The organism is Winogradskyella haliclonae (assembly GCF_014635865.1).
GTDB lineage: Bacteria > Bacteroidota > Bacteroidia > Flavobacteriales > Flavobacteriaceae > Winogradskyella > Winogradskyella haliclonae.
This window is the reverse complement of record NZ_BMDQ01000001.1, coordinates 1,441,056-1,556,398: the sequence shown is the minus strand read 5'-3', so window position 1 is coordinate 1,556,398 and position 115,343 is coordinate 1,441,056. Positions and strand designations below refer to the sequence as shown.

Sequence of the window (115,343 nt, the reverse complement as noted above, 5' to 3'; positions counted from 1 at the left end):
GGCACACCTGTTAGTTTTATGATAGAAGTATTTGATACTCCAATAATCTCAAGATTAGATGATATTTTACTTTGTGACACAGAAGGTGATACAACAGATGGTGTAGTGACGACTATTTTATCTAACCTTGACGGAGATATTCTTGGTGCTAATCAGTTGGCTTCAGACTATACAATTACCTATCATAGTTCACAAGATGAAGCGGATAATGCAGGTGTTGAGCTTCCTAACAATTACCAAAACACCCCTTTTAATGATGAGGTCTTTGTACGTATGACAAATAACAACAATACTGCTTGTGTTACCTTTGGGAGCTTCACTTTAACTATAAATTTAACACCTGCAGTTAATGATATTGGCTTATTTCAATGTGATGAAGATGGTACACCTGATGGAAGAACTGTTTTTAATATTTTAGAAAAAGAAGAAGATATCACAGGTGGAAACCCTGACTTTATAACCGAATACTATTTAAACATGGGTGATGCCATAGCTGAAACAAATCCAATAGAGGCATCAAATTATACTAATATATCAACACCACAAATTATAATCGCAAGAGTAACTGACACAAACACCAATTGTTTTAGCTTTAGTGAAGTTACCTTAGAAGTAAGCGCAACCTCAGCAAATAATGCTTATATAGGTGTCTGTGATACAGATGGTGATGAAGATGGTTTTATAGATTTTGATTTATCAATGGCTGACGCTCAAGTTTTAGATGGCTTACCAGCAGGGTTAGATTTAACCTATTACGAAACCTTAGACGATGCGCTTTTAGAAGTTAACCCATTAGCAAATGATTATAGAAATATAACAGCTTTTAATCAAACCATATTTGTTAGAGTAGAAAACAATAATGATTGTTATGGTATTAATGAAGTTGAATTAGAAGCACTGACGTTACCTAATGTAATTACAGAAGAATTTGTTTTATACTGCCTAAACACCTTTCCTGAAAAAATAAAGATTAATGGTGGAGTCATTAACGATATCCCTAATAATTATTATTACGACTGGCAACCTACTAATGAAACAACAATAGAAATTGAAATCAATGAACCAGGAACTTACACTGTGAAAGTATCAAATGTTGCTGGTTGTTCAAAAGATCGCACAGTCGTTGTAGAAGCATCCAATACAGCTACAATAGAAAACATAGAAGTTACAGATACTTCAGAAAACAATACAATTACAATTTTGCTTGCTCCTGCAGATGGCATTGCTGAATATGAGTTTGCGCTTAATGACCCTAACGGAATCTATCAAGATAGTAATGTGTTTGAAAATGTTCTTCCAGGTATTTACACGGTGTTTGTTAGAGATAAAAATGGTTGTGGTATTACAGAAGATATGGTTTCTGTTGTAGGTTTTCCTAAATTCTTTACACCTAACGGTGATAATCAGAACGATTTCTGGCAAGTCAAGGGTATTTCTTCTCAATTTCAACCAGACACAGTTATTTACATTTTTGATAAATACGGTAAGCTTGTTAGTGAAGTAAATCCTCTAGGCTCAGGTTGGGATGGGAATTATAATGGTAATCCCTTACCTAGTAGCGATTATTGGTTTTCAGTGACATTACAAGATGGTAGACGCTTCTCTAGTCACTTTGCTTTGAAAAGATAGATTGTTATAAAAAGATGACCTTTTGAAACTAAGAACTATCGTTTTTATTAGTTTGCTTTTTTGTGCGCTTACTAGTTTTGCACAAGACATAAGCTTGTTTCAACAGTTTAATGGACGCTACGATTACACAGCAATCGGAAACACGTTCAATACTTCAGAAAACGGAAATTTTTCAGTGTGTGAGATACTCACAAGCTCCTCAGCAGATTTGGAGCTTCTTGACGGTCAAACCATAATTGCAGCTTATCTCTATTGGGCAGGTTCTGGCGATGGTGATTTTGATATTAATGTCAATAATATTCCTGTTACTTCAGAGCGTACTTTTAGTGATGCATTGGACGACACAAGAGTTTTTTTTGCTGCATATGCAGATATTACAGATATTGTTACAGATGGCCAAAATGGTATCTATACGATTTCAGAATTTGATATTACATCTGTGATTGATTCCTATTGTCCAACTGGCACAAACTTTGCAGGCTGGGCAATAACTGTTATCTATGAAGATAGTTCTTTACCATTAAATCAATTAAATATTTATGATGGTTTACAAAGTGTACCAGAGTCGTTAACTATTACTTTAGACAATCTTAATGTTCTTGATAATGATAACGCAAAAATAGGGTTTATTGCTTGGGAAGGTGACCGTGCTTTAGCTGTTAATGAGCAGCTTACAATTAATGGTAATATCATTGGTAATCCTCCTCTTAACCCTACCAATAATGCGTTTAATGGTACAAACAGTTTTACAGGAGCTACAGATCTATTTAATATGGATATTGATGTCTATAATATCCAAGATAATATAGCTATCGGTGATACAACAGCCACTATAAGTTTAACTTCTGGACAGGATTTTGTGATGATTAATAACATAATAACTGTCCTTAACAGTCAATTACCAGATGCCACAGTGTCAATAAATGCTGCCGAATTAGAATGTGATAGTAGAGACATTATTGTTAACTATACAATTAGTAATACTAATAGTACCAGTATATTAGCTCAAAATACACCTGTTGCTTTTTATGCCAATGATATACTAGTTGGTCAATCGCAAACTAGCACAGACATACCAATTGGAGGCAATGAAAGTGGAAGTATAACATTGACTATACCTGAAACAATACCTGACGAATTTACCTTAAAAATAGTTGTTGATGATGATGGCACTGGTAACGGAATAATCATTGAAGCCAATGAAATAAATAATGAGACGGCAGAACAAGTCGAGTTATTAATTATACCAGAAATTATTATTCTTCCAGAATTACTAGAGTGCAACATTGGCTTTGAAAAAGCTGAATTTAATTTACTTCAAGCTATTGAGAATAAAGAAGATTTTGTTAATGCAGATTTCCAATTTTATGAAACTTTAGAAGATTTAAAAGATGAGGTTAATGTAATTTCGTCTCCAGAGGCATATACCAATACTACTAATCCTCAAATCGTATATATTAGATTAGAGAAAACTATTTGCTATGAGATTTTCCGGTTTAATATTAAAACTGAAAACTGTCCACCAGAAATTCCGCAAGGGTTTTCGCCAAATAATGACACTATAAACGATTGGTTTAATATCCAAGGGCTATATGACATCTTTATTTCTCATGAGTTAAAGATATACAACAGATTAGGAACTTTAATCTTTGAGGGTAATAACCAAAAGCCCTGGTTAGGCTATCCAAACAGAGGTATTAATCAAGGAAATCGTGTTCCAGTAGGCACCTATTATTATGTGTTAAATCTACAAGATTCTAACTATGAAACTATAGTAGGTTGGGTATATGTGAATTACTGATATTGCATTTCATCGATTTTTTTTGCATTTCATCTTATTTTTATTACTTTTGATTCTGATTAACAAGGTTATACCTGTTATGATAATAGCAACCCCAAATAAAACTAGATGAGATTAAATAAGAATTGTTTCATTTTTACCTGTTTTTATCTACTTGGCCTTAATCTCATTGCCCAACAAATTTCTGTAGACAATACATTATCTGTTCAACAGTTAGTAGAGAACACCTTAGCACAAGAATGTGTAGAAATATCAAATATTAGCTCAACGGTTAACGGAAATGTTGTTGGTATAGGCAGTTTTGGTTTTTTTGAACGCGGATCTTCAAATTTTCCATTCCAAAATGGAATGATTCTATCTACCGGAAATGCAAATTCTGCTGGAAATGGGGTTAATAATGATGTTTTAAATGAAGGAGAAACTGCTTGGGGTACCGATGCCGATTTAGAAAATACTCTTGGAATTTCTAACACAACCAACGCTACTACTATTGAATTCGATTTTATTTCAATTTCTAATACATTACAAATAAATTATATTCTGGCTTCGGAAGAATACTTTGCAAATTTTCCTTGTCAATATTCTGATGGTTTTGCCTTCTTAATAAGAGAGGCAGGCACAGGTAACCCTTATACAAACATTGCCCTTATTCCTGGTACTAATACGCCTGTAAACACAACAACTATCCATGATGAAATTGAAGGGTTTTGTCCAGAAGAGAATAGTCAGTTTTTTGATGGTTATAATGTTGGTGACACTAATTTTAATGGCCGTACAACAGCCCTTACTGCTACTGCCAACATTACACCAAACGTGACATACCAAATAAAATTGGTAATTGCTGATCAAACAGACCGCAATTACGATTCAGCTGTATTTATTGAAGCTAATAGTTTTACACCTACAGTTGATTTAGGAGATGATTTAAGCACTTGCGCTGATAGTATTATGATCAATGGAGATATTAATAACCCTAATGCCCAATATGATTGGTTTTTAGATGGTAACCCTATTGGTGGTGCCAATCAATCCAATTATGAAGTTGTACAGAGTGGTACCTATCGATTAGTAATAACAATACCTCTTGGCGACAGTTTCTGTACCATTGAAGATGAAATAACTATAGACCTAAGTAATACTCAGAGTGCTACGCCAATGACTAATATGGAAGTCTGCGATGACCCAGGCAATAATGGTGTTGCGTTTTTTAATCTTAACTCTAAAGATCAACAAGCAATAAATTCTGTCGCACCTGGCAATTATGCAATCACATATCATACGTCGCTACCAGATGCACAAAACAATTTAAGCCCAATCTCAGGAAATTATCAAAATGTCATAAGCCCACAACTTATTTATGTTCGCATTATTGATATAGACACTGGTTGTTTGGCTATAAATCAATTTCAACTTATAGTCAATCCAATACCTGACCCTATATTACCTCAATCGTTAGATGTGTGCGATGATCAAGTTATTGATGGGTTTACAACTATAGACTTAAACGATTTAAATGATGGTATTACAAATGGGCAAAGTAATCTTGTTGTAACCTATCATTATACTCAAGCAGATGCAGATGCAGGTTCCAATCCTATACCAATGCCATATGTCAACGATACTGTTAACGATCAAGTTTTTATTAGTGTCGCTGATGTGCAGTCGGGATGTAATACTACTACAACATTAGATATTACAGTTTTAGCACCGCCACAAATTGCAAATGATCAAAACTATTACATAGATGCTTGTGATAGTGATTATGATGGCTTTGCAAATTTTGATTTAACTGAAGTAGAAGCTGAAATTTTAAATGGGCTTACAAACGTTACAGTCACCTATCATCTGACTCAAAATGAGGCATTATCAGGTAATAACCCAATACCAGACCCAACCAACTTTTTTAATACAGTACAATTTACTCAAATTGTGTTTATAAGAGTTGTCGATAATGTTACTGGCTGTCCATCTATAGCCCCAATTGAGGTACATCCAAATTTGTTATTAACTGGACCTGACTTTTCGGATAATGTATTATGCGATACTGATAATGATGGTACAGAACCTTTTAATCTTGTTAATGTTGCAGGAATGATTTTAGGAGACATACCAGATGTAACAATCACTTTTTATGAAACTGAAGATGATAGAGACAACAATAATAACCCTATAGATACAAGTGTTGATTACTCTCCGCCAAGTGTGCCACAAACATTATACTTAACACTTACAAGTCCAACATGTACAGAAGTTGAAGAGGTAATTTTAGATTTAATTCCAGTAACTATGTTTCCAGATTTAACACAACAAACAGTCTGTGATACAGATCAAGATTTACGAACAACTATAAACTTATCTGATTATGATACTTTAATAACACAAGGTCAACCAGGATATAATGTTGTTTATTTTGAAACATTACAAGATGCTGAAGACAACGTTAATCCGCTTCCTACTATATATCAAAACACGCAAGATTCTTTTACAGTTTTCGCGACTATTACCTCATCAGCTACATCGTGTCGTGATATTTCAAGTTTCGAAATTTTAATAAATCCAGCACCATTAACAACTCCTCCTAACCAAATAATAATTTGTGATGATGACCAAGATGGTTTCTTCATTGTTAACTTAGAAGATGCTATACCAGAAATTACAGCTTCGACTAACGATCTTATCATTACATTTCATAACTCAATTGTTGATGCTATTACTGGAAATAACCCAATAATAGACCCTGAGACATACAATACGCAAACAGATGTAATCACTGTAAGAATAGAAAGCACGCTGACGGGTTGTATTTCTACAGAAAACATAGACATTACTATCAACACATTACCTGAATTTCCTGTCATCTCAGAGTTTAGATTTTGTGAAAACAATACAGATAATGTCGGAGAGTTTTTATTAAGCTCAAAAGACAATGAAATATTAAATGGTCAAACAGGCAAAGAAGTACTATACTTTTTAAGTGCTGATGATGCCAATTCTGGTAATAACCCAATAGATAAAAGCAGTAATTTTGAGAATACAAGTAACCCTCAAATTATTCACGTACGTGTTCAAAACATTACTGATACCTCTTGTTATGGCGTGGATTCTTTTTCTTTAAATGTTGGTACCAACCCAGAATTTAACGAACCTTCAGATATTTTTGCATGTGATGATAGCTCTAATGATACCTTTGCCCCTATTGACTTGATTGCTAAAGCTGCGCAAATTAGTGATGGCATTACAGAAAATTTAGAGATTACATTTTATCCTTCAGAAGAAGACTTTATTGCTGGTACAAATGCAATTGTTGAAGACACTTATACAACAGTAAGTAACCCTCAAGAGATTTATGCCTCAATTGCTAATGGAAGTATCTGTACATCTACAACATCATTTACAGTTAATGTTATTCCTGTACCTTCTGTAACTCAAATAGACCCTTTTGAAGATTGTGATATTGATTATGATGAAAGCATTATCTGGGACTTAACCGAAGCGGAAATAAATATCTTAGATATAAGACAAAACAATATTGTGGTATCCTATTTTACGTCTATTGAAGATGCCGAAAATGACTTGAATGTTATTCCTGATTCTGAAAATTTTGAAAACACATCAAATCCTCAAACAGTATTTGTAAAAGTCACTAATACTGACTTTAACTGCCCTGTAATTCTTCCAATAGAGCTTAATGTAAATATTCCTCCAGCTTTTAATGATTTTGGTGCCACTGAAATCTGTGACAATGATGCTAATAGTTATAACCTAAGTCTTATCGATAATATTATTCTTGATGACACTAGTAATGCACTCATTTCTTATTTTGCAGATGAGCAAGATGCTATTGATAATAATAACCCGCTAGTAGATGATTATACATATCAATCAAATAGTGATATTGTATATGCAAGAATAGAAGATCCGTCAACAAATTGCTTCTATATTTATCCTTTTATGCTAGTAGTTAATGACAGACCAATTGCTAACACACCAGATAATCTTGAAGATTGTGATGACGACGCTGACCAACAACTCATATTTGACTTAGAAACGCAAACCTCATCAATTATTGGTACTCAAGATGATACATTTTTACTTGTTACATATCATAACTCAGAGTCTGATGCTATTGACAATATAAATTCTATTACAGGAAACTATAATGCAACAAATGGGGAAATAATTTTTGCTAGGGTAACTAATACTGAAACGCAATGTTATAGTATTACACAGTTTAATGTTGTTATAAATCCCTTACCAATAGTAGATATTGGAGGTCAAACTATTTGTCCTGAAAATTTCCCATTAAGAGTCGATGCAGATACTGGCTTTGAAGATGATGAATATCTATGGTCTAATGGTGAGATAACATCAGAAATAGAAATTACTGAAACCGGAACATACAGTGTTACAGTAACGACACCTAGTGGTTGTACTACTACAAGTGAGTTTGATGTAATTATTTCCGAACCTGCAAATATTGAAGTTGTAGAAACGGTAGATTTCTCTGACCCAAATAATATTACCATTACTGTTACGGGTATTGGCGATTATCTTTTTCAATTAGATGACATGGAACCACAAACCTCAGGCTTTTTTGAAAATGTAGGCTTAGGTTACCATACATTAACAATTATAGACAGAAATGGTTGCTCGTCTGTAACCAAAGAAGTATTAGTCATAGATGCGCCAAAGCACATGACACCAAATAATGATGGGGATTTTGACACATGGCATATTGTAGGCGTAGAAACCTTGCCAGGAACCGTAGTACATATCTTTGATAGATATGGCAAACTTTTAAAACAACTAAATCATAATTCTTCTGGTTGGGATGGTACATATAATGGAAACCCAATGCCTTCAAGTGATTATTGGTGGACTGCCGATGTCAAAAGAGGAGATATAGAATTTACAGCTACTGGACATTTTTCATTAAGGCGATAATAAAACAAATTTTAACAACTTATAAAAAATCTTAATTTAAGCTATGCGTATATTTGCATGGCTTTTTCATAAAAGATTTATGAGGTTTATATTCTTAGTATTATCATTATTTTTTTGCTTGTGTTTTCATGCACAAAACATTACTGTAGACAGTCAGTCTCTTACACCGCAACAACTTATTGAAGATATTTTAATAGATAATAGCGACTGTATTGAAAACGTTACAGTTACAAATGCTCAAAGTGGAAATTTTGGTGGTACAGAATTCAGTTATGGTTCTTTTGATGCCACAGGTACAACGTTTCCATTTCAAAGCGGCATTGTATTAAGTACAGGAAGATTAAGCAATGTACCTGGACCAAATGACTCCCTTAGTGATGATGATGCTCCTGATTGGAATGGCGATTTTGATTTAGAATTTGCTCTTCAAGAAACTGGTACTGAAAATGCTACGATTGTAGAATTTAATTTTACATCGATTACCAATCAAATAAGTTTTAGATACCTATTTGCTTCAGAGGAATATAGAGAAAACAATCCTCTTACCTGTCAGTTTTCTGACGTTTTTGGATTTTTAATTAGAAGAACAAATAGTGATGATTTTTACGAAAATATTGCATTAGTTCCTAGCACGACTACACCTGTGAAAGTAACTACTGTTACTCCAGGTGTCCCTGGTAGTTGTCCACCACAAAATGAAGCGTTTTTTGGACAATTCAATGAAATCAATCCAGTTATATCTCCAATAAATTTTAATGGACAAACTACTGTTTTAACTGCAACTGCAGAAATTATTCCGGGAGAGGAATACACCATAAAACTAGTCATTGCCGACGAACAAAATCATAGATTTGACTCTGCTGTCTTCCTAGAAGCTGGTAGTTTTCAAGCTTCACGAGATTTAGGGCCAAATCGATTAATTGCTACAAATAACCCTTTGTGTGATGGAGACACACTGACACTAGATGGTACAATAGCAGGAAATAATGGCTATGATTGGTTTAGAGATGGTATTTTGGTACAATCCGATCCTGTTGGCTGTACAAATTGTGGTACTTATGAGGTGAATCAGCCTGGCACTTATACTCTAGAAGTCACACTAGACAACACATCTTGCGTCGCTTTTGGAGAAGTTGTTTTAGAATATGCAACTAATCCCGTAGGAACTGATGTGATACAGATAGAGTGTGATGCAGACCAAGATGGACTAACCCTCTACAATCTATTTGATCTTGCTGCAGATATCGGTAATAATGACCCCGATTTAACGGTGAGTGGTTTCTTTTTATCAGAAATGGATGCCATTGATTTTAATAATCCAATCCAATCACCATCAAGTTTTCAAAATTCGTCACCTAATCAAATTGTATATGCACGAGTCGAAAATCCTTTTGGATGCTTTGATATCGCTGAGTTAGAGTTACAGATTTCTAACAACACACTAAATATTCCCACTATAGAAGCTTGCGATTTTGATGAGCTTGATGGCTTTACCACCTTTGATTTAGATGAAGTGAACATGGCCATTTCTAATCAAATACCAATGGGTTCAGTTGTTAGCTTTTTTGAGAACGAAGATGATGCTTTTACAGATAGTAATCCGCTATCATTAAACTACGAAAATAGTACAGCAGATGCGCAAACTATTTATGTAAAGGTAGAGAATAACAACACCTGTTATGCTATTTCAGATGTTAACTTACAAGTCAAATTTACTCCAGAAGTATCTGCTGATGAAACACTTATATACTGCATAAATACGTTTCCAGAAACCATCCGCTTATTTGGAGGTGTACTCAATGATTTACCTAACAACTACTATTATGAATGGGAATTTAATGGTGCAACTCTGCCTGCAACTACTTCTTCTATAGATATAAATGAAACTGGAGTTTATACCGTAATCATTACCGACCCAAATGGTTGTAGTGGTACTCGAGATATTACTGTGAATCCATCGGAAATCGTCCAGGATATAACTATAGATGTTATTGGTACAGATACTATAAATACCATAACAATTAATACAACTGGAAACGGAGATTATGAGTACGCTCTAGATAATGAAAATGGACCTTATCAAGATGATAACGTCTTCAATAATATTATACCTGGATTCCATACGGTATTCGTTCGCGACAAGAATGGTTGCGGAACAAATTCGGAAATCTTTTCTGTACTTGGTTTTCCAAAATTCTTTACACCAAACGGAGATAGTCAAAACGATTTTTGGCAATTAGACGGTATTAATTTTGATATATACCCAAGCCTCCAAGTCATCATTTATGACCGCTACGGTAAATTAATCACTACTCAAAATGCTAATAGTTCTGGTTGGGATGGCACTTATAATGGTAACCTAATGCCAAATACAGATTATTGGTTTACAGCCAATTTTGGGGACGGCAGAACCTTTACCGGTCATTTTGCTTTGAAACGCTAATAATACGCTTTCATTAAGCTATTCTTTATCGTAACTTTGCTTTATGCGTTTTAAAATTGAATCTGAATTCAAACCTACTGGTGACCAGCCACAAGCTATACAACAACTTGCTGATGGTATTAATGGTGACGAAAAGTATCAAACTTTACTTGGTGTTACTGGCTCAGGTAAAACGTTTACAGTCGCAAATGTTATTGAAAACGTGCAGCGACCTACACTTGTGTTAGCACACAACAAAACACTTGCAGCACAATTATACTCTGAGTTTAAACAGTTTTTTCCTGATAATGCAGTTGAATATTTTGTCTCCTATTATGATTACTATCAGCCAGAAGCATACATACCAGTTTCTGGTGTCTATATAGAAAAAGATTTATCTATTAATGAAGAAATTGAGAAGATGCGTCTCAGTACCACTTCATCACTATTATCTGGCCGAAGAGATGTTTTGGTAGTCGCATCAGTATCCTGCTTATACGGTATTGGAAACCCCGTCGAGTTCCAGAAAAATGTCATTACACTGGAGCGTGACCAGATAATTTCTAGGACAAAACTGCTCCATATGTTAGTACAAAGTTTGTACTCTCGTACAGAAGCCGATTTTAAAAACGGAAATTTCCGAATCAAGGGCGATACTGTAGATGTCTTTCCTGGATATTCAGATAATGCATTCCGAATTCATTTTTTTGGTGATGAAATTGAAGAAATTGAAGCATTCAATCCGCATTCTCAAGAAATCATAGAAAAATACGACCGATTAAATATCTATCCTGCAAATATGTTTGTGACATCACCAGATGTGCTTCAGAATGCAATTCATAATATTCAAGATGATTTGGTAAAACAGCATGATTACTTTAAGGATATTGGCAAACATCTCGAAGCAAAACGCTTAAAAGAACGCACAGAATTTGACCTTGAAATGATTCGCGAACTCGGTTATTGTTCTGGTATTGAGAATTATTCACGTTACTTAGATGGTAGAGCTCCGGGTACACGACCGTTCTGTTTATTAGATTATTTCCCTGAAGATTTCTTAATGGTTGTAGATGAAAGTCATGTCACAATATCTCAAGTACACGCTATGTACGGAGGTGATAGAAGTCGTAAAGAAAATTTGGTAGAGTATGGTTTTAGATTACCAGCAGCTATGGATAATAGACCTTTGAAATTTGAGGAGTTTGAATCTTTACAGAACCAGGTTATATACGTTTCAGCCACACCAGCTGATTATGAAATGCAAAAAACAGATGGCGTTTATATAGAGCAAGTTATTCGTCCTACTGGCCTACTCGACCCTATCATAGAAGTGCGTCCAAGTTTAAATCAGATAGATGATTTAATTGAAGAGATTCAAACCCGAGTTGAAAAAGATGAGCGCACATTAGTCACTACTCTAACTAAACGTATGGCTGAAGAATTGGTGAAATATCTAACCAGAATTGCTATTCGCTGTCGTTATATTCATAGTGATGTTGACACTTTAGAACGCGTAGAGATTATGCAAGATTTACGTAAAGGCATATTTGACGTCCTAGTTGGAGTCAACCTACTGCGTGAAGGTCTAGATTTGCCAGAGGTTTCTCTTGTAGCAATATTAGACGCAGATAAAGAAGGTTTTTTGAGAAGTAATCGTTCGTTAACACAAACTGTTGGTAGAGCAGCAAGAAACCTTAATGGTAAAGCCATTATGTATGCTGATAAAATCACGAATAGTATGCAAAAAACAATTTATGAAACCAATTACCGACGCGAAAAACAAATAGCATACAATACTGAACATAACATTGTTCCTAAGGCATTAAATAAAAGTTTAGATAGTGCTCTTGCAAAAAATTCTGTAAGTACTTACAAAACAGAATTGGATGCAAAACTTGCTGCTGAACCAGAAAGTAAATACCTCACTAAAAGCGATTTAGAAAAGAAAATAAGAGAGACTAGAAAAGCAATGGAACAATCTGCAAAAGCATTAGATTTTATGGAAGCAGCAAGGTTTAGAGATGAAATTACTGCTTATCAAGAGCGCCTAGAAAAACTAAAAATAAAATAGTAATTTTTGCTAATTGTACTGCACCTTAAAGATATCTATTAAAAAATCTGGTGGAACTATCTTATTTGGAAAACTATCCATTAAATCTAGTACGCGATTTATAGACTCGTGACTTAATCCCATTCGCAACCCAAAATTATGAATTCTTACGAGTTGTTTATTAGACACCTTATGATCCAAATTCATTAATAAGACTAATCTGTGAAATTGAACAATACGTTCACTATGCGATTTTAGATTTACATAAGTAATTGGATGCTCAATAAGATAATTAAAATCTGCCTCAGATATTTCTAACTGTTTAGCTATTCCTAGTAAAAAATTATACTCAATAGATTTTATACTATCATCTCTCTGCGCAAATGCAATCAACTCTGAAAGCAAACTTAATTTTTCAACGCGATTAATCATGGGTGGGTTTTCCGAGGGTTTTTGTATACTACAAATTTAAAGAGTCGTAGAATTTTATTGTCGTTGATATAATGTATCTTGTCGAAAAATTTAATGTACTTAATCGGTATTTTTAAGCTTTTATCAACGTATACTAGGTAAAGATTAGGAATTCAAGAAAGAAAAAATATCATTTTTCATGACAAACAACGATATATTTAAGAAACTAAGAGTTGCACATAAACTTCGTGATGATGACATTGTAAATATTATGAAGTTGGTAGACTTTAGAATGTCTAAAAGTGAGCTTAATGCTTTCTTTAGACGTGAAGACCATCCTAAGTATATGGAATGTGGTGACCAAATTTTAAGAAACTTCTTAAACGGCTTAATTATTCATTTAAGAGGTCCAATGCCAAAGAAAGGCGAACAACAAAATAAGGCAAAAAAAAAGAGCAACAATTAAGTTGCTCTTTTTTAATATCTATATCTGTCTTAAGACAATACAGCTTGTACTTTGTCTGCAGCTTCTTGGAATTCAGTAGCACTCAATACATCCAAACCAGAATTATCAATTAATTCTTTCGCGATATCAGCATTAGTTCCTTGTAAACGCACTATAATTGGCACATTGATGTTTCCCATGTTCTTATAAGCATCAATAACACCTTGTGCAACACGATCACAACGTACGATACCTCCAAATATATTAATCAGAATTGCCTTTACGGCTGGGTCTCTTAAGATAAGCTCAAAGGCAATTTCTACACGTGCAGCATCTGCCGTACCACCAACATCTAAGAAGTTAGCTGGCTCACCACCTGCTTGCTTAATTAAATCCATTGTAGCCATAGCTAAACCTGCACCATTAACCATACAACCAACATTTCCATCAAGGTCAACATAATTTAATCCATGTTCTCCTGCTTCAACTTCTACTGGATTTTCTTCTCGCTTATCTCTTAATTCAGCCAAATCTTTATGTCTAAACAGCGCATTACCATCTAAAGTTACTTTAGAGTCAACAGCCATTATTTTATCATCACTTGTTTTTAAAACTGGATTTATTTCAAATAAAGACGCATCAGACTTTACATAAGCCGTATATAACGCAGACACAAACTTTGTCATTTCTTTAAAAGCTGTTCCGGATAGTCCTAAGTTAAAGGCTACACGACGTGCTTGAAAACCTAAAAGGCCTAAAGCAGGATCAATCTCTTCTGTAAAAATTAAATGCGGAGTTTCTTCAGCAACAGTTTCAATATCCATGCCGCCTTCAGTAGAATACATAATCATATTCTTACCTGTAGCTCTATTTAAAAGCACTGACATATAATATTCTTCTGGCTCATTATCTCCTGGATAATACACATCTTCAGCAATTAAAACTTGATGTACACGTTTACCTTCTGCAGAAGTTTGTGGTGTAATCAAATCCATACCTATAATTTGTCCAGCAATTTCTTCTACTTCTTGAAGATTTTTTGCAAGCTTTACACCACCTCCTTTTCCGCGTCCACCGGCATGAACTTGAGCTTTTATAACGTGCCATCCTGTTCCGGTTTCTTCAGTTAACTTTTTAGCCGCATCAACAGCTTCAGAAGCAGTTTGCGCAACAATTCCACGTTGGATACGTACTCCAAAACTGCTTAATAATTCTTTTCCTTGATATTCGTGTAGATTCATTTGTAATCAGAAATTTATTCGTTGCGCAAAAATAATTAATCACAATTACTTACACTAATATTTGATTATCAAAACAAGGTAAATTTATATGTTATATAATTAACAAATTGTTTTAAATGTGATTTTTTACATCGAAAATGATGGAATAATTGTCTAAAAAAATACTTTTGAATGAAATAAGAATAAATTATAAATGAAAGAGCAACTTTTGCAAATAGCCAATGAATTTGGAAGCCCAGTATATGTATATGATTCAGAAAGAATAATAAAACAATATAATAGACTAAAAGATGCATTTAGTGATGTAAAACAACTGAGGTTAAACTATGCTGCAAAAGCACTTTCTAATATTTCTATACTTAAATTATTTAATTCTCTTGGCTCGGGATTGGATACCGTATCTATTCAAGAGGTAAAATTAGGTTTAAAAGCTGGCTTTAAACCAGAAGACATTATTTTTACTCCAAATGGTGTTTCTCTTAAAGAGATAGAAGATGTTAGCAATCTGGGAGTACAGATTAATATTGATAACCTATCAATACTCGAACAATTTGGTACTAAATATCCAAATATTCCTGTTTGCATTCGTATTAATCCTCATGTTATGGCTGGCGGCAACACAAATATTTCTGTTGGACATATTGATAGTAAGTTTGGAATTTCAATTCACCAGATTCCGTTATTACTGCGCATCGTTGAAAATACCAACATGACTATTAATGGTATACACATGCATACCGGAAGTGATATATTGGACATTGACGTATTCCTTTATGCAAGCGAAATATTATTTGAAACTGCAAAACACTTCAAGAATCTTGATTTTATAGATTTTGGTTCTGGTTTTAAAGTACCATACAAAACAGGAGATATAGAAACTAATATAGAAGAATTAGGAGAAAAATTATCGAAACGATTTAATGAGTTTTGCACTAGCTATGGAAAAGAACTGACTCTTGCATTTGAGCCAGGTAAATTTTTAGTGAGTGAAGCCGGGGTCTTTTTGGCAAAAGTAAATGTGGTAAAACAAACCACCTCAACAGTTTTTGCACAAATAGACTCTGGTTTTAACCATCTAATAAGACCAATGCTCTATGGTTCACAACATGAAATAGTAAACATCTCCAATACAAAAGGTCGAGAACGTTTTTATTCTGTTGTAGGTTACATCTGCGAGACAGATACCTTTGCAAATAATAGACGTATAACCGAAATAAATGAAGGTGATATTCTATGTTTTAAAAATGCTGGTGCCTATTGTTTTACTATGGCAAGTAATTATAATTCTCGCTATAGACCTGCTGAAGTTTTAATACATAATGGCGAAGCTCACCTTATTAGAAAAAGAGAAACTTTTGAAGATATTATAAACAAGCAAGTTGAGATTGAAATTTAGTTTCTAACCTTTCCTGTAAAATGATTCACCTTTGGATTAATAGGATTTCCTGATGCACGCCTATATGTAGCAATTTGTCCACAATGCCATATAGCATCAGCAATAGGTCCATTAACTTGATTCCAAAATGGTATTTTTTGCTCTCCAAAAATGATTTTAAATTCAGAGATATCATCACTTTGACGAAGAATATCTGCAGCGGTTTTTAAATTTTTAAGCGTTGCTGCTCTTTTTTGAGCATAAGTCACTTCTTCTTTATCTTCTCTTGAATTAGGCTTCTTTAAAGTGGAATTGATAATAATTTTAGATAAATCGTATATGTGATCTATAGTCTCAGCAGTAGAACGCCCGTCTTCATTTAATTTATAAGCTAAGTCTTTATCCGTAAGCTCATAAGATGCCCAATAAAATCTAAACCCCAAAGCATCCACCATACGAGCTGCCATGGTACCTGCAGTAAATTCTTTAGAGTATTCTGGGACTTCATAATATGGCAATTCATCTTTTGACTCTACTTGACCAAAAACCGAAGTACATAAAATTAAAACAAAAATCTTAAGTGCATTTTTCATAACTAATCCTTTATTTGTGGGATATTCTTTATTTGATTCACACCATATTTATCAAATAGATAAACCAGAGATGTCATTGTAGCTGCTCCTAGTTCTAACTCGCGTTTATTTACAGCATCAAAGGTATCGTTAGAGGCATGATGGTAATCGAAATAACGTTGTGAATCTGGTCGTAACCCTGCTAAAACAATAGTATCGTTCTTTAATGGACCTATATCAGCACCGCTATATCCTTTTTCAAAAAAGTGAATGAGATAAGGTTTAAACAAACTTCGCCATTGTTCTATTTGTGCTAAATTAGCATCACTACAATCAAAACTAAAACCTCTTGGCGTAAATCCACCTGAATCACTTTCTAAAGCAAATACATGGTTTTCGTTTTTCTCTTTAGCCTCTTCAGCATATTTACGACCACCTCTAAGCCCGTTCTCTTCATTCATAAATAATACAACTCTAATGCTCCTCTTTGGCTTAACGCCGCTTTCTTTAAGCAATCTCAAAACCTCCATTGACTGAACAACGCCTGCACCATCATCATGTGCGCCATCACCTAAATCCCAAGAATCTAGATGCCCACCAACTAACATATACTCGTCAGGAAACTCACTACCTGTTATTTCACCAATTACATTATATGACAAGACATCGTCATATTTCTGACAACTCTGTTTGAAGTAAAATTCAAGATTACCATCCTTTGCTAAAGCTTTAGATAATGTGTCTGCATCATTAGTACTAATTGCAGCTGAAGGAATACGTTTATCATTAGGTAAATCTAAATAACCCATGCTCCCCGTATGAGGAAAATCGTCTTGTCGTAAATTAAGAGACCTAACAATAACACCTACTGCACCAAGCTTTGATGCTTCATAAGCACCTGCATAGCGCTGTTTTGAGCAACCTCCATAGGCCTCAAACGTATTGATTAAATCTGCCTGCATTGCGCCGTTGAAGAATACAATTTTTCCTTTAATCTTATCTTCTCCAAGAGCTTCTAATTCTTCAAAACTTTTCACCTCAACAACTTTGGCTTGAAGACCTTTATCAGAAGTTGCTGTAGAGCCTCCAAGCGCGCAAATATTGACATCCATTTTTATGGTTGAATTCTCATTATTCAAAATTATTTTACCAATTTCTTTTTCGCCTCTTACCCATTTAGGCACCATAACTTCTTGCAACCAAACTTTATCTAATCCTAATTTTTCTAATTCAGCTTTAGTATATTCTATGGCTTTTTGAGCATTCTCCGATCCAGATAATCGCCCTCCAATCTCATTAGATAGATAATCTAACCAAGCATAACTTTGCCCATTAGTTAAAGATTGTTTGTAAATATTTTTTAAAGTGGCTTCGTCATTTTGCGCATAGACAGAAACACTTAAAAAGGCAAACAGTATTATGAGTATTTTATTCATTTTCTAATTGGGATTTATATACATCTATATTTTCTTTTTCTTTTGCTGGTAACTCTGGCTCTACAATATCGTTGTATTGCTTAAGTGTATCGTACAATATTTTAGCAACTATGTATCTAGCTGTAGGCTTATTATCTGCAGGAATGTTATACCAAGGAGCATGCGTTTTAGATGTATTATTTATTGCTTCTTCATAGCATTCCTGATACTTATCCCAAAGCTTACGTTCTTTTAAATCATCTGAAGAGAATTTCCATTGCTTGTCTGGTCGATTTAATCGACGTAGTAATCGATTTTTTTGTTCGCCTTTAGACAAGTTTAAAAAGAACTTAAAAATTATAGTACCATTATCTGCTATATGCTGCTCAAAATTATTAATTTCTTTAAATCTGCGATTCCAAAAATCTTGAGTAACATCAGCTTCAGAATTAATGTCTGGCATGTTCTCGTACTTTAAATAATTAGGATGCACTCGTGTAACCAAAACATTCTCATAATGCGTTCTATTGAAAATACCAAATTTACCTCGAGCAGGTAAAGCCAAATAATGACGCCACAAATAGTCGTGCTTTAGCTCAATATCCGTAGGTTTCTTAAAACTATGTGCTTCGATTCCTCTGACATTAAACTCTTTAAACACCTCACGAATTAAGCTATCTTTTCCCGCAGTATCCATGCCTTGAATACACATTAAAACCGAATACTTTCCGTGAGCGTACATGGTATTTTGGATATCAGCAAGTTTCTTGCTGAGCTTGTTCATTTTCTTCTCAATGTCTTCCTCATTTTCCTCTAAATTATATGTAGTGGTAAGTTCATTAATCTTTATTTGAGATGAAATTCTGAATTCTTCAATGTTAACGTCTTTCATGATTCTAAAATTTATTTGCTTGCAAAAGATTTTACATCTGCTTCACTTACTTCATTTCCGCCTAGAATGATAAGCCGCTCTATGACATTTCTGAGCTCTCGAATATTACCTGTCCAATCGTAATTTTGAAGTAATTTTACGGCTTTATCAGTAAAAGTCTTTGTCGCTGTACCTTGTTCTTCAGATATCTTTTTTGAGAAATGAGAAACTAGTAAAGGAATATCTTCTCGCCTATCATTTAATGCTGGGACTTCTATTAAAATAACAGCTAATCTATGGTACAAATCCTCACGAAATTTACCATCAGCAATTTCCTTTTTTAAGTTTTTATTGGTAGCCGCAACGACACGAACATTAACCTTAATGTCTTTATCACTACCAACTCGCTGAATACGACTCTCTTGTAGCGCACGTAACACTTTTGCCTGAGCAGAAAGACTCATATCTCCAATCTCATCTAAGAAAATGGTACCGCCATTAGCAGCTTCAAACTTACCAGCACGATCTTTTGCTGCAGAGGTAAAAGCACCTTTTACATGACCAAATAATTCGCTCTCAATCAGCTCACTAGGAATTGCGGCACAATTAACCTCAATCATTGGACCCTTATTACGTTCACTTTTTTGATGTAACCAATGTGCAACAAGCTCTTTTCCTGTTCCGTTTGGACCTGTCACTAATACTCTAGCATCTGTTGGCGCTACCTTATCTATCATATCTTTAATACGACCAATTGCAGGACTATCACCAATCATTTCGTACTTCTTAGAAACTTTCTTCTTTAAACGTTTGTTTTCAACAACCAATTCTTTTCTATCTAAAGCAATACGTACCGTATTTAAAAGCCTATTTAAATCTGGTGGCTTTGAGATATAATCAAAAGCACCTAAACGCATTGTATTTACAGCTGTATCCAAATCCCCATGACCAGAAATCATAACTACAGGTGTTTCAGGTTTTATTTTCTTTACAGCTTCAAGTACCTCAACACCATCCATTTTTGGCATTTTAATATCACAAAGCACTAAATCGTAATCTTTCTTTTTAATTTTTTCTATTCCAGAAAGCCCATCTTCTGCTTCTTCTACCGAATAGGTATCGCTCTCTTCAGAAAGTATTTTAACTAATACACGGCGAATGGCCGCTTCATCTTCTATGATTAATATATGTTGCATATTATATTTTAAATTTTATTCCTGTCCTAAGATAAAAAGCATTTCTCTGATTTAACCGAAAAACTTCATCTCTATCATCATTTCTAAGAATATTATTAAGTCTAAAGGTGTAACCTGAATAAAGATAAGCTACTAGATGCTTAGTAAAGCAATATTCGTACCCTAATCCTCCAACAATAACAGATAGCGAAATATTATTTGCACTTTGTCCATTTACTGATAGTGGTTCTTGCAAATTAGCAAAGTAGCCATCTACAGCTCCAAATGCTTGCAAAATGCTGGACTCACTAAAATAATATTTGAGATTAGACTTAGGCACACCAGCACTAAAAGACCAATTTTTATTAATCCTTCTAAAATAATTTACAAACGGTAATGGAAAAGGAATTCCTGTTGTAGTATTATACGTTACTCCTAAAACTAATCGATATGGACGTTTTATATCTTCTGCGTCTGTTCTATCTTTTATAAAAAATATACCTCCATTAATAAAGAGGTCATCTTTTGTGATTTTACCATTTAGTGTAGATGCAATTCTGGGGTTTACTTTTAATCCTACACGCCAGTTCTCACTCGTTTTAAATGTATAACCGATATTTAAATCAATAATATTTAAGGCATCAATTACAGAAGTATCAAAAGGGTATTCTTCTTCTAAATTTAATAAGACTCTATTATATTCTGCCCCTATAATTAGGTAGTTATCATTTTTAATTTTTATAGGATAATTTAATAAAGCTCTTAATCTTGTGTATTGGTCTTCAGATTTGCTACTCGGAATAAAAGAGTACTCTAACCTTACTAAATCTGTTAATTGCGCATTTAAATTAGTTAGACATATTAAGCCAAATAGTACAAAAGTGTTTTTAACTGTTTTCAAATCTTTCCTAGTATCATCTATTATTTATTCTTTTCAATGATATGAATATCTCGCTGAGGAAAAGGAATACTAATTCCATTTTCTCTAAATGCTTTATCAATTTCAAATCTTAAATCGCTTTTTGGTATTGTGGCAATAAAACTGTCATTAAGTGTAAAAACGAGTTTAAAATTTAAAGAACTCTCTCCAAAATCTGTAAATAGCACTAGTGGTTCTGGTTCTTTTAGTATTGATTCATGCTTATTTGCAATATCAATTAAAATCTGTTTTACAAGCTCAACATCAGTGCCATATGCCACACCTAAATCTATACTTTCTCTTGTTAACGAACCATTCTGAGTCCAATTATATAGAATTTTTGTCAAGTATAAATGGTTAGGAATTATTAATACTTTGTTATCTATTGTTACCGCTCTAGTCGTTCTGAGTTTTATTTCTTCGACACGACCTACCTTTCCATCTAACTCAATAATATCTCCTACATGCAAAGATTGATCGATGAGTATGAATACTCCAGAAATGATATCTTGAAACAACGTCTGGAGCGCTAGTCCAATACCAATGAGTAAAGCTGCGGACGCAGCAAATATAGCCGTAACATTAACTCCTACAGAATCAAGTGTTATCAAAAAAATAGCAACATATATAAGCCATCTAAAATATCCATAAACGACTTTAAACTTGCCTTTATCTTGCTCAGGTATTTTTCGGGTAATTACTCTATAAATAATTTTAAGTACCCAACTAGTAATACATATTGCAGTAATTAGAATTAATAAATCTAATATTGATATACTAATATCTTTTGTTAGATCTATATGAAGATGAAGAAAATCAAGGAACTTCTTCCAAAAGCTACTTTCGGAAATGGCTTCTTCGAGTTCTTTAAAATCTTGAAATAGATCTATACTTAGTATTTTAACCATTTCATCAAGGATTTATAGGAAGGTTTTTTACCATACATTAATATACCTACTCTATATATTTTAGCAGCAAACCAAACTGTAAGTGTAAATGTTCCTACTAATAACAATAGACTAACAACTTGCTGCCACATAGGTACACCAAATGGAATACGCATTAGCATTACAACTGGAGATGTAAATGGTATAAAAGAAAATATTGTTGACACTGTTCCGTGAGGGTCTTCTATAACAGTAAATACACCAACGTAAACTGCTAATATTAAAGGCATAAGAATTGGCAGCATAAACTGTTGTGTATCTGTCTCATTATCAACAGCAGCACCAATGGCGGCATAAAGCGAACTGTATAACAGATAACCACCAATAAAAAAGAATAGAAAAGCAATAATTAGATTAGCAATTGGTAAATTCTGAAATGACTGAATAGCCAAACTTATTTCGTTTTGCATTGTTGAACTGTCCATAGCTTGTTGTATTAATTCTTGTTGTTGACCTTGGGCAGCTGTCAAATCAATACCAAAAACAATACTAACAACTGTTGATAGGATAGCTAACAAAACAATCCAGATAGCAAATTGAGTAACTCCAGCCAACGATGTTCCTATAATTTTACCCATCATAAGCTGAATTGGTTTTACTGAAGAAATAATTATTTCAATAATGCGGCTTGTCTTTTCTTCAATCACGCTTCGCATTATCATGTTGCCGTAAATAATGATAAACATAAAAAGAAGATAGCCAGCAATACCTCCAAAAGCCAACTTTAAAATATTATCTATTTTAGAGCTCTTTTGTCCATCAAAGCTCTCTTGTAAAATACTCACATTTGCTTTAGCAGCTTTAATTTCCTCAGCATTTAAACCATTAGCAACGAGCTTTAAATCACGAAGTTTTCTCTCTATTTTATTCTCTAAACTTGAGATTACGGTCAATGATGGCGAATCTTCTGAATAGAACCTTACGGTTTCTCCAACTGTATCCAGGTTACCTTTACCTATATACAGAAGACCATATTGTTCATCTTCTTTGACAATAGCTTTTGCTTCTTCAACAGTAGCATCATTGGTATAATTATATGTAGTATTGTCTGTGTTTTCAAAAACTTCGGTAAAAAGACCTGATTGATCCAGTATAGAAATAGTACGCTTTTTATTGGTGTTAAGCTGAGCTAAATAAGCCACTACACTAATAAGAGCAATCATTATGAGCGGACTCAAAAACGTCATAATAACAAAAGATTTGTTCTTGACCTTAGTGAAATATTCGCGCTTTATAATAAGAGATAAATGATTCATTCCTAATTGTTTTTTACAGTTTGAATAAAAATATCATTAGAAGAAGGAATAACTTCTACAAAATGGTGTACCTCAGCTTTTGAGGTCAAGAATGATAGTAAATCATTAGGTGAAGTCTCAGGTGTGATTTTTACATTAAGCTTAACATCGTCATAAACATTTTTAAATGTTGCCGGTAAAACATCAAACTTATTTTTAATCTCTTCAATTACAACCTTGCTATTATTAGATTGCAATCCAACTTCAAAAGTGCTGGATTTAAACTGTCGCTTAATATCAATTAGGTTTCCATCTAAAACTTTATTGGATTTATGAATTAATGCAATATGATCACAAAGCTCTTCTACAGATTCCATACGATGGGTCGAAAAAATGACTGTTGCTCCTTCTTCCCGAAGCTTTAGTATTTCATCTTTAATGAGGTTTGCATTTATAGGGTCAAAACCTGAAAAAGGTTCATCAAAAATGAGCAATTTTGGGCGATGCAAAACGGTAACTATAAATTGTATTTTTTGAGCTTGACCTTTACTGAGTTCTTGTATTTTCTTGTTCCACCAGTCGCTAATTTCAAACTTATCAAACCAATATTTTAATTGATTTTTAGCCTCAGACTTAGACATGCCTTTAAGTTGAGCAAGATATAATGCTTGTTCTCCAACTCTCATGGATTTATACAAACCACGTTCCTCCGGCAAATAACCAATATCTCTTATATGTTCTTGCTTTAAAGGATGCCCATCGAGTAAAACACTGCCTTCATCTGGCATAGTTATCTGATTGATTATTCTTATTAATGTTGTTTTACCTGCGCCATTTGGTCCTAATAAACCAAAAATGCTGCCTTTAGGTACAGCAATAGACACTTTGTTTAAGGCTCTAAAATCTCCAAAATCTTTGGAAACAGCATTAGCCACCAACAGTTCACTCATAAAAAATACTTTGATTTTTTGGTTAGGTTGGTAAATATATTAAATGTTGTACGGAATACTAAGTAATTTGCTGATATATCTTTAATTAAACAAAACACCCTAAGTGCTTCAAAATTGGCGTTGTTAAAAAAACAAAACCCACCCTTATAATTAAATAAGGATGGGAAAAAATTGCTATGAAAAAGAAAAATTATCGCCAATTAGCATTAGCGATAATTCAAATATAGTCTTTTTTACGAAATAGAGAGAAGGTTTTAAGAAAACATATCCTTAACTTTCTCAAAAAATGACTTATCTGAACTTTCAGGTTTTGGTTGAAAATGTTCATCTTCTCTCATAGTTTCGAAAAATTCTTTTTGTTTTTTGTTCAAAGTTTTTGGTGTCCATACATTAACATGTACTAAAAGGTCTCCCTTTCCATAGCCATTGATACTTGTTATACCTTTACCTCTTAATCTTAATATTTTCCCTGATTGTACACCAGGTTCAATTTTAATACGCACTTTACCAGAAACTGTATCTATCTCCATAGACGAACCTAAAACTGCATCAGGCAAGCTTACATACAAATCATAGTGTAAATTATCACCTTCTCTTTTTAAAGTTTCGTGATTTTCCTCTTGTATGGCAACTAATAAATCTCCTGCAATCCCATTTCCTGGTGCAGAATTCCCTTTACCAGTAACCTTTAGCTGCATGCCATCTACAACACCAGCAGGTATTTTTACGCTTACAGTTTCTTCTTTAGATATTAGACCTTGAGCATCTGAGCCATCAGGACGCTTATCAATACTTTGTCCAGCGCCTCCACATGTAGGGCAGGCTGATGCTGTTTGCATGCGACCTAAAATTGTATTCGTAACTCGCGTCACTTGACCTTGACCATTACAAGTACTACATGTTTTATAAGTCACACCTTCAGCCTGTACTTTACGCTTAACTTTTATCTTTTTTTCTACACCATTAGCTACATCTTCCAAAGTAAGTTTAACACGTATACGCAGGTTACTTCCTTTAACAACTCTACGACCGCCGCTGCCAAAGCCTCCGCCAAAACCGCCACCACCAAAAGCACCGCCAAAAATATCTCCAAACTGACTGAATATGTCATCCATATTCATACCACCACCGCCAAAACCACCAGCACCCTCAAAGGCCTGGTGACCAAATTGATCATAGCGTGCTTTTTTATCTGCATCACTTAAGACTTCGTAAGCTTCTGCTGCTTTTTTAAACTTTTCTTCAGCTTCTTTATCATCAGGGTTTTTATCTGGATGATATCTTAAAGCCATCTTACGATATGCTTTTTTAATTTCGGCTGCAGACGCGTCTTTAGAAACGCCTAATATGTCGTAAAAATCTTCTTTCATACTATTGCCCGACAAATCGGATATGTTTTATTATTGTCCAATAACTACTTTTGGAAAACGGATAACTTTATCACCAAGTTTGTAACCTCGCTCAACAACATCTATAATTTTTCCTTTTAAGTCATCATTTGGTGCAGGTATCTGCGTTACAGCTTCATGGTCATCCGCATTAAAAACATCACCTTGATTAACCTCTATCTTAGACAAACCTTTTTGCTCTAAAGTTGTAATTAATTTATTGTAAATTAATAGCACACCTTTGCGCAATTCCTCAGCTTCTTTGTCTTCTTCAATATGCATTAATGCACGTTCAAAATCATCTAGCACAGGAAGTACAGATAACATAACATCTTGGCTTGCTGTTTTAAATAGCTCTATACGTTCCTTTGTGGTACGTTTTTTATAATTTTCGAACTCTGCAAAAAGACGCATAAATTTATCTTTCTCTTTTGCTAGGTCTTCTTGCAGTTGCTCTTCAACAGTTAGTGTTTCTTCTTCAACAGTTTCTGTTTCAGTTGCTTCGATTTGAGGTTCTTCTACCTCTTGGTCTTTATCTTTTTTGCCCATTATTTTAGACTTGTATTTAAATCTTCGATTTACAGATGGCAAAAGTACTGCCAATATTCAGAAAATGTCAAAATGTCACAGGTATTTTTTTATCAAAATAAAATCCATTAAAAAAGCACCTGCTTTTCAGCAAGTGCTTTTCTTCTTCATAGCAGTTTTCCTAATTCATTTATTTAGGCATTACCACTGTGTCAATTACGTGGATCACTCCATTGTCTGCCTTTACATCTGTCGCTACAATCTCACTGTAATTCCCGTTTTGGTCTTTAATCCAAATTTTTCCTTTTTTAGACATTACTGTCAATACTTGACCATTAAGACCTTTTACTTCTACTTTACCCTTGCCTTTTTTTAATGCTGCAACAACATCACTAGCCATTAATTTTGATGGTACAACATGGTATGTTAAGATGTTTGCCAATGCCTTTTTATTTTCTGGCTTAAGTAAACTTCCTAAAGTAGCTTTGTCAATTTTTCCAAAAGCTGCATTTGTAGGCGCAAATACTGTGAATGGCCCATCGCCTTGCAAAGCAGATACTAAATCTGCCGCTTTTAATGCAGTTACTAGTGTAGAGAAATCTTTATTACCAACTGCGACATCGACAATTGTTTTTTGAGCAGTTGCTGCTGTACTAAATGTTAATGCTACTACTGTTGTAAAAATAAATACTAACTTTTTCATAATTTCTTGTTTTAAAATGTTTTGGTTAAATGTTTTTGGCACTTTTTTTAGTTTTTGATGTGCTTTCAATTATATTTACACAGCTATGTTTGCTCTGGATGAGCAGGCATTTACTTTTGGCAAATTTTTAACACAAATGCAAGACGACGCTTTACTTATAAAACAACTTCAAGCTAAAGAAGAGCGTGCACTATCTCTGCTTTATGACAAATACTCTGGTGCGTTATACAGTGTTATTATAAAAATGACAAGAGATGAAGCTTTGTCTCAAGATTTGCTACAAGAAACCTTTATTACTATATGGGATAAATCCCACCAGTATAATCCTGAAAAGGGACGATTTTATACTTGGGCTTATAGAATTGTAAAAAACAAAGTGTTAAATTATCTAAGAAAGAATGATATACTCATCCAAACAGATGATTTAAGTGTATATGAAAACAAAGAGGAACCTGAAACAATAAACCGCAATTTTTTAGAATTGAATGGTGCCATAACTAAACTAGACGCTCATCACCAGAAAGCAATAGAATTAGTTTATTTTAAAGGATTAACACATCGCGAGGCACATGCCCAGATGGATGTACCTTTAGGCACGTTTAAGTCTTACATACAGCAAGCTCTAAAACAGCTTCGTAATACGTATACCAAGATTGTTGTGGTTTTGTTGCTAATGATTGATGTAATGTGATGATGACAAAAAAAGAACTACTTGAAAATGGTTTATTAGAGCAATATGTGCTTGGTGAATTAGATGCTAAACAAAACGAAGTAATAGAAAAATTGCTTAAGTCTGATGCTGAATTAAAAGCAAAATTAGAAGACATAGAATCTAGTTTTGAAGAATTAGCAATTGAGAACGCTATTCTTCCTCCTGATTCAGTAAAATCTGGATTATTATCTAAAATTAAAATAGCAGATGCTCAAATTTCACCTAAAGACAGTAACAATTCAAGAACTTGGTTGGGTATAGCTGCAAGTTTTGCTGCTTTCTTTTTATTAGGTTCTATTTGGTTGTACTCTGAATTAAATACTGTAAAAGAAGATTTGAGAATTGTTGGTGACCAGAATGAAGCTTTACAAAAAGACCTTGACGGAATTACCAAAAACTATGATGAAGTCTCTAAATGGTATGCAGCACTATCAAATCCGGACGCAGAACAATATATCTTAAAAGGAAATGCATTAGCTCCAGAAGCAAAAATTGTAAGTTTTGTGAATCACAGAAATAAATCTGTGATTATTAACGCTCAGAAACTACCTAATTTAGACGCTGAACACGACTACCAAATGTGGGCAGACGTGGATGGTGAAATGATTAATATGGGCGTCATCCCAAAAGATGCTAAACTTATGGCCATGACTTATATTGACGATGCCGAATCACTTAATATTACTATTGAACCTCTTGGCGGAAATGACCACCCAACTGTTGAGCGACTTATTTCTAATGTGTATTTGGATTAGTGAATTGCTCTCAAAGCATTTTTCTAACTAAAATAAACCTGACTGATTAATACATTGTTTTTAAACTACCTTTGTGGTAAATATTTACACATGTCATTTAAAGACTTACACATTATAAAACCACTTTTACGTGCTGTTGCAGACTCTGGTTATGATGAGCCAACATTAATTCAGCAGCGTTGCATTCCATCTATTTTAGAGAAAAAAGATGTTATTGCTTCTGCCCAAACAGGAACTGGAAAGACCGCGAGTTTTGCATTACCTATTTTACAGTTATTATTTGACAAACAAGATGCACCTAAACGCGGTAAAAAAGTACGTGCTTTAATTATAAGTCCTACTCGAGAACTTGCTGTGCAAATTAATAACAACTTTAAAACCTATGCCAAGTATACTAACTTACGTTCAACAGTTATATTTGGAGGCACTTCAATTGAACCACAAATAGATATTTTAAAAAAGGGTGTAGATATTTTAATTGCCACACCTGGACGACTGCTTGATTTACACAAACAAGATTATGTTAATCTTGATTACATAGAAACTCTAGTTTTAGATGAAGCCGATTTAATGTTAGATATGGGCTTTATTGACGACGTAAAAAAGATTGAGCGTCTATGTCCTGAGACCAAACAAACCTTATTATTTTCAGCTACGATTCCTTATAAAGTTGAACAATTAGCAAATTCTATTTTAAACGAACCTCAGCGTATTGACGTTACACCAAGCAAGTCTATTGCTAGTGATATCAGTCAAATATTATATTACGTTCCTAAACGACATAAAATTGAGCTTTGCCTCCACTTACTCAGAAATACCATAAAGGGAAGCATCTTAATTTTTAGACGCACAAAATTTGGTGTTGATAAACTTGAAAAAACACTGCTCAAAAATGGTTATAAAGTAGACAGTATTCATGGTGACAAAAATCAAAGTGATAGACAAACTGCTTTAAATAAATTTAAAAATGGGTATGTAAATATCCTAATTGCGACTGATGTAGCTGCTCGTGGTATTGATATTAATGAGCTTGATGCTGTCGTAAATTTTGATTTACCAAATATTCCTGAAACTTATGTTCATAGAATTGGTCGGACTGGTCGTGCTGGTAATATTGGTACTGCGTATTCGTTATGCTCTGCTGATGAGAAAACTTATATAAAAAAGATACAAGAATCAATTAATGTTCAGATTCCTATAGAAGATATTCACCCTTATCCTTTAGACCCAAAAGCAAGACCTATAGTTCATAAAAAGAAAGGCAGCAAATACAAAAAAGGACGCAAAGGCGAAGGTTCTAAAAAGAAAAAGAAGCGGTGGTATTAAAATAGATATAAGACCGCTTCTCTATTAGACTTTAGAATCAAGACCGCTAATGATTAATTTACTCAAACTTCATTTCGAATAATAAATAATGTTCTATTCTAAAACGTTTACCCCAATTTTCTAGATCTTTTCCTGCTGTACCAACTTCGCACCAAGATTTTGAACCATCTTCTCTTTTGTAAGGCAATATGTAAGCGAAAAGATAGAATTCTTCATCATACTTTAATTCTAAATTACTTTCATGAGCAATATTTCTTAAACTATAATCATCCGACTTTAATGCATCATATTGTCTTGTAATACTAAATCTTGGAAATTTGAATGTCATTTTTAACTTATTATCATTAGTTCGCTTAGCTATTAATCTGAATTTAAGTTCAGCTTCTGACAGTGTTTCAAATTCTGGAAGGCCTAATTTTTTACTATCAAATACTGTAGATTCTGAGGTTACTTTACCATCCCAAATTTCTTTGACTGTTAACTTATAGGATTTTCCTTTTAAGCCTTCATCTTCAAACTTTAACTTCATATAATCGATACCTTCAAAACTTAAGATGTCACGTATCTCTTCATCATCTGACGAATAATCAGTTTCCATTTTAAGGCCATCTGACTCATTTACATATTTTAAACTTTGTTGCGCAGTTAAACCGCTGAAGCAAATTAATGCAACAGCTAATATTTGTAATTTCTTCATGATTTATTTATTGATTTTGATTATTGAATCGTTATGAGAGTAGATGATACCATGGATAATATCAAAGAAGATTTCGCCAGCAAAATGACCTTGACCTTTTGGCTTACGCTCCATCATATTATATTTCTCTCCTTTTTTTGTAGGCTGCATATTTATTTCATACTTACCAACAAAATTCTTAGTATTATTTCCAAACACCTTAAAACTGTGATCATCTTTAGGATAGAAAAAATGGATTTTGGAATATTCTGAATACACATTAAAACGCTTAAAATTCTTAGCCCAATTATAGAAATAATACTCGCTATTAAAATCTGTAATGGTTACATTCTCTCCAATCTCTCCAATTTCTATATCTGAAAACTCTGTTGAAAATTTTGTGTTTTGTACACTTCCTATATACGATTTTCCGATTTTATTAAACATATAATTTCCTCCAGTAATAGCAGTAGCTTCAAAATCACCGTTTTTAATTTTTACATTATTATACTCATTTAAAAGCTTCTTTGCTCTTATGTAACCGCCTTTTAAGTCAATCGACAGTTCATTTCTTAAATCATTTCTGAAGAAAAATTTAGACTGCTTTCCGTTGATGGTTAATTTTACATAAGGCGGTATTTTGATAACAAACTGACTTCTAATCATATTAGAACCTTTCACATCAATATACTTACCATCTTTTGTTATTTTTTTGAATTTGTTATTTATAAATTTTAAAGGTGACTTATATACCCTATTTCTAGTATTTATAAATCTTATAAGTGAATCTTTTGACTTTTGTACTACTGAGTCTGCCTCTGTTTTCTCTTTGTATTTATAAAAAACATGCCCGCCTTTATCATTGTATTCAATATCTACTTTTGGTAGAAATGATTTAACATTGACATTAAGTGTAATATGATTTTCAGAATTGCTAACCTCAACATTTAAGTCTTCAATTTTCTTTTGAATTTTTTTCTTCGAATAACCTTCGAACTCCAAAGTATAGTTAAAATGAATTTTTCCATCAGTAGATTCCTCTATAGCAACTGCAGTATAATCGATATTAAATATTGCTGTTGTTCCCTTATTTACTTCAAAGCTTTTATTGATGACACTGTGGCGCTGTGCAAAGCCTGTTACTGATGTGATGAGCATCAGTATAAAAAGTTTAGATTGTACTCTCATTATGTTCGTTTTTTTGATTTAGTATTTTTATATGTTCTTGGATATCCTTTAATAACTCTAGACGTGTTTGCAAATTGGCAATTAGTAATTCTACTACTAAAATGTTATTTGTATCTGATTTAAATGCTTCAGAAATTTCTTGATAATCTTTGTCTAAATCTGTAAGTTTTTGCTCATAACGCTTTACTAAATTTTCGTCATTAGTTGCTGCAACAAAGTTTATCCATTCTGCATGAATATTATCTAAATATTCTGCCTCTACAGCTTCAATTTGCGCTACAAGCGGAGATACGTCTTCGGCGTCCTCTCTATCAAAAACAAAATATGCCACTGATAGTGTTACAACAAAAACAGCTGCTATTTTTAACCAAAACATCTTATTAAGCTTTGGCGACTCATTAGCATTAAGCTTGCTTAAGAATTCTTCACGATGATTAGGTGATAATTCGTGTTTTATGTCTTCTTCTGTACTAAATAACTCTCTAATATCTCGCTTCATTATATTGTGTTTTTAAGAGGTCTTGTAATTTTTGTTTAGCGCGTCTTAATTGCGTTCTAGATGTCTTTATGGCTATATCTAATATTTCTGATATCTCTTCATGATCATAACCTTCTATTAGGTAAAGTGTAATCACCAATCTATATTTTTCTGGTAGTGTTTCTATAGCATTCTCAATCTGTTTTTTTGTAATTGACATATCAAACTGCCAATTAGTATCATCAACTATTTGCAGGTTTTCTGTTTCTAAAGATTCAGCCTGAAATTGCTGCTTCTTTAAAGCATCTATACAGTGATTGATTACAATACGCTTTAACCAAGCTCCAAATGTCGAAGTAGATTTATACTTATCAATATTCAAAAATGCTTTTAAAAATGCTTCTTGCATAGCATCTTTTGAGTCTTCTTTATTATTTAAATATCTACATGCTACATTATACATTGCATCACAATAGCTGTCATAAATTTGCATCTGCGCTTTTTGATTGCCACGTTTGCATGCATTAATAAGTGTATTGGTTTTGTTTTGCATTCGATGTGTTAGATTCTCTATCTCTAAAAACGATAAAAAAACCTGAGAGTTTCAAAATGAATTGAAAAAATAGAAATTTAATCTCAATATGATTAATTTTATGCTTTAATAAATCCGCTAACTAATGAGTAAAGATTATAATAATCCCGCCTTTAAAAAGCTTTTAGAGAAATTACAAGAAGAAAGCTGGCAGTTAGAATTACTTATTTCTGGTTTTGCAATTTTTGGACTTTTCACTGCCTATGAACCAATTATTACATACTATAATGAAGCTGTAGCAACCGGTCAAGAGTATAAAAGAGCTGTATTTACAGTGACAAGAATTTCTTGTATTATATTAATATTTAGTCTATTAATTCATGTTTTATTAAGAGGCTTATGGATTGGAGCATTAGGTTTACGTTATGTTTCTGGAGAAATAGATTATGAAGAACTAAACTATGGTCAAAAGTTTACCAAATACCTAAAAAAAAGAGTTGGGTCTTTTGATAAATATATAGCTACATTAGAAAATTATTGCAGTATTATTTTTGCAGCCTCTTTTCTTTTGATTTTTTATGTTTTAGCCATGACTTTTATAATAATCACTATCGGTTCTATTGGCAGTAACTTTATTGGCAGTGATTGGTTACCAGAATGGCTATCAATTGGTTTTGGAGTTCCTTTGATGATATTTATGGTTATTGGAATGCTACTCACCTTTATCGATTTTATAACTCAAGGTTTCTTGAAGAAAAAGAAATGGTTAGCCAAAATATACTTCCCTTTTTATTGGGTGTTTAGCTTTATTACCTTATCCTTTTTATACAGACCAATAGTCTATAATTTTTTAGACAACAAGTTTGGACGACGTTTTAGTATGCTACTCTTTCCGTTATTTATAATTATTGCAATCTCTTTTTCTCTGCATTATAATTTTTCCAATTACTTCAGCACAGAAAATAATTCTAACGATTACATAGCGAATAGAGAAAATTATGAAGATTTATTAGATGAAAAATCGGGATTTGTAGATAATGTAGTTATTCAATCCAGGGTTATAAAAGACAATTATATAAAAGTATTTGTGCCTTATTCTGAACGTATCGAAAATAGAATCTTTTCTTTTAATGAAGGTTTAAAACCTAAAAAAGATATTCGTGGACTAGATACGGACATTATTGTAATTAATGGTAATAATCGCATTACTAATCGAGATAGTTTAAGGCGTGAGTATCTATCTACCTTCAATAAAATTTATTACACCAAAATAGACACTTCAGTTGTAAAATCGGATTTTATAGTCAGCCATACTAAGAAGGGAACTTTAGGGTTTGAAACCTACTTATCAACTAAAAATCTATCTGAGGGTAAGCACATATTAGAATTCAAAAGAATGGGGCTGAATAGAGATAACGACACCGTATATTTTGGCATTAGAAAAATACCTTTTTGGTATTATCCAGACTAATACTCTAGTCGCTTATTAAAATACTGCTTCAATATTGGTATCTGAATACTAAACATTATCGCAAATAAAACTACGGCATACATTAAAGTATTAGATGGCTCGAATGACAGATTATCTAAAGGATTAAATGAAATATCTGGTAAATTAAATTTCTCTAAAAAACTGGTATCACCTGTTGGTTCTTTAAAGAGAAAATAACACAATAGCGCTATAAAACTTGACGCTATAAACCACCATAAATATTTTGGAATTAAAGGCTTATAAGCAATAGATTTTGAATCTGATAATGCTTCTACTCTAGCCATTACTTTATCTGTAAAATCTAAAGGGGCTTTCTCTAAACTATCAGCAGTCATTAATTTATTTACTAAACCTTCTATCTTTTTATTGTCCTGTTCCATAATTCATTCTGTTTTGAGGTTGCAAATACTGTTCTAAAATTACTGCTAATTTTTTTCGGGCTCTAAAAAGTTTCACCTTCACAGTATTAGCTTCAACATTAATAATCTTGGATATCTCCTCTAAAGATAACTCTTCAAAATAAAACAAAGTTAGTAATGCGCTACTATCTTCTGGTAATTTATTAATGCAATTTTTTATTAAAACATTTTTCTCTTCTTTAATAATATTATCTAAAGCATTATCTATAGTGTCTAATTTATTAAAGGTGTATTCGTCTATAGCTACATCATTAAGATGTTTCTTATTCTTCTTTATATTATCTAGGCATGTGTTATAAGTCACTCTATAAATCCATGTCGAAAATTTAGAATCACCTTTAAACTTATCTAAGGACTTAAAAACCTTTATAAATACATCTTGTGCGACCTCTTCTGCTTCTTCTCTATGTTTTAACATTCTTAACGCCAATGTATACACCAAGTCCTTATAACGGTCTACTAATTGCCCATAAGCTTTAGCTTCTCCGCTTTGTATAGCTTCTATTATTTGGTCGTCGTTGATGGTCATTTTTTATTTAAGACGATTATTTTACATATGAGGTTACATAAATGGTTGAAAAATATTTTTTTAAAAAAAATTGTAACCTAAATGAAAAGCGTGTCGTCATAAGCTGTGAATAAATAAAAATAATCAATTAAAAAAACACATTATGGAAGTAGCAATTTTAGCAATAATTTTCGGGTCAATATTTGGCGTATTTTACTTATACTTTTCTTCGAGAAACAAAGAACGCTTAGCCCTTATAGAAAAAGGCGCAGATGCAAGTATTTTTAATATAGGAAAAAGAGCAGGGTCTTCTTGGAAGGTTATAGTTATAAACTTAGCATTCTTATTAATGGGTATAGGTCTTGGTGTTTTTATTGCCAATATTTTAGACACCTATTCTAGCCTAGATGATGAAGCTGTATATCCTGCAATGATATTCTTAATGGCTGGTATTGGTCTTTATGTGGGGTTTACACAGACAAGAAAAGCTTTAGACAAGTAACAATCAATCAACCCTATTAAAAAGCCGTTATCAATAATTATGATAACGGCTTTTTTTTTGATTCTAAATCTGAAATAGTAGTTAAACCATTTCACCTCTCGATTATTGAGCAAAAAATGTATCTTTAATTCATGTTGAAAACATTTAACCTCATTATCATTTTTGCATTAGCCTTTAAAAGTTATGCGCAGATTTCTATCAAAGATTCCGAATCTAAGCTTCCTGTATCTTATGCCTCTATATCTTTTGGAAATGGTAATGGTATTGTGGCTGATGATGAAGGTATTTTTGTTTTTACAAAAAAGCTATATCCAGATATCGATTCACTTTTTATTTCTGCATTAGGCTATAAAGATTTAGTCCTTTCATCAGAAAACATAAAACCTCAACTTTTTTTACAGCCTCAAGCCGATGAACTAGATGAAGTCATAATTGGTGTAAGATTAGATAAAACCAAAAACAAAAAATACAAAACTGAAGGCCTAAAGCCTTATCTCGATGACGACTATTACAAATGCTGGTTACCTACTATAGAGTCAGAAATTGCTGTGTATTTTCCCAATCAGGATGATAAACTAAAACGTATTGCAAAACTAAAATTCCCAATAGCCTTAGAATCTAAAGATTGGAAAAACCGTAAGCGTTCAAATAAAATAAAAAAGCGTTTTTCGACCTTGTTTAAGGTTAATATATATAACAATACAAATGGTAAGCCTGGTAAAAATCTAAATACAGAAACTATTGTTTTTAGAGCTACCGAAAAGGATGGTGATTACCATGAATTGGACATTACAGAACAAAATATATTAGTACCAGAAAACGGTATTTTTATAGCGTTGCAAGTTTTAGGGTATACTGATGAAAATGGTAAATTATTACCTAATAAAAAATATAAAGAAATTAAAGGTAGAAACGGCATGGTCAAAATCCCAACAAATTTTAGACCGCTTTTACCTTTTACTAATAAAATTGAAACTGACAGAACGTTTGTAAAACGTGTCTTTATTAATAGTAATGATTGGCTAGCTTTTAAGCAAGGTAATGGTTTTAAATCCACACTACTAAAAAAGGGTCTTAACAATTACGGTATTGGTATAGATTTACACGTTTTTAAAGACTAAACTAACTAGATATGAAAGATAAAACAGGTTTAATTATTGCATTAGTTGGAATTATAATGCTTGCCGGAATAATCATTTACCAAGCAAAAACGGAAAAGGCAGTCACTTACTTAATTCCTATTGCGCTTCTGGTTAATCTTTTTGGTGTTTTTATTCACCTAAAACGAAATAGAAAATAAACTAATCCACAATCTCAAAATCAAAATAAGTATCTGAAAACGGTTCTCCTCGAAGTGTAAAATGCCACCATTCTTTTGGGTAGTTTCTAAAACCATGCTTTTGCATTACAGTTTGTAGCAATTGACGATTTTGTTTTTGCTTATCCGTAATATTTTGGTAATTTACCCAAGATTGCTCACCAAAAAAATCATAAGGACTTCCCATATCTAAAGGCATTCCTGTTTCACCACTAACAATAGTTAAATCTACTGTACTACCACGACTATGACCAGATTTGCTAGCGATGTAACCCTCTTTAAATAAGTGACGCTTATCAACATTAGGATAAAACTCCGCTTTCTTTAATGTATCATTAACTTTTTTTGCCCAACGCACAAAATGATTGACAGCGCGTTGCGGACGATAACCGTCATATACCTTAAGACATAGGTTTTGCTTTTGTAATTCGTCTTGTACTAGTTTTAAATGCTTAGCAGAAGCTTTTGTAAGGTATAGGGCATTGGATTTGTAGCCATCAATTGTATCTCCAACAAAATTATTGATTGAATAATAACGTAACTCAATATTTAAATCTGGAATAACCTTAGACACGTTTATAAAACCATCTGGGATACTATTTTTTTGTTGCATCCCGTACAAACAGAATACTATTAACAATAGAAATACACTATTTTTGTAAAGCTTCATGGTAGCTAATTTAGATAAAATTATTTATGAATTTATTTTCTGAGGAAAAACAAGAGTTTCATTTACCTGATGCACATTTGGTATATATTAAAAACTGTTTTTCAAAATCAGAGTCTGATATGTATTTTAATACATTATTAAAAAATACCAATTGGCAAGAAGATGATATCACCGTATTTGGTAAAACTTATAAGCAACCAAGACTAACCGCACTTTACAGTAATACTGACACATCTTATTCATATTCAAGCATTACAATGCATTCTCAGCCTTATCCTGAAGAAATTTCAGTCATAAAACAGCGAGTAGAAGTACTAGCTCAGCATAAATTTAATACCGTTTTACTAAATCTATACAGAAATGGGAACGATAGCAATGGTTGGCATGCCGATAACGAAAAAAAATTAGGCAAACAACCAATAATTGCATCTGTAACTTTTGGAGAAGAAAGACCTTTTCACTTTAAGCATAGAACACTTAAAGATCAGCGTCATAAGGTTATGCTTGAGCATGGAAGCCTTTTAGTTATGAAAGGTCTTATGCAAAAACATTGGTTGCATCAAATAGCAAAAACAAAAAAGGACATTGGAGAACGAATTAATCTTACATTTAGAAACTTAATAAGTATATAAAATAAAAAGTCGAGATCCCTCAATCTCGACTTTTCTAATTTGCTTTGATTTTATGCCGGTAGATTCGGGATTCCTAAGCCAACAACATAATGCAAATATTTAATTAATTAATCCATTGAACTAAAAACTAATTTAGTACACAACAAATATAAAAGCGTATTTTGATTATAACGATTAAAAACTATATTTATCGATGAAATACACTAAATTTTAACATTTACCCATTAAAAACACTATTTCACCGTTAAAATACATTATATTAAATACTATAAATTCATAAATCATGATATAAGAATCGCTAAAAGCTTTTTATAAAATTTTAAAATTAACTTTGCGTTATAAAAGAAAAACCTCGTATGAAAACGATTTTATGTACACTGCTGCTTTTTATTTCTACCACAGTTTTTACACAAGATAAAACTTATACAGAAGAAGAAATTAGCATTACAGATTTAATAGATGGAAGCTTAGTAATACCAGAAAACTCATCTAAACCAAATCTAGCTATTATAATCGCAGGCTCCGGACCTACAAACCGAAATGGTAATCAAAATTTTTTAAAAAGTAATAATCTAAAAAAACTTGCTAATCAATTAGCCAATAACAACATTGCCTCGTTTAGATATGATAAACGCATTGTGAAACAAATAAAACGCGGAAAGGTAAATGTAAAAGACATGCGTTTTGAAGATTTTGTCAATGATGCAAAATCTATAATCAATTATTTTAAAGAAAAAAATCAGTTTTCAAAAATATATCTTATTGGTCATAGCCAAGGAAGCTTGGTAGGCATGTTAGCTGCCGAAGAGAATATTGATGGTTTTATATCACTTGCTGGTGCTGGACAAAATATTGGTGATGTTATTGTTGATCAAATCAATAATACAGCTAGACAATTTGCAGAAGACACTAAACGTGTGGTTAAGACTTTAAAATCTGGAAAGACCACTACAGACTTTCCTCCGGCTCTTGGTGCTATGTTTAATATGGAAACACAACCATTCATGATGTCTTGGATGGCCTATAATCCAACTGAAATTATTGCAAACTTAAACATACCAATACTTGTCATTAATGGCACAAAAGATTTACAAGTTTCTGTAGAAGAAGCAAAACTACTTGCTAATGCAAATAAGAAAGCAGAATTAAAAATTATAGAGAACATGAACCATGTATTGTTTACTATAGAAGGTGATAAACTTGAAAATTCTAAATCTTACAACGAGTCTTTTAGAGAGATCAATCCAGAATTAATTAATGAAATCGTTAATTTTATTAAACAGTAAGAACATCACATCACCTCATATCTATAATTAAAAAAGCCGTTTCTAAAAGAAACGGCTTTTTTACTAACTAACCAACCAATCGTAATGATAGCTTTTGTAGTATGTCGGTAACCAGCCGACTTTCGCATTTTTCATTACACTTTACTAAATACAAATGCCGTGCCAAACTTTATTTTGAATAAAAAATAAATTTAGTGTAACAAAAAATATTATTTGGTTACTAATATTTTAAATTATATCTTTATGATATCATTTTAATATCAATATAAATGATTAACCAATTAAATTTAAAATTATGAAAGAAGAGAAAATCATTGTTCCAGCTAATGGCTATTTTATGCTGTTTATATTCTTAGTATTGTTTTTTGGAAGTATTGCAACAATTATTGCCCTTAAAACACCTTGGCCAGGTATTACTATTTTCTTATCCCTAATAATGGCTTTTGGCTTTGTAATGGTACAACCTAATGGCTCTCGTGTATTATTATTATTTGGAAAGTACGTAGGTACAATTAAAAAGAACGGCTACTACTGGGTAAATCCTTTTTATACCAAAAAGAAAATATCATTACGCGCAAGTAATTTCGATAGTGAGCGCTTAAAAGTAAATGACAAATTAGGAAACCCAGTTATGATTAGTACCATATTAGTTTGGCGAGTTCAAAATACATATAAAGCTGCTTTTGATGTGGATAACTACGAAAACTTTGTCCGTGTTCAAACTGATGCTGCTGTACGTAAATTAGCTAGTATGTATCCATACGATAATTTTGCGGATGAGGGTCATGCCGAAGACATTACACTTCGTTCTAGTGTCAATGAAGTAAGTAATGCCTTAGAAAAAGAAATTGATGAGCGTCTTTCTATTGCAGGAATTGAAGTTCTCGAAGCACGTATTGGCTATCTAGCATATGCGCAAGAAATTGCAAACGCGATGCTTAAGCGTCAACAAGCTACTGCTATTGTTGCTGCAAGACACAAAATTGTAGAAGGTGCCGTAAGTATGGTCGAAATGGCTATTGAAGAATTAAACAAAAATGACGTTGTGGACTTAGATGAAGAACGCAAAGCAGCTATGGTTAGTAATCTTATGGTCGTACTATGTGGTGATAAAGACGCTTCTCCAGTAGTTAATACAGGAACTTTAAGTCATTAATTATGAATAAAAATCAAATATATAGTATAGCAATAGGTAGTGCCATGGGAACAAGTATTGGCACTACCATAGGTGCTGTTTCAGGAGATATACCTATGAGTTTAATTTATGGTTCCTTAATAGGTACCATTATAGGAGTTGTTTTGGCATTGGTTGTTTTTAAGACAGAAAAGAGTGATGACGAAGTCTAAAGAGCGTTTTGTATTGGTGGATAGATATCTGGAAATATCTAATAATCAAATCAACATCATTGATAAAAAAGGCAAGCGAATAAAAAATGAATTATTCAGCAAAAGTAACGGATGGCTCATCGTTATTGGAGTGGTTTTGACCGGTAACATTATCAGAAAGTTAATCAATGGTTTTTCTGAAAAAATAGCAGATTACATTTCTATTGGCATACAAGGGCTCGGTTTACTATTTGTTGTCTACATTATTATTTATTTAATATTTAGACATCAATGGCAAAACCATATAGAAATAGTAGATATTACAAGTATTGAAGTTGATAGTGAAGATGATTTTGAGCACGAGTTAACTCTTATAACAAATAAGAAACGAGAGAAAAAAATGAGCTTTAGAAAGCTTGAAAATCAGATAGAACCTCTTATAGAAGCCATCAAAAAACGAAACTCAAGAGTTATTATAAAATACATTTAAAAATGAAAGAATATAAAGTTGTACATCCAAAACTTGGATTAAAAAACAGAATACAGAAATATGAAGATATATTGAATCAATATGCAAGAGAAGGCTGGGAAGTAAAACATATTGTACCAAACTCAGCAATGGTGATTCTAGAGCGAGATAAAAACAGATAAGACGTGAAAAACGATAGACCAAAAATAAAAGTTCCTTTTGAAACATTAGATATTGTTATAGAGCTAGCAAGTATTGCAATTTTAATCTTGATGTGGTGCCATGTTATTATTGAATATGGAAACCTACCAGATAGTATTCCATCGCATTTCAATGCATCAGGAGAACCTGATGGCTATAGCAAAAAGTTATTTCTTTGGTTTTTACCAAGCCTCGCTACAGTAATGTATTTAGGTATGCTAGCACTTAGTAGATTTCCGCACTTGCATAATTACACAGTAAATATTACTAAAGAAAATGCTTTAAAACAATACCGTTTTAGCACTAGGGTTTTACGTATCGTTAATTTTTTATGCACTTTATTGTTTGCATATATTAGTTACAAAATCATAGTTGGAGCGCAACAGAACGCTTCAAGTTTAGGAGTTGGGTTTCCATTTATAGTTGTTGGTGCATGTTTACTACTGGTAGTCGTAATAATTATATATCAAAAAAAGAATAAATAAATCATGGCAAAGAAAAAGGCATTTGCATTACGGATTAATGAAGACATGCTTAAGGCTATTGAAAAATGGGCTGCGGACGAGTTCCGTAGTACCAATGGTCAAATAGAATGGATGCTCATGCAATACCTCAAGGAACACAAACGTCAACCCAAACAAAAAAGCAAAGAGTGACTTTACAGTCACTTTTTTTATGTTTCTATTTTTGTATTTTGCAAAACAAACTAACTATTAAATGGAAAATACACCTTTAATTACTAACGACGCTATTGCTTTTGGACTCCTAATGCTATCATTAGGTTTTGTTTTTTACACAGAATCAATAAAAACAGGATTTTGGAGCAAATTTTATAAAATTGTTCCAGGCTTATTTATGGCATACATGGTTCCTGCTGTATTAACCACAACAGGCTTAATTGCTCCAGATTGGGAAACTACTTCCGCAACAGGAGAAACCATAAAAGAAAGTTCAAGTCTCTATTATATGGCCAGTAGATACTTGTTACCAGCAGCTCTTGTTTTAATGACCTTGAGTATAGACCTAAAAGCTGTTTTTAATTTAGGATGGAAAGCTTTAGTCATGTTTTTTACAGGAACTATAGGTATCATTATTGGTGGACCAATAGCTATATTGTTGATTGCAACTTTTTCTCCTGAAACTGTTGGAGGCATAGGTGTTGATGCCGTATGGCGTGGCCTATCTACACTAGCAGGAAGTTGGATTGGTGGTGGTGCTAACCAAACTGCAATGCTAGAAATATACCAATACAATCCAAAATCTTATGGCGCCATGGTATTTGTAGATATTGTTGTTGCCAATATTTGGATGGCTATCATTTTAATAGGTATTGGAAAACGAAACCGAATCAATAAATGGCTAAAAGCAGACACATCTTCTATTGAAGAATTAAAGGAAAAAGTGTCTAGTTTTTCTGAGAGTGTAAAACGGAATCCATCATTAACAGACATTATGATTATAGCAGCTCTAGCATTTGGAGCTGTGAGCATTGCGCATTTATCTTCAGATTATTTAGCGCCGTATTTTGATACGCTTGTGGGTAAAATAGAAAACCCAACAACAAGAAATATATTTACATTTTTAGGGTCAAAATTCTTTTGGATGATTAGTGTTGCTACACTAATAGCCATAGGTTTATCATACACAAAAGCCAAAAATTACGAAGGTGCTGGCGCTAGTAAATTTGGTAGCGTATTTATTTACATCCTTGTGGCTACTATTGGTATGAAAATGGATTTAAGCTTAATTTTTGATAACGCAGGACTCATACTTATTGGTATCGTATGGATGTCCATACATGCGCTGTTACTTATTGGAGTTGCAAAACTTATTAAAGCACCTTACTTTTTCTTAGCGGTAGGCAGTCAAGCCAATGTCGGTGGTGCAGCCTCTGCACCTATTGTGGCATCGGCTTTTCATCCATCCTTAGCTACCGTTGGTGTTCTTTTAGCAGTGTTTGGTTATGCCGTAGGAACCATTGCTGCTATTGGTTGTACAATTTTAATGCAAATAGCCGCTGGTGGTTAGCATTTGTAAAATGAATATTAGATATTTGCCGAGCACAAATTAAAACGAAGACATGACCAAATTTCAGAATCTACTATATACTATTGCAATTACATCTTTATTGTTTTCATGTGGTGGAAAAGACAGCGAAGCAAACTTTACTTTAACAGGCTCCATAAAAGACCTTAAAAAGGGTGTTGTATATCTTCAAAAAGATGGTGATTCTACCATAATAGATTTGGACTCTGTGTCTATTAAAGGCGAACCAAACTTTACACTACAAACAACTATTGAAGAACCTATATTGCTTTACTTAAAATTAGACAAAAATGATGGTCAAGATTATTTTATTCCATTTTTTGCAGATAAAGGTTTTACAGAAATAAATACAACATTAAAAAACTTTAATACAGATTCTAAAATCACAGGCTCAAAACAACAAGCCCTATTAGAAGATTATTTAAAATTAATGTCTGACTTTAAAGACAACAATCTTGATCTTATAGAGGCTAATTTTGAGGCTATGAAGCGAAATGACACCATTGCATCGGATTCTTTGGTAAAGCGTTCTCAGCGTCTTTTAAAACTTAAATACGCATCGACAATAAACTTTGCATTAAATAATAAAGACAGTGAAGTAGCACCATATTTAGCACTATACGAAATACCTAATACAAGTGTAAAGTACCTTGATAGTATTTATAACAATCTCACTGATAACATAAAGCAATCCTACTATGGTAAGACTTTAGGGAGTGTACTTAAGGATTACAGAAAAGCTCAGGATAGTCTTAAATAAAATGTCTATTTATCCTCACATTAAACGAGACTCCAAGTTCTATAAAAAAAGCCTAACATAAATTTGTTAGACTTTCAACTTTAGAGCCGATGGAGGGACTCGAACCCACGACCTGCTGATTACAAATCAGCTGCTCTAGCCAGCTGAGCTACATCGGCAAAAACAGAGCGCAAATTTAAATTAGAAATTTAAATCTGCAAATCAATTTTATTTTAATTTATTAATTTTTTCGATTAATGCTCTACCTTTCTCTTCAAGCTCTGTATTAATTGCTTTGAAGTGTGCCTTTTTGTTTTCCGCACTACGGTCATTAACTTTAGTAATTAACTCGTCAAAAGTAGCTATAGCTTCATCGATAATTGCATCACTTTCTTTTGTTGGTTTTTCAGCATTTGCCAGCTCCCAAACATAAACTGCCTCAATAATATCGCCTAAAACGTAGTTTATGTCTTTCTTTAAATCTCTTTTATTTGCCATGATAATTTATTTATGGGACAAAAGTAATAAATCCCTTTAATCTATAGTGATTTTTTTGAAATAAGATAGGCTTAAACGTACACCTCTAATAGCTGTGCTTGATGAGCTTTTAGCGTATAATTCTTTATTGCTGCAGGCAGCAACAATGTTTCGCCTTTGTGGATAGTTTCAGAACCATTTACAGTATTTACTTCTACCTTACCATCTACGCAGATGTATATGATAAAAGAATCATAACTATTTTTTTTTTCTAACTCTGAATCAATTTGTATATAATTTGTAGTGAAGTATTGACAACTAACCATTTTGTTAGACTGATTTTTGGTTTTGCTATACGCCATTCTAAAATCGTCTTTCATATTAAAGTCTATAGCATCAATCGCCAAATCATTGTGCAACTCGCGCGCATTGCCTTGATCATCTACGCGGTCCCAATCGTAAACACGGTATGTGATATCACTGGTTTGCTGGATTTCAGCCAACATCACTCCTGCTCCAATAGCGTGCACACGACCTACTTCTATAAAATAGGTATCTCCTTTTTCTACCTTATCAAAATTTAGTATCTCAGTAAGGGTTTTATTTTCTAGATGCTGAAGGTATTTTTCTGGTGTCACTTTCTGATTAAAACCTACAATAAGATTTGAATCTTCATCGGCTTGCATCACATGCCACATTTCGGTTTTACCAAATGAGTTGTGGCGTTCAGCCGCTAATTTGTCATTAGGATGCAACTGAATACTTAAATCTTGCTTAGCGTCAATAAACTTTATAAGCAACGGAAACTTATCACCAAATTGCTCGTAATTCTTTTCTCCTACTAAATCGGAATGGTAATCTTTTAAAAGATTTTTTAAAGATTGTCCTTTTAATTCGCCATTAATTACAACAGACGTATCGCCTTCTACATCACTTATCTCCCAACTCTCTCCGACTTGATTAGAAGTCGAAACTTTGTTAAGGTATTTTGAAAGCTTTTCTCCTCCCCAAATTTTATCTTTTAAAATGGGATTGAACTTTAATGGATATAATGGTTTTTGCATTTACAGGCCTGAATATTTTACAAAGTTACGAGGAGTTTCGTAAAGTGTAACTTCTAAATCAAATTTAGCATCTAATTTAGCCTTTAATTTGTTGTAAATAACTACGACAATGTTTTCTGCTGTGGGATTTAAGTCCTGAAATTCTGGAACCTCAAGGTTTAAGTTTTTATGATCAAAAGCATCTTCTACCTCGGACTTAATAATATCCTTTAGAATTTTTACATCAATAACATAGCCCGTTTCTGGATCTATCTCTCCAGTTACACTAGCGATTAACTCATAATTATGACCATGAAAATTAGGGTTATTGCATTTGCCAAAAATAGCATCGTTTTTTTCAAAACTCCAATCTTTTCGATACAAACGATGAGCAGCATTAAAATGTGCTCTTCTGCATACGGTTACTCTCATTTGATAATATTAATGTGTTCGTAAAACTTCTCAAATATAATCTTGAACCAAGCAGTATATTCTTGGGGATTATTTTTTATGTCTGCTCTAACGTCTTCTAAAGGCATCCATTTCCAGTCTGCTACTTCATCTCTATTAATAACTGGAGCATCTTGGTAATAACCAATCATAATATGGTCTAACTCATGCTCTGTTAAACCATTATCAAAAGGTGCTTTGTATATAAAAGATGTTGTTTCTTCAAGAGATGTCACAAAACCCATTTCTTCTTGTAAACGTCTTGTGCCAGCTTCAATATTAGTCTCACCATCTCTCTGATGACTACAACAGGTATTTGTCCATAATCCTGGCGAATGGTATTTGTGTAATGCGCGTTGCTGTAACATTAATTCATTTTTGCTATTAAACACAAAAACTGAAAAAGCACGATGCAATACCGCTTTTTCATGAGCTTCTAATTTAGGCATTAATCCTATTTTCTCATCAAACTCATTAACTAAGATGACTTGTTCTTCGTTCATAAAAGCAAAATTACAATCAAATGTTAAGAAAGTTTATAATGATATCATAAATAAATCTCGACATTTTAGAAAAAGCGTGGCGATATAATTTTATTAATCTTCTTAATTTCAAATCTTAAAATTATCTCGTGCGTACCACTGTTGTAGTTATTTATACCAGAAGTTGTTAAATCATAACCGTAGCCAATGTACATTTCATCAGAAATTTGAAAGCCTGCCAAAGCTGCGATAGAATCATCCCAGCGCCATGCCAAACCTACTGTTAAGTCATTATTTAATAATGCATTAGCCGATAAATCAATAATATAGGGTGCTCCAGAAACAGCTTTAACCAAAAAAGATGGCTTTAACTTAACATTACTATTCAAATCAAAAACATAACCTCCTGTAAAAAAAAAGTGCAAACGCTCTGTAGCTAGTGACTCTTCAAAATCATCATAATGCTCTGTACTTATAAAATTTGGAGCGGAAAATCCTAAATACCAATCACGACTACTTAAATATAAACCTGTTCCTAATATTAATGCATTCTGACTAATATTTTGGTTAAATAATACATCATCATCTTGAAACTGTCCTTTACTCCAATCCGTACTTATATTATGCCAACCTGTCTTAATCCCAAAAGATAGTTTTGTACTATTATCATTAATTGGTATTGTGTATGAAAAGTTAGCATCTATAAAAGACTCTCTTGCTGGCCCCAGAGCATCACTTACTACATTTAAACCAATTGCTAGTCTTTCATTACGTAAAGGAGAGTGTATCCCTAAAGATTGAGTTTGTGGTGCTCCATCGATACCTACCCACTGTGTTCTATGTAGACCGACTATGCTTAATGTTTCTCTTTGCCCTGCATAAGCAGGATTTATACTCAAAGTATTATACATGTAGTGTGTATACTGAGGGTCTTGTTGTCCATAACTAAATGTTGATACTAGCGTAAGAACTGCAACTAAGTTAATTATTGATGGTTTACCAATCATATTTTTTATTTGAATGCTTAGCAAAATATTATAATATCTAATGATATAAATTATATTACCCATTTATTATTAATTTCTATTATTCTGTTAACATATTTATTAGCATAATTCATGAAAAATATTTTTCGGATTTCATAATCATCTGTAGAAAGTTTGTTAAATATAATCAATCATCTACAATTTTTAATAAAAGAAAACAAGACGTCAATAGTTGTTATAACAAGATTTAAAATTGATAAAAACATAACTAAGTTGTTCAGCGGTAATTACAACTCAATACTACGCAAACCTTTTGATGAAGAAAGCTCAATTGAGCACATGGAATTGCGCATAAAATAACTACTTTTGCCTACCATTTTTTATATGACCTATGAGCTTTTTATCTGAAATAGAACGTAGACGTACGTTTGGCATTATCTCTCACCCTGACGCGGGTAAAACTACACTTACAGAAAAATTATTATTATTTGGAGGCGCTATACAAGAGGCAGGAGCAGTAAAAAGTAATAAAATAAAAAAAGGCGCTACAAGTGATTTTATGGAAATTGAGCGTCAAAGAGGTATCTCTGTAGCTACTTCCGTACTAGCTTTTGAATATAATGGCATTAAGATAAATATCTTAGATACTCCTGGGCATAAGGATTTTGCGGAAGACACCTTTAGAACATTAACTGCCGTAGATAGTGTTATTGTTGTTATCGATGTTGCAAAAGGTGTTGAGGAACAAACAGAAAAATTGGTAGAGGTCTGTCGTATGCGCAACATACCTATGATAGTTTTTATAAACAAACTAGATCGCGAAGGTAAAGATGCTTTTGATTTGTTAGATGAAGTAGAGCAAAAGCTAGGTTTAAAGGTTTGTCCTCTGAGCTTCCCAATTGGAATGGGTTACGATTTTAAAGGTATTTATAACATATGGGAAAAGAATGTAAATCTGTTTACTGGAGATAGCAAAAAAGATATTGAAGATACCGTTGAGATCAATGATTTGGCATCAACCGAATTAGAAAAACTAGTTGGTGAATCTCATGCTAATGATTTACGTGACAATATAGAATTAGTTAATGGTATTTACCCAGAATTTAATAAGAATAGTTACCTTAATGGAGACCAACAACCTGTATTTTTTGGCTCTGCATTAAATAATTTCGGAGTTCGTGAACTCCTAGATTGTTTTGTTGACATTGCACCAAAACCTAGGCCAAAACAAAGTGAAGAACGCCTTGTAAAACCTGAGGAAGATAAGTTTACTGGGTTTGTATTTAAAATACATGCCAATATGGATCCTAACCATAGAAATCGGCTTGCGTTTATAAAAATTGTATCTGGAGAATTTAAACGTAACACACCATACTTACACGTAAGACATAACAAAAAACTAAAATTCTCTAGTCCTAATGCGTTCTTTGCAGAAAAAAAAGAAATTGTTGACATCTCCTATCCTGGAGATATTGTAGGTTTACAGGATACTGGAAACTTTAAAATTGGAGACACTTTAACTGAAGGCGAAATTCTTAATTACAAAGGGATTCCGAGCTTTTCGCCGGAACATTTTAGATATATTAACAATGCTGACCCCATGAAGTCTAAACAACTCTATAAAGGTATAGATCAGCTTATGGATGAAGGTGTTGCGCAATTATTTACTCTGGACCTTAATGGCCGAAAAGTTATCGGTACAGTTGGTGCGTTACAATATGAAGTTATTCAATATCGATTAGAACATGAGTATGGTGCAAAATGCAGCTACGAAAATCTGAATGTACACAAAGCTTGCTGGGTAGATACTGAAGATGAAAAAAGTGAAGAATTTAAAGATTTTAAACGTGTAAAACAGCGCTTCTTAGCCAAAGACAAAAGTGATCAATTGGTCTTTTTGGCTGACTCCATGTTTACGCTACAAATGACAGAGCAGAAATATCCTAGCATAAAATTTCATTATACTTCTGAGTTTGATTAAGACTGTTATGGTTGACTATAAAATTCATTGAAATGTGTTTTGTCGAAAAAAAATAACATTTAATCGATTATTTTTATATATTAGAGCCATAAATTAAATTATTAAGACAGATTATAACCCCAAAACTAATCTACTTATGGCTACAAACCCTAACGTTTTCAGTAACGATAAGATTACTGTAACCTACCAACCGCAATGCTGCGTTAATGCAGAACTTTGCGCAAGACAACTTTCTGATGTATTCAGACACTCAGTAATACCCTGGATTGACTTAGATGGTGCAAATACCAAGCGTATAATAAAGCAAATAAAAAAATGCCCATCTGGTGCTTTACAATACCAACTTACCACTGATAAAACAAAGAAGTCTGCATAATTCTATAGCATTTAATCATCATAAAAAAAAGCCACTATAATAGTGGCTTTTTTTTATTTAGAGAACTCTATTTATGCTTGACCTGTCGGCCCAAAATTTATTGGCATTTGTGGTTGGTCATAATCTTTAATTGTACCATGTACATTTTCAAAACGCTTTACGTTTTCACTTAGAGCTTTTACCAAACGTTTAGCGTGCTGCGGTGTCAATATAATACGAGACTTTACTTTACTCTTTGGTGTCCCAGGCATAATATTTACAAAATCTACGACAAACTCAGAAACTGAGTGATTGATTATTGCGAGATTAGAATAGGTACCTTGAGCTACTTGCTCATCTAATTCTATATTGATTTGTCCTTGCTTTGGTTGTTTTTTTTCGTCTGCCATCTTAAACGTGTTTAAGCTTCCTTGCAAAGGAAGTCTGGTTATTTAAATTAGTATTAAAAAAAGCCTTCAAACTATAGTAAGAAGGCTTTTTGATTTATTATAGTCTCATTATTTTGAGATAAGAGCAATTACTAATTGTAATTCATCTCTTCTTTCTGTTTCATCATTTCATCGAACTCTGACTTAGAGCCTACGATGATATTATCGTAATCTCTAACACCTGTACCAGCTGGAATTCTATGACCTACAATTACATTCTCCTTAAGACCTTCTAATGTATCAACTTTACCGTTTACAGCGGCCTCGTTAAGTACTTTAGTTGTCTCTTGGAACGATGCTGCAGAGATAAACGACTTGGTTTGTAAAGATGCTCTTGTAATACCTTGCAAGATTGGAGTCGCTGTAGCTGGACTCGCATCACGAGCAGTTACTAAAGCTTTATCTTCTCTTCTAAGTACAGAATTCTCATCTCGTAATTGACGAGTCGTCACGATCTGACCTTGTTTTAAGTTCTCAGAATCTCCAGCGTCTTCAACTACCTTCATTCCAAAAATCTTATCATTCTCTTCTATGAAATCTGACTTATGAACCAGTTGGTTTTCTAAGAAAATAGTATCGCCAGAATCAATGATTCTAACTTTACGCATCATCTGTCTTACAACAACTTCAAAGTGCTTGTCATTAATCTTTACACCTTGTAAACGGTAAACCTCTTGTACTTCATTAACCAAGTATTGTTGTACCGCAGAAGGGCCTTTGATATTTAAGATATCGTTTGGTGTAATAGAACCATCTGATAAAGGCATACCCGCTTTTACATAATCGTTTTCTTGTACAAGAATTTGATTAGATAACTTCACTAAGTATTTCTTAACCTCGCCTAATTTAGACTCGATGATAATCTCACGATTACCACGCTTAATCTTACCAAATGATACAACACCATCAATTTCTGTTACTACAGCTGGGTTAGATGGGTTACGTGCTTCGAATAATTCTGTTACACGAGGAAGACCACCTGTAATATCACCTGCTTTAGCCGACTTACGAGGTATCTTAACTAAAATCTTACCAATTTCAATCTTATCACCATCGTCAATCATAATGTGAGCCCCTACTGGTAAGTTATAAGAACGGATGGTTTCACCTTTCTTATCTTCAATCAGTAATGTTGGTATTAACTTCTTGTTTCTAGATTCTGAAATTACTTTCTCTTGGAAACCAGTTTGCTCATCAATTTCTACTTGATAAGTTACACCTTGCTCAATGTTTTCATACTTCACTTTACCAGCGAATTCTGAAATAATTACACCGTTATATGGATCCCACTGACAAACCACATCACCTTTCTTAAGCTTAGCACCAGGCTTCACATAAATGAAAGAACCATAAGGTATGTTATTTGTACTTAGTACGATTCCTGTTTTAGCATCGGTTAATTTCAATTCTGAAGTACGAGAGATAACAACATCTACATCATTACCTTCGTTATCCTTACTTTTTACAGTTTTTAAATCTTCGATTTCTGCAATACCGTCAAACTTAGCAATTAACTTATTCTCTTCAGAAATGTTACCTGCAATACCACCCACGTGGAATGTACGTAATGTTAACTGAGTTCCTGGCTCACCAATAGACTGTGCGGCAACTACACCAACAGCTTCTCCTCGTTGTACCATTTTACCAGTAGCAAGATTACGACCATAACACTTCACACAGATACCTTTTTTGGCCTCACATGTCAATGGTGAACGTACTTCGATAGATTCTACTGGAGAATCACCAATTTTCTTAGCAATTACATCATCGATATGCTGGTTTGCTGATACTAAAAGCTCTTCAGTCAATGGATTGTAAACATCATTTACAGATGTACGACCTACGATTCTAGCTTCTAATTTCTCAACAACTTCTTCGTTTTTCTTTAATGCAGAAACTTCGATACCTCTTAACGTACCACAATCTTCTTGATATACAATAACATCTTGAGATACATCTACTAGACGACGCGTTAAGTAACCTGCATCTGCTGTTTTAAGAGCCGTATCTGCAAGACCTTTACGTGCACCGTGAGTAGAAATAAAGTATTCTAAAATTGAAAGCCCTTCTTTAAAGTTAGAAAGAATCGGGTTTTCGATAATTTCTCCACCGCCTGCATTAGACTTTTTTGGCTTAGCCATTAATCCACGCATACCTGTTAACTGACGAATCTGTTCTTTAGATCCACGAGCTCCAGAATCAAGCATCATAAATACCGAGTTAAATCCTTGCTGATCTTCACGGATACGTTTCATGGATAACTCAGTTAATTCTGCATTAGTAGATGTCCAGATATCAATAACTTGGTTATAACGTTCGTTATTAGTAATAAGACCCATATTATAGTTACCCATAATACCATCTACTTGCTTATTAGCAGCAGCAATCATTGTATGCTTCTCTTGTGGAATAATAATATCACCCAAACTGAATGATAAACCACCTTGGAATGCAAACTTATACCCTAATGTTTTAATTTCATCAAGGAATTCAGCAGTTTCTGGCACTGAAGTTACTTTAAGAATACCATGAATGATATCTCTTAAAGATTTCTTAGTCAATACTTCATTAATATAGCCTGCTGCTTCTGGTACTTTTTCGTTAAAAAGTACACGTCCTACAGTAGTTTCTATAATTTGTGTTGTTAACTCACCTTCTTCATTAAAGTCTTTTGTGCGTACTTTAATTCCTGCGTTTAAGTCAACTTTCTTCTCGTTATAAGCAATGGTTACTTCATCTGGAGAATAGAATGTTAAACCTTCACCTTTAACCGTGTAATCCTTATCCGTTTTTCTGTGCTTGGTCATGTAATATAACCCAAGTACCATATCCTGAGAAGGTACTGTTACTGGCGAACCATTTGCAGGATTCAGAATATTATGAGACGCTAACATTAATAATTGTGCTTCTAATATAGCTTCTGGTCCTAATGGTAAATGTACCGCCATTTGGTCACCATCGAAATCGGCATTAAATGCAGTACACACTAATGGGTGTAACTGAATTGCTTTACCTTCGATAAGCTTAGGTTGGAATGCTTGTATACCTAAACGGTGAAGCGTAGGCGCACGGTTAAGTAATACCGGATGTCCTTTAAGAACATTCTCCAAGATATCCCAAACAACAGGTTCTTTTCTATCTATAATTTTCTTAGCAGACTTTACTGTTTTTACAATTCCTCTTTCGATTAACTTACGAATGATGAATGGCTTGTAAAGCTCAGCTGCCATATTTTTTGGTAAACCGCACTCAAATAATTTCAACTCAGGTCCAACAACAATAACAGAACGTGCAGAATAATCAACACGCTTACCTAGTAAGTTTTGACGGAAACGTCCTTGCTTACCTTTAAGTGAATCTGATAATGATTTTAATGGTCTATTTGAATCTGTTTTTACAGCAGATGACTTACGCGTATTATCAAATAATGAATCTACAGACTCTTGAAGCATACGCTTCTCGTTACGTAAAATCACTTCTGGTGCTTTTATCTCTACTAAACGCTTTAAACGATTGTTACGGATAATTACACGACGGTAAAGATCATTTAAATCAGATGTTGCAAAACGACCACCATCTAAAGGCACTAAAGGTCTTAATTCTGGTGGAATTACAGGAACAGCCTTCATAATCATCCACTCTGGCTTGTTCTCTCTATTTAAGTTAGAATCTCTAAAAGCTTCAACAACTTGAAGACGTTTTAATGCTTCTGTCTTACGCTGCTTTGAGGTTTCGTTATTAGCTTTATGACGTAAGTCATATGATAACTGATCTAAGTCTATACGTGCTAAAATATCTATAAGACATTCTGCACCCATTTTTGCGATAAATTTATTAGGATCTGTATCGTCTAAATACTGGTTTTCCTGTGGAATAGATTCTAAAATATTTAGATACTCTTCCTCAGTTAAGAAATCCATTTTTTGTAATGGTTCTCCTTCAGCATTCATAGCAATACCTGGCTGAATTACTACGTATCTTTCGTAGTAAATAATCATGTCTAATTTCTTAGAAGGTAAACCTAATAAATAACCAATCTTATTTGGTAACGAACGGAAGTACCAGATGTGAGCTACAGGCACAACTAAGTTGATGTGTCCTACTCTATCTCTACGTACTTTCTTTTCTGTTACTTCTACACCACAACGATCACAAACAATACCTTTGTAGCGTATTCTTTTATATTTACCACAAGCACATTCAAAATCCTTTACAGGACCAAAAATACGCTCGCAAAACAAACCGTCACGTTCAGGTTTGTGTGTTCGATAATTAATAGTTTCTGGCTTTAATACTTCACCTCGAGATGCTGCTAAAACAGACTCTGGTGATGCCAAACCAATAGAAATCTTGTTAAATTTCTGTACTGTATTCTTATCTTGTTTTCTTGCCATTTTATTTATGGTATTCAGCACATAGTTTCAGCCTTTAAAGGCTGAAACTATACACCTAAGTTTTACTCTTCTAATCTAATATCTAATCCTAATCCTTTCAATTCGTGCATAAGTACGTTGAAAGATTCAGGTAGTCCTGGCTCTGGCATTGGCTCTCCTTTTACGATAGCCTCATAAGTCTTAGCTCTACCAATTACGTCATCTGATTTTACAGTTAAGATTTCACGTAATGTACTTGATGCACCATAAGCTTCAAGTGCCCATACTTCCATCTCACCAAAACGCTGACCACCAAACTGTGCTTTACCACCTAATGGCTGTTGCGTAATTAATGAGTAAGGACCTATTGAACGTGCGTGCATTTTATCGTCAATCATGTGACCTAACTTAATCATATAAATAACACCAACTGTTGCAGGCTGATCGAAACGATCACCAGTTCCACCATCATATAAATAGGTATGACCAAAACGTGGTACACCAGCTTCATCTGTAAATCCATTGATTTGCTCTAATGTAGCTCCATCGAAAATTGGCGTCGCATAAGTTCTTCCTAATTTCTGACCAGCCCATCCAAGTACTGTTTCATAAATCTGACCAATATTCATACGAGATGGTACCCCTAATGGATTTAATACGATATCTACTGGAGTTCCATCTTCTAAGAATGGCATATCTTCTTGACGAACGATACGTGCAACAATACCCTTGTTTCCGTGACGTCCTGCCATTTTATCACCAACTTTAAGTTTACGCTTTTTAGCAATATAAACTTTAGCTAATTTGATAATACCAGCTGGTAACTCATCACCTACAGAGATTGTAAATTTCTCACGACGTAATGACCCTTGAAGATCGTTTTCTTTAATCTTATAGTTATGGATTAAATCTGCAACCATTTCATTAGTTGCATCATCAGTAGTCCACTTACCTGAAGTTAAATGCGTATAATCATCAACAGCGTTTAACATCTTTAAGGTATATTTCTTTCCTTTAGGTATAATCTCTTCACCTAAATCGTTATAAATACCTTGAGCGGTTTTACCATTAACGATAGCAAATAATTTCTCAACTAAGATATTCTTAAGATCATCAAAACGGTTATCGTAAACATCTTCTAACTTCTCGATATCCTCTTTGTCTTGAGCTCTCTTACGCTTATCTTTTATTGCTCTTGCAAACAACTTCTTGTCTATAACAACACCATTTAATGATGGCGAAGCTTTTAAAGAAGCATCCTTAACATCTCCTGCTTTGTCACCAAAGATGGCACGTAATAATTTTTCTTCTGGAGTTGGATCAGACTCACCTTTTGGCGTAATCTTACCAATTAAAATATCTCCTGGTTTGATTTCTGCACCAACGCGAATCATACCGTTTTCATCCAAGTCTTTTGTAGCTTCTTCAGAAACATTAGGGATATCATTAGTTAACTCTTCGTTACCTAATTTTGTATCTCTTACTTCTAAAGAATACTCATCGATATGAATAGACGTAAATATATCATCACGAACTACTTTTTCAGAAATTACAATGGCATCCTCAAAGTTATAACCTTTCCATGGCATGAAGGCCACTTTCATGTTACGACCTAGAGCAAGCTCACCTTTTTGAGTTGCATAACCTTCACATAACACCTGTCCTTTTGCAACTTTATCACCTTTCTGAACGATAGGTTTTAAGTTGATAGATGTACCTTGGTTAGTCTTTCTGAATTTTACTAAAGGATAAGTCTTAGTATCGCTATCAAAGCTTACCATACCTTCTTCTTTAGTACGTTCGTACTTGATTGTTATTTTTTCAGCATCTACATACTCAACAGTACCAACACCTTCAGCATTAATTAATACTCTAGAGTCTGAAGCCACTTGACGCTCTAAACCAGTACCTACAATTGGTGCCTGAGGACGCAATAATGGCACGGCTTGACGCATCATGTTAGATCCCATCAATGCACGGTTGGCATCATCATGTTCCAAGAAAGGAATTAAAGATGCAGAAATAGATGCAATTTGATTAGGAGCAACATCTGTATAGTTTACACTTAATGGCTCTATTACTGGGAAATCACCTTCTTGACGAGAGATAATTTTCTCAGGAAGTATTTTCCCTTTATCATCAACTTCTATAGTTGCTTGCGCAATTAACATATCTTCTTCCTCTTCAGCACTTAGATATGTTGGTTCATTTTTGATATCTACAACACCTTTTTCTACTTTACGATAAGGTGTTTCGATGAATCCCATAGAATTCACTTTTGCATATACCGATAATGAAGAAATTAAACCAATATTTGGTCCTTCTGGTGTTTCAATAGGACATAAACGTCCGTAGTGTGTGTAGTGAACATCACGAACCTCGAAACCTGCTCTTTCTCTAGATAAACCTCCAGGTCCTAAAGCTGATAGACGACGTTTGTGTGTAATCTCTGCTAATGGATTTGTTTGATCCATAAACTGAGACAATTGGTTTGTACCAAAGAATGAATTAATAACTGAAGACAAGGTCTTAGCGTTAATCAAATCTATAGGTGTAAACACTTCGTTATCACGAACGTTCATACGTTCACGAATAGTTCGCGCCATACGCGCTAAACCAACACCAAACTGAGACGATAATTGTTCACCTACAGTACGTACACGTCTATTAGATAAGTGATCGATATCATCAATCTCTGCTTTAGAGTTGATCAACTCAATTAAGTATTTTATAATTGTAATGATATCTACTTTGGTAAGCACTTGCTTATCCATACCGATATCTAATTGAAGCTTCTTGTTCATTCTGTAACGACCTACTTCACCTAAAGAGTAACGTTGGTCAGAGAAGAATAATTTATCAATAATACCACGCGCTGTTTCCTCATCTGGCGGCTCAGCATTACGTAATTGACGGTAGATATGCTCAACAGCTTCTTTTTCAGAGTTTGTTGGATCCTTCTGTAATGTATTATGAATAATTGCGTAATCGCCTTGTTGGCCGCTTTCTTTATGCAAAAGAATTGTTTTTACACCAGCCTCAAGGATTTCTTCAATATTTTCTTTGTCTATAATTGTGTCACGATCTAATACAATTTCGTTACGTTCAATAGATACAACTTCTCCTGTATCTTCATCTACGAAATCTTCGTGCCATGTATTAAGTACACGTGCCGCTAGTTTACGACCGATAACTTTCTTTAATCCTGACTTAGAAACTTTTACTTCTTCAGCAAGATCAAATATCTCTAAGATATCTTTATCACGTTCAAAGCCAATAGCTCTAAACAAGGTTGTAACAGGAAGTTTTTTCTTTCTGTCAATGTAAGCGTACATTACGCTATTGATATCAGTAGCAAATTCTATCCAAGATCCCTTAAAAGGAATAACTCTTGCTGAGTATAACTTAGTACCGTTTGCATGGAACGACTGGCTAAAGAATACACCAGGTGATCTATGCAACTGAGACACAACAACTCGTTCTGCTCCATTAATACAGAAAGTACCACTTGGGGTCATGTAAGGAATTGTTCCTAAGTACACATCTTGAACAATAGTTTCGAAATCCTCGTGCTCAGGGTCTGTACAATACAATTTCAAACGTGCTTTTAATGGCACACTGTATGTTAGTCCTCTTTCTATACATTCTTCGATTGAATATCTTGGTGGGTCTATAAAATAGTCCAAGAATTCTAATACGAATTGGTTTCTTGTGTCGGTAATTGGAAAGTTTTCCATGAAGGTATTATATAAACCTTCGTTACCTCTTTGATCAGATTTTGTCTCTAATTGGAAAAAATCCTGAAAGGATTTTATCTGAATGTCCAGAAAATCTGGATATTCAGTTCTGTTTACAATCGAGGAGAAATTTAATCTTTCAGCTTGTTTTGCTAACATCGATGAACGCGTTTTTGATTAAAAATAATGTAATAAAGTGTACATACTATTTATATACACAAAATGGTCTAGGCATTATCCCGCAACGTATTGCGGGATAAACCTAAACCTTGTATTGTAGGTATTAACCGAGCTTACTTAAGCTCAACCTCAGCTCCAGCTTCTTCTAAAGATGCTTTTAAAGCTTCTGCTTCATCTTTAGCAACGCCTTCTTTGATTGCACTTGGTGCATCATCAACTAAACCTTTAGCGTCTTTTAATCCTAAACCAGTTAATTCCTTAACTAATTTTACAACTGCTAGTTTAGAACCACCAGCTGCTTTAAGGATTACGTCAAATTCAGTCTTCTCTTCTGCAGCGTCTCCACCAGCAGCAGCACCACCAGCAGCAACAGCTACTGCAGCAGCAGCAGGCTCAATACCGTATTCTTCTTTTAAAATATCAGCTAATTCATTAACCTCTTTTACAGTTAAATTAACTAATTGTTCTGCGAAATCTTTTAAATCTGCCATTTTTCTATCGTTTTAATGTGTGTGTTTTTATTTTAATTTTTAAGTGCGTACTCGCTAATTATCCTTCTTTTTCAGATAATGTTTTAATGATGCCCGCTAATGTACCACCACCTGATTTAAGTGCTGAAATAACATTCTTAGCAGGAGATTGTAATAATCCGATAATCTCACCAAGTAATTCTTCTCTTGATTTGATTTCTACTAAGGCATCTAATTGGTCGTCTCCTATGTAAATAGACTCTTCGATGAAAGCACCTTTTAATAAAGGTTTTTCAGATTTCTTACGAAAAGCTTTAATTACTTTAGCAGGTCCGTTACCTGTTTCAGAATACATTACAGAGGTGTTCCCTTTTAAAGTCGTTGGTAAATCTCCAAACTCTTTGTCTGAAGCTTCCATTGCCTTTTCTAATAATGTATTCTTTACAACCGCTAACTTAACGTTTGCTTTAAAACAAGCACGACGTAAGTTTGAAGTATCAACAGCATTTAATCCAGAAATATCTGTTAAATAGATATTTGTATTATCTGCCAATTGCGCAGTTAACTCTTCAATTACTATGGATTTTTCTTCTCTTGTCATAATATTCTAAGTTTAACTACTATCCTATTTTAGTATCAATTGCAATACTTGGGCTCATTGTGCTTGACATATAAATGCTCTTCACATATACACCTTTTGATGCAGTTGGTTTTAACTTCATTAAAGTTGAAAGTAATTCGTTTGCGTTACCTACAAGTTTATCAGCACTAAATGATGCTTTACCTATTGGCGCGTGAACGATACCTGTCTTATCTACTTTAAAATCTATTTTACCAGCTTTTACTTCTGTAACTGCTTTGGCCACATCCATAGTTACTGTTCCTGTCTTAGGGTTTGGCATAAGACCTCTTGGCCCTAATACTCTACCTAATGGTCCTAACTTACCCATGATACTTGGCATAGTAACAATAACGTCTACATCTGTCCAACCATCTTTGATTTTCTGTAAGTATTCATCTAACCCAACATAATCAGCGCCTGCTGCTTTAGCTTCGTCTTCTTTGTCTGGAGTTACTAATGCAAGAACCTTCATGTCTTTACCTGTACCGTGAGGTAACGAAACTACACCACGTACCATTTGATTTGCTTTACGCGGATCTACGCCTAATCTTACGGCTAAATCTACTGAGGCATCAAACTTTGTGTATGTGATTTCTTTAAGTAAAGCTGAAGCTTCTTCTATTGAGTAAAGTTTGTTTTTATCAACTTTAGCTCTAGCTTCTTTTTGCTTTTTTGTTAATCTTGCCATTTCAAAAATTTTAGTTTGGAGCGTCTCCTCCTTTAACTGTGATACCCATCGATCTCGCTGTACCAGCTACCATTTTCATAGCTGAGTCAATCGTGAACGCGTTTAAATCTACCATCTTGTCTTCTGCAATAGTTTTAACTTGATCCCAAGTTACTTTTGCTACTTTACGTCGGTTTGGTTCTCCAGATCCTTTCTTTACTTTGGCCGCTTCTAATAATTGTACTGCTGCTGGTGGAGTCTTGATTACAAATTCAAATGATTTGTCTTTGTAAACAGAGATTACCACAGGTAAAACTTTACCTGGTTTATCTTGAGTTCTAGCATTAAATTGCTTACAGAACTCCATGATATTAACTCCAGCGGCACCTAAAGCGGGTCCAACCGGTGGCGATGGATTCGCAGCACCTCCCCGAACTTGTAATTTAACTACTTTGTCTAGTTCTTTTGCCATTTTAAATTTAAAATTGTGCGTCGTTTTTAAATTGGAAGCCTAAAAACGAACGCTATATAATGTAACAATTATTATACTTTTTCAACTTGCATATAACTTAACTCTAATGGTGTTTTTCTTCCAAAAATCTTTACCATTACTTCAAGTTTACGCTTCTCTTCATTTATCTTTTCAATAGTACCATCAAATCCATTAAATGGTCCATCAATAACTTTTACGGTCTCACCTATTGTGAAAGGTATTGCAACATTAGCATCAGCTTCTAAAGCCAATTCATCTACTTTACCTAACATACGGTTAACTTCTGATTGTCTTAGTGGTACTGGGTCACCTCCTTTTGTTTCACCTAAAAAACCAATAACATTAGTAATTGATTTAATAATATGTGGTATTTCACCACTTAGGTTTGCCTGTATCATTATGTAACCAGGAAAATAAGTACGTTCTTTATTTATTTTCTTACCGTTACGTATTTGTATTACTTTTTCAGTTGGGACTAATACTTGGTCAACATAATCTCCTAAGCCTAATCTAGAAATTTCATTTTCTATATAGGTTTTGATTTTGTTTTCTTGACCACTTACAGCCCTAACAACGTACCATTTTTTATTTCCGCTTTTTTCAGACATTTTGATTGATCGTTGTTTAATTAATTAGGCCAAAATATGCCTTGATAACTCTACTGAAAACTGTATCTATTCCCCAAATAGCTAAAGAAAATAATATGGAAAAAACCGCTACTACAACTGTTAACCTTTGTGCTTCTGACCAAGGTGTCCATGTTACATTATTCTTAAGCTCTTCGAACGATTCTTTTACGTATGTTACTATTCCTGCCATTTGATTTTTATATTATTGAGGCTTAACCTATTTTATTTAGTAGATTAGGCCTTACTATACTTAGCTTGCACGGGTTGAGAGACTCGAACTCCCGACACCTGGTTTTGGAGACCAGTGCTCTACCAACTGAGCTAAACCCGTAAACATAAATCAAGGTATCCCGAAAAAACGGGACACCTTAATATATATTTTAGAATTTATATTAGTCTAAAATTTCAGTTACCTGACCAGCACCAACTGTACGACCACCTTCACGGATAGCGAAACGTAAACCTACGTTCATTGCAATTGGTTGAATTAACTCAACAGTAATCGTTAAGTTATCACCAGGCATTACCATTTCAACTCCATCAGGAAGCGCAATGTTTCCTGTTACATCAGTTGTACGTACGTAGAACTGTGGACGGTAGTTATTATGGAATGGTGTGTGACGACCACCTTCTTCTTTCTTAAGGATATAAACCTCAGCTTTGAACTTTTGGTGTGGTGTTACAGAACCAGGAGCTGTAATTACCATACCTCTAGAGATTTGAGTTTTCTCAATACCTCTTAATAAGATACCAGCGTTATCACCAGCTTCACCTCTATCTAATATTTGACGGAACATTTCGATTCCAGTAATAGTAGACGTTAATTTCTCAGCACCCATACCGATAATCTCTACAGGATCTCCAGTATTTGCTACACCAGTCTCAATACGACCAGTTGCAACAGTACCACGACCTGTAATAGAGAATACATCTTCGATAGGCATTAAGAAAGGCTTATCCATATCACGTACAGGCTCTTCAATCCATGAATCTACAGCTTCCATTAATTCCATTACTGTATCAACCCACTTTTGCTCACCGTTAAGTGCACCTAAAGCAGAACCAGCAACAACAGGCCCATTATCACCATCATACTCATAGAATGATAATAAATCTCTGATTTCCATTTCTACTAATTCTAATAACTCTTCATCATCAACCATATCCACTTTGTTCATGAATACAACGATACGAGGAATACCTACCTGACGTCCTAAAAGGATGTGCTCACGAGTTTGTGGCATAGGACCATCTGTTGCAGCTACAACTAAGATAGCACCATCCATTTGTGCAGCACCAGTTACCATGTTCTTTACATAATCGGCGTGACCTGGACAGTCAACGTGAGCGTAATGACGATTTGCTGTTGCGTACTCTACGTGAGATGTGTTAATTGTAATACCTCTCTCTTTTTCTTCAGGAGCGTTATCAATTTGATCGAAGTCTTTTGCTTCAGATAAACCTGCATCAGCTAATACTTTAGTAATAGCAGCAGTTAAAGTTGTTTTACCGTGATCTACGTGTCCAATTGTACCTATATTAAGGTGTGGTTTTGAACGATCGAAAGTTGCCTTTGCCATGTTTAATTTATTTAATCTTAATTTATATTAGTGTTCAATTTTTATATACCAAAAAAAAGAGCCAATGACGAGATTTGAACTCGTGACCTCTTCCTTACCAAGGAAACGCTCTACCCCTGAGCTACACCGGCGTAAAGTATTTATTTCCTCATTACTATGAGATTTCTACCTTCGCAGAAACTTTGAGCGAGAGACCGGGTTCGAACCGGCGACATTCAGCTTGGAAGGCTGACGCTCTACCAACTGAGCTACTCTCGCTTTTATAATTAGAATTTCTAATTAATGGTTTTCAATATTTCAAATTAACTTCTTAATTAAAAAAAGTTTTGGTGGGGAGAGCAGGATTCGAACCTGCGAAGTTAAAAAACAACAGAGTTACAGTCTGTCCTCGTTGGCCGCTTGAGTATCTCCCCAATTATCAATTTTTAGGCTGCAAAATTACAGCTTTTTATTGACATTCCATTCTTTTAAAAGAACTATTTTCTTTTCAGAAAAAAGAGCCGATGGAGGGACTCGAACCCACGACCTGCTGATTACAAATCAGCTGCTCTAGCCAGCTGAGCTACATCGGCTTTTTTAGCACTTTTTTTAGTTAAATTTTTAACATAAAAAAGTCCGCTATTTCTAACGGACTGCAAATGTAATGTTTTATTTTTTCTTTCAAAATATTTTTGAAAAATTTTTACTAGGAATGCGACCTTAATTTTTCTTTTCGTTTCTTTAATCGCCTCATCAAAGATGTTGCTACTAGGTCTGCACCTTCCTCAAAAGACTTACTCTGCTTTTTTACAACAAATGTATCTCCTGGAACACTGAGTTTTGCCTCAAAGATTTTATTTTCCTTATCACTTGTGTTTTCAACTTTTAGATACACTTCTGTTTGAATAATTTTATCGTAGTACTGATTTAGTTTTTCAAAACGTTTTTGTATAAAGTTTTTCAACTTAACGTCCGCTACAAAATTGATGGATTGAGTGTTTACATTCATAAGCCAGTTAGATTTTTTAGTTGATATTTCTTGGGTGAGCTTTAGCATGCACTTTTTTTAATTCGGCTATACTACTATGAGTATAAACCTGAGTTGCTGCTAAGCTAGAATGCCCAAGTAGTTCTTTTACTGCATTAATATCTGCACCTTCATTAAGCAAATGTGTTGCAAAAGAGTGCCTAAGCACATGGGGGCTACATTTTAGTTTTGAAGATGCGTTACTAAAATACTTATTTATTACTCTATAAACAAGTGTCTCATAGACTTTTGCACCTTTCTTAGTTAAGAATAAGTGATTTGAGTCTTTAACATCGGGTAGATTACTTCTATATTCATTATAGATATTTATGGTTTTAATAACTGATGGTATTAATGGGATATAACGTTCCTTATTTCTTTTACCTAGTACTTTGAGGGTTTTATTCGTTATATCTACATCTTTAATTTTTATTTCTATAAGCTCAATACGTCTAATTCCTGTGGCATAAAACAGCTCTACTATTAATTTATTTCTAGCGCTTTCAAAATCATCTACGTCATTTAAACTCTGAAGAACATTAGTTAATTCCTTTTGGGAAAACGGTACTTGAATCTTCTTTTCAATTTTTAGTGCTTTATGAGTTTTTAATGGGTTAGTTTTTAAGCCTTCAATTTTTAAAAGAAATTTATAGTAAGAGTTAAGTGAAGACACTTTTCTGTTTATGCTTCTATTGGTAATACCAGAATTTACCAAACCTACTATCCATTGGCGAATAATATTGTACCCTACATTATCAATAAACTCTTTATTATAGTTTGCATCTAAAAAACTTTGAAAATTTTCTAAGTCTTTTATATATGCCGTGACCGTATGAGAAGAATATTTCTTTTCTAGTAATAAATAATCTGAAAACTTTTCTAAAGACATAGGTTTGATTATAGAACTAAAAATAGCTTTTATTTATTTGAGATAAAAAAATCCCGTTACTTAATTGTAAACGGGATTTTTAATCTCTTTAGTCTATATTTTTTTAAATCTGTTCTGCGTCTTTTAAACTTTGAACATATTCTGCCTTTTGTATTTCTGCTCTACGAACAATTGAAGGTTTAGCATATTGCTTTCTTAATTGAAGCTCACGTCTAGTTCCTGTTCTATTGAACTTTTGCTTGTAACGCTTTAATGCTCTTTCTATATTTTCTCCTGTGTTTACCTGGATCTTTAACATAGGTCTTAACCCCCTTTCTTTTAGATTTTTGCGGCGCAAATATAAAAACAAATTCTACTTTACAAAAGCGAATATATCATTTTTGAATTAGTCTTTAAATAAGGAGGCACGCTGAGATAAGTCATCAATCATCTCCTCGTCTTCTTCACTTTCTAAAAGAACATTATAATTTTTCCAAAATTCTTTATTGTAAGGTTTTGATAAAAATATATCCATATCCCATGGTTTACTATTCAATTCTGACTTAACAATATCTCTGTCCAAAATAATTTCAGAAAATAGTATTTCTTGTACTGTAGAATAATAACGTTCTTCTCTATTATATCTATCAATCTCTTTTTGTGATACTTTTCTATTAGTTTTTAAACCAACATTTACAAGTTTAGGCGTCTCGTAATAAATGTAATTAGGATACATCCTATCATTATACTCTATGTAATTGATAATTAACTTATGGTTGGTTTGAGTACCAAATAATCTTTTACTTCTACTTTTTTGAGTATTTGATGCAGCAACTAGCTCATATTCTACTTTTTTTATAGCATAATTATCATAGTAAATATATAACCACCCTTGGGCTTTGTAACCATCATTATATATGCCTTTAGTATTAAGGTTAACAAAATTGGTACTTTCGTCTATTTTGATTTTATAAATCTTTCTTCCATCATCTACTAATATGGTATCTAAAGCAAACTGATGTGTATCTAATATATCTTTTCCGAAAAGCGCTTTTTTATCTTGAGCGTTACGGAATAAATTAAGCTTACCTTGAAACAAATTCTGCAAGCCGTTTACACGAGTGTCATTCCATTTAATAGATTTCACCAGCTGTTGTTTAGATACATCTTCTCTTCTTATGTCTTGAGCTCTTAACTTATTTCGCTTAGCATTTCTATTTCTATATGATACATAAGAGAATATACTATCTACATCTCTTAAATCGTAACTCTTACGCATCTCATCAACATTAATCTTAAGATGCTCTGTGCTTTTCGCACCATAACCAGAATCGTAAACGGTAATTGCGCTTTCTATAAGCCACTTAAACTCAAGTTTATTTCGCTCTTTGTGTCGTAAAAATCCTTTTTGAAGATATGCAGAATCCGGTAAATTTTCGGACAGTTCTTCAAGAGCTTTAAGTACAATATCATTGCCAGTAGTTGGCCTTGGGTCTGCAACAATAACAATCTCATCTAGTGACGCGACATCTTCTTCAAGATATATATCTTGAGAACCATCAAACTCATCAACAGGAATTTTAAAGCTCTTAAATCCTATTGAGGAAATGATAAGCGTATCTTTTTTATTCACAACTGGAACTAATAAAACAAAACGTCCATCAGTATTACTAATAGTACCAATGGTAGTGTTCTTTACATAAATACTAGCGTTTTCTATAGGTGATAAATATGTAGAATCTATAACCTTTCCTTTAACTTCAACTTGAGAGAAACTCAATAAAGTTGAAAAACAAACTATAACTGTTAATAGTAGATTAATGCGATTAGTGGACATCTTAAAGTTGATTATTGTATTTACTTAACGTAAAGGCAAAGACCATTCCGTTTTACTCGATAATCGAGATTTAGTTATTAAAAGCTCTTAATGTAACCTTAGATTTTCTATCAAGATTACTCTGAGCTGTTTAATAGAACTCCAAAACTAATCAATTTATTTTATGTCGCTGGCTTATAATCTTTATTATCGATGACCATTTTAGCGATAATTTCGCGAAGTATTTCACTAGTTCCTCCACCAATAGGACCTAATCGACTATCTCTTGCCATACGTGCTAATGGGTATTCTTCCATATAGCCATAACCACCTAAAAACTGTAAACATTGATAAATAACATCATCTGCCATTTTAGTAGACTGTAATTTAGACATGGTCGCTTCTTTTACGACATAATCACCCATATCCAAACGTTTTGCAACATAATAATTAAACTGCTTACAAATTTCCATCTGTGTTTCGCAATCTGCATAAGTATGTCTGAGAGCCTGAAACTTATCAATTGTTTTGCCAAATGCTGTACGCTCTGACATGTATTGCTTAGCATATTCTAGAGCAAACTCAGCTCTAGCATGCGCATTAACTGCCATAATTAAACGCTCTAACGCCAAATGTTGCATTAAGTATGCAAACCCTTGATTTTCTTCACCCATCAAGTTTTCAGCAGGAATAACTACATTATCAAAGGCTATTTCTCCAGTATCAGATGCTCTCCAACCTAATTTATCGAGCTTTGTTGCAGAAACGCCTTCAACATTTCTATCAATAACAAACATACTAATCCCCTTATTTCCTAGCTCAGGGTTTGTTTTAGCCGAAACAACCAAATAGTCACTATATACACCATTTGTAATAAAGGTTTTAGAACCGTTAATTACATAGGTGTCTCCTTTTTTAACAGCAGTGGTTCTCATACCTGCTACATCGCTACCACCAAAAGGCTCTGTAATACAAAGACAGCCTATGCTATCTCCGGAAATACTAGGCGCCAAATATTTTTCTTTTATACGCTCATCTCCTTCTTTGTTAAGATGAGTCATTGCCAAATATGCATGTGCCCACATTGCTGCAGCAAATCCACCAGAGTTAATTCGCTGTAACTCTTCTAATAGAATTACTGTATAAAAAAGATCTAAGTCTAATCCGCCATAAGCTTCAGGGTATGCCAATCCAAAATAGCCCATATCGCCAAATTTTTTCCATATAAAACGCTCTATATGACCTGTTTCTTCCCATTTTTCAACATGCGGAACTACTTCCTTTCGTAAAAACTCTCGTAAGCTTTCACGAAATAATTCGTGCTCTTCAGTGAAATATAATTTTGACATTTTTTAGCAATTTTATTACAAATACAAATATAACTTAATAATCTGTAATTTTTTAAGTGGAAAACCCTCAAATTTTGTTAAATCCTCAATGTTTTGAAAACCTTCTCGCAGAATTCTTTCTTCGATTATGCTATTAGCAATCTCGTAATCTATATTAGGAATTGTAACTAACTGATCTCTTGTAACCTCATTTAGATTATACTTATTAATCTGTCTTGGTGTTTTGACAGTAAAGTCTGCGACTATGCGCTCAATAACTTCAGGAGATAATCCCCATATTTGTGATAATTCTACTTCTGATATAAAACCTCCGTACTTGTTTCTGTAATTTATTATACGTTCCGAAAGCTTTTCACCAACACCATATACTTTCTGAAGCTGACTTGCTGTTGCTGTGTTTAAATCTTGTTTTTGCGTATTGGTTTTTGGTTTACTATAACTCGAGTGAGAGTTATTATAAGTTCTAGGTTTTGGATTGGTGACCCAATCTGGAAATTTAAAATATGGAGAAATAATCGCTAATAGAGAATCTGAAACCTTAGTGACGTTCTGAAAATCTATAGCTGAGTTTATCCATTTTTCCTGCTTTCTAAATTGGTGTAATCTATCAATTTCTTCATTAGACATACCAAGCGTGTAACCTTTATAATCAGTTATATAATTAGGGTTAAACGGATAAATTTTTGGTGCTTTATTTTGAAGTGCTACTCTTCGGAGAGAATCTACTTCTGCTCTATAAAGTATTAATTCATCTGTTCTTGGTTGATTAATTTCATCAGAAGAGAAATCAACAAAAACGTATAAGCATTGTACAATGATAATTAACAATACCAATAAAAAAATCCCACTCCGTTTTTGTTTAGAAAAATTGAAGTGGGATTTCATAATAACTTTTATACAATTAAGCTGATCTCTTTGCTTTTATAGCATCTAAGTATCTCGTTAATTGCTTTCTCACTATTGGGAACAAGAAGAATAAGCCAACCATATTTGGGAATATCATTGCAAAAATCATCGCATCTGAGAATTTCCAGATAGACCCCATACTTGCAGCTGCACCAATAACAACAAACAATAAAAATAAAATCTTGTAAACCATGTCTGCTGTTTTTCCTCTTCCGAATAAGAACTTCCATGATTGTAGACCATAATAAGACCAAGATATCATAGTAGATACTGCAAACAATACTACAGCTACAGTTAAAAATATATTAGAATAAGGAATATATTGTGCAAAGGCTTTTGATGTTATGCCTGCACCTTCATATCCGACACCATCAATAAATACGACACCAGAACCATCTCCTCCATATTCAAAGAAACCTCCAAAATTAAAAATAACAATCACTAAAGCTGTCATTGTACAAATCAAAACCGTATCAATAAATGGCTCTAATAAAGCTACTAATCCTTCAGAAGCAGAATATTTCGTTTTTACAGCAGAGTGTGCAATAGATGCAGAACCAGCACCAGCTTCATTAGAGAATGCTGCTCTTTGGAAACCAACAAGTAAAACCCCGATTATAGAACCAACACCAAATGCAGTAGGATTAAAGGCTTCTCTCACTATCAATCCAACAGCATCATCAATTAAACCAAAATTGCTAAATATAATATACAAACATGCTGCGACATACATCACCGCCATAAATGGCACTACTTTTTCAGTTACTTGAGCTATACGCTTAATACCACCAATGATAATGATACCAACTAAAATAGCCAATACTACACCAACAATTGCACCCGCGGCAGTGCTTTCCCAATTAAATAATTCTTTTATTACTATAGTCGCTTGATTAGATTGAGCAGCATTACCACCACCAAAAGAACCTCCTATACAAAATATTGCAAAGATACCAGCAGCTATTTTACCTAATGTTTTAAACCCTTTAGATTTTAAACCTTTACTTATGTAATACATAGGACCACCATAAACTACGCCATCTTCGCCAACATCTCTAAATTGTACACCTAATGTACATTCAACAAATTTTGTAGACATACCAAGTAATCCACAAACAATCATCCAAAACGTAGCACCAGGACCACCTAAAGCAATTGCAAGTGCAACACCCGCAATATTACCATTACCTACAGTTCCTGAAACCGCTGTGGCTAGGGCTTGGAAATGACTTACTTCACCTTCTTCACTTTCATCTCTAATAGTTTCTATCGCATCTCCTCCAGGAGTAGAATCACCATAAGCTGGTTCTACAACTGCATGATCTACATCATCATACTTTCCTCTAACAACATTAATCGCTTTTCCGAAAAAGCGAATGTTAGGAAATCCGAAATAGATAGTAAAAAATAATGCACTACCCACTAAGAGTACCAATACAAAAGGTATTGTATAGGTGTCATCTTGATAAATTGGAAAAAATATAGCATCAAAAAAAGCATCAGCTACTGGCTGAAAAGCTTCATCAATTTTCTGGTCTAAGCCTTTTTCTTGAGTTTCTTGAGCAAAATTTAATAAGGGTAATAAAAGTGTAAAAATAGATAGAAGAGATTTCTTCATGAGTAAAGTATTAGTTAGTATTTTTAAAGTAGTCGACAAGATGCTAAAAAAAATTGAGTTTTTAAAGCTTAGAGCGTTAAAATGGCTACAACAATTAGGCTATATTATATTCAGAATTTAATTTTTGAATTTGTTCTGGGCGCCCTAAAACTATAATTTTAGAGCCAGGTATAAGTTTGGTATCTGCCTCTGGATTAACCAAGTATTCTCCTTTTCCGTCTTTAAAACCTATAACATTACACCCTGTTTTACGACGTAAATCTAACTCTCTAATTGTTTTTACAGTACTAACATCATATAACTGCTCTACTTTGACTTCCTCTACATTAATATTACGCTCTCCAACAATACCCAAATTGTCTATAAACTCAACTAAATCTGGTATTACAACTAAAGAAGCCATATGATCACCCCCAATTCTGTCTGGGAGAATTACATTATTAGCACCAGCAAGTTTTAGTTTGTTATAAGATGTTTCTTGTGAAGCACGACTTATAATACTCATTTTATTATTTATTTGCCTTGCTGATAATACTACAAACAAATTGTCGGCATCACTTGGTAATGCAGCTATTAAGGTATCTGCTTTTTCTATTCCAGCTTGGTAAAGTGTTTCATCTTCATTAGCATTACCATATACAAATGGTAAACTTTCTTCCTGAAATCTTTCGATGATTTCTTTATCTCGTTCAATAATTACAAAAGGCTTATTATAAGCCAGTAATTTTTTTGCTGCTTGTTTCCCATTCCGCCCATAACCACATATTATAATATGGTTAGACATATTATCTATACGCTTCTGCATCTTACGTTGTTTTATGTTTTCAAAATTATTTCTGCTTAAAATGTATTCGGTAATTATTGAGATTGCATATCCTACAATAACTACACTCGTTAGAATTAAAAAAATGGTAAATATTTTAGATGGTGTATCTAAGGGATTGACCTCAGCAAAACCAACTGTTGTTATCGTAATCACTGTCATATATACAGCATCTACTAAAGAATACCCTGAAATAACTACATAACCAAAAACCCCAATAAACATTAGAATCACCAACATGATTAATGCTGTGTAAATTTTGGATTTAAATAATTTTAATAATGGATTTCCCATAGATTACAAATCAAAAACCGAACTTCTTTTTGTATAAATAATATCCTTTATACGCATCCAAAATGCTAGAAATAGATATACTGCAAAACCAAAACCTACTGTAACAAAAGTTAAATACATAAATGATGTACGTACTACTTTTGCACGAATACCCAAACGGTCTGCTATTCGTTGACAAACGTAATAACCACGCTTTTGAAAATAAAGGAGTAGTTTATAGAAAAAATTCATGTTGCAAGTTATTCATTTTTTGAGATTAAATAACTACCTATTGCACATTGCAAGCATTTATTTTTATTGCAATATTCTGTTTTAAGCTGAATTAAAGCTTGAGATGTTAATCCTGATTTATCAAGTGGCTTAATACTTAGAAATTTTTCTGTTATACTATTTGATTCCAAATCTAAAGATTTTACTAAAGCAAATATTGAATCTTCTATTGCCTTACCTCTAGCTTTTGCATAGCTGAATTTTAAAGGTAATATAGTGTTAATTATTAGTAAGTCTATAAAGGATTTTGATAACTTCTTTTTTGTTGATTTAGATATTTTAGCGAACGTATAATGCGTATTCCAAAACTCTGAAGCTTCGACTTTAAACAATTTATAGAATTCCTCTTTGGTATTTACCTTAATAATATCTGAAAATAAACTTGGTTCTCTGTGATATAAGACTGCTAATTGTGATAATCGTAATGTTGGAAAGTTAGGCGGTCTTAATCTAAAAAACTGTAAAGGCATTATACCTTGATTATTAAGTTGAAACTTTTGTTTTAAAAACTGATATCTTTCATACAAGTCTTGGAAATAGACATCTTGAACATCATTATCAAGTAAACCAGCCTGTCCAAAGAATAAGGCTTCTAAATCTGACAGCTCAGGTCTAATTTTTCTAATCACAGGAAAATTGAAAGAATTTGCTAAACTCAGAAAAGATTCGCCATTGACTTTTAATCCAAAATTTTTAACTAGCATCTTAAAAAGAACAGCTTCCCAATCATTATTTGAAGCAAAAAGGAGTGTTTCTATATCTTTAGACTTACGCTCTAAACGCTCAACATAAAGGCGTTCTAACCAATTATTGATTAAAAATTCATTTGTATTTGAAAAATCAGTTTCGCAGTTAATCCAAGATTTTGATTGTAAAAGTTTATTGTAGCTATTAAGTAACATACTATCTATAATATCTTTAAGCTCCAAGGTTGTAATTTCTGAATTATCTTTTCTGAATATATCTGAATCGTGTTCCCAAACCACATGCAAGATTACATTATCATATGTTTTATCTTTCTCATGGTTGTGCACATACCAATCTGAAGATTTTACATGAATTTCAACATTACCAGCCCATAACTGACCATTAATATTTATTTGTGCATTAAAAAAATCTGGTCCAGAATTATGATTATGTTGACCCAAATTAACTACAGAAATTGATTCGCCTTTTGTTGACCATAAATTTGAAACATCAAACTTTTTGTATTTCCATATAAAGTGAAGAAAATCCTCTTGCATACTCTAAAATAAAAAATCCCGAGCAATGCTCAGGATTTTTATTCTAAATATATTTCTATGTAAACTTACAGTGCACTAATTATATCGTGCTTGGTAATTATATGGTATTTACCATTTTCTAAATCAACTAAAACTGCATTATTCTCTTTATTGATAAGCTTAGAGATTTCTTCAATTTTAGTATTCTTTTTTACAATTGGATAAGGTTTACTCATCACATCTTTTATAGGCAAATCAGAAATATTTTTATCTTCAACATACTTTCTAAATAAATCTGTTTCGTCAACAGCACCTACAAAGCCAGTAACATCTTCAACTGGAATTTGAGATATTTTAAAAGTCTTCATACGTTCTATAGCATGAGATACCAATTCTTCAGTTTTTACAGTAACTAATGGCTTGTCAGAATGATTTTTAATTAAATCTGAGGCTACAGTAATTTCGTCTTCTATAAAACCGCGCTCGCGCATCCAATCGTCATTAAACATCTTACCCACATAACGACTTCCGTGATCATGATATAAAACAACCACAACATCGTCAGGTCCAAAATGCTCTTTTAGTTGCAAAACACCTTTAATAGCAGCTCCAGCTGAATTACCCAAAAACATCCCTTCTTCTTTTGCTAGTTTCTGTGTATAAACGGCTGCGTCTTTATCCGTAACTTTAGTAAAACCATCTATTATAGAGAAGTCAACATTTTTTGGCAATATGTCTTCTCCAATTCCTTCAGTGATGTACGAGTAGATTTCGTTTTCATCAAAAATACCAGTTTCATGATATTTTTTAAACACAGAACCATAAGTATCGACTCCCCATATTTTTACATTAGGGTTTTGTTCTTTTAGGTATTTACCAACTCCAGATATTGTACCTCCTGTACCAACGCCAACAACAAAATGAGTCACCTTTCCATCGGTTTGCTGCCAAATCTCTGGCCCAGTAGTTTGGTAATGCGCTTTTGCATTACTAGGGTTATCGTATTGGTTAACATACCATGAATTTGGTGTTTCTTCTCCTAAACGTTTAGACACAGAATAATAACTACGAGGGTCATCTGGCTCAACATCAGTTGGGCAAACCACAACCTCAGCACCAACAGCACGGAGAATATCCATCTTCTCCTTAGATTGCTTATCACTCAACACGAAAATACATTTATACCCTTTCAGAATAGCTGCAAGCGCCAATCCCATACCTGTATTACCAGAAGTTCCTTCAATAATTGTTCCGCCAGGTTTTAGTCTTCCATCTGCTTCTGCATCTTCAATCATCTGAAGTGCCATCCTGTCTTTTACTGAATTTCCTGGGTTAAAGGTTTCGTACTTAGCCAATACTAAACAGTCCAAATCTTCAACCAATTTGTTCATTTTAACCATTGGTGTATTACCAATAGTTCCTAATATATTTTCTACGTAGTCCATATTTCCAAATTTGCAGTGCAAATTTAAGTTAAAAGTGATAAGTATTAAGTGAAAAGTTGATTTTGTTTTAATCGAATCGAATAGCTCTTACAGGTGATATTTTTGAAATAATCACAGAAGGGATTAACAGCATTAACAAACACAATACAAATGTCCCAAGATTAAGTAGCAAAATATAATCTAAACTTATATAAACTGGAGCTTCACTTACATAATACGTATCTGGGTTTAATGGAAACAGTTTGAAATATTTTTGAGTAAATAATAAACCTAAACCAATTAAGTTTCCCCAAAGCAAGCCTAAACCTATGAGATATGATGCATTGTATAAAAACATCTTTCTTACAGACCAATTTGCAGTGCCTAGTGCTTTAAGAACACCTATCATTTGTGTACGCTCTAAAATAAGCACTAATAATGCTGTAATCATATTTATACCAGCAACTAAAATCATAATAGCAATAATACCATAGGTGTTATTATCAAAAATTTTAATCCATTCAAACACCGAATAGTATTTATCGGTGACCGTCGTCGATTTCATAAGTGAGGGTATTTCTCTATAAACCGCCTCTCCTGTTTCTTCAATTTTAGAAAAATCATCTACAAAAACCTCAAAAGCACCAACTTGATTTTTCTCCCATTTATTTAAACGCTGAATATGTCTGATATCTGCAATACAAAATTTTTCATCCAATTCTTGAAACCCCGAATTGTAAATCCCAACAATCTTAAAATTTCTAATACGCGGTAAGTGTTCTAAATCTTCACCAAAAAGTGATTGAAAGGTATCACCTATTTTAAAGCCTAATCGATTAGCCAAGTATTTAGAAATTAAAATTTCATTATTAAGTTTCTTAGTGAAATCTGGTAAACGGCCATCGACAAGGAACTCTTCAAAATAATTCCATTTGTAATCTTTACCAACACCTTTAATTACAACACCTTCAAAATCAGTAGTTGTTCTGATAATAGTAAATTTATTGGCTGTCCCTTGAATATGAGAAATCCCTTCTAGAGTATTAAATTCTGGATAAAAATCCTGTTCTAGACTTATGGGCACTTGAGATTCATCAGAAGCATTAGTATCATAGTTATCAATGATAATGTGACCGTTAAAAGCAACTACTTTATCTCTGATCTTTTGTTGTAAGCCTAAACCCGTAGCAATAGCAATCAACATAACTACGACACCAATAGCAATAGCGGCAATACCAATTTTAATTATTGGTGCTGAAACACTACTTTTATACGTTTTACTGCCAATTATACGTTTGGCTATAAACAACTCAAAATTCAAAATCTGATATGGGCTTTAAGGTTTTCAAAAATACAGTTTTATTATTTGTCGTTATAGTGATTTCTTGTGCTTCTAAAACGAAAAATGACATATCATCTAATGATGAGATTCTGAAACAAGTTCTAAATGACAGTTCAATCATAGTTGGTGCCAACCAAACTGAAGCATATTTACCTTTATTAAAAGGAAGGCGCGTCGGTGTAGTGGCAAATCAAACCTCCATTGTAACACGTTCTCTTAATAAGGTTTTAGAGCCAGAAATAATTGTGGATACTAGTTATCATTTAGTAGACTTTCTTAACAATGATAAAAGTTTAAATATCATAAAAGTCTTTGCACCAGAACATGGCTTTAGAGGTAATGCTGATGCTGGTGAGCATGTAAAAGATGGCATTGATACTAAAACACAGTTGCCCATTTTTTCACTTCACGGGAAGCATAAAAAACCAACTAAAGAACAATTAGAAGATTTAGACATTATGGTTTTTGATATTCAAGATGTTGGTGTACGATTTTACACCTATATTTCTACGTTACATTATGTCATGGAGGCTTGTGCTGAAAACAATGTTCCTTTACTTATTTTAGACCGTCCAAACCCAAACGGTAATTATATAGATGGCCCTACATTAGAAAAAGAGTTTAGTAGTTTTTTGGGGAAGCACCCTATTCCTTTAGTACATGGAATGACTATTGGCGAATATGCAAATATGATTAATGGTGAAGGTTGGCTAACAAATGGCATAAAATGCGAAATTACTGTTATAGAATTAGAAAACTACACACATAAAAGCAGCTATAGTTTGCCTGTAAGACCTTCTCCTAATTTGCCAAACGATCAATCTATTTTGTTATACCCAAGCTTAGGCTTATTTGAAGGGACAAATATTAATGCCGGAAGAGGAACAGAATTTCAGTTCCAACGCTATGGTGCCCCTTTTTTAGATAGTACGTACTACAAATTTAGCTATATGCCAAAAGCAAATTTTGGTTCTAAATACCCAAAACATAAGGGTAAAATTTGTTATGGTAATGACTTGTCTAATGTAAATGTTGAAAGAGGTTTTACACTTAAATATGTTATTGATGCCTACAATAACTCAATAGATAAAACTAAATTTTTCAATACCGAAAATTTTAGCAAACATGCAGGCACAGCCAAATTACAACAACAGATTGAAGCTGGTAAAACTGAAAAAGAAATTAGAAAAACTTGGGAAAAAGATTTAAAAGATTATGATAAAATGCGTGAGCAGTACCTAATCTACAATAGATAATGTTTTCTCAAGAGGTTTTGGAAACTCTCTTTCCACCTCAACCACAAATACAATCTTTAAAGGAGACTGAACCGCTACTAAAACATTGCGCCCTTTTTTTAATTCATTAAGTGGAAGCTTATAAGAATTACTATCTACCCTTAGATTAATATCTTTTTTATTTGAATTGTTAGCCGTGTAGAGATAATTTATTTTTTTATTACTTCTAAGAACTAGCGTATCCTTACTCTTATTAAAATCGTGATACAAACCAGAAGCTTGAACATTTTTGTTTTTATAAATTGTTGCTTTACCCTTTTGTGCAAAACAAACATTAGCAAAACCTAAGCATAGGATTGCTATAATAATGTGGGGGAATATTTTCATTGGAACCATTAAGTCAAACGTTACGTTTAAGCTCAACAGAATTAATTAATCTTGCTAAATATACGTGCTGTAATAAATTTTGGACTTTTTTTTCGTTAAAATGATTAATTAGTCCGATGACAAAATATGAGTTTAAATGTCAGAATAATCGGCAATCACTCTACTTACTTGAAAATCAACAATCTAAATAAAAATAATTTATTAAACATCAGAATCAGCAGAAAGGGTAGGCTTTTCATAAGCTTGAAAAGGTTGCTTGAGTAGATCTTTAATGTTACTATTTTTTGCTTCATTAGGAAAAACATCAACACCATAAACCAGTTTTTCTCGGTCCATATACATGTATGTTCCAAGTAAACGGTCCCAGACAGAAAAAATATTGCCATAATTAGAATCCGTGTATGGCAATCTAAAATGATGATGAATCTTATGCATATCTGGAGAAATCAGCACATAACTAATCGCCTTATCTATAGATTTTGGCAACTTAATATTGGCATGTGTAAACTGTGTAAAAACTAAAGACATGGCTTGATATAACATTACTATAGCTATTGGTGTACCAACAGCAAACACGCCAAATAAGGTGAACGAGAATCTAATAACGCTTTCGATAGGGTGATGTCTATTTGCAGTTGTTGTATCTACTTTATGGTCTGTATGATGCACTAAATGCACCATCCAGAGTGGTTTAACTTTATGTTCTACATAATGTGCTAAATATGCTCCAAAAAAATCAAGTAATAAGACACCAAGTAAAATATAAGCCCAAAGTGGAAGCTCTGGTAACCAGTTAATAATACCAAAATCATTAGCTTTTACCCAATCTGCTGACCACAATAATAAAAACGCCAATCCAAAATTTATAACTATCGTTGTCAACGTGAAGAAGAAATTTGGTATAGCATGTTTCCACTTTTTATAATCAAATTTAAAAAGAGGAATTGCACCTTCTAATAACCAAAATAAAGTTATTCCAGAGACTAAAAGTATACTTCTATGAGATGATGGTATCGTTTCAAAGTAATTATAAAGAGTATCCACGTATTATCGATTGAGATTAACAATGAGTTGAGCTTGTTTCAAATTTAGTAAAGAAATTTCTTTTTCTAAAGCTTGAAAGTTTTCTTTATCATTTAGCAATCTATAAGACGTATAATACAAGAATGATAGTAGTGGCTTATTTACCTTTGCAACCTCTATCTCTTCTATTTTTTTTAATTGACGTAATGCTCTTCTAGGCTTATTTTTAATTAAATCCTGTTTTAGTTTTGTAAGTTGTATACGTTGTGTTAATTCCGTTTTATCCTCTAAAGCTTGGTCTTTTTCTAAAATTGCCCTTGCTTCAGCAAAATAGATATCTGATAATTTTAAAATTTCTGGCCTCACCTTTTCATTAACCAATAGGCTATAGTCGATGTATTTAGATGCCAAATAAAAGGTAGAGTAAAAGTCTTTTTTACTGTTATAATTTAGTATTTCTTGCTTAATATAAGATGTATCCAAACGGTATTTTAAAACAAACTTCGTAAAGTTCAACAGCTCTACATACCCTCCAGATGTCCCAATTATATTACCATTAGCATCCATAATTTTGAGAGAATCATCATTAAAATCATTGATATAGGCTTGACTTCTTTTATCTTTTATTTCATTATACATATCCTCATAAAGGACTTCGTCGACTTTTACCGGAACAAAGTATTCCCACATCAATTGGTTTAATTCTTGCGATTCAAAAAGGTTTTCTAAAACTACATTTTTACCATTTGTAACCTGAATTAAAATAGGTAGTGGATATTGTGTTGCTTCTTCCCAAACCATCAAAATAAGTTTGTTTTGAGTTCTAGCCATACGCTTAGCAAAATCCATTGACTCCATCCAATTGCCAGTTTGCGAGAACGTGTTTAGAGATAAAAATGCCAAAAGCAAGACGATAGTAATTCTCTTCATTAATCTAAATTTTTATTTGCTGTTTCATAGCTTCAACAATATTATAAGCAGCAGGGCAAATAGCCACATTTTTTAATGTAAGATTAGAAATTTGTTGAAATTTCTTTCTATCTGTATGAGGGAATTCTCTACAAGCTTTAGGTCTTACATCGTATATACTACAGTAATTGTCTACTCCTAAAAACGTACAAGGCACACTTTGTAGTATATAATCATTTTCTTCGTCTAGCCTCAAAAATTGTTCCACAAACTTTTGAGGTTTCATCTTAAAATGTTTTGCAATACGTTGAATGTCTTTATCGGTGAACAGTGGGCCAGTAGTTTTACAGCAATTGGCACATTCTAAACAATCGGTACGCTCAAATTCCTCTTCATGCAAGTCTTGCATAATATAGTCTAATTGCTTTGGTGGTTTCTTTTTAAGTTTGGTAAAAAATTCCTTGTTTTCCTTATGCTTATCTTTGGCAAGTTTTGGAAGTCTATCGATTTGGTCCTGCATATGGTAAAGTTAGCTAAAATGAAATGCTGAATCAAGTTTAACCCAACAAACTCTATTGTAATTTTATATGAAAGACATTTTTGGTAAAGCCTTACTTGAGTATTACAACAATAATTATACAGAAGATATTGTAACCTGGACCAACATTTCTGATAAAGATAGTTTACCTCTTCCTTATCTTTTTAGAGCTTATTCTGAAATGCCTAAACTCGAACAAAAAGCCTTACAACTCGCCAAAGGAAAAGTTCTTGATGTTGGTTGCGGCTCTGGTAGTCATAGTTTGTATTTGCAAGACAAAGGCTTTGAAGTAAAAGCTATTGACATTTCTAAAGGTGCTATTGATGTTGCAAAAAAACGCGGCATAATACATGCTGAACACAAAGCTCTATTAGACGAAACCGAAACTTTTGATACAATCTTGCTCTTAATGAATGGCACAGGTATTTTTCAAGAGTTTACGCTAGTATCAAACTACTTAAAGCACTTAAAATCGCTTTTAAATCCTAATGGCCAAATCTTAATTGATTCCTCAGATATTAAATATATGTATCAAGATGATGATGGCGGTTTTTGGTTAGATACTTCTGGCAGATACTATGGCGAATTAGATTATTACCTCAGCTATAAAGGCGACCATGAACAACCTATAAAATGGCTATATCTCGATTTTGAAACACTAAAAACTGCTTGCCTATCCGTAGGACTCAACTGTAAAAAAGTTATGGATGGTGAGCATTATGATTATTTGGCGAAAATTAATTTTTAATTATTGCTTCTCTCCACCAACATAAGTCTCAACAACTTTTGTATTTGGTATATCTACAGCTTCAACTGTAACAATATCTTTATCTAGGATGATAAAATCTGCAAATTTACCAACCTCAATACTTCCCTTTTCGTGGTCTTCAAAATTAGAATAGGCAGCCCAAATGGTCATACCTCTCAAAGCTTCTTCTCTACTCAATGCATTTTCCATCTGGAAGCCACCATCAGGGTATTGCTCCAAGTCTTGGCGTGCTACTGCCGCATAAAACGTCAACATAGGATTTACACGCTCCACAGGAAAATCAGTGCCTAACGCTACTTTTCCGTATTGATTTAGTAAATCTTTAAACGCATAAGCCCCTTTTATACGCTCAGCACCGACTCTATCTTCTGCCCAATACATATCACTAGTCGCATGTGTTGGTTGTACAGATGGTATAATGTCGTTAAACTTTGGAAAGTCTTCTTGAGATACAATCTGTGCATGCTCTATTTTCCAGCGGCGATTTGGCTTGCCATTTAACACCTCTTTATAAGTATCCAAAACAGCATGATTTGCAGAATCTCCAATGGCATGTGTATTCATTTGGTATTCTGAATTGGCAATACGTTGTGCTGTTTCTTTTAGAGTTTTAATATCATTAACCAATAAGCCAAAATGCCCAGGCTTGTCACTGTAAGGATCACGTAACATTGCACCTCTTGAACCTAATGCCCCATCTGCATAAAACTTAAAAGAACATACATTGAGGTAATCTGTTTTAATAATGCCTCTACCTATAAAATAATCTAGGTTTTTTTGAGTTGCAGATGCCATGGCATACACTCGCATTTTTAAGTCGCCCGATTGTTGTAAACTATCAATGAGGTTAATGGCTTCTATGCTTAAACCTGCATCATTGACAGTAGTCAGTCCAAGACCAAAACACTTGTCTTGAGCATCTAGTAATGCTTTTATGGCTTCTTTTTTTGTAGAAATTGGCCAATAATTCATGACTAGAGATTCTGCATTGTCAATTAAAACGCCTGTTAGTTTGTCATTTTCAGCAAGTAATTCACCGCCATCAATTTTACTATCTATGTTTACTTTTCCTAAATCTAAAGCGGCTTGATTTGCTAAAATTGCATGACCATCAACACGAGTTAATGCAATTGGTGTATCAGGAAACAAAGTATCTAGTTTTGCTTTATTAGGGAATGATTTATCCTCCCAGTCGTTTTGGTCCCAACCACGACCCAAAATATACTCTAAGTTCTTTTCTTTTTGAAAATCTACGACGCGTTGCACAACCTCTTCGTAGCTTTTTGTACCCATTAAATCCACTTGATTTAAACCCAATCCTAAATTCAAAAAATGACAATGCGCATCAATCAATCCTGGTGTTATGACTTGTTCCTTAGCATCAACTATACTATCAGACTCGTAAGAACTCAGAATAGCTTCAGAAGTACCAACAGCAACAAATTTTCCGTCCTTAACAGCAAACGCTTCAGCCTTACTAAAGGCTTCATCTACTGTATAGATGTTGGCATTTGTGACGATTAAATCTGCTTGTTGTTTCTGTTCTTCACACGAGAATAATACAAGTATTGCTAGAATAGAAAGTAGTTTTTTCATTTTTCAGGTTGGTTTAATAGGTCTCGACTCCACTCGACCTGACATAAAATTACTTGTAAAAATAAGAAAAGCGTTCTGGATAAAAACGCTTTTGAAAATATCTAACCAAATCTATGACTTATGTTAGAACCCAACCTTCCATACTTTATCTGAAGCTTCGAGGTATTCTGACAAGGCAGCAGAGCCATACCATGGAAACATATCATAATCTAAAAACTTAGCTTTTATTGCCGGGTCAGTTGCTAAAAGTGTTTTAGCTTTTTCCATATCGGTTTCATTGAGTATAAAAATACCACGGTAATTCATATCATTTTTTCCTACTGGTCCTGCGACTACTAACTTTCCAGCTTCAACCATGGTATCCATATTTGCCATATGACCAGCAAATGCTTTATCGATTTCGGCTTTGTCAGTTGATGTATTAGAACCTGTTTTTAGAATCACAAAGATGTAAGACTTCATTCCATAATCATCTGCTCCTACTTTTTTGGCCAATTCGGCATCGTAATTTGGATTTGTTTTTTGGGCAGTTACAAGCGTTGTAAGGCAGCAAAATGTTATAAATACTAAGAGGCTTTTCATTATTCAATATTTAAAAATATTACCAAATATAACAATAATGAGACCTTTCGACTGCCTTCAGGGTGACACCAGGTTTTAAAAATCAAATTGATAGGTCGCTCCCGCCAAAAACTGTATGCCTTGAACTGGAAAGTTATTCCATCTTTGGTAATCTTGATTTGCAATATTATTAGCCTTTGCAAACACCGATAAATAATCTGTGACTTTATACCCCAAATGTGCATTAGCATCAAAGAAACTATCTAATGTTACTGGTATAGCTGGTGAAGGAATGAGTGTTCCTAAAAGGGTAGATTCGTCTTTTCGTTCTCCTGTAAAGAAAATACTGCCTCCCATAAACCAGTGTCTTGATATTTGATAATCTAAAAACACTGAGCCCGTTACGTTTGGCAAATTCCAAGCTTCTACTTGATTATCTGTATTGTAATTAAAATACTCTCCTTTGATAGCTAACTTAAAGTTTCGGTTAACATCTATATTTAACTCTCCAGCAACTGAAAACGTTTTTACATTATCATAAACCACATTAAAAGAATTACCAAACTGATAATCTTCAGTAGCAAAAGTTTGAGCGTCGTTAGTTTTAAACAAAGGTTTACTTTCTTCAGCAAAATAGTTACCCTTAATATTATAACTCACTGTATTTGACAATTTCCCTTTTAGACCAATAAAACCATGATACTGTTGATCCGTTGGAGATACCAATAAGGTTGGTGATATAAATGGGTTCTGATTTGCAAAATCGTAATAGGAATTCTGAATTAAATCTCCAGTAACTCCTGCATAACCAATCAATATATCATTAACCAAACGATAAGAAGCTTCTATATTTGGATACAAAAACAATTTGTTTTCGCTCTGCTCTGTATCATTAAGATACGTTAAGCGAATACCTAAATCTACGGTTAAATCGTCTTGCTTTATTTGGTAAGATGGTGATAAAGTCACATTTACATTTCCATAGTCAATACCTACTGTTGAAATATAATTTCTATCAAAATTACCGCCGATATAATCGACACGTAATTCAGTTTCTATTACTTCGTCTTGTATGGGGATATCAAACCCCGCCTTAGCTACAAATCGATTTTCGCCAGAGTCTCTATCATCTCCAAAACGTCTAAAACGTACACTACCGTTTTTGATTAAAGCGTTATCAAAATTGAGTTTTCCACCAACATAAAAACTATTGTATCTTATTTTAGAATCAATAGTATTTGCTTCTGTTTGTCCAAAAAACTGTTGTGGCAAACCATACCAATTGTAAGCCATAACATCAGCTCCTAAATCGAGTTTCCAAGAAAAATTATTAAGTTTTTTAGAGTAATTAACATTGAGTCCTGTTTTAGAAAAATCGTTATCTAACAGCAGGCCATTAATACCACCTTGTGATGAATGATGACTAAAATAGCCACCTACATTTTCTCCACTATTTAGCTCATGATTTAGATATATTTCGCCTAAAATTGTCGTGTAGGTTCCGACACCTAAAGAAGCATAATTATCATATAGTTTTATAGGTTTTGCCTTATCTACATTGGCGGCCTTTCCTTTAGCTGGTGTAAACGTGGATGCCACAGGAATTGAAAATATATTGTATTTCACTTCCTTTTTATTTATAGTATTAGCATCATCTAAAGATGGCTTATCCTTAATCTTAAATGCGTCCGAAATTGTCGGTGTATAGGGTTTGATAACATTTACCGTTTGGTCATCAATTGTGTCTTTTGTTCGTTCTTGTGCAAACGCAAAAGTGAAGACTAACATTAAAAGTGCTGCTATTTTATATTTGATGTTCATGGATTCTGTTTTGATTTTGATGATAAAATTTGATTGATGCGATTCTAGTTATCACCTGATTCGATTGATGAATTTGTCTTTGCTTCTTCAGATTTAATTTTATTTAATTCGGCTCTAGCTTCTGCTACAACATCTTCAAACTCTGGGAAGCTAGAAATGACACTTTCTAAAATGTAAGTCGCTTGGAAAGCATCATCTAAAGCGTAATAATTTTTTGCCATTACAATTAAGCCTTTTGCTGAATACAATTTATAACTGCTATAATCCTTGGCTAATTTTTGAATTACAGTATTAGACGCCGCATGTTTGCCTTCTTTGTTTTTGAAATATGCATTATAATATAATGCTTCAGCCGCCACACTACCCGAAGCCGTTTTCTGAACTTGTGCATAAGCCGATTTTGCTTTTTCTTCATTTCCAGTTTCTATTGCAGAACGTGCAATGATGAGTTGAGCATCATTTTTAATCTTAGTATCTAAATTAGACTTTGACAATACTTTCTCAGCATAACTTTCAGCCTCTGTATAGTCTTTAGTTTGATAATGGGCATTCATTAAATTAGACTGTGCATATATAATATTCTGAGGATAATCTGCTTCTGTTTCTAACTGTTTTAAAACCGAAATTGCTTCCATCCATTCAGAATTATTGAGATAAATTTCACTAAGTTTAACAGTTGCTTGTTCTGTGTATTCATTTTTTGCAGCATTAACCACTGCTTTATAATGTGGTTTAGCATTATCGAATAAATCTTTCTTGTAATACAGTTGCGCTAAATAAAAGTGAGATTTCAGAGCATGTATTCCGTTTGGAAATGCATTTAAGTATTTATTAAATTGACGTATCGCTTCATCCGTGTCTCCGTCTAAATATTGCTTTTCTGCCGCCAAATATGTTGTATTATCTAGCTCTGCATCAGTTACTTCTACATAATCTAACGTTTTTACCCAACGCGCATATTCGTCCACAAGACCTAAATCGATATAGATTAAGCGCACTGTTGAGACTGCTTGAATAGATTCTTGAGAACCTGCAAAATCTCTTGCTACTTTTTTAAACTTACTCAAAGCCCGCTCATTCTCACTAGCGTTGTAATGAATTAAACCTTGACGTAATAGTGATTTAGAGATAAAAGCACTACGCTTATATTCTGAATTTAAGCGATCATACATAGACATTGCTTTGTCCATTTCGTTAGCTTTTACATAAGAGTTTGCAAGCTCATACATGGCATCATCTCTTAATCCAGATTTAGGATAACCGATAATAAATGTGTTGAGCTCTTTAATTTTTGTTGAAGCCTTACCCATATAGCCATGACTCATTGCTTTTTGAAATGACGCATAATCAGTTTCGATTTCATTAATGCTTATGGCTTTATCATAAGCCGAAATAGCATTGCTATAGTCACTAGACACAAAATAACCGTCACCTAATCTTAGATAAGCATCATTTACTCTTAGTTTATCCTCTTTTTTGGCATCAATAAATGTTCTAAAATACGTTGATGCTTGATTGTAATCTTTTAGCTTAAAGTATGTGTAAGCTAGGTTATAATCTAAGTTTTCGATTTCTGGAGTATCAGAAATTCCCTCTTGCTGCTTAAATTGTTTAAACCCAATTAAAGCCTCGTTATAATTGGTTAGGTTGTAATCTGTTTCAGCCTTCCAAAACGTAGCACGAGCAACATAAGCATTGTCTCGTGGTTGTTTCAAAGAATTTTCGAACATCTCTAAAGCTTCACTGTATCTATCTTCGTTATATAATTCAATACCTCTATAGAAGGCTACTTTTTGGTATGCCAACTTATTTTCGAAACTATTTTTCTTTTCAAGAAGATTTAAAGCTTCTTTGTAATTTTTTGAAGTAATGTAAGAATCAATCAATAGTGTTTCGATTTCTTCTTTATAAGCCGTTTTTGGATAAGCTTCTAGATAACCTGCCAATACTTGTGGTACCGATTGATATGGGTTACCTATTTCGTAACTAATCTTAGCATAATTTAGCCATGCATCTTCTTTAATAGTGTCATCAAAATTCATCTGAGATGCATTTCTAAATGCATTTAATGCCTCCGGTTTTTTATCTAAATTGATATAACTTTCTCCCAAATGGTAGTAGGCATTTTGTGCCACTGAATTATTACCATCTATAATTTTATTGAACTCAGAAATGGCGTTTTCAAAATCATCTTGTTTGTAATACGCATAGCCCAATTGGTAAAAATCAGTATTGTTCCAGCGTCCGTTCTTACCCTTATAAGCCTTTAGATATGGAATAGCTTCAGCATATTTTTGAAGATTAAAATAACTTTCGCCAATAATTTTTGACAATTCTGAAGTTTCCTCTTCATTACTTTTTGGTAATTGTTCTTGTGCAAGCTCTATCGCTTTTTCAAACTTACCAAGTTTAAAGTTTAAGTCGGCCTGATAATAATTAAGCTTCTCTTTATACTTTTCATTATCCGAAACAGCTTCAAAATATTCGTTTGCAGCATCATAGTCATCACCTTCGTATGCCATATACCCTAAATAGTACTTCGCTTGGGAACCGTATTCTCCATTTTCTTTAACACGATTTAGATACTTCTCTGCTCCGTTTTTATTTTTAGTCGCATAAAGACTATAACCATAGTTAAAATTGTATCTATCCTGCTCGGCACGGGCAATACTCATCTCATCAACCTTCTGGTACCATTTGCGTGCATAAGCATAATCAGAGTTTTCAAAATAATAGTCAGCAACATCTAAAAATGCTGTATTTCGTTTTGTGCTAGTGGGATATTCTTCAACGAAATCTTCAATTAAATCATCCGCATTCTTTTGATTTAATCGTACTGCACAATTAGCAATGTAATAGCTACAATCAGATTTTAAAACTTCATCTTCTGTTTCATACTTTATATCGTCAAATAAAGATTGTGCAGCTTTATATTGTTGGTTATTATATAAGGTGAGTGCTTTTTGATACTCTTTAAACTCGCTAGTATAAATAGCGGATTTTTGAGCAAAAAGGAATGATGAGAGTAAGAGGCAAATGCCTAAAACATGTTTTTTTAATAACGTCATTAGCGTCGTTTTTTGATTTGCGATTATGATGATTGGTATTAATTCAAAATTAAATTAATACCCTAATACTAACGCAGAAAATTACTGTTAATTATAAACCAAGTTATCAAACATAGATTGCAACAATATCAATTTTCTACTATTGTACGATTATATAATAATTGTTTAGCAGCCAATTATTATGCCATTATTAAAAACTGTAAATTAATTTTTTTGCAATACATTTATAGCCAATAACGTTTACTACACCAAAATAAGCATATGCCAGAAACTGTTTTACAACTTAAAAATGCAAATATCTATCAAGCAGAAAACCTTGTACTTAGTGATGTTAATGTGGAACTGCAAAAGGGTGATTTTGTATATCTCATTGGTAAAACAGGAAGTGGCAAGAGTAGTTTTATGAAAACACTTTATGGTGACCTAGAATTAACCGAAGGTGAAGGTCATATCGTAGATTTTAACTTGCTTGGATTAAAAGAAAAAGATATCCCGTTTTTAAGGCGGAAATTAGGAATCGTATTTCAAGATTTTAAATTATTGCCAGACCGCACTATTAATGGCAACTTGGAATTTGTATTAAAAGCTACAGGGTGGAAAGATAAAACTGAAATTAACGAACGTCTTATTAAGGTATTAGATAAAGTTGGCATGGGAAATAAAGGCTTTAAATTTCCGCATGAACTTTCTGGTGGTGAACAACAGCGTGTAGCTATTGCTCGTGCTCTACTCAATGAACCTGAGTTGATTTTAGCAGACGAACCTACAGGAAACCTAGACCCACAAACAAGTATTGAAGTTATGGAAGTCTTGCAAGACATCAATAAAAACGGTAATACTATTTTGATGGCAACCCATGATTATGCGTTACTTTTAAAATACCCAAGCAAAACTTTTAAGTGCGATGAAAATAAAGTGTTTGAGGTGGTACAACGGAAAAGCTAATTATGTCTCTAAATGCTTTCGATACTTATACCAACATATAACTACAAAATTTCTAAGCTTGTAGAAGAAATTTATAAGCAGCTCCATGAAACAGATATTACATTTGAGATTTTGTGCAAAGATGATGCTTCAACTATTTATGCCTCAGAGAATGAAGTATTTACAAACAAGTTGTCTTACACTAAATATTTTAACGCCGAGCAAAATCTAGGTCGCACAGCAACTAGGCAATTTTTATGTGATAAAGCTAAACACGATTGGTTGTTGTTTTTAGACGCAGATGTAATGCCAAAAAGCAAAGCATTCATTAAGAATTATATTTCGCAAATAGATTCAGGATATGATGCTATTTTTGGTGGATTTGCTTATGATGCTTCTATGAAAATTGACACAGGCATTTTACGCTGGAAATATGGAAAAACCTATGAAGAGCTTGATGCCAAAAAACGAAATTTAAAGCCTTACGAACTCATCATTTCCGCTAATTTCTTAATTAAAAAATCCATTTTTTCTAAAATTAATTCTAGATTAGATAGAAATGGCTATGGTCTTGACAATTACTTCTCTGCTCTATTGAGAGCCGAAAAGGTTAAAGTACTTCATATAAATAATGAAGTGTATCACTATGGTTTAGAAAACAATACTAAATACATAGAAAAAGCCGAAGAAGCTATCAGTACACTTTTTTGGATGAGAGACGAAAAGAAGATTACAACTCATAATAACAAGCTACTAAAAACGTATAGCTTATTAAAAAAACTAAGACTTAATTATGTCTGCTCAATTCTATATAATGTTTTGAGTAAATCCATTCGTAAAAACTTATTGAGTAATAATCCAAATGTGCGTTTACTCCAGATATATAAATTATTATACATTAGTCATAAAGATTTGAGCAAATAGATATGCCAAGCACACCATTTTTTTCGGTAGTAATTCCGCTTTATAATAAAGAGCTCTACATAGAAGAGACGCTTAGATCTGTACTCAATCAAACCTTTGATGATTTCGAGATTGTTATAATTAATGACGGCTCAACAGATAAAAGTCTCAAAAACGCAAAGCATGTTTTAAAATCTTCTTCAAACTATTTAATTCGCAGCCAGAAAAACAAAGGACTTTCAGCTTCAAGAAACGTTGGTATTTCTTTATCAAAAGGAAAAATTATTGCATTGTTAGACGCTGACGATATCTGGCATGAAAATTTTCTAGAATCAATTTACAGTCTCTATTCAACTTTTCCTGAAGCTTCAGTTTATGGTACAGATTATCAAGAAAAATATAGCAAAACGAATATTGTTGAAACTAAAAAAAATCTAGACCATAATCTAAAAAACAAAGCTTTTTTAATTGAAGATTTCTTTTTAGCAAATAAATTTCAATCTGTAGTTTGCCAAAGCAGCATTGCTTTTAAAAAAGAGATGTTATCCGGAATTTTATTTGATGAAATTATCGATTATGCAGAAGATGTAGATTTTTACTTAAAATGTTTTATAACTAAAAAATTGGCATATAACTATACAGTTCTCACCACAATTTTGAGCAATATACCTAATCAGATAACTAGACAAGGAATTAAAAACAAAACCATTCCAAATTTAGACATGTATGAGAGTAATCACCCAAACAATCGTTCTTTAAAAAAGTATTTAGACTCTAAAAGATACGCCTATGCGATAGAATACAAGTTGGCAAAAGACAGATTGAACTTCGACCATCTCATCAAATCTCTAAATTTTAACAACCTTAATTTAAAGCAGAAAGTATTATTAAAAAGTCCTTTATTCTTTTTAAAATTTTTAAAAAGCATCAAAAAAATACTACTGAAATATAATATTAGAATTACCTCATTTAGCAATTAGAATCTACTTTCCATAAGTTCAGTAATATATTTATTCCATTTTACTGACGTTTGATTCATAGAGAAAGATTGTATACTATCTAAAGCATTAACTTTACAAATTTTATATAAAGTATTGTCAGTGTACATTTCATTCATGGCATTAGTTAGCGCTTCGAAGTTTTGATTTTCTATTAACAATCCGTTTTTTCTATCTATAATTATCTCATTAGGACCAGATTTGCAGTCAAAAGAAATTATCGGTGTTTCACAGGCTAAAGACTCTATCAAAACTCTAGGAAAACCTTCGCCTAAACTAGACATAATCAAAAATTTTGCACTTGCTAAATAGGGAAACGGGTTATTTTGAAAAGCTAATAAATGCACTTTATCCTGGAGATTCAATCTTTTAATTTTTGTCTGTAATGCATTTTTTTCTGGTCCACTTCCAATTATATATAACTTAGTATTTTGTGATGGCAATACAGAATTTTTATAAGCTTCTAGAAGTTTGTCAAATTGCTTTATAACATTTAGTCTTCCTAGAGCAATTACATAATCGTCAGTAATTGTAATCGTTTCTTGTGCTTTATTTTTGATATAACTTATATCAACAGGACTGTAAATTGTACTAACATTAGAGAAAGAGAACTTTTTTTCTATTTCTTTTTGAATAGTTTTAGAGACTGTATTAATTGACAAATACCTCTTGTACAAATATTTTGAGAGCAATATTGGATTCGGAAAGTACCATTTAAGATTAAAATGCCTAACCATATTTATCATGTTAGTTCTGAATACTATTTTATTTAAAATCAACTCTCTTAGAGGAAAGTTTTTCATTCTAAAATCTAAAACAATATCAAATTGGCGCTCCTTTATTTCTCTATATAATTGCTTATATCTGTAATACTTATTTAATGATGATGTAGATTCATTTTTATATGCGCCCAAGTTTATGAGCTCACCTTTGTATGGATAAGCTATATCATCAAAAAGAGTAATTAAAGCAACATTATGTCCTAGTTCCGTTAATATTATAGATAACAAACCTGCAGAACGTTCAGCTCCACCTCCATTTAACCTCTCAATCAGTATACAAATTCTGTATGTCATTTGTTTTCTATTGACTTGAATTCATCAAAATCTATATTTTCTTGAATTATACGTTTCCGGAGTTCAAAATTGTCACTAAAAACACTTCTACTCTTGCTAAGCAAGTCACTTTCAATTCCTATAAAATGTGTAAAACTATGAGGAAAATCATCTAACATATATGGGCGCGATTTATCAACTACAAAGCCTTCAGGTCTCTCAAATGTAGGTGACATATAAACAAAAAATGGAACCTCATACATTGTAGATGTAGGTTTGTCTTCAAAATGTCCAAAATAGTTAGCGACATCATACACTTCTTCTCCATGGTCAGAAAAATATAATACTGCACTTTTTTGATTTATATTTTTTACGGAGTTAATTATCTCACTTAGAATAAAATCAGTGTATAAGATTGAATTGTCATAAGTATTTATAATATCATTTTTTCTATTCGCTTCTGAAGAAGAAAATTTTATAAAATTATCAGGATATCTTTTATTATAAGCATAGTGACTTCCTACTAAATGAACAAAGATTACTTTTTTCCCTTTCTCTGAGAGCTTATTCTTGATTTTTGGTAATAAAACCTCGTCGTGCAAAGTGTTTTTTCGAAAATCATTGTAATTTAAAAACTGAGTTTCATCCGATGAAGATGCTAACCTTGACACCAAATTATCATGAACCCCAACTGCTCTATGATTTGAGAGCCAAACAACTTTAAAGCCAGCACTTTTAATGTAATTTATTAAGGTATTTTCAGCATCAGGGGTTTCGTAGTTTGACAGGGTAAAAATATCTTTAATAGATCCCGTTGTATAGGCGTGAGGACTGATGACGTTGTCATAAACAACTAATGAATCTGATAATGCTTTTAAGTTTGGATTTGTGTTACGGTTATAGCCATAAATCTCCATATGCTTTCTACTCGCGGATTCTCCGATCACAACAACTATTACATCATTATCTGTAACTAATTCTGTTTTGAGATTATTTTTAGAATTTACAGAAGCGTTAATAGACGCTATCTGCTTATTATATTGTACATACGACTTTATGCTAATGTAAGACAAGTTATAAACTATAAGTCCACTAAATTTTAATATTGCTAATATTATTATAATGGCTATAAAATTTGGCCTCATTTTTTTTGATATGCCAGTAGCTTTCTTGAAATTTTTCCTTTTGAAGGATAGAAATAAAGGCATAAAAAACAGAAGTAACCAGAATAAATTTTTATTATAATAGACAATACTAAACTCCTTTACTTCATTATAGTTGGTATTTAATATTACATATATATATGAAGCGTTAAACCTTGTTTGAAACAACAAATACAAACCTGTTTCAATAATCAACATCAAATAAAATGCCCCTATAATAAAATTGGCTATTTTTTTTCCATATTTAAAATATGAAAGCAGATTAACCATTATTAAAACAATAACTGCAAATAAGATATTTTCGGCTAAGTTTAAGAATGTAGAGAATTCTATCTCATGTATTATTATCTCTAACATAAGTGATAATAATACTGGGTAGAGTAATATTGCAACACTTGGTTTTAAATAAATATTAAAATATTCTCTCACACTAATTTATTTTGTTTCTCTTGTAATAATTGTAAATAAAAATAATGACTATTGGTAAATAAACCATATAACTAAAAGCATAAGCCTTTACAACACCAACTAAGCCATATATATCTATAAAAAAGTAACTCAAACAAAAATACAACAGACTCAAAAGGCCATTGGAAAACAAATATGCTTTAAAAAGAAGTTTAGCATGAAATTGTTTTACTAGAACAATAGCTATAACATTAATAAAATCTCCAATAAGTCTCCAAAAAAACAACTCTGAAGTTGGAATAAACTCTTCACTTAAAAGAATATTTAATAACAAATAGCGCAGAAAATAAATAAGTGCAAATACAATTATTAATACAGGTATTATTAATACATAAAAACTTTTTATTTCTTTTTTAAAAACTTCAAAGCTATTTGTTTTTGATAATCGAGGTAATAGATAAAAAGAGGTTAAACTAATAAAAAACATTAGATAAAATGATGATATCCTATTCATGGCTTCCCAATAGCCAGCTTCTTCTACACTTAGGTTTTCTATAATAAGGTTTCTTATTAATAAAAAGGTTATTGACACTATGACTGTAGAATATGCAGCCATTAAAAAATAAATGCTAATATTTTTAAGTGCCTTAATTGAAAATAATTCAAACTTAAATGCATAAAAAAGTATAAGTCGCTTTTCGGCAAGTGCAAAAAAGTTAATGATAAAAACTATCATCGGTCCTAGAATAATGCCTACTAAAGCACCTTGCAAACCAAATTTGATGGCAAAACTTATAGTAACAAGCATATTACCTACACTCAAAATAGAATTTACTATAACTAATTTTTTATGGCGTTCTAATCCATTAAGCACATATATTACAAGCAAATTATAGGAGAAAAAAGGTAAGCCTATTGCTAAAACTTTAATGACATATGCATATGCTTCTGTTTTAAACAAAACAGCACTCCAAGTCGAAGAAAATACCCAGAGAATTATACCAATTAAAAAAGCCAACCCAAGACTTAATTGAAATATAGTAGCAACAGTCTTTTTTTGTTTAAGTTCACTATCTTTATATTCAGACACATAACGAATTGTAGCATTATGATAACCTTCTGCAGTAACGCTTGAAGCGGTTTGTATAAAACTTCTAAGATTGCCAAGAAGAGCTAGTCCGCTTGGCCCAAGAAATAATGCAATTACTTTTGAGGTAACGATACCAGAAATAGCTCTTACAAGTACTATTATGGCATTAAAATAAGAAGCCCTTATAAGAAGATTGGAATTAAAAATTCTAAATTTCATTTACAAATTTCTAATAGTTATTAAGATTATCAATCATTAAAAACTTAATAACTAACTTATACTGTATCATCTTGTATAATACCAAAAAGTGAACTACTAAATATTAGAATCACTATTCCAAAATGTAAAAGATGTGTAAAGAAGTGTCCCATTACAGCACCTTCTAAGCCGAAAACATCAATGAGATAAACACTTGAAAAGTAAAGCGTAACAAAAAGGAATATTTCTAGTATAATAAAATGACTAAACATCTTCTTTGCTAAAAACTGGTAGGCAATGACCATAGCCAAAACTCTTATAAAATCACCTAAAATTTGCCATAAAAACAAGTCACCGGCTGGTAAGAATTCATCAGAAAAAATTAAAGTTACTACAAATTTTCTAGTAAAATACATGACTATTAAAAGACCTGCAAAATAAGGCATCAAGTTTTTGTAAAAACTAATGACTTCTTTTCTAAAGTCTTTTTTTGTATTAGTCTTTGTTAATTTTGGCACTAAATATAATGCTATTAATGAGTTAACAAACATGAGATAGTAATCAGAAATCCTATTCATGGCTTCCCAATACCCAGCTTCTTTTAGTCCTATTTCTCCCGTAATATAATTACGGATTAAAATCATGACAATTGGCAATGCTACTGCACTTGAAAGTGCCATTATAGAATAAGGACTAAGCTTAGCAAGTATTTTAGAAGACACATTCGTAATCTTGATAAAAGGTACCAAACTGGTTCTAAATAAGATACCAACCAAAGTAATTAAGAAGACCAATCCTGGTGTTATGGCAATAGCTACCAAAGCACCATCTATTCGATCTTGCCAGATCAGCAATAAGGTTATCAGAAGCCCTGCAATTTGTCCTATAATGTTTATAATCAGTAAAAACTTATACTTAGAATAGCCATTCATTATAGCAAAGCAAAACGCATTTAAAGTATAAAATGGTAGTACAATAGCTAGTATTTCAATAACATATACATAATCCGAAGAACCAAAAAGAAATGAGTTAATATGCTCGGCAAAATAATAGCATCCAAAAGCAGATAACATTGTGCTTAAAAACCCTATATAAAAGGATGTCGAAAGCACCTCACTTAGTTTTTCATTTTTCTCTTTAAATTCAGCTATATATTTCACCACTCCCTTATAGAATCCTAATGCTGAAAAAGATTGAATAGCTTTTAAAAAACTTGAAATATTACCTACTAATGCTAAGCCTTCAGCTCCAATAAAAATGGCGATAAACTTAGAAGTAAATAGACCTGCTATAATTCTAATTCCTAAAGTAAATGAATTGAGATTGGCTACGTTAAATAAAACGTTAGTATTGATGTACTTATTAAATTTCTTCAACTAAGGGTAAACTTATAGGGGTTTAATAGCAAATCTAATTGTTTAAGACTTTAACTTCAAACATAACTCGATAAAATTTAACAAGTTACTACTTCGCTGATTTCAGCAAATAAAAAACATTGACGGCTAAAATTGCCGCATTAGCTATTATAATAGGCAAACCTATACGAAGTGTAGGCATTAAAAATCCATAAACGATAAAAAGTATACAACCAGACATATTTACTAACCTTAGCTTTTTTACATCTTTCATTGTAAAAGACAGTAAGACCATAAATGATGCTAAGTAACCTATGTATTCTGTTCCCGTTATTCCAAATAATTCCATTAAAATTTTGGTTTGCATAAAAAAGAGAAACACTTTTCAATATTTCTCTTTTTCAAAATTTATAATTTTAGAAATCGCCTAGTGTATTTTGTTACGCTTGCGATCGACTTCTTTTAAAAATATCTTGCGCAGTCTTAAGTGGCTTGGTGTCACCTCAACATACTCATCTTTCTGAATATACTCTAAGGCTTCCTCTAAAGAAAACTTAATCGCTGGTACAATCTTGGCTTTATCATCCGCACCAGCTGAACGTACATTACTCAATTTCTTAGTTTTTGTAACATTAACCGTCATATCATCACCACGAGAATTTTCTCCAATAACCTGACCTTCATAGATGTCCTCACCTGGATCCACGAAAAATTTACCTCTATCTTGTAATTTATCTATAGAATAAGGAATCGCTTGCCCATTCTCCATGGATACTAAAGACCCATTTTGACGCTCAGGAATACCACCTTTTAATGGCTGATATTCTTTAAAACGGTGTGCCATGATAGCTTCACCAGCTGTAGCCGTTAACAATTGATTACGCAAACCAATAATACCTCGAGATGGCACAATAAATTCGCAAACCATACGGTCGCCTTTAGCTTCCATACTCAACATCTCACCTTTACGCATAGTAACCATTTCAATAGCTTTACCAGAAACATGCTCAGGCAAATCAATTGTCATTTCTTCAAAAGGTTCGCATTTAATGCCATCAATTTCTTTGATGATAACTTGTGGCTGCCCTATTTGAAGCTCATAGCCTTCACGACGCATGGTCTCAATTAATACTGATAAGTGGAGTACACCACGACCAAACACCATAAACTTATCTGCACTATCAGTTTCTTCGACACGTAAAGCTAAATTTTTCTCAAGCTCTTTTGTTAAACGATCTTTTATATGACGAGATGTTACAAACTTACCATCTTTACCAAAGAAAGGAGAATCGTTAATTGTAAACAACATACTCATTGTTGGCTCATCAATAGCGATAGTTTTTAAACCTTCAGGATTTTCAAAATCTGCGACAGTATCACCAATCTCGAAACCTTCTAAGCCGACAATAGCACAAATATCTCCTGCTATTACCTCATCTACTTTTTTACGTCCAAGCCCTTCAAAAGTATGTAGTTCTTTAATTTTACTCTTTACTATAGAACCATCTCGTTTCACTAAAGAAATTTGTTGCCCTACTTTTAAAGTGCCTCTTGTCAATCTTCCGATAGCAATTCGTCCTGTAAATGAAGAAAAATCTAAAGACGTGATTAACATCTGTGTACTACCTTCTTCAATTTTTGGTTCCGGAATATGCTCAATAACCATATCTAACAATGGCTCAATATTTTCAGTTTCGTTCTTCCAATCGTCACTCATCCAGTTGTTTTTTGCAGAACCGTAAACTGTAGGAAAATCTAATTGCCATTCTTCTGCACCAAGCTCAAACATTAAATCGAACACCTTCTCGTGTACTTCATCAGGCGTACAATTTTCTTTATCTACTTTGTTTATCACCACACAAGGCTTCAATCCTAAATCAATTGCTTTTTGTAATACAAAGCGTGTTTGCGGCATTGGCCCTTCAAAAGCATCTACTAAAAGCAACACACCATCAGCCATATTTAGAACACGCTCTACCTCACCTCCAAAATCGGCGTGACCAGGTGTATCAATGATATTAATCTTGGTGTCTTTATAGATTACCGAAACGTTTTTAGACGTAATTGTAATTCCTCTTTCACGTTCTAAATCGTTATTATCTAAAATTAAATCGCCTGTGTTTTCGTTTTCACGAAATAATTGGCAGTGATACATAATCTTATCTACCAAGGTTGTTTTACCGTGGTCAACGTGCGCAATAATTGCAATATTTTTAATAGTCGCCATAATAGGTGCTGATTTTAAGCGTGCAAAGATACGCTTTATTATTGGATATATGGCTTAGCAAATTGTTACGCTATTTCTTTTCGTTTTTTATGGAGTAAATCAGCTCTTTATTGGTGTCTTATTAACCCAAAACTTATAGTATATTTGCAGCGTAAACTTAAAAACGTTTTCAAAGAATGACACTTCAAAATATCCCTAATATTAAACATGCAAATTCTAATAATTTCTTTTTGCTTTGCGGACCTTGTGCTATTGAAGGTGAAGATATGGCATTGCGTATTGCGGAAAAAGTAATTTCAATTACGGATAAGCTTGAAATTCCTTATGTGTTTAAAGGCAGTTTTAAAAAGGCTAATAGAAGTCGTATTGATAGTTTTACTGGTATTGGCAACGAAAAAGCACTTAAAATATTAAGAAAAGTGTCTGAAACGTTTAATGTACCAACAGTAACAGATATTCATGAAGCATCTGATGCCGCTATGGCTGCAGAGTATGTAGATGTATTACAAATACCTGCGTTTTTGGTAAGGCAAACGGATTTAGTTGTTGCAGCAGCTAAAACTGGCAAAGTGGTAAACCTTAAAAAAGGGCAGTTTATGAGTCCTGAAGCTATGAAACATGCCGTACAAAAGGTTAAAGATGCTGGAAATGAAAGTGCTTGGATTACTGATAGAGGCACCATGTTTGGTTACCAAGATATGATTGTAGATTTTAGAGGCATACCAACTATGCGTGACTATGCGCCAACAGTTTTAGACGTTACACATTCGCTCCAACAACCTAACCAATCTATTGGGGTAACAGGAGGCCGACCAGATATGATTGAAACTATAGCACGTGCCGGTGTTGTAAATAATGTTGATGGCCTATTTATTGAAACGCATTTTGACCCTGCAAATGCTAAAAGTGATGGTGCAAATATGCTACACCTTGATAATCTTGAAGGCTTATTGACCAACTTAACGGCAATAAGAAAACTAGTTACTTCTTTTTAATTCTTGATTTTCCTATAACTGCGTAAGGACTTGTGTTGATTCTTAGCTGTTCTTGTAACACGTAGACAATGACATCATCTTGAATATCGTCAACAGATTTGTAACGAAGAGATGCTACAGATTTTCGATTCGAGAGTACAAAGTGCTCTTGGTATTTATCTATTTGTTTACGGTGCCAAAATGCAAAGTCCACATAATCCTTAGATTGATTTAAATAACAGATTGATATCCCTTTGCTATAAAAAACAGGGATACGCCATTTGTAAAGCATTTCAACATCTGGTACAACTGCTTCAATTATCGTTTGCAATTGTAATAAAATAGACTTGAAGGGTTCTTGCTGCTCGAGTATGTATTCTTCGGCAGGGTTCAAGATTTACACAAAAATATTCCAGATACCTATGGCTAATATTCCAATACCTATAATAGCTTTAAAAGGGCTTAATTTATCCGATAACTTTTGAAGTGTTTCTTTAAAAGCTGGTGCTTTGCCAATAACATGTGTTAATAATAAAAAACCACCTATAAGACTAGCAAAATTAAACAACCAATTGTGTCCTCCAAAAATCCTCATTAAACTCAAAACAACCAAAGCGCCACCAATAATGGTTTGAAATGGTGCTAAAGCTCCAGCTATTTTATTAAAAAAATTACGATCACCATCCCACTTATCTAAAGTAGCTAAACCTAAGAGTAATCCACCAGCAATATTTGCAACAGTTAATAATGTAACGATCATGATTTATTGTTTTTATAGTTAGAATATCTAAATTTAGTTAAAATCTTCTAAAATAGGTTTGTTAGTTTTAGTCTTTTTATTTTACTTTGTATTTCAAAGTACTTTATTATGAACAATGAAGATTATTTAAAAGACATTAGTGAGATTAAAAACTTAATGAATAAATCCTCAAGATTTATTTCTCTAAGTGGTTTATCTGGGATATTAGCAGGGGTTTATGCATTAATTGGTGCCGCAGTTGCCTTTTGGCTAGTCACAACCTATAGCTATGGTGAATTATACCTAGATGGTTGGGTATTTAGAACAGCTATGTTAATTCTATTCTTAGTCGCATTATTTAGCGTGGTGACGGGAATCATACTAACTACGAGAAAAGCCAAAAAAAATAATGAAAAAATATGGGACAATTCATCAAAGCGATTATTACTTAATTTCCTAATTCCTCTTATTGTAGGGGGATTTTATTGTCTTATCATTTTAAGTCAAGGTCGTTACGGGCAAACTGGTGGACTTATGCTCATTTTTTATGGCTTAGCTCTAGTAAATGCCTCAAAATATAGCATTGGTGATATTCGATATTTAGGATATACAGAGATTATTCTTGGACTTATAGCTGCAGCTTTCCCAGGATATGGGTTTTGGTTATGGGTTTTGGGTTTTGGAATGATGCATATCGTATACGGAACTTGGATGCATTTTAAATATGATAGAAGATGAAGTCAAAATTAAAGTTAAAACAAATTAGTGGTTACATTCTTATTTTTTCAACATTATGCTTTGCATTTTATAGAGGGAAAAAACAAGCTCAGTTAGAGTGTATAGATTTTAATATTTTACCAATTATAGACAATACTATAACCATTACTATATGTACTATTCTATCTCTAGTTGGTATTTGGTTAATGACTAAATCTAAACTTTATAAAACTAAGTAATCTCATGTCTAAAAAAACAAAACGTCTTATTATTGTACTAGTAATAATCATTTTATTACTATTATGGATTGAAATGGCAGTTGGTATTTTTGGTTCTCCAATTGCGGGAAGTTAATTATTTAATGAGTATAATAACCAACATAAACAAACTCTTTGACCACCGTATTCGGTTGGGAATTATGTCTGTACTCATGGTAAATGAACATGCAGATTTTAATACGCTAAAAGAATTACTTGGGGCCACTGACGGTAATCTTGCCAGCCATACAAAAGCTTTAGAAAAGGCTGAGTATATTTTAATTGAAAAACAATTTATTGGTAAGAAACCTAACACCCGCTACTCTGCTACCAAGCTTGGCAAAGCCGAATTTAAAAAACACATTAATGCCCTAGAAAAACTAATAAAAAAGACTTAGTAAAAACCAAAATCTATTTTTTTGCGTATTTACTTTGTATTTCAAAGTACTTTTAAAATGAAAAACAAACGAAAACAACTCATTATATTTCTATTTGAACATTCGCAACGTATATATACATCTATGTTCAAAAAACATGAATCATGGACCTACTCTAAAAAAGACTTACTACAATTTCCTATTGAATCATTCGGCAGACATCTTGGCGAATTTCTTAACAAAAATAATTTTGAGCTTATACCAAAAGTTGAACGTCACGATTGCTACCATGTGTTATGCGGCTATAGTACTGAAGTAGAGGACGAAATAGCCTTACAATGCCTTTGTTATGGCAATGGTAAACGCAGCCCTTACCTCTACGGTGCAATTATCCTTGGCATCGCTATACTGCCAGATTATTATAAATACTACTACAAGTCTTATAAAATAGGAAAATTAGCTAACGCATTTCATCAATTTGATTATAAGAAACTTCTTCGAATCCCTATTGACGATTTACGCATGTCAATATTTTCAAAATCTCAAATACAAAACATTAACAATAACATCTTAAATTATTAATACCATGGAACATTCGAACACACCTCAACAAGAAAAACAACAGTCAAACAGATTTACTTATTGGCTAAAGACATCCATCACAGCTCGAATGCTTATGGTGGGCTTTTTGGTTATAGTACTTCTTATTCCTCTATCATATATTAATGTATTAATAAAAGAACGTTCTTACAGACAAATTGATGTCGTTAATGAAATCAATGAAAAATGGGGAAGTAACATCTTAGTTTATGGTCCAGTATTAAAATTACCTTATAAAACCTACTCGGAAAAAACCACATATAATGAGAAGACAAAAACCTATATTAAAGAAACTGAAACGCATATAAACTATGCGTATATCTTTCCTGAAAAATTAGACGTTGTATCAGACGTGAAGTCCAAATCCATGTACCTTGGTAATTTTGAATCTGCTGTGTTTACCTCAGATTTTAAAATTACTGGAGAATACAAAACATCAGACTTAACATCTAAAGACATTAAAAACGAAGATATTGTTTGGGACAAAGCCTCTATACTATTTAAAACCACAAATCTTAAAGGTATAAAAACGGAAATAGCGGTAAAACTTAATGGTATTGTTTACAACTTTGAGACTAATTTTAACGATAATAGTAATTACAAAAATCGCTTAGATGAGTTAGAAACTGGTTTTATAGACCAAGAGATTCTAAAAGGTAGTTTTACATTCAACATGCAGGTTGTTTACGATGGTAGCGAGCAAATACAAATGATTCCGGTTGGTAAAACCACAACCATGACAATGACTTCTAATTGGGCAGACCCAGGTTTTATTGGTGCCTATTCACCAAATGACGAAACCAGAAGCATTAATCAAGAAGGTTTTAAAGTAGACTGGAAAGTATTGTCTATTAATCGCGCGTTCTCACAATTGTATCTTAATAAAATCCCTAATCTCAATCAGTTTGCTTTCGGGACCAAGTTTGTTGTTTTAGTCGATGAGTATCAGAAGAGTGAACGCTCTTCAAAATATGGCTTCTTAGTCATTGGCCTTACGTTTTTAATCTTCTTTTTAATACAGACAATGAGTAAGATTCACATTCATCCGTTTCAGTATTTAATGATTGGTTTAGCGCTGACTATGTTCTACACGCTTCTCGTTTCTATATCTGAGCATAGTAATTTCTTAAAAGCCTATTTAGTCGCAGGCATTTCGGTAGTAACATTAATCACTTTGTATTCTAAATCTATTTTAAAAAGCTTGAAATTTTCAGCATTTATTGGCATTTCCCTTTCGGCATTGTATGCGTTTATCTATGTAATTATTCAACTAGAAAATTATGCACTTTTAGTAGGTAGTATTGGACTCTTCTTAATACTTGCTAGTGTTATGTTTGTTTCTAGGAAAATAGATTGGCATAACGATTAATTAGTTGGTGATTGGACCTCGTTCCTCTTTCAATTTATTGAAATGAACGAGGTTTAATAAAAGCTTCTAAAATGAAAAACAACATCAGCAATACAGGAAAAACAATTGCTTTAGTCAGCTTTGTCATTGGCACTATCTTTTTAGCATTTTATCTCTACTATGGTGAAACTGTAGTAAATGTATTTCTAGCATTTCTCTTTGTTGTAGCTGCAATAATTACAAATACAGTCGTACTAACTGTTATTATTGGCGCAGCAATTCTGAACAGAATAGACCGATTAGAAGCTCTAAAGACTATTGCTATTATACTACTTAATATTCCTATTGCTATTTTGTATTTCTACATGATAATATCATTTCCTGGACCTAAATTTTTATTATGAAAATGCAACTCAATAAAACATATCTAATCTTAGCAATACTTCTTTTTTTAATTGAAGCTTGTATAGCAATCTTCTTAAAAACGGGATTTATAAGACATACGTTTGGGGATTATTTGGTCGTCATTCTTCTCTATTGTGGATTAAGAGGATTAACATCTTTAGGTATTTGGCGTAGTGCCATATTAGTACTAATCATAGCATTTATTATAGAGTTTCTTCAGCTAACAAAAGTTCTAGAACTATTAAACCTACAAAGCAATCATTTCGCGAAATTAATATTAGGAACTAGCTTTCAGTTTTTAGATTTAATAGCTTACACATTAGGTATAATTACTATTCTCATCATTGAAACAAACTATTCAAAACATTTTAAATGAAAACATATCTCATCAAAAAAATCGATACATTATCCATATTAGTTTCAGCCATCTGTATGAGTGGACTATTACTTGTGCTTAGGGTAAAACTAAATAAGTCATTCTTCTACTTATTTCTAGTTTGGAATATCATTCTAGCCATTGTGCCTTATGCCATTACTATGTATTTAAGCTCAAGAAAATTAAACAAATTAAAATTTGGTTTCTGGTTTTGCATTTGGCTATTATTTCTTCCCAATTCACCATACATCATAACAGATTTATTGCACCTACGCATTAGTAATTCGCAGATGCTATGGCTAGATATTCTGGTTATTCTATCCTTTGCCGCAACTGGACTATTACTCTTCTTTTTATCTCTAAATGATATGAAGCTATTGCTAAGTTATCACTTTAAAAAGCTACATGTAAAATACCTCATAACTGGAATCATTTTCCTTAGTGCTTTTGGTGTATATCTAGGTCGATTTTTACGCTATAACTCTTGGGAAATACTAAGCCAACCTCAGCAGTTAATATCTGATATCATTGATATGGTTGTTTACCCTAGAGCTAACCAAGAAGTTTGGTTGTTTACGTTTGGATTTGGCATGTTTATATTCGTTGGATATTGGATGTTTAAAAAAATCTATTCCTTACCATCCACATAGTCCTTTAGATAGCTATATCTATCAGCTAAAGTGCCTTCTGATGTGGTCATTTTTGCACGTTGTAAAATCCCATCTTTATCATTATTAAAAAATGCTGGAATAACATGTTCTAAAAAAGCCTCACCAAAACCTTCACTAGCATCTTTTGGAAGCTCACAAGGCAAATTATCTACTGCCATGACTGTAATAGCATCTTTAGCATCAAAACTAGTTTCAGTTTCGGTCTGTGGATGATAACCATAAAATGGCTCAGCAATTGTCGAAGGGCGAATTGTACTCGCAACAGGCCCATCAATATCGCAAGAGATATCTGCTATCAAATTGATTTTAAATTCAGATTGTTTGGCATCATCACGAGTAAATAAATATGGTGCACCATCGCCATAAAAATGACCAGCTATAAAGTAATCGGTCTCTTTTGCATAAGGCATAAAATTACTCTCATAACCACTTGGGTCTTTGTAAAAAGCAAACTTCTCTCCTACTTTGCCATCTTTACGTTTGGCATATTCCATAACATCAGCCATACAATAGACTGGCTCTGTAAACTCCGACGTTAAATACAAAGCGTCGCTGACTTGTTTAATCCCTAAATGGTCAAGGATTTCTTTTGCGCCATAGGCCACTTTTCCCGTTCCTGTCAATAAGATTTTAATGTTTGGAAGTGTAATCTTATTTAGCTCAGATTTTACGGCATCTAAATCAGATAGGGTTTCAACTTTTGGAAGATTAAATAATCCATCTCTAAGACCTAAAGCTCTAAAACCATTGTATGCGCCAACTAATCCTGCATAACGCCCAAAACCAATTAAACGTGCATTGTTTTCACGTACTATTGTTTCATGATCGAACATTTCTATGTACTTTTCGAGCATAGCTTTTAACAGCTTACGATTATAAGGTTGCTTTTTTATGGTATGTGAGAAGTAAAAGTACTTTTTATTAGGAATTAAATATTCCAAAGGTACTTCCTTAACACCTATCATAACATCGGCATCAGACACATCGTCTGTAACCTTAAACCCTAATGCTTTATAAGCCGAATCAGGAAATATTCTAATATCTGAAGATTCTACAATAAATTCTGCATTAGGAAATTCTGCTCTAGCTTCAGCCAATTTTTCTGGTGAAAATACAACACGACGGTCTGGCGGATTTTTACGTTCCTTTATAATAGCAAACTTCATAATAGGTCTTTTATATTACTGACAAAACGACTAGAATATAGTCTGGAATAATTTTTGCTCAAAAATACTTGGATTTAAGAGGTTGCACAACTTTTTTTGTAACTTCGCTATCCTTTTTATCATTTTGGGGTCGACTGGTTTTGACAGCGAGATTAATGAAATGGTAAGCACGTCGTGTAATGGCATTGAAACACGTAAAAGGCTAGACCAAATTTTAAACGGCGAGAATAACTACGCTTTAGCTGCATAATCTGAATTATAGTAAGATTGGCCTAGGCTCACAAGGTGAGCAAGCTAAATGTCTCCAGAAAGCCTTGGTTAGTGGCGTTCTATTTAGAGGCATCGTAAATATTAACTAAGATTGGGTAGCGCTTTGATGCCCTTTCGAGATTAAGAAGCTAAGTAATAAGTAGGCTGTCTTTTGCCAGCTTATTATCGAAAATCTAAGAATAGAATAAACGTGTAGAAAGCTCTTTGGTTACTTGTTTGGACGAGAGTTCGATTCTCTCCGACTCCACTCGAGAGGACAATTTCAATTTATTTGAAAATTGTCCTCTTTTTTTATTACCTAACTCATTATCTATCTGCAACATAAAGCGCAAAACGTCATTAATTCTTGTAGTTCGACATTTATTATCTTCAAAAAAGAGATTTTCAGGAAATATCGAACTCAGTAGTTTTTGTTTTTGTTTAACTGATGATTTATTGTAATACTCCTTCATATTCTTTAGCAGGTGAACACCTCTATTAAGCCATGTTCTATATTGACTATTCACTGTTTGCAAACTTTTAAGCTCTTGTTTTAATGCTTCACGTTTCAAACAATATCTGTCATAAGTTTCTGAATAAGATTCTATATCTATTTTATCATCAACATATAAGTCCTGAAGCTTTTCCAATCGTTTTGTAGTTTGATCTATTTCAGCATTTAATTTCTTTCTTTTTATTGCTGCTTGTTTTTCATTACCAGATAATAACTTCTGAACCATCATTTCATAAATGGTCTCTGCTCCTCTCGAGAATTTGAAATCATCCAATATAGATTCAATAGTCTTGTTTGCGTTTATTGCCGAGATTCTATCTTTTTTACAATGGTTGCAATGATAGTAGAAATATTGCTTTCCATTCTGGCTTCTTGAAGGACTTCCAGTCATTTTGCTTTGACAATTAGAGCAGTATATCAACCCTCTGAGTGGCAACTCTTCTCTCATTGAATTATAAATTGGTCTATTCGATTTCTTTTTTCGTTTACTCAAGATATTTTGGACTTGATAAAAAACCTCTTCAGATATGATTCCTTGATGTAGTCCTTCAACTAAAACTTTTGGTTCATCATCTTTTGCAGGAACTAGAATCTTTCCCATATACATTGGATTTCTTAAAATAAGTGAGATATTATTTCTACTAATAATAACTCCTTTGTTCTTTATATCCTTTCGTATCTCTACTTGTGATTTTCCTTTTATAATTTGGTTAAAAGCATATTGAATATACTCTGCTTTCTCACTTGGGACAATTATAGGTTTGTTTTTATTATCTCTTGTATTTCTGTATCCCATTGGCGCCTGCCTACACCATCTCCCTGCTTTTAGAGAACCTCTTATACCTCCTCTAATCTTAAGAGAACGTCTGTCGTTATCAATTTCTGGAAAGACTAAATAAATAGCCAACATCGCTTTACTCTCTGGTATAGAAAAATCAATAGGTTGCTCTATTGCTTGTACTTCTATTCCTAAACCTTTTAATGTTCTGAGCATTAAATTAGCATCAGTCATATTTCTTGAGAATCGATCCCAGGTGGTTACGAGTAAATAGTCAATTTGATTTTTGTGCTGTTTAGCATATTCCAAAAATTTTTGAAACTCTGGTCGATTGAAGTTTTTTGCCGAATGATCTTCTCTGTAATGCTTTAATATCTCTACATCATGTCTTTGACAGTATTTGGTCAATTGTTCAAACTGAACATCCAGACTGTAGCCTCTAACTTGATCATCACTACTAACGCGTGACATAATTACTGCTGTCTTTTTCATTCTTGTTGCTTATTAAATTGTTCTACACTCATTCGAGCAAATACTTCTAAAAGTTCTAAAACCTGTTTTACTTGGTCATTATTTAATTTTTCTTCTCTATTGGCATTTAAAATAGTTTTTGCCTTATTAATTGAAAACATGTTAAATTAACATGTGCATCACCTTCATTGTTTATGACAGGATAGCTATTCTTGAATCGATCTGAGGTCTTCAGTATCATAATTTATGTTTTTCATTATCCGTTATATAAACAACTTTGCCGTCAACTGTTGTTATATGCATTGATTTATAATCTCCTTTTTTAAAATGATGGATAAACATACTTTCGGCATTAGCTTTTTTAACTGTCTCTAATTCTATCATATTTAATTGATCATCCTTTGTTGTAATCAATACAGATTTTAGGTTTTTATAGTCTTTTCTTATAAGCTTAAGCGCATTATGTTCTTGCTCAGTAAGTATCGATGTGAATTTCTCACTTCTTATATCTGAAGGAATATCATTATTAATGAAGCTTCTAGTTATTTCATTAATGGAGATACTCACGTGAGATTCTTTTAGGTATTCAAAGTACTCAGAAGCTTCAGGTCTTAGTTCAAATTCTTTCAATATCTCACCAGAAATAGGTACATAAAAATGTGGTTTATTATGAAAAAAGAGTAGACTTACGATATCATTGTGATTGATCACATTTAGGATGAAACTCTCAAAAGCAGTTATTGGATTTTCTTCTTCAACTTCATTCTCAATTTCATCATTAAACCTGTTCAATTCTTCTTCTGAACAATATTCAAGTAAAAGTTCACGCTTTTCTTCTATTGCCAATTTATAAAAATCATTATCAAATGTTTCAGATAAACTACACTTGAACGTTTTGATGATTTGATAATCAAACCCAAACTGACGTAACTGTTCTACTAACTTGACCCATGTATAGTAAACATAGCTATACTTTCTATGATGATGCTTATCTTCAAATTCACTCCATAGCAATCCGTTTTTCTCCCATCTGACAAAATCATCATAGACAACATCCATTTCAGTTTTTTTGAATCGACGTTCCCTAAGGATTTCAAATAACTCATTATTAGCTTTGAAATTTTTGTAATAGTCTTTTAGATTAATCATGATGCTAAAATATTAAAAGTTTGCTTTAAAATCAACTTTTAATATTTGTAATAAAGACATCGACTTTCTTATGCTTTAGTACTTGAAGTAGTTTTATTAAAAATGATATGTCCAAAAACAATTTTTATCATGTTAGAACCTGAAATAACCTACTTTAATCATAGTATTAAATCACCACCTAGAACCAAAAGCTTTTAAGAATATATGATTGAAATTTATTATTCCGTTGAGAGACATGATAAATACTATTATTATCGTATTAAGTAAAAAGTCCAACTTAAATTAACGAATCGTTTTAATCGTATCGTAACTATCGATTTAATCAATTATAGATTGATTTAGTATCGTAATGCATTAATAATAATGGCACGACAAAGAATTACGATAAATCCTGAGTTAAACTGAGTTTGTTAAATTCTAGTTTAATCAATCAAAACTTTAGGTGAGTAGAACCAAAAACTCTATTTCTGAAAACCTTTTGCCTATACAAATACAGAAAATTATTGTTTTTAATAATTTTTATTAGAAGACAAGTTGCGCTGTCCAATCATATACTTATTTATCCACTAATTATTACTCACCAATTGCATTAATAACGTTTATATTTAAAGTGCTATATGATTCTGGTGGATATACTTTAATAGTAAAACTCTCAGAAGTGTTTGGATAATAATACTCATAAAGAATAAATGTTTTTTCAGAAATAATTGATTTAGTATTTGAGTAATAAGTAACTTTTAGTTTCACATCTTTAAACTTAGCCAAAGAAGCTTTATTTTGAATATATCCATTAATTATAGCTCCGTCATCGACATATTTTGCTTTTTTAAATAACACAGCTTTTTTTACCTTTTTTCTTTGTGGTGTCATAATAGCCTCAGCAACTGAGATATAATCCAGAGGGTTTGATTGTTCATTTTGTTTTAGTTCATGTCTTAGTTCTTCTGGAGTTTTTTTACGAGATTGATTTTCTTTACAGCCAATGCTAAAGAAGCATACTAAAATTAATAACACTATCTTACTTGTTCTCATCTTAAATAATTTTTGTCTCATCAAAACCCCTTGATGAATTAATTGTATAAAAAAGCGTGGGGTTTCAAACCTTGATATCTGAAGGTATCGCCAAACACCTAGTCACACACAAGTACTAACCCACGCCTAAAGCATGAGCATTAGTAAATGTTATTCGTGTGACATTAAAATTTGGCGATTTTTCAGACAGAACAACAGCTAACGCTTTGTAAATATGTTTAGATTTAAACTACAATCTTATAGGATTAAATATTTTCTTCATGTTTATTTAACGAATTTAGTCAAATTATTGCGACGACGAATCAAATGCCTTCAAATAGTGAGTCAAAATAGAATTAATAGGCTAGACAGTTGACATATATCGATTAAATACTACTACTCATTAATTCTAATAAGTGACTTTTGTAAATCTTCATCAAAGTAATTCAACTTTTGCGCCGTCGACTCCACAAATAGGCCCAGTATGCTTTATTATTACTAGACTTTATATTTTTAGGTGTCTATTTAGGTTTAAGTACTTGCTGTTTTAAGAACCTCCTAATTGTCTTTAAGCTACTTATTTATCCGAAAATTTCATTCCGTCTGTTTAAATTTTTAGTATGAATTTTGAATCCCTTTTTCTCCGCAAAACCCTTTGTAATCAAATGATTTCAAAGGGTTATTCTTTTGGTTGACAGTATCGTTGATAATCCATTAAATTTTAAAGAATATTTGCGATTTTTCTATATATGAAATTCCAACCTATATTAAACTATAGGGTTCATGGTCTTTATGGTTTATTACTTCTTTTTAACTTCAAATATCATCACAAAATCAGGAACTTACATATCGATGTAAATACACCAAATAATTACAAAAAAGTATTAATTTTATTCCCTTATCTTTAGACATAAAGAAGTTTCTTTATATCCAGTAGTTGTAAGTAATTAGTAAAACCCAAGAATGAATAGAAAACTGATTTATGACTTAACCTTTTCAATACTTATAGCTATAACTTCTGGATTAACTCTTTCTCAATTAAAAACTTATTATCCAGTTTTATTAGTAGTTTATATCTTATTTTTTATTTGGTTTGGTTATAGGTCTTTAACATTTGCTTTTAAATACAAAAAAGCTCAATCGAGTATAAAGGCAGATATTGATTCTCGAGATTCTAAATTAGACTTGAACCCGAGTTTAATTCCACCATTTGGATTTGTAGTAGTATTTGGTTTAATATGTCACCAACTTTTTCTATATGATAGTAGCTTATTTGTAATAAATTCAGTATCTATTCCTAATCCGCCTTATGATTATGAATGGATGATATATGCAATTGATAATTTCATTAGGTCTGTTATGTTTGATTTTTTAGAAACCTATCACATCAAGATTTCTCAAATCGATTCGAATAACAATTGGATTCTGACTTTTGTCTTTATTTTCAAGTCTACCTTATCTATTTTCTTTATTAAGGCTCTTTTAAATCTAATTAAAGCAACTAAACTGATTGAAAACCAAAATAAATAACTACTTACAACAACATGTATAATTAATTGTGGCTGAATTTCCGAGAGGAAATTCAGCCACAATTAATTATCTTTCGGTTACGGCGGAAAATGACTCACGTCCTTTTCCGTAACTAATCATACACAAACCCATTGACAGTAATTAAACGAACGAACCAAAGAATTGAAAGAAATACTTAAAACACTTTACGAAGAGACAAAAGAACTAAAACAATCAATTGAGTCAATTGAATTACTCAATGGTAACAATAATTCAGAAAAAGGATTATTACAAGAACATCTTGTAAAGAAATTTGTAAATGTAAAAGTCAAAATGTATCAAGAAAATCACAATAAACCTCATATTCATATTGACATTGGCAAACAAAATCACGTTGCGAGTATAGAAATTGAAAATCAAGAATTATTAGCTGGTACGATTGAAAAAAAGTATGAAAAGATTGTAAAGAAATGGATTATTAAAAATAAAGAGAATCTACTTATAATTTGGGAGAATATGCAAAAAGGGCAAGTTTTTGATTTATCTGTTTTAAGTTAAAAATTAATTAATGGAATTTGATGAAAAATTAGGAATACTTACTCAAAATGTAGCAAATACTGCATTACAAGTAACACCTATTTTAAGTATACCTAATCCACCTTCTGCAATCCCATTAGGCTGTGGAATCTTCCTGAAAATTAATGAAGATAGATATTTGATAAGTGCTGGACATTTATTGAATTTAGAAGATTGGCCAAATTTGATGGTTCCAGGAGCCGATAAAAAAATGGTATGGCTAAACGGAATAGTTATAACATCATATAAAAATTCAAAAACTGACAACCCAATAGACTTTGGAATTCTAAAATTTTCAGCAAGACAGAACAAAAATTTTGTTGGAGGTAATTTAGGCTTTTGTAATCCATCAAACATTATAGTAAATCATAAAGTACAGCAAGGTGGATATTACGTAATTGCAGGTTACCCAGTTTCAGGAGTAAAAAAAACAAGTGGCAAAGCTGAATTTAAACCAATTCCAGTAAAATTTTTAACTTATCCAGTAAAAGATAATAAATACGAAAAGCATGGTTTTAACCCTGACCATTTTATTTTGGTAAAATATCAAAGAAAAGTTGCGCCATTTGGTTCAAAGAAAAAACAAATCACAAAGGAGTTAAGAGGAATTAGTGGCAGTGGACTTTGGTATGTTCCAGATTGGAATGACAGAAAAAAAGGAATTCCAAAATTTTATTTGGTTGGAATTATGGTAGAAAATTATAAAGACAAGGGTTTTGTTGCAGCATTGAGAATTGATTTTGCAACAGAAGTAATCAAACAGTTTTTCATCTATTCACCATTTGAGCATACAAAATTTGATTTTGGAGACAACGTCAAGAATTTATATGGCTCGGAAATAAAATAACTACTGCCAACAACGTGTATAGCTCATTGCGACAGAATTCTTAATCGGAATTCGTTGCAATTTGCTATCTTTCGGTTACGGTGGAAAATCATAGCTGATTTTCCGCAACGAGCCATACACAAAGCCCATTGTCATTAATTTGAAAAAAACACTAACAGAGAGAAATAGCAAAATTTTATTATGGATTGGATTAATTCTATTCCTGATTGGAATTGGTGTTTTTTTTTATAAAGAAAGTATTATTTTCGATTCAAAGGTAAATGCAGAAAAAGTAGCACAATTTGGAGATTTCATTGGCGGAATAGTAGGCTCTCTTTGGTCATTGGCTGGTGTGATTTTATTTTATGTGGCTCTAACCGAACAAAGAAAGGACATTGAAATAAATAGAGAAACCCTAAACGCACAAGTTTCAGCGTTAAATCAACAAATTGAGGAATTTGAACTACAACGAACTGAATTATCTGAAACTAGAAAAGTTTTTGAAGAACAAAGTGAGACATTAAAAATTCAGCGTTTCGAAAACACTTTTTTTCAGCTATTAACCTTACATCACGAACTTGTTGATAAACTTAACTTTTCTAAAACTTCAATGATGAGAAATGAAAGATTAGAAAAAAGAGAAGTTTTATCTAAGGCTTCCGCTGACTTGGAAATCAAATTAAAATATTCAAATAGTATTGAAGAAAGAACTTCTGTTGGTTCTGTAGAATACAAAGAAAGCATTCCAAAAACTAAAGAAATTGCTGTTAAAAGATTAAACATGGCATATAAAGAATTTTATTTTGATGATTATAAGCAGATATTAAGCCACTACTTTAGAAATGTATATCACATTTTTAAATTCATTTATTTTTCCGAACTAATTGAAAAATCCAAAAAGCAGTTTTACGCTACTCTTGTAAGAGCTCAGCTTTCCTCAAATGAATTGTTTTTGATTTTATATAATTCGCTTCATCAAGGTTTGGGATATCCAAATTTCTTGTTTCTGATAAAAGAATTTGACATAATGCAGAATTTTGATTTTAGGATAATGGCGAAAAATCCTTATCATCAAGAAATCTATGAAGAAAAAATAAAAAACGTGAAACCTAATTTTAAAAAAAACTAATGGCAACACCGTGTATAGTTCATTGTGGCTAATTAGAGCGATGAAAAGATTTTTTTATTTAATACAGTTTCTTTTAATAAGTGGGATAGCCTTTGCTCAAAACAAAAACTATGGTTATATATCAAAGTATAAAACAATTACCCATGAACTTTTGAGCATGGAAGAAAGAGCATTTAAGCAAACAGATATCAATTATCAGAAAATGTACAAATTGATAGATTCCATTATTGATTATACTACCCAAAAAATTCAAAAAATCAAACTAGAGACATCACTGAAAAACAAACAAAGAGCATTAAAAATTTTGCATACAATTGACCAATCTTTAACTGAATTCGATTTCATAACTTACTATACTATAGAGAGATTAAATCAAGCACTAATTAAAGTTGAGATTAAAAAAGAAAATATTAATCTTTTTGAACAAAAAGATAGACGAGACGGCAATCAAACGATATATTTCTTTGACTACTATAGACATTCCGATGATGATTCAGGTGCTATTTGTATGACTAAAAATCGAAGGGAATATTTTTATAATAGTGAGTCTAACAAATTCTATCGGTCAGATTGTGATTTGACTGCATTTATTTACTTAGGCATAGCTCAAGTAAATAATTTACCTATGTATTTGGTAGAGGTGCCAAAACACAACTTTATTAGATACCAAATTAATGAAAATTCATTTATTAATTGGGATAATAATTCTGCAAATACGTTTAGTAATGAAGATTTTAGAAATGGTTTATCACCAACTGTAAGCACACAGTTCAATCTTGAAGACGAAAAGAAATATGGTTATTTAAAAAACATGACCCATAAAGAAGTAATTGGTTATCATTATGAAAATGTTGCAAGATATTCAATTGAAAATAATGAATATGAAAAAGCAATAGAGCAACTAAAACTAGCAGTAAAAAATAGACCTTATTCAAAATATGCTAGTGAAGATTTAAGTTCTTTATATCATAGTATTGGCTATAAAAATATTCAAGAAAGGAATTATGCCAATAGTATATTGAATTTTCAAGAAGCATTAAAAATTAACGATACAATGCAATATG

112 protein-coding genes, 6 tRNA genes, 1 other RNA gene and 1 pseudogene (2 of these 120 cut by a window edge) are annotated in these 115,343 nt (G+C 32.9%); 46 read left to right on the top strand and 74 right to left on the bottom strand.

All coding sequences use genetic code 11. From position 1 onward, the window contains the following. The 5 genes from IEV10_RS07185 to uvrB form a co-directional block, all read left to right on the top strand. Nucleotides 1–1,629: the 3' end of a T9SS type B sorting domain-containing protein gene (locus tag IEV10_RS07185; protein WP_188373996.1), read on the top strand. Its footprint begins 1,728 nt before the window's first position; 1,629 of the gene's 3,357 nt are visible here — the last part of the coding sequence; its start codon lies off the left edge, out of view; it ends in the stop codon at nt 1,627–1,629. A 22-nt stretch (nt 1,630–1,651) separates the two neighbouring features. Continuing rightward, complete coding sequence (locus tag IEV10_RS07180; protein WP_229719621.1) at nt 1,652–3,430, top strand: T9SS type B sorting domain-containing protein; 1,779 nt, start codon at nt 1,652–1,654, stop codon at nt 3,428–3,430. Between the two features lie 108 nt (nt 3,431–3,538). Next, nucleotides 3,539–8,374 (top strand): T9SS type B sorting domain-containing protein, encoded by a 4,836-nt coding sequence (locus IEV10_RS07175; protein ID WP_188373995.1) that lies wholly within the window; start codon nt 3,539–3,541, stop codon nt 8,372–8,374. Nucleotides 8,375–8,453: 79 nt separating this feature from the next. Further along, nucleotides 8,454–10,817, top strand: coding sequence for a T9SS type B sorting domain-containing protein (locus tag IEV10_RS07170; RefSeq protein ID WP_188373994.1), 2,364 nt, complete (start codon nt 8,454–8,456; stop codon nt 10,815–10,817). Nucleotides 10,818–10,860: 43 nt separating this feature from the next. Next, entirely contained in the window at nt 10,861–12,867 is a 2,007-nt protein-coding gene (gene uvrB, locus IEV10_RS07165; RefSeq protein WP_188373993.1) for an excinuclease ABC subunit UvrB, read from the top strand. A 9-nt stretch (nt 12,868–12,876) separates the two neighbouring features. Here uvrB and IEV10_RS07160 read toward each other — a convergent pair whose 3' ends face one another. Then, entirely contained in the window at nt 12,877–13,278 is a 402-nt protein-coding gene (locus IEV10_RS07160) for a TerB family tellurite resistance protein (RefSeq protein WP_188373992.1), read from the bottom strand. A 178-nt stretch (nt 13,279–13,456) separates the two neighbouring features. On the opposite strand from IEV10_RS07160, the gene IEV10_RS07155 reads away from it, so the two are divergent. Then, a complete protein-coding gene (locus IEV10_RS07155; RefSeq protein WP_188373991.1) occupies nt 13,457–13,723 on the top strand; it encodes a DUF1456 family protein in 267 nt (88 codons plus the stop codon). Nucleotides 13,724–13,752: 29 nt separating this feature from the next. Here the strand turns inward: IEV10_RS07155 and sucC are convergent, their stop codons facing one another. Then, complete coding sequence (sucC, locus tag IEV10_RS07150) at nt 13,753–14,943, bottom strand: ADP-forming succinate--CoA ligase subunit beta (RefSeq protein WP_188373990.1); 1,191 nt, start codon at nt 14,941–14,943, stop codon at nt 13,753–13,755. 193 nt (nt 14,944–15,136) lie between these two features. Here sucC and lysA point away from each other — a divergent pair, with 193 nt between their 5' ends. Then, nucleotides 15,137–16,339: a diaminopimelate decarboxylase gene (gene lysA / locus IEV10_RS07145; RefSeq protein ID WP_188373989.1), complete on the top strand. Its 1,203-nt coding sequence runs from the start codon at nt 15,137–15,139 to the stop codon at nt 16,337–16,339. Here the strand turns inward: lysA and IEV10_RS07140 are convergent. The 11 genes from IEV10_RS07140 to IEV10_RS07090 form a co-directional block, all read right to left on the bottom strand. Continuing rightward, nucleotides 16,336–16,911, bottom strand: a complete 576-nt coding sequence (locus tag IEV10_RS07140; protein ID WP_188373988.1) for a DinB family protein — start codon at nt 16,909–16,911, stop codon at nt 16,336–16,338. The genes lysA and IEV10_RS07140 overlap by 4 nt on opposite strands. Nucleotides 16,912–16,913: 2 nt before the next feature. Continuing rightward, a complete protein-coding gene (locus IEV10_RS07135) occupies nt 16,914–18,326 on the bottom strand; it encodes a M20/M25/M40 family metallo-hydrolase (RefSeq protein WP_188373987.1) in 1,413 nt (470 codons plus the stop codon). Next, nucleotides 18,319–19,197: a PPK2 family polyphosphate kinase gene (locus IEV10_RS07130; protein ID WP_188373986.1), complete on the bottom strand. Its 879-nt coding sequence runs from the start codon at nt 19,195–19,197 to the stop codon at nt 18,319–18,321. The genes IEV10_RS07135 and IEV10_RS07130 overlap by 8 nt, the downstream gene beginning before the upstream one ends. Before the next feature lie 11 nt (nt 19,198–19,208). Beyond that, the gene (locus IEV10_RS07125; protein WP_188373985.1) at nt 19,209–20,372 is read right to left on the bottom strand and encodes a sigma-54-dependent transcriptional regulator; all 1,164 of its coding nucleotides are present in this window, start codon (nt 20,370–20,372) and stop codon (nt 19,209–19,211) included. Between the two features lies 1 nt (nt 20,373). Then, a complete protein-coding gene (locus IEV10_RS07120; RefSeq protein ID WP_229719619.1) occupies nt 20,374–21,252 on the bottom strand; it encodes a DUF6268 family outer membrane beta-barrel protein in 879 nt (292 codons plus the stop codon). Nucleotides 21,253–21,272: 20 nt separating this feature from the next. Continuing rightward, nucleotides 21,273–22,178, bottom strand: coding sequence for a mechanosensitive ion channel family protein (locus IEV10_RS07115; protein WP_188373984.1), 906 nt, complete (start codon nt 22,176–22,178; stop codon nt 21,273–21,275). Then, nucleotides 22,163–23,473 carry an ABC transporter permease gene (locus tag IEV10_RS07110; RefSeq protein WP_188373983.1) on the bottom strand — a complete coding sequence of 437 codons (1,311 nt, stop codon included), beginning with the start codon at nt 23,471–23,473 and terminating at the stop codon, nt 22,163–22,165. The genes IEV10_RS07115 and IEV10_RS07110 overlap by 16 nt, the downstream gene beginning before the upstream one ends. A gap of 2 nt (nt 23,474–23,475) precedes the next feature. After that, nucleotides 23,476–24,402 carry an ABC transporter ATP-binding protein gene (locus IEV10_RS07105; RefSeq protein ID WP_188373982.1) on the bottom strand — a complete coding sequence of 309 codons (927 nt, stop codon included), beginning with the start codon at nt 24,400–24,402 and terminating at the stop codon, nt 23,476–23,478. 254 nt (nt 24,403–24,656) lie between these two features. Further along, nucleotides 24,657–25,772, bottom strand: a complete 1,116-nt coding sequence (gene dnaJ / locus IEV10_RS07100) for a molecular chaperone DnaJ (RefSeq protein WP_188373981.1) — start codon at nt 25,770–25,772, stop codon at nt 24,657–24,659. A gap of 30 nt (nt 25,773–25,802) precedes the next feature. Next, a complete protein-coding gene (locus IEV10_RS07095; protein WP_188373980.1) occupies nt 25,803–26,339 on the bottom strand; it encodes a nucleotide exchange factor GrpE in 537 nt (178 codons plus the stop codon). Nucleotides 26,340–26,508: 169 nt separating this feature from the next. Next, nucleotides 26,509–27,021, bottom strand: a complete 513-nt coding sequence (locus IEV10_RS07090) for a fasciclin domain-containing protein (RefSeq protein WP_188373979.1) — start codon at nt 27,019–27,021, stop codon at nt 26,509–26,511. A gap of 136 nt (nt 27,022–27,157) precedes the next feature. Between IEV10_RS07090 and IEV10_RS07085 the strand changes: the two genes are divergently transcribed. The 3 genes from IEV10_RS07085 (at nt 27,158) to IEV10_RS07075 (ending at nt 29,814) form a co-directional block, all read left to right on the top strand. Next, nucleotides 27,158–27,712 carry an RNA polymerase sigma factor gene (locus IEV10_RS07085; protein ID WP_188373978.1) on the top strand — a complete coding sequence of 185 codons (555 nt, stop codon included), beginning with the start codon at nt 27,158–27,160 and terminating at the stop codon, nt 27,710–27,712. A 2-nt stretch (nt 27,713–27,714) separates the two neighbouring features. Further along, on the top strand, nt 27,715–28,488 hold the full coding sequence (locus tag IEV10_RS07080) for an anti-sigma factor (protein WP_188373977.1): 774 nt from the start codon (nt 27,715–27,717) through the stop codon (nt 28,486–28,488). Between the two features lie 90 nt (nt 28,489–28,578). Then, nucleotides 28,579–29,814, top strand: a complete 1,236-nt coding sequence (locus IEV10_RS07075; protein ID WP_188373976.1) for a DEAD/DEAH box helicase — start codon at nt 28,579–28,581, stop codon at nt 29,812–29,814. Nucleotides 29,815–29,872: 58 nt separating this feature from the next. On the opposite strand, the gene IEV10_RS07070 is transcribed toward IEV10_RS07075, so the two are convergent. Genes IEV10_RS07070 through IEV10_RS07055 form a run of 4 tightly spaced genes read right to left on the bottom strand, consistent with a single transcriptional unit; the run spans nt 29,873 to nt 32,709 of the window. Then, nucleotides 29,873–30,511, bottom strand: a complete 639-nt coding sequence (locus tag IEV10_RS07070) for a hypothetical protein (protein WP_188373975.1) — start codon at nt 30,509–30,511, stop codon at nt 29,873–29,875. 3 nt (nt 30,512–30,514) lie between these two features. Next, nucleotides 30,515–31,648, bottom strand: coding sequence for a hypothetical protein (locus IEV10_RS07065; protein WP_229719617.1), 1,134 nt, complete (start codon nt 31,646–31,648; stop codon nt 30,515–30,517). 13 nt (nt 31,649–31,661) lie between these two features. Then, nucleotides 31,662–32,177 (bottom strand): hypothetical protein, encoded by a 516-nt coding sequence (locus IEV10_RS07060; RefSeq protein WP_188373973.1) that lies wholly within the window; start codon nt 32,175–32,177, stop codon nt 31,662–31,664. Continuing rightward, entirely contained in the window at nt 32,161–32,709 is a 549-nt protein-coding gene (locus IEV10_RS07055) for an RNA polymerase sigma factor (RefSeq protein WP_188373972.1), read from the bottom strand. The genes IEV10_RS07060 and IEV10_RS07055 overlap by 17 nt, the downstream gene beginning before the upstream one ends. A 124-nt stretch (nt 32,710–32,833) precedes the next feature. Between IEV10_RS07055 and IEV10_RS07050 the strand changes: the two genes are divergently transcribed. Continuing rightward, nucleotides 32,834–34,159 carry a hypothetical protein gene (locus tag IEV10_RS07050; RefSeq protein ID WP_188373971.1) on the top strand — a complete coding sequence of 442 codons (1,326 nt, stop codon included), beginning with the start codon at nt 32,834–32,836 and terminating at the stop codon, nt 34,157–34,159. Here the strand turns inward: IEV10_RS07050 and IEV10_RS07045 are convergent. Together IEV10_RS07045 and IEV10_RS07040 are read right to left on the bottom strand one after the other, a co-directional pair. After that, a complete protein-coding gene (locus tag IEV10_RS07045) occupies nt 34,156–34,560 on the bottom strand; it encodes a hypothetical protein (protein ID WP_188373970.1) in 405 nt (134 codons plus the stop codon). The two genes, IEV10_RS07050 and IEV10_RS07045, sit on opposite strands and share 4 nt — an antisense overlap. After that, a complete protein-coding gene (locus tag IEV10_RS07040; protein WP_188373969.1) occupies nt 34,544–35,128 on the bottom strand; it encodes an RNA polymerase sigma factor in 585 nt (194 codons plus the stop codon). The genes IEV10_RS07045 and IEV10_RS07040 overlap by 17 nt, the downstream gene beginning before the upstream one ends. Before the next feature lie 142 nt (nt 35,129–35,270). On the opposite strand from IEV10_RS07040, the gene IEV10_RS07035 reads away from it, so the two are divergent. The 3 genes from IEV10_RS07035 (at nt 35,271) to IEV10_RS07025 (ending at nt 36,909) form a co-directional block, all read left to right on the top strand. Beyond that, nucleotides 35,271–35,609, top strand: a complete 339-nt coding sequence (locus IEV10_RS07035; RefSeq protein WP_188373968.1) for a DUF6249 domain-containing protein — start codon at nt 35,271–35,273, stop codon at nt 35,607–35,609. 131 nt (nt 35,610–35,740) lie between these two features. Further along, on the top strand, nt 35,741–36,730 hold the full coding sequence (locus IEV10_RS07030; RefSeq protein ID WP_188373967.1) for a hypothetical protein: 990 nt from the start codon (nt 35,741–35,743) through the stop codon (nt 36,728–36,730). Between the two features lie 11 nt (nt 36,731–36,741). Beyond that, the gene (locus tag IEV10_RS07025) at nt 36,742–36,909 is read left to right on the top strand and encodes a hypothetical protein (RefSeq protein WP_188373966.1); all 168 of its coding nucleotides are present in this window, start codon (nt 36,742–36,744) and stop codon (nt 36,907–36,909) included. 1 nt (nt 36,910) lies between these two features. Here IEV10_RS07025 and IEV10_RS07020 read toward each other — a convergent pair whose 3' ends face one another. After that, nucleotides 36,911–37,597 carry a M15 family metallopeptidase gene (locus IEV10_RS07020; protein WP_188373965.1) on the bottom strand — a complete coding sequence of 229 codons (687 nt, stop codon included), beginning with the start codon at nt 37,595–37,597 and terminating at the stop codon, nt 36,911–36,913. 26 nt (nt 37,598–37,623) lie between these two features. Between IEV10_RS07020 and IEV10_RS07015 the strand changes: the two genes are divergently transcribed. From IEV10_RS07015 to IEV10_RS06970, 10 genes are all read left to right on the top strand, one after another. Next, nucleotides 37,624–38,229, top strand: a complete 606-nt coding sequence (locus tag IEV10_RS07015; RefSeq protein WP_188373964.1) for an alpha-ketoglutarate-dependent dioxygenase AlkB family protein — start codon at nt 37,624–37,626, stop codon at nt 38,227–38,229. A gap of 356 nt (nt 38,230–38,585) precedes the next feature. Next, complete coding sequence (locus tag IEV10_RS07010) at nt 38,586–39,515, top strand: alpha/beta hydrolase (protein WP_188373963.1); 930 nt, start codon at nt 38,586–38,588, stop codon at nt 39,513–39,515. A gap of 295 nt (nt 39,516–39,810) precedes the next feature. Continuing rightward, nucleotides 39,811–40,671: an SPFH domain-containing protein gene (locus IEV10_RS07005; protein ID WP_188373962.1), complete on the top strand. Its 861-nt coding sequence runs from the start codon at nt 39,811–39,813 to the stop codon at nt 40,669–40,671. A gap of 2 nt (nt 40,672–40,673) precedes the next feature. Then, on the top strand, nt 40,674–40,862 hold the full coding sequence (locus tag IEV10_RS07000) for a hypothetical protein (RefSeq protein WP_188373961.1): 189 nt from the start codon (nt 40,674–40,676) through the stop codon (nt 40,860–40,862). After that, nucleotides 40,849–41,331: a hypothetical protein gene (locus IEV10_RS06995; protein ID WP_188373960.1), complete on the top strand. Its 483-nt coding sequence runs from the start codon at nt 40,849–40,851 to the stop codon at nt 41,329–41,331. The genes IEV10_RS07000 and IEV10_RS06995 overlap by 14 nt, the downstream gene beginning before the upstream one ends. Before the next feature lie 2 nt (nt 41,332–41,333). Further along, entirely contained in the window at nt 41,334–41,492 is a 159-nt protein-coding gene (locus IEV10_RS06990) for a DUF4177 domain-containing protein (protein ID WP_188373959.1), read from the top strand. A gap of 3 nt (nt 41,493–41,495) precedes the next feature. Beyond that, nucleotides 41,496–41,996, top strand: a complete 501-nt coding sequence (locus tag IEV10_RS06985) for a DUF1648 domain-containing protein (RefSeq protein WP_188373958.1) — start codon at nt 41,496–41,498, stop codon at nt 41,994–41,996. Between the two features lie 3 nt (nt 41,997–41,999). Next, the gene (locus tag IEV10_RS06980; RefSeq protein WP_188373957.1) at nt 42,000–42,167 is read left to right on the top strand and encodes a type II toxin-antitoxin system antitoxin; all 168 of its coding nucleotides are present in this window, start codon (nt 42,000–42,002) and stop codon (nt 42,165–42,167) included. A gap of 61 nt (nt 42,168–42,228) precedes the next feature. Next, entirely contained in the window at nt 42,229–43,539 is a 1,311-nt protein-coding gene (locus IEV10_RS06975; RefSeq protein WP_188373956.1) for a DUF819 family protein, read from the top strand. Between the two features lie 52 nt (nt 43,540–43,591). Further along, entirely contained in the window at nt 43,592–44,317 is a 726-nt protein-coding gene (locus IEV10_RS06970) for a DUF4369 domain-containing protein (protein ID WP_188373955.1), read from the top strand. Nucleotides 44,318–44,401: 84 nt separating this feature from the next. Here the strand turns inward: IEV10_RS06970 and IEV10_RS06965 are convergent. The 6 genes from IEV10_RS06965 to IEV10_RS06940 form a co-directional block, all read right to left on the bottom strand. Beyond that, nucleotides 44,402–44,475 (bottom strand) — tRNA-Thr (locus IEV10_RS06965). A 49-nt stretch (nt 44,476–44,524) separates the two neighbouring features. Further along, nucleotides 44,525–44,794: a hypothetical protein gene (locus IEV10_RS06960; RefSeq protein ID WP_188373954.1), complete on the bottom strand. Its 270-nt coding sequence runs from the start codon at nt 44,792–44,794 to the stop codon at nt 44,525–44,527. 71 nt (nt 44,795–44,865) lie between these two features. Continuing rightward, on the bottom strand, nt 44,866–45,837 hold the full coding sequence (locus tag IEV10_RS06955; RefSeq protein ID WP_188373953.1) for a type I phosphomannose isomerase catalytic subunit: 972 nt from the start codon (nt 45,835–45,837) through the stop codon (nt 44,866–44,868). Further along, nucleotides 45,838–46,248 carry a 6-pyruvoyl trahydropterin synthase family protein gene (locus tag IEV10_RS06950; RefSeq protein ID WP_188373952.1) on the bottom strand — a complete coding sequence of 137 codons (411 nt, stop codon included), beginning with the start codon at nt 46,246–46,248 and terminating at the stop codon, nt 45,838–45,840. Beyond that, nucleotides 46,245–46,769, bottom strand: a complete 525-nt coding sequence (idi, locus tag IEV10_RS06945) for an isopentenyl-diphosphate Delta-isomerase (RefSeq protein ID WP_188373951.1) — start codon at nt 46,767–46,769, stop codon at nt 46,245–46,247. Before idi ends, IEV10_RS06950 begins: the two co-directional genes overlap by 4 nt. Nucleotides 46,770–46,834: 65 nt before the next feature. After that, on the bottom strand, nt 46,835–47,755 hold the full coding sequence (locus IEV10_RS06940; protein ID WP_188373950.1) for a PorP/SprF family type IX secretion system membrane protein: 921 nt from the start codon (nt 47,753–47,755) through the stop codon (nt 46,835–46,837). A 370-nt stretch (nt 47,756–48,125) separates the two neighbouring features. Between IEV10_RS06940 and IEV10_RS06935 the strand changes: the two genes are divergently transcribed. Next, entirely contained in the window at nt 48,126–49,715 is a 1,590-nt protein-coding gene (locus IEV10_RS06935; protein WP_188373949.1) for a peptide chain release factor 3, read from the top strand. A 136-nt stretch (nt 49,716–49,851) separates the two neighbouring features. After that, nucleotides 49,852–50,091 (top strand): (4Fe-4S)-binding protein, encoded by a 240-nt coding sequence (locus tag IEV10_RS06930; RefSeq protein WP_188373948.1) that lies wholly within the window; start codon nt 49,852–49,854, stop codon nt 50,089–50,091. Between the two features lie 71 nt (nt 50,092–50,162). Here IEV10_RS06930 and IEV10_RS06925 read toward each other — a convergent pair whose 3' ends face one another. The 27 genes from IEV10_RS06925 to IEV10_RS06795 all read right to left on the bottom strand — a co-directional run bounded on the left by IEV10_RS06925 (nt 50,163) and on the right by IEV10_RS06795 (nt 76,188). Next, on the bottom strand, nt 50,163–50,480 hold the full coding sequence (locus tag IEV10_RS06925) for a DUF3467 domain-containing protein (protein WP_188373947.1): 318 nt from the start codon (nt 50,478–50,480) through the stop codon (nt 50,163–50,165). Between the two features lie 131 nt (nt 50,481–50,611). After that, nucleotides 50,612–54,913 (bottom strand): DNA-directed RNA polymerase subunit beta', encoded by a 4,302-nt coding sequence (gene rpoC, locus IEV10_RS06920; protein ID WP_188373946.1) that lies wholly within the window; start codon nt 54,911–54,913, stop codon nt 50,612–50,614. Nucleotides 54,914–54,975: 62 nt separating this feature from the next. After that, nucleotides 54,976–58,788, bottom strand: coding sequence for a DNA-directed RNA polymerase subunit beta (gene rpoB / locus IEV10_RS06915; RefSeq protein WP_188373945.1), 3,813 nt, complete (start codon nt 58,786–58,788; stop codon nt 54,976–54,978). A gap of 134 nt (nt 58,789–58,922) precedes the next feature. After that, complete coding sequence (rplL, locus tag IEV10_RS06910; protein ID WP_188373944.1) at nt 58,923–59,300, bottom strand: 50S ribosomal protein L7/L12; 378 nt, start codon at nt 59,298–59,300, stop codon at nt 58,923–58,925. A gap of 58 nt (nt 59,301–59,358) precedes the next feature. Further along, nucleotides 59,359–59,880, bottom strand: a complete 522-nt coding sequence (gene rplJ, locus IEV10_RS06905; protein ID WP_188373943.1) for a 50S ribosomal protein L10 — start codon at nt 59,878–59,880, stop codon at nt 59,359–59,361. Between the two features lie 19 nt (nt 59,881–59,899). Further along, on the bottom strand, nt 59,900–60,589 hold the full coding sequence (rplA, locus tag IEV10_RS06900; protein WP_188373942.1) for a 50S ribosomal protein L1: 690 nt from the start codon (nt 60,587–60,589) through the stop codon (nt 59,900–59,902). Nucleotides 60,590–60,599: 10 nt separating this feature from the next. After that, the gene (rplK, locus tag IEV10_RS06895; RefSeq protein ID WP_188373941.1) at nt 60,600–61,040 is read right to left on the bottom strand and encodes a 50S ribosomal protein L11; all 441 of its coding nucleotides are present in this window, start codon (nt 61,038–61,040) and stop codon (nt 60,600–60,602) included. 71 nt (nt 61,041–61,111) lie between these two features. Continuing rightward, entirely contained in the window at nt 61,112–61,669 is a 558-nt protein-coding gene (gene nusG / locus IEV10_RS06890) for a transcription termination/antitermination protein NusG (RefSeq protein WP_188373940.1), read from the bottom strand. A gap of 16 nt (nt 61,670–61,685) precedes the next feature. Next, entirely contained in the window at nt 61,686–61,880 is a 195-nt protein-coding gene (gene secE, locus IEV10_RS06885; RefSeq protein ID WP_188373939.1) for a preprotein translocase subunit SecE, read from the bottom strand. 68 nt (nt 61,881–61,948) lie between these two features. After that, a tRNA-Trp gene (locus IEV10_RS06880) sits at nt 61,949–62,021 on the bottom strand. Between the two features lie 61 nt (nt 62,022–62,082). Continuing rightward, entirely contained in the window at nt 62,083–63,270 is a 1,188-nt protein-coding gene (gene tuf / locus IEV10_RS06875) for an elongation factor Tu (protein ID WP_188373938.1), read from the bottom strand. 59 nt (nt 63,271–63,329) lie between these two features. Beyond that, nucleotides 63,330–63,401: transfer RNA gene (locus tag IEV10_RS06870), tRNA-Thr, on the bottom strand. A gap of 54 nt (nt 63,402–63,455) precedes the next feature. Continuing rightward, nucleotides 63,456–63,528 (bottom strand) — tRNA-Gly (locus IEV10_RS06865). Between the two features lie 69 nt (nt 63,529–63,597). Beyond that, a tRNA-Tyr gene (locus IEV10_RS06860) sits at nt 63,598–63,683 on the bottom strand. Nucleotides 63,684–63,768: 85 nt separating this feature from the next. Next, nucleotides 63,769–63,842: transfer RNA gene (locus IEV10_RS06855), tRNA-Thr, on the bottom strand. A 113-nt stretch (nt 63,843–63,955) separates the two neighbouring features. Then, entirely contained in the window at nt 63,956–64,258 is a 303-nt protein-coding gene (gene hpf / locus IEV10_RS06850) for a ribosome hibernation-promoting factor, HPF/YfiA family (RefSeq protein ID WP_188374203.1), read from the bottom strand. A 16-nt stretch (nt 64,259–64,274) separates the two neighbouring features. Continuing rightward, the gene (locus IEV10_RS06845; protein ID WP_188373937.1) at nt 64,275–65,165 is read right to left on the bottom strand and encodes a tyrosine-type recombinase/integrase; all 891 of its coding nucleotides are present in this window, start codon (nt 65,163–65,165) and stop codon (nt 64,275–64,277) included. Nucleotides 65,166–65,268: 103 nt separating this feature from the next. Next, nucleotides 65,269–65,463, bottom strand: a complete 195-nt coding sequence (gene rpsU / locus IEV10_RS06840; protein WP_188373936.1) for a 30S ribosomal protein S21 — start codon at nt 65,461–65,463, stop codon at nt 65,269–65,271. 87 nt (nt 65,464–65,550) lie between these two features. Then, entirely contained in the window at nt 65,551–66,981 is a 1,431-nt protein-coding gene (locus IEV10_RS06835; protein ID WP_188373935.1) for a carboxypeptidase-like regulatory domain-containing protein, read from the bottom strand. A gap of 161 nt (nt 66,982–67,142) precedes the next feature. Beyond that, nucleotides 67,143–68,309 carry an acyl-CoA dehydrogenase family protein gene (locus tag IEV10_RS06830; protein WP_188373934.1) on the bottom strand — a complete coding sequence of 389 codons (1,167 nt, stop codon included), beginning with the start codon at nt 68,307–68,309 and terminating at the stop codon, nt 67,143–67,145. 15 nt (nt 68,310–68,324) lie between these two features. After that, the gene (locus IEV10_RS06825; RefSeq protein ID WP_188373933.1) at nt 68,325–69,194 is read right to left on the bottom strand and encodes a ComEA family DNA-binding protein; all 870 of its coding nucleotides are present in this window, start codon (nt 69,192–69,194) and stop codon (nt 68,325–68,327) included. Between the two features lie 16 nt (nt 69,195–69,210). After that, nucleotides 69,211–70,833, bottom strand: a complete 1,623-nt coding sequence (locus IEV10_RS06820; protein WP_188373932.1) for an alanine/glycine:cation symporter family protein — start codon at nt 70,831–70,833, stop codon at nt 69,211–69,213. 94 nt (nt 70,834–70,927) lie between these two features. Next, the gene (locus tag IEV10_RS06815) at nt 70,928–71,950 is read right to left on the bottom strand and encodes a potassium channel family protein (RefSeq protein ID WP_188373931.1); all 1,023 of its coding nucleotides are present in this window, start codon (nt 71,948–71,950) and stop codon (nt 70,928–70,930) included. A gap of 3 nt (nt 71,951–71,953) precedes the next feature. Beyond that, complete coding sequence (locus IEV10_RS06810) at nt 71,954–72,181, bottom strand: PspC domain-containing protein (RefSeq protein WP_188373930.1); 228 nt, start codon at nt 72,179–72,181, stop codon at nt 71,954–71,956. An 8-nt stretch (nt 72,182–72,189) separates the two neighbouring features. Next, a complete protein-coding gene (locus IEV10_RS06805) occupies nt 72,190–73,464 on the bottom strand; it encodes a DUF2851 family protein (protein WP_188373929.1) in 1,275 nt (424 codons plus the stop codon). 65 nt (nt 73,465–73,529) lie between these two features. Continuing rightward, on the bottom strand, nt 73,530–74,888 hold the full coding sequence (locus IEV10_RS06800; RefSeq protein WP_188373928.1) for a pyridoxal-phosphate dependent enzyme: 1,359 nt from the start codon (nt 74,886–74,888) through the stop codon (nt 73,530–73,532). A gap of 67 nt (nt 74,889–74,955) precedes the next feature. After that, nucleotides 74,956–76,188: an ABC transporter permease gene (locus IEV10_RS06795; RefSeq protein WP_188373927.1), complete on the bottom strand. Its 1,233-nt coding sequence runs from the start codon at nt 76,186–76,188 to the stop codon at nt 74,956–74,958. A gap of 8 nt (nt 76,189–76,196) precedes the next feature. Between IEV10_RS06795 and IEV10_RS06790 the strand changes: the two genes are divergently transcribed. After that, a complete protein-coding gene (locus tag IEV10_RS06790; RefSeq protein ID WP_188373926.1) occupies nt 76,197–77,465 on the top strand; it encodes an exo-beta-N-acetylmuramidase NamZ family protein in 1,269 nt (422 codons plus the stop codon). On the opposite strand, the gene IEV10_RS06785 is transcribed toward IEV10_RS06790, so the two are convergent. From IEV10_RS06785 to IEV10_RS06770, 4 genes are all read right to left on the bottom strand, one after another. Further along, nucleotides 77,448–77,831 (bottom strand): hypothetical protein, encoded by a 384-nt coding sequence (locus IEV10_RS06785; protein ID WP_188373925.1) that lies wholly within the window; start codon nt 77,829–77,831, stop codon nt 77,448–77,450. The two genes, IEV10_RS06790 and IEV10_RS06785, sit on opposite strands and share 18 nt — an antisense overlap. 201 nt (nt 77,832–78,032) lie before the next feature. Beyond that, the gene (locus IEV10_RS06780; RefSeq protein WP_188373924.1) at nt 78,033–78,875 is read right to left on the bottom strand and encodes a sterol desaturase family protein; all 843 of its coding nucleotides are present in this window, start codon (nt 78,873–78,875) and stop codon (nt 78,033–78,035) included. Between the two features lie 3 nt (nt 78,876–78,878). Then, nucleotides 78,879–79,784, bottom strand: a complete 906-nt coding sequence (locus IEV10_RS06775) for a hypothetical protein (protein ID WP_188373923.1) — start codon at nt 79,782–79,784, stop codon at nt 78,879–78,881. A gap of 4 nt (nt 79,785–79,788) precedes the next feature. Next, nucleotides 79,789–80,283 (bottom strand): YkgJ family cysteine cluster protein, encoded by a 495-nt coding sequence (locus IEV10_RS06770; protein ID WP_188373922.1) that lies wholly within the window; start codon nt 80,281–80,283, stop codon nt 79,789–79,791. A gap of 67 nt (nt 80,284–80,350) precedes the next feature. On the opposite strand from IEV10_RS06770, the gene IEV10_RS06765 reads away from it, so the two are divergent. Beyond that, nucleotides 80,351–81,049, top strand: a complete 699-nt coding sequence (locus IEV10_RS06765; RefSeq protein WP_188373921.1) for a class I SAM-dependent methyltransferase — start codon at nt 80,351–80,353, stop codon at nt 81,047–81,049. On the opposite strand, the gene IEV10_RS06760 is transcribed toward IEV10_RS06765, so the two are convergent. The 4 genes from IEV10_RS06760 to IEV10_RS06745 all read right to left on the bottom strand — a co-directional run bounded on the left by IEV10_RS06760 (nt 81,050) and on the right by IEV10_RS06745 (nt 88,116). Beyond that, entirely contained in the window at nt 81,050–82,666 is a 1,617-nt protein-coding gene (locus IEV10_RS06760; protein WP_188373920.1) for an amidohydrolase, read from the bottom strand. A 123-nt stretch (nt 82,667–82,789) separates the two neighbouring features. Beyond that, nucleotides 82,790–83,248: a YciI family protein gene (locus IEV10_RS06755; RefSeq protein WP_188373919.1), complete on the bottom strand. Its 459-nt coding sequence runs from the start codon at nt 83,246–83,248 to the stop codon at nt 82,790–82,792. 75 nt (nt 83,249–83,323) lie between these two features. Next, nucleotides 83,324–85,048: a TonB-dependent receptor gene (locus IEV10_RS06750; RefSeq protein ID WP_188373918.1), complete on the bottom strand. Its 1,725-nt coding sequence runs from the start codon at nt 85,046–85,048 to the stop codon at nt 83,324–83,326. Nucleotides 85,049–85,092: 44 nt separating this feature from the next. After that, nucleotides 85,093–88,116, bottom strand: coding sequence for a tetratricopeptide repeat protein (locus IEV10_RS06745; RefSeq protein WP_188373917.1), 3,024 nt, complete (start codon nt 88,114–88,116; stop codon nt 85,093–85,095). A 261-nt stretch (nt 88,117–88,377) separates the two neighbouring features. Between IEV10_RS06745 and IEV10_RS06740 the strand changes: the two genes are divergently transcribed. The 3 genes from IEV10_RS06740 to IEV10_RS06730 are packed head-to-tail and all read left to right on the top strand — an operon-like array spanning nt 88,378 to nt 90,923. Further along, nucleotides 88,378–89,061, top strand: a complete 684-nt coding sequence (locus tag IEV10_RS06740; protein ID WP_188373916.1) for a cell division ATP-binding protein FtsE — start codon at nt 88,378–88,380, stop codon at nt 89,059–89,061. Between the two features lie 12 nt (nt 89,062–89,073). Beyond that, the gene (locus IEV10_RS06735; protein ID WP_188373915.1) at nt 89,074–89,964 is read left to right on the top strand and encodes a glycosyltransferase family 2 protein; all 891 of its coding nucleotides are present in this window, start codon (nt 89,074–89,076) and stop codon (nt 89,962–89,964) included. Between the two features lie 2 nt (nt 89,965–89,966). Beyond that, a complete protein-coding gene (locus IEV10_RS06730) occupies nt 89,967–90,923 on the top strand; it encodes a glycosyltransferase family 2 protein (RefSeq protein ID WP_188373914.1) in 957 nt (318 codons plus the stop codon). Here the strand turns inward: IEV10_RS06730 and IEV10_RS06725 are convergent. From IEV10_RS06725 to typA, 6 genes are all read right to left on the bottom strand, one after another. Further along, nucleotides 90,920–92,017 (bottom strand): glycosyltransferase, encoded by a 1,098-nt coding sequence (locus IEV10_RS06725; protein ID WP_188373913.1) that lies wholly within the window; start codon nt 92,015–92,017, stop codon nt 90,920–90,922. The genes IEV10_RS06730 and IEV10_RS06725 overlap by 4 nt on opposite strands. After that, nucleotides 92,014–93,588, bottom strand: a complete 1,575-nt coding sequence (locus IEV10_RS06720; RefSeq protein WP_188373912.1) for a phosphoethanolamine transferase — start codon at nt 93,586–93,588, stop codon at nt 92,014–92,016. Before IEV10_RS06720 ends, IEV10_RS06725 begins: the two co-directional genes overlap by 4 nt. A 1-nt stretch (nt 93,589) precedes the next feature. After that, complete coding sequence (locus tag IEV10_RS06715; protein ID WP_188373911.1) at nt 93,590–94,876, bottom strand: O-antigen translocase; 1,287 nt, start codon at nt 94,874–94,876, stop codon at nt 93,590–93,592. Between the two features lie 56 nt (nt 94,877–94,932). Then, nucleotides 94,933–96,231 (bottom strand): O-antigen translocase, encoded by a 1,299-nt coding sequence (locus tag IEV10_RS06710; protein ID WP_188373910.1) that lies wholly within the window; start codon nt 96,229–96,231, stop codon nt 94,933–94,935. 88 nt (nt 96,232–96,319) lie between these two features. Continuing rightward, nucleotides 96,320–96,559: a uroporphyrinogen decarboxylase gene (locus IEV10_RS06705; protein WP_188373909.1), complete on the bottom strand. Its 240-nt coding sequence runs from the start codon at nt 96,557–96,559 to the stop codon at nt 96,320–96,322. Between the two features lie 78 nt (nt 96,560–96,637). Continuing rightward, the gene (gene typA / locus IEV10_RS06700; RefSeq protein ID WP_188373908.1) at nt 96,638–98,437 is read right to left on the bottom strand and encodes a translational GTPase TypA; all 1,800 of its coding nucleotides are present in this window, start codon (nt 98,435–98,437) and stop codon (nt 96,638–96,640) included. A gap of 176 nt (nt 98,438–98,613) precedes the next feature. Between typA and kdsA the strand changes: the two genes are divergently transcribed. Further along, nucleotides 98,614–99,432, top strand: a complete 819-nt coding sequence (gene kdsA / locus IEV10_RS06695) for a 3-deoxy-8-phosphooctulonate synthase (RefSeq protein WP_188373907.1) — start codon at nt 98,614–98,616, stop codon at nt 99,430–99,432. Here kdsA and IEV10_RS06690 read toward each other — a convergent pair. Continuing rightward, nucleotides 99,419–99,805, bottom strand: coding sequence for a DUF1801 domain-containing protein (locus tag IEV10_RS06690; RefSeq protein WP_188373906.1), 387 nt, complete (start codon nt 99,803–99,805; stop codon nt 99,419–99,421). The genes kdsA and IEV10_RS06690 overlap by 14 nt on opposite strands. A gap of 3 nt (nt 99,806–99,808) precedes the next feature. After that, nucleotides 99,809–100,171, bottom strand: a complete 363-nt coding sequence (locus IEV10_RS06685) for a hypothetical protein (RefSeq protein ID WP_188373905.1) — start codon at nt 100,169–100,171, stop codon at nt 99,809–99,811. A gap of 108 nt (nt 100,172–100,279) precedes the next feature. On the opposite strand from IEV10_RS06685, the gene IEV10_RS06680 reads away from it, so the two are divergent. The 8 genes from IEV10_RS06680 to IEV10_RS06645 all read left to right on the top strand — a co-directional run bounded on the left by IEV10_RS06680 (nt 100,280) and on the right by IEV10_RS06645 (nt 104,880). Continuing rightward, nucleotides 100,280–100,888, top strand: a complete 609-nt coding sequence (locus IEV10_RS06680; protein WP_188373904.1) for a hypothetical protein — start codon at nt 100,280–100,282, stop codon at nt 100,886–100,888. Then, complete coding sequence (locus IEV10_RS06675; RefSeq protein ID WP_188373903.1) at nt 100,885–101,106, top strand: hypothetical protein; 222 nt, start codon at nt 100,885–100,887, stop codon at nt 101,104–101,106. The genes IEV10_RS06680 and IEV10_RS06675 overlap by 4 nt, the downstream gene beginning before the upstream one ends. Nucleotides 101,107–101,228: 122 nt before the next feature. Then, entirely contained in the window at nt 101,229–101,522 is a 294-nt protein-coding gene (locus tag IEV10_RS06670; RefSeq protein WP_188373902.1) for a winged helix-turn-helix domain-containing protein, read from the top strand. Nucleotides 101,523–101,579: 57 nt separating this feature from the next. After that, a complete protein-coding gene (locus IEV10_RS06665; RefSeq protein WP_188373901.1) occupies nt 101,580–102,083 on the top strand; it encodes a Coq4 family protein in 504 nt (167 codons plus the stop codon). 4 nt (nt 102,084–102,087) lie between these two features. Further along, the gene (gene creD / locus IEV10_RS06660; protein ID WP_188373900.1) at nt 102,088–103,470 is read left to right on the top strand and encodes a cell envelope integrity protein CreD; all 1,383 of its coding nucleotides are present in this window, start codon (nt 102,088–102,090) and stop codon (nt 103,468–103,470) included. A gap of 71 nt (nt 103,471–103,541) precedes the next feature. After that, nucleotides 103,542–103,853, top strand: coding sequence for a hypothetical protein (locus IEV10_RS06655; RefSeq protein ID WP_188373899.1), 312 nt, complete (start codon nt 103,542–103,544; stop codon nt 103,851–103,853). Continuing rightward, a complete protein-coding gene (locus tag IEV10_RS06650; RefSeq protein ID WP_229719616.1) occupies nt 103,850–104,230 on the top strand; it encodes a ribosomal maturation YjgA family protein in 381 nt (126 codons plus the stop codon). The genes IEV10_RS06655 and IEV10_RS06650 overlap by 4 nt, the downstream gene beginning before the upstream one ends. Next, nucleotides 104,227–104,880 (top strand): DUF1361 domain-containing protein, encoded by a 654-nt coding sequence (locus IEV10_RS06645; protein ID WP_188373897.1) that lies wholly within the window; start codon nt 104,227–104,229, stop codon nt 104,878–104,880. Before IEV10_RS06650 ends, IEV10_RS06645 begins: the two co-directional genes overlap by 4 nt. Here the strand turns inward: IEV10_RS06645 and IEV10_RS06640 are convergent. Then, nucleotides 104,859–106,067, bottom strand: coding sequence for an NAD(P)-dependent oxidoreductase (locus tag IEV10_RS06640; protein ID WP_188373896.1), 1,209 nt, complete (start codon nt 106,065–106,067; stop codon nt 104,859–104,861). The two genes, IEV10_RS06645 and IEV10_RS06640, sit on opposite strands and share 22 nt — an antisense overlap. A gap of 126 nt (nt 106,068–106,193) precedes the next feature. On the opposite strand from IEV10_RS06640, the gene ssrA reads away from it, so the two are divergent. After that, nucleotides 106,194–106,587, top strand: a transfer-messenger RNA (tmRNA) gene (gene ssrA, locus IEV10_RS06635). A gap of 568 nt (nt 106,588–107,155) precedes the next feature. Here ssrA and IEV10_RS14455 read toward each other — a convergent pair. The 4 genes and pseudogenes from IEV10_RS14455 to IEV10_RS06610 all read right to left on the bottom strand — a co-directional run. Continuing rightward, a pseudogene (locus tag IEV10_RS14455) lies at nt 107,156–108,079 on the bottom strand (recombinase family protein); the annotation flags it as partial. 17 nt (nt 108,080–108,096) lie between these two features. Then, complete coding sequence (locus IEV10_RS06620; RefSeq protein ID WP_188373895.1) at nt 108,097–108,240, bottom strand: hypothetical protein; 144 nt, start codon at nt 108,238–108,240, stop codon at nt 108,097–108,099. A gap of 76 nt (nt 108,241–108,316) precedes the next feature. Further along, nucleotides 108,317–109,228 (bottom strand): hypothetical protein, encoded by a 912-nt coding sequence (locus IEV10_RS06615; protein ID WP_188373894.1) that lies wholly within the window; start codon nt 109,226–109,228, stop codon nt 108,317–108,319. Nucleotides 109,229–109,801: 573 nt separating this feature from the next. Continuing rightward, entirely contained in the window at nt 109,802–110,260 is a 459-nt protein-coding gene (locus IEV10_RS06610; protein WP_188373893.1) for a hypothetical protein, read from the bottom strand. 942 nt (nt 110,261–111,202) lie between these two features. On the opposite strand from IEV10_RS06610, the gene IEV10_RS06605 reads away from it, so the two are divergent. The 5 genes from IEV10_RS06605 to IEV10_RS06585 form a co-directional block, all read left to right on the top strand. Next, nucleotides 111,203–111,769, top strand: coding sequence for a hypothetical protein (locus tag IEV10_RS06605; protein ID WP_188373892.1), 567 nt, complete (start codon nt 111,203–111,205; stop codon nt 111,767–111,769). Between the two features lie 162 nt (nt 111,770–111,931). After that, entirely contained in the window at nt 111,932–112,306 is a 375-nt protein-coding gene (locus IEV10_RS06600; protein ID WP_188373891.1) for a DUF4160 domain-containing protein, read from the top strand. Nucleotides 112,307–112,316: 10 nt separating this feature from the next. Then, a complete protein-coding gene (locus IEV10_RS06595) occupies nt 112,317–113,171 on the top strand; it encodes a hypothetical protein (RefSeq protein ID WP_188373890.1) in 855 nt (284 codons plus the stop codon). 139 nt (nt 113,172–113,310) lie between these two features. Beyond that, nucleotides 113,311–114,279: a putative phage abortive infection protein gene (locus tag IEV10_RS06590; RefSeq protein ID WP_188373889.1), complete on the top strand. Its 969-nt coding sequence runs from the start codon at nt 113,311–113,313 to the stop codon at nt 114,277–114,279. Between the two features lie 40 nt (nt 114,280–114,319). Then, a protein-coding gene (locus IEV10_RS06585) for a tetratricopeptide repeat protein (protein ID WP_188373888.1) crosses the window boundary here: on the top strand, nt 114,320–115,343 show its 5' portion. It continues 341 nt past the right edge of the window; only the first 1,024 of its 1,365 coding nucleotides appear in the window; its start codon is at nt 114,320–114,322; the stop codon falls past the right edge of the window.

Bases quoted from the DNA above. Each gene is read 5' to 3' on its own strand.
- IEV10_RS07085 (WP_188373978.1), top strand. From the start codon at position 27,158: ATGCAAGACGACGCTTTACTTATAAAACAACTTCAAGCTAAAGAAGAG.
- IEV10_RS06750 (WP_188373918.1), bottom strand. From the start codon at position 85,048: ATGAACATCAAATATAAAATAGCAGCACTTTTAATGTTAGTCTTCACT.
- IEV10_RS06970 (WP_188373955.1), top strand. From the start codon at position 43,592: ATGACCAAATTTCAGAATCTACTATATACTATTGCAATTACATCTTTA.
- IEV10_RS07050 (WP_188373971.1), top strand. From the start codon at position 32,834: ATGAGTAAAGATTATAATAATCCCGCCTTTAAAAAGCTTTTAGAGAAA.
- rplJ (WP_188373943.1), bottom strand. From the start codon at position 59,880: ATGACAAGAGAAGAAAAATCCATAGTAATTGAAGAGTTAACTGCGCAA.
- creD (WP_188373900.1), top strand. From the start codon at position 102,088: ATGGAACATTCGAACACACCTCAACAAGAAAAACAACAGTCAAACAGA.
- typA (WP_188373908.1), bottom strand. From the start codon at position 98,437: ATGGCGACTATTAAAAATATTGCAATTATTGCGCACGTTGACCACGGT.
- IEV10_RS07060 (WP_188373973.1), bottom strand. From the start codon at position 32,177: ATGAAGCGAGATATTAGAGAGTTATTTAGTACAGAAGAAGACATAAAA.
- IEV10_RS06770 (WP_188373922.1), bottom strand. From the start codon at position 80,283: ATGCAGGACCAAATCGATAGACTTCCAAAACTTGCCAAAGATAAGCAT.
- IEV10_RS07045 (WP_188373970.1), bottom strand. From the start codon at position 34,560: ATGGAACAGGACAATAAAAAGATAGAAGGTTTAGTAAATAAATTAATG.
- IEV10_RS06680 (WP_188373904.1), top strand. From the start codon at position 100,280: ATGAACAATGAAGATTATTTAAAAGACATTAGTGAGATTAAAAACTTA.
- IEV10_RS06655 (WP_188373899.1), top strand. From the start codon at position 103,542: ATGAAAAACAACATCAGCAATACAGGAAAAACAATTGCTTTAGTCAGC.
- rpoB (WP_188373945.1), bottom strand. From the start codon at position 58,788: ATGTTAGCAAAACAAGCTGAAAGATTAAATTTCTCCTCGATTGTAAAC.
- IEV10_RS07070 (WP_188373975.1), bottom strand. From the start codon at position 30,511: ATGAAGAAATTACAAATATTAGCTGTTGCATTAATTTGCTTCAGCGGT.
- secE (WP_188373939.1), bottom strand. From the start codon at position 61,880: ATGGCAGGAATAGTAACATACGTAAAAGAATCGTTCGAAGAGCTTAAG.
- IEV10_RS06605 (WP_188373892.1), top strand. From the start codon at position 111,203: ATGAATAGAAAACTGATTTATGACTTAACCTTTTCAATACTTATAGCT.
- IEV10_RS06955 (WP_188373953.1), bottom strand. From the start codon at position 45,837: ATGCAAAAACCATTATATCCATTAAAGTTCAATCCCATTTTAAAAGAT.
- IEV10_RS06755 (WP_188373919.1), bottom strand. From the start codon at position 83,248: ATGAAAAGCCTCTTAGTATTTATAACATTTTGCTGCCTTACAACGCTT.
- IEV10_RS07025 (WP_188373966.1), top strand. From the start codon at position 36,742: ATGAAAGATAAAACAGGTTTAATTATTGCATTAGTTGGAATTATAATG.
- IEV10_RS07035 (WP_188373968.1), top strand. From the start codon at position 35,271: ATGGAAGTAGCAATTTTAGCAATAATTTTCGGGTCAATATTTGGCGTA.
- IEV10_RS07000 (WP_188373961.1), top strand. From the start codon at position 40,674: ATGAATAAAAATCAAATATATAGTATAGCAATAGGTAGTGCCATGGGA.
- IEV10_RS06845 (WP_188373937.1), bottom strand. From the start codon at position 65,165: ATGTCTTTAGAAAAGTTTTCAGATTATTTATTACTAGAAAAGAAATAT.
- IEV10_RS07095 (WP_188373980.1), bottom strand. From the start codon at position 26,339: ATGGGCAAAAAAGATAAAGACCAAGAGGTAGAAGAACCTCAAATCGAA.
- rplL (WP_188373944.1), bottom strand. From the start codon at position 59,300: ATGGCAGATTTAAAAGATTTCGCAGAACAATTAGTTAATTTAACTGTA.
- rplA (WP_188373942.1), bottom strand. From the start codon at position 60,589: ATGGCAAGATTAACAAAAAAGCAAAAAGAAGCTAGAGCTAAAGTTGAT.
- IEV10_RS07005 (WP_188373962.1), top strand. From the start codon at position 39,811: ATGAAAGAAGAGAAAATCATTGTTCCAGCTAATGGCTATTTTATGCTG.
- hpf (WP_188374203.1), bottom strand. From the start codon at position 64,258: ATGAATGTAAACACTCAATCCATCAATTTTGTAGCGGACGTTAAGTTG.
- IEV10_RS06995 (WP_188373960.1), top strand. From the start codon at position 40,849: ATGACGAAGTCTAAAGAGCGTTTTGTATTGGTGGATAGATATCTGGAA.
- IEV10_RS06725 (WP_188373913.1), bottom strand. From the start codon at position 92,017: ATGACATACAGAATTTGTATACTGATTGAGAGGTTAAATGGAGGTGGA.
- IEV10_RS06645 (WP_188373897.1), top strand. From the start codon at position 104,227: ATGAAAACATATCTCATCAAAAAAATCGATACATTATCCATATTAGTT.
- IEV10_RS07125 (WP_188373985.1), bottom strand. From the start codon at position 20,372: ATGCAACATATATTAATCATAGAAGATGAAGCGGCCATTCGCCGTGTA.
- IEV10_RS06610 (WP_188373893.1), bottom strand. From the start codon at position 110,260: ATGAGAACAAGTAAGATAGTGTTATTAATTTTAGTATGCTTCTTTAGC.
- IEV10_RS06640 (WP_188373896.1), bottom strand. From the start codon at position 106,067: ATGAAGTTTGCTATTATAAAGGAACGTAAAAATCCGCCAGACCGTCGT.
- IEV10_RS07170 (WP_188373994.1), top strand. From the start codon at position 8,454: ATGAGGTTTATATTCTTAGTATTATCATTATTTTTTTGCTTGTGTTTT.
- IEV10_RS07110 (WP_188373983.1), bottom strand. From the start codon at position 23,473: ATGAATCATTTATCTCTTATTATAAAGCGCGAATATTTCACTAAGGTC.
- IEV10_RS07075 (WP_188373976.1), top strand. From the start codon at position 28,579: ATGTCATTTAAAGACTTACACATTATAAAACCACTTTTACGTGCTGTT.
- IEV10_RS06975 (WP_188373956.1), top strand. From the start codon at position 42,229: ATGGAAAATACACCTTTAATTACTAACGACGCTATTGCTTTTGGACTC.
- IEV10_RS07010 (WP_188373963.1), top strand. From the start codon at position 38,586: ATGAAAACGATTTTATGTACACTGCTGCTTTTTATTTCTACCACAGTT.
- IEV10_RS06650 (WP_229719616.1), top strand. From the start codon at position 103,850: ATGAAAATGCAACTCAATAAAACATATCTAATCTTAGCAATACTTCTT.
- IEV10_RS06785 (WP_188373925.1), bottom strand. From the start codon at position 77,831: ATGAAAATATTCCCCCACATTATTATAGCAATCCTATGCTTAGGTTTT.
- IEV10_RS06790 (WP_188373926.1), top strand. From the start codon at position 76,197: ATGGGCTTTAAGGTTTTCAAAAATACAGTTTTATTATTTGTCGTTATA.
- IEV10_RS06745 (WP_188373917.1), bottom strand. From the start codon at position 88,116: ATGACGTTATTAAAAAAACATGTTTTAGGCATTTGCCTCTTACTCTCA.
- IEV10_RS06925 (WP_188373947.1), bottom strand. From the start codon at position 50,480: ATGGCAGACGAAAAAAAACAACCAAAGCAAGGACAAATCAATATAGAA.
- IEV10_RS06740 (WP_188373916.1), top strand. From the start codon at position 88,378: ATGCCAGAAACTGTTTTACAACTTAAAAATGCAAATATCTATCAAGCA.
- IEV10_RS06990 (WP_188373959.1), top strand. From the start codon at position 41,334: ATGAAAGAATATAAAGTTGTACATCCAAAACTTGGATTAAAAAACAGA.
- IEV10_RS06765 (WP_188373921.1), top strand. From the start codon at position 80,351: ATGAAAGACATTTTTGGTAAAGCCTTACTTGAGTATTACAACAATAAT.
- IEV10_RS06760 (WP_188373920.1), bottom strand. From the start codon at position 82,666: ATGAAAAAACTACTTTCTATTCTAGCAATACTTGTATTATTCTCGTGT.
- lysA (WP_188373989.1), top strand. From the start codon at position 15,137: ATGAAAGAGCAACTTTTGCAAATAGCCAATGAATTTGGAAGCCCAGTA.
- IEV10_RS07105 (WP_188373982.1), bottom strand. From the start codon at position 24,402: ATGAGTGAACTGTTGGTGGCTAATGCTGTTTCCAAAGATTTTGGAGAT.
- rpoC (WP_188373946.1), bottom strand. From the start codon at position 54,913: ATGGCAAGAAAACAAGATAAGAATACAGTACAGAAATTTAACAAGATT.
- dnaJ (WP_188373981.1), bottom strand. From the start codon at position 25,772: ATGAAAGAAGATTTTTACGACATATTAGGCGTTTCTAAAGACGCGTCT.
- IEV10_RS06775 (WP_188373923.1), bottom strand. From the start codon at position 79,784: ATGAAGAGAATTACTATCGTCTTGCTTTTGGCATTTTTATCTCTAAAC.
- IEV10_RS07140 (WP_188373988.1), bottom strand. From the start codon at position 16,911: ATGAAAAATGCACTTAAGATTTTTGTTTTAATTTTATGTACTTCGGTT.
- IEV10_RS06935 (WP_188373949.1), top strand. From the start codon at position 48,126: ATGAGCTTTTTATCTGAAATAGAACGTAGACGTACGTTTGGCATTATC.
- IEV10_RS06675 (WP_188373903.1), top strand. From the start codon at position 100,885: ATGAAGTCAAAATTAAAGTTAAAACAAATTAGTGGTTACATTCTTATT.
- sucC (WP_188373990.1), bottom strand. From the start codon at position 14,943: ATGAATCTACACGAATATCAAGGAAAAGAATTATTAAGCAGTTTTGGA.
- IEV10_RS07055 (WP_188373972.1), bottom strand. From the start codon at position 32,709: ATGCAAAACAAAACCAATACACTTATTAATGCATGCAAACGTGGCAAT.
- IEV10_RS06615 (WP_188373894.1), bottom strand. From the start codon at position 109,228: ATGATTAATCTAAAAGACTATTACAAAAATTTCAAAGCTAATAATGAG.
- IEV10_RS06595 (WP_188373890.1), top strand. From the start codon at position 112,317: ATGGAATTTGATGAAAAATTAGGAATACTTACTCAAAATGTAGCAAAT.
- kdsA (WP_188373907.1), top strand. From the start codon at position 98,614: ATGACACTTCAAAATATCCCTAATATTAAACATGCAAATTCTAATAAT.
- IEV10_RS06620 (WP_188373895.1), bottom strand. From the start codon at position 108,240: ATGTTTTCAATTAATAAGGCAAAAACTATTTTAAATGCCAATAGAGAA.
- IEV10_RS07090 (WP_188373979.1), bottom strand. From the start codon at position 27,021: ATGAAAAAGTTAGTATTTATTTTTACAACAGTAGTAGCATTAACATTT.
- IEV10_RS06815 (WP_188373931.1), bottom strand. From the start codon at position 71,950: ATGGGAAATCCATTATTAAAATTATTTAAATCCAAAATTTACACAGCA.
- IEV10_RS06715 (WP_188373911.1), bottom strand. From the start codon at position 94,876: ATGAAATTTAGAATTTTTAATTCCAATCTTCTTATAAGGGCTTCTTAT.
- rpsU (WP_188373936.1), bottom strand. From the start codon at position 65,463: ATGTTAAAGATCCAGGTAAACACAGGAGAAAATATAGAAAGAGCATTA.
- IEV10_RS07135 (WP_188373987.1), bottom strand. From the start codon at position 18,326: ATGAATAAAATACTCATAATACTGTTTGCCTTTTTAAGTGTTTCTGTC.
- IEV10_RS06950 (WP_188373952.1), bottom strand. From the start codon at position 46,248: ATGAGAGTAACCGTATGCAGAAGAGCACATTTTAATGCTGCTCATCGT.
- IEV10_RS07065 (WP_229719617.1), bottom strand. From the start codon at position 31,648: ATGCTCATCACATCAGTAACAGGCTTTGCACAGCGCCACAGTGTCATC.
- IEV10_RS07015 (WP_188373964.1), top strand. From the start codon at position 37,624: ATGAATTTATTTTCTGAGGAAAAACAAGAGTTTCATTTACCTGATGCA.
- IEV10_RS06705 (WP_188373909.1), bottom strand. From the start codon at position 96,559: ATGGAATTATTTGGAATAACGGGAACAGAATACATAGGTTACTTAGCA.
- IEV10_RS06830 (WP_188373934.1), bottom strand. From the start codon at position 68,309: ATGTCAAAATTATATTTCACTGAAGAGCACGAATTATTTCGTGAAAGC.
- nusG (WP_188373940.1), bottom strand. From the start codon at position 61,669: ATGTCTGAAAAAAGCGGAAATAAAAAATGGTACGTTGTTAGGGCTGTA.
- IEV10_RS06735 (WP_188373915.1), top strand. From the start codon at position 89,074: ATGCTTTCGATACTTATACCAACATATAACTACAAAATTTCTAAGCTT.
- idi (WP_188373951.1), bottom strand. From the start codon at position 46,769: ATGAACGAAGAACAAGTCATCTTAGTTAATGAGTTTGATGAGAAAATA.
- rplK (WP_188373941.1), bottom strand. From the start codon at position 61,040: ATGGCAAAAGAACTAGACAAAGTAGTTAAATTACAAGTTCGGGGAGGT.
- IEV10_RS07155 (WP_188373991.1), top strand. From the start codon at position 13,457: ATGACAAACAACGATATATTTAAGAAACTAAGAGTTGCACATAAACTT.
- IEV10_RS06805 (WP_188373929.1), bottom strand. From the start codon at position 73,464: ATGCAAGAGGATTTTCTTCACTTTATATGGAAATACAAAAAGTTTGAT.
- IEV10_RS07115 (WP_188373984.1), bottom strand. From the start codon at position 22,178: ATGGTTAAAATACTAAGTATAGATCTATTTCAAGATTTTAAAGAACTC.
- IEV10_RS06940 (WP_188373950.1), bottom strand. From the start codon at position 47,755: ATGATTGGTAAACCATCAATAATTAACTTAGTTGCAGTTCTTACGCTA.
- IEV10_RS06980 (WP_188373957.1), top strand. From the start codon at position 42,000: ATGGCAAAGAAAAAGGCATTTGCATTACGGATTAATGAAGACATGCTT.
- IEV10_RS07040 (WP_188373969.1), bottom strand. From the start codon at position 35,128: ATGACCATCAACGACGACCAAATAATAGAAGCTATACAAAGCGGAGAA.
- IEV10_RS06835 (WP_188373935.1), bottom strand. From the start codon at position 66,981: ATGTCCACTAATCGCATTAATCTACTATTAACAGTTATAGTTTGTTTT.
- IEV10_RS06825 (WP_188373933.1), bottom strand. From the start codon at position 69,194: ATGAAATCCCACTTCAATTTTTCTAAACAAAAACGGAGTGGGATTTTT.
- IEV10_RS07020 (WP_188373965.1), bottom strand. From the start codon at position 37,597: ATGAAGCTTTACAAAAATAGTGTATTTCTATTGTTAATAGTATTCTGT.
- IEV10_RS07030 (WP_188373967.1), top strand. From the start codon at position 35,741: ATGTTGAAAACATTTAACCTCATTATCATTTTTGCATTAGCCTTTAAA.
- tuf (WP_188373938.1), bottom strand. From the start codon at position 63,270: ATGGCAAAGGCAACTTTCGATCGTTCAAAACCACACCTTAATATAGGT.
- IEV10_RS06820 (WP_188373932.1), bottom strand. From the start codon at position 70,833: ATGAAGAAATCTCTTCTATCTATTTTTACACTTTTATTACCCTTATTA.
- uvrB (WP_188373993.1), top strand. From the start codon at position 10,861: ATGCGTTTTAAAATTGAATCTGAATTCAAACCTACTGGTGACCAGCCA.
- IEV10_RS07175 (WP_188373995.1), top strand. From the start codon at position 3,539: ATGAGATTAAATAAGAATTGTTTCATTTTTACCTGTTTTTATCTACTT.
- IEV10_RS06670 (WP_188373902.1), top strand. From the start codon at position 101,229: ATGAGTATAATAACCAACATAAACAAACTCTTTGACCACCGTATTCGG.
- IEV10_RS06930 (WP_188373948.1), top strand. From the start codon at position 49,852: ATGGCTACAAACCCTAACGTTTTCAGTAACGATAAGATTACTGTAACC.
- IEV10_RS06730 (WP_188373914.1), top strand. From the start codon at position 89,967: ATGCCAAGCACACCATTTTTTTCGGTAGTAATTCCGCTTTATAATAAA.
- IEV10_RS07080 (WP_188373977.1), top strand. From the start codon at position 27,715: ATGACAAAAAAAGAACTACTTGAAAATGGTTTATTAGAGCAATATGTG.
- IEV10_RS06800 (WP_188373928.1), bottom strand. From the start codon at position 74,888: ATGGACTACGTAGAAAATATATTAGGAACTATTGGTAATACACCAATG.
- IEV10_RS06960 (WP_188373954.1), bottom strand. From the start codon at position 44,794: ATGGCAAATAAAAGAGATTTAAAGAAAGACATAAACTACGTTTTAGGC.
- IEV10_RS06810 (WP_188373930.1), bottom strand. From the start codon at position 72,181: ATGAATTTTTTCTATAAACTACTCCTTTATTTTCAAAAGCGTGGTTAT.
- IEV10_RS07130 (WP_188373986.1), bottom strand. From the start codon at position 19,197: ATGAAAGACGTTAACATTGAAGAATTCAGAATTTCATCTCAAATAAAG.
- IEV10_RS06685 (WP_188373905.1), bottom strand. From the start codon at position 100,171: ATGATCGTTACATTATTAACTGTTGCAAATATTGCTGGTGGATTACTC.
- IEV10_RS06665 (WP_188373901.1), top strand. From the start codon at position 101,580: ATGAAAAACAAACGAAAACAACTCATTATATTTCTATTTGAACATTCG.
- IEV10_RS07160 (WP_188373992.1), bottom strand. From the start codon at position 13,278: ATGATTAATCGCGTTGAAAAATTAAGTTTGCTTTCAGAGTTGATTGCA.